The following is a 113,135-nucleotide window of genomic DNA, read 5'->3' as shown; positions in this document are numbered from 1 at the left end:
ACTGTCGGCGACAAGGGATTTGCCCGGACCGAGGCCCTGGTCGACGCCGAATGCGACCTGATCGTCATCGACACCGCACATGGCCACAACAGCGATGTCGCCAAGGCGGTCGAGCGGGTGAAGCGCCTGTCTAACACCGTTCAGGTCGTCGCCGGCAACGTCGCGACGGCGGAGGCGACGCGTGCGCTGACCGATGCCGGTGCGGACGGGGTCAAGGTCGGGATCGGGCCCGGCTCGATCTGCACCACGCGTGTCGTGGCGGGTGTCGGCGTGCCCCAGCTGACGGCGGTGATGGACTGCGCGGAGGAGGGCCACCGGCACGGCGTCCCCGTGATCGCCGATGGCGGCCTGCGCACCTCCGGCGACCTCGCCAAGGCGCTGGCAGCGGGCGCGTCGACGTGCATGGTCGGATCGTTGCTCGCGGGGACCGAGGAAGCGCCGGGTGAGACGTTCCTGTACCAGGGTCGCGCGTACAAATCCTATCGCGGCATGGGATCGGTCGGTGCGATGGGACGTGGCTCCGCCGATCGCTACTTCCAGGGCGACATTAAGGACCAGATGAAGCTGGTGCCGGAGGGCATCGAGGGTCAGGTCGCGTTCAAGGGGCCGGCGAGGGAGGTGATCCACCAGCTCGTCGGCGGGATCAAGGCGGCGATGGGCTATACCGGGTCCGCCACGGTCGAGGACCTGCGCCAGCGCGCGCGTTTCGTGCAGATCACCGGCGCCGGCTTGAAGGAAAGCCATGTGCATGACGTCACGATCACGCGCGAGGCGCCCAATTACCCGACCCGCTGAGCGATGACACCCGCTGCCCGTGTTCAAGCCGCGATCGAGCTTCTCGACGACATCATCGCCGCGGCCTCCGGCGGGGGCGCGGCGGCCGACACGCTGATCGGACGCTATTTCGCCGCGCGCCGCTATGCCGGGTCGAAGGACCGGCGGGCGGTGCGCGAACTCGTCTATCGCGCAATCCGGCACAGCGGCGAGGCTCCACCGAGCGGGCGTGCGGTGATGGTCGCCCTTGCCGATGCCGATCCCGGTTTGGCGTCCAGCTTCGATGGCTCGGCGCATGGGCCTGAGCCGATCATCGCCAATGAACCCCGCGCGGTTGCCGGCGTAGTGCCAGCGTGGCTGGAGAAGGCGATGGTCCGATCGGGCTTGTCGGCGGATGCCATGGCTGCGCTGGTCGGGCGCGCGCCCCTCGACCTGCGGGTCAATCGCCTGAAGGCAGAGCGTGAGCCATTGTTGCGGGAGATCGAGGGCGCTGCTGCCGTGCCCGGTCTGCCGAACGCCATGCGGCTTGCCACCGGCACCGCGGTGGAGCAGCTGCCGATGATGGTCGATGGCTTGGCCGAGATACAGGACGCCGGCAGCCAGGCCGTGACGCTTGCGGTTCCGGCCGAGCCCGGGGCAGTCATCGTGGACTTGTGTGCCGGCGCCGGAGGCAAGACGTTGGCGCTGGCTGCGGCGATGGAGGATTGGGGGCGGCTGATCGCCTGTGACACCGATCGTGCACGCTTGTCGCGGCTTGCCCCGCGAGCGGAGGGTGCGGGGGTCAGCATTGCCGAGATCCGGCTGCTCGACCCCAATCGCGAAACCGACCGGCTGACCGATCTTGCCGGCGCGGCTGATGCGGTGTTGGTGGACGCGCCCTGTTCGGGCACGGGGACGTGGCGGCGCAATCCGGAGGCGCGTTGGCGGCTCAATCCGGCACGTCTCGAGCGGCTGGTCCAGACGCAGCGCCGGCTGCTCGACCTGGCCGCCATGCTCGTCAGGCCGGGCGGCGTGCTGGTGCATGTCGTCTGCTCGCTGCTGGATGAGGAGGGCAGCGACCAGGTCGAAACATTCCTTGCCGCACATGCGGGCTGGGCGGTGGAGGTGCCGGTTCTGCCGCTCGGCCGGCCGCACGGGCATGGGGTGCGGATGGATCCCCTGAACGACGATACGGACGGGTTTTTTGTCGCACGCCTGCGGGCACCGTGATACGCGGTGCGGGTGCCTCCGGTGGAGTTCTTGATGCGCGTATCTTCCGTCGCCCTTGCCGCCACGCTGGCTGTGGTGTGCATGTCGACATCGCTGAGCGGCCAGAAGCCTGACGATCAGATCGATGCGCGGTCGATGCAATTGCTGAACCAGGGAAAGGCGGCACGCGCGGCCGGTGACGTGGACGGGGCGACCGACCTTATCGAGACCGCCGCCGCGGTCGACCCGCGCAATCGTGGCGCGTTCGTCACCTTGGCCCAAATCGCGGACTCGCGCGGACTGCCCGGCAAGGCCATCCGGCTGTACCGTGAGGCGCTGTTGCTGGAGCCGAACGACCTGTCGGCGCTGAGCGGGCAGGGTGAAGCGCTGGTGCAGAAGGGTGCGGTCAACCTCGCCCGCCAGAACCTGGCAAAGATCCGCAAGCTCTGCAAAACGACGTGTGGCGAGGCGACCGAATTGTCGGCCGCCATTGCGAAGGGGCCGCCGGTCACGACGGCTCAGGTCGAGAAGAAGCTGACCGCTACGCCCGAATAGCGCGGGCGGCCGCGACGAAGTCGGCGACCGTCAACGTTTCCGCACGTCGGGTCGCGTCGATGCCGACCGTGTCCAGCGCGGCAAGCGCACCGGGCATCGCCTTCAAGCTTTGACGCAGCATCTTGCGTCGTTGACCAAAGGCGGCCGCGGTCAGCCGTTCCAGCGTCGCCACCTCGACGCCCTCCGGCGCGGCAGTCGGCGCGATCGCCACCACCGCGGACATCACCTTTGGCGGCGGGGTAAAGGCGGAGCGGTGGACCGGCATCGCGATCCGCGCCGTGCTGCGCCACTGGGCCAGCACCGCTAGCCGTCCGTAAGCCGATGATCCGGGCGCGGCGACGATCCGTTCCGCCACCTCCTTCTGGAACATCAGGGTCAGCGATTGCCACCACGGCTGCCACGCGCCGCTCAGCCACCCGACCAGCAGCGCGGTGCCGACGTTATAGGGCAGATTAGCGACGATGTGCGGACGCCCGGTGAACAAGGTCGGCGCGTCGACCGCCAGCGCATCGCCTTCGATCAGGCGCAGCCGCCCCGGAAAGGCGGCGCTCAGTTCCTCGAGCGCCGGGATGCACCTCGCGTCCCGCTCGATGGCGGTAACCCGTGCGCCCGCCGCCAGCAGGGCACGCGTCAGACCGCCCGGACCGGGGCCGACCTCCAGCACCTCCGCATCGTTCAGGTCGCCGGGGATGGCAGCGATCCGCGCGAGCAGCTGACCGTCGAACAGGAAGTTCTGCCCCAACGCCTTGCTCGCCGACAGGCCGTGGCGTGCGATCACGTCCCGCAGGGGAGGCAACGGAGCGGTCGGCTCCATCTTCAGCAGGACAGGCTGGCGGCGCGGAAGATGCTCGCCTGTTGCGCCATGGCGATCGCCGCGATCATTGCGCCGGGATGCGCTTCGTTCCGGCCGGCGATGCCGAACGCGGTGCCGTGGTCGGGCGAGGTCCGCACGATCGGCAGGCCGAGCGTGATGTTGACGCCTTCGTCGAAGTGCAGCGTCTTGAGCGGCACCAGCGCCTGGTCGTGGTACGCGCAAAGAGCGACGTCATACTCACGACGGGCGCGGGCGTGGAACAGGGTGTCGGCCGCAAACGGGCCGCGCGCGTCGATCCCTTCCTCGCGCAACTGGCGCAGAGCGGGTTCGATCACCTGGATCTCCTCCCGCCCGATCGCGCCGCCCTCGCCCGCATGGGGGTTGAACCCTGCGAACGCGAGGCGCGGCGCCTCGATGCCGAAGTTGCGGACCAGGCCGCGCGCGGTCGCCCGTGTCTTTGCGACGATCAGGTCGACAGTGAGCAGGGACGACACGGCGGCGAGAGGGACGTGGGTGGTGATCGGCACGACACGCAGGCTGGGTCCGGCCAGCATCATCACGGCGTTCTCACCGGCCACGCCGCACCGCTCCGCAACGAACTCTGTCTGGCCCGGATGGGTGAAGCCAGCGCCGTAAAGCTGCGCCTTGGACACAGGGCCGGTGACCAGCGCTGATGCGGCACCCGAGCGAACCAGGCCCGCCGCCAGCTCCAGCGCGTGAAGGGCGCAACGCGCGCCTTCGATATCGGGCTGGCCTGGCGTGATGTCGCCCGCATCCTCCACCTGCAACACCGGTAGCGCGTCGGCAAAGGTGCCCGCGACGTCCTCAAGCCCCCCGACTGTTCGGACCGGTCCGTCCCAGACGCGCGCGAGCGCGCGGACATCGCCGATCGCCACGAACGGCGGCAGCGATGCCTCATGACGGGCAGACCAGGCCTTTGCGATGATCTCCGGTCCGATCCCGGCCGGATCGCCCATGGAAATCGCGAGGGGTGCGGTCATCGCACCGGCCTCGTCAGCGATATTCCACCACGGCGTCGCGACGCAGGTCGCGCAGCTTCTGATCGGCGCGCAGGTTCACCCGCTGCTGCTCCAGCTGGTTCTGGACCTGATCGGCACCGGGCAGGCTGGCCACGCGGGCGTCGTCGCGGCCGCAGATCACGAGCGTGCGCACGCCCTGTTCCGGAGAGCCGAACGGCGGTGTCGCCTCACCGACCTGAAGCTTCAACATGATGTCCTGCAACTGCGGCGGCAGGTCGCGGATGCGGATCGTGTCGTTGTCGACCACGTCTGCGTCGATCGCGGCCGCGACCTTCTCCACGCTGCCGCACCCGCGCAGCGACTGGATCGCCTTGGCAAAGGCGGCGGTACGAGCCGACGCCTCGGCAGAGGAGACGCCCGAGGGGAAGCGGACGGTCATCTGCTTCAGGCTGAGCCGCGCATCGCGTGGGTCGACCGCGCCGACGCGACGCTTGTCAGTCAGGTACAGCAACGAGTAGCCGCCGGGAACCTCGACCGGTCCGGCGACCTGCCCGACCTGCATGCTCTGCAGGGCATTGGACAAGGCGTCCGGCAGCTGCGACGCACGCACCCAGCCGAGATCGCCGTTCACCGCCCGCGTCGATGCCTCCGAGAAGCGTCGCGCGAAATACTCAAATGGCTGTTGCCCCTTTTGGATTTCGGCCACGATCTGGCGCATGTTGCCGATCACCTGCTGGGAATTGCCCGGCTGAGCGGAGAGGTAGATCTCCTTAACCGCGAATTCCTCCTGGCCCTGCGACTGCTTCAGCCGGTCGAGCACCGACTGCACTTCCTCGTCGCCGACGTTGATGAACGGCTCCACCCGCTTGCGGAGGTAGCGCTGCCACGCGAGGCCGCCCTCGATCTGGCGGCGGAGGGAGCGTTCCGAGCTGCCTGCCTTGCGCAGCGATGCGCGGAATTCCTCCGGGCTTTGCCGAAAGCGCGCCGCGACCCCGTTGAAGCTCTGGTTCAACTCGTTGGTGGTGACGGTGATGTCGGCGGTCTTCGCCTCCTGGATCTGGAGCGTCTCGTCGATCAACTGGCGCAGGACCTGAAGCTTCAGCGCGTTGCGGTCGCCGCCGGGCACCTCGCCGTCATTGGCCATCAGGATCAGGGCGGTGCGCTGGTCGACGTCGGTGCCGGTGATGACGGAATCGTTGACGATAGCGGTCGGCTTGCGGACGTTGGGGTCCACCTTGCCAAAGATCTGCAGGTTCTGCGGCAGGTCCAGATTGGTTTCGGGCACACTCTTGTCGGTGACCGTCTGGGCGCCGCCCGATGCCGTCAGCGCGACGGTCGCAACCATGCCGATCGCGGCGCGTACGAAACTGTGATTCACTGCTTGTCCAACCTCAAAAGTGCGGCGCTGTAGAACGAGCCATGGTTGCCGCAGATTAGCTGAACCCGGGCTTAGCGGCCGAGGTTGGTGAATGCCAGCGTCAACAGGAAGCTGTTGCCTCGCCGGGCGTCGCCGGTGTTGTTGTAGTCGCGACGCCAGGTCAGGCCCGCCTTCAGGCAATCGTCCTCATATTGGACGCCCAGCCGATGCCGGACCGGATCGAAGCCGTCGGCGACGGAGAACGGATCTTCCGCCTTGTTCGTCAGGTCGATCACCATGGAGCCGAAAGCGGACCAGAACCGGGCGAACTGAACCCGCCCGGCGACACGCGCCTCCTCCCGGTCCTGAAGATCCTCGATGGTCGGATAGATGTTGCGGTCGAGGCGCAGATAACCGAGCAGCACATAGGTGCCGCGCGATCCGATGGTGGCATCCACCTCGTTCCGCCGGACCGCTAGGTCGTTCTTGTCGAGCCGGTACCGGTGGGTGATCGACACGAAATCGCGAAACCGCAATTCCGTCCGCCCGACGATGTCGGAAAAGCGATCGGACAGGCCCGTGCCCTCGTAGAGGATCGTCGGGCGCTCATCCAGGCGATAGCTTTGCCCGACCGTGGCATTGACAGTCAGGCCCGGCAGGTCGAGCGCATATTCCAGGCCGTATGTCGCGCGCGACGAGTCCTCGAACCGGTCGTACCCTGGGAAGCGGTTGAGCGAGAACAGGTTCGAGTCCTCCAGGTCGACCGCCCGCGAGTCTTCGTTCGGAACCGCAGTGTTGCTGAGCCGGGGGGATGCCACGATCTGCAGCCGGGGCGTCACACGCTGTGCGCCCCCCAGGAAGCTGCCGACGAACGGCCAGCGCATGTCCACCGCCAACGCGCCGATTGCCCGGCCCCGGAACCCCTCGCGCCCGCGATACACGATCGGTGAGGTCAGCGTGTCGTCGGTGTTGTAGAGATCGCCGCGGGCGAAGGCGGTGAACGTCACCTCCTGACCCAGCGTCGTCAGCTTGCGCAGGTCCCAGCGCAGGCTGGCAAAGGCGCGCTGTGTGTCCTGGCCATCCCAGCGGGTGATCGCCAGCGAGTTGATCTGTGCCGTCACGCGGCCGCCGAGCAGTCCCTCGTCGAAGCGGCGGCGATAGTCGATCTCGGGCAAGGCGATCGGCTGAAGCCCCTGACGGTCGTTCAGGCGCAGCGTCTGCACGAACCAGCCGTTCAGCGAGAAGTAGCTGTCCGCGTCGATCCGCTCCACGCTGAGGTTGCTGCGCAGGCGATCGTCGCGCGAAATGTCGTAGCGCCGCAGGAAGGTGCGGTCGGTTGCGATACGGAGCGATCCGGAGATGCTCCAGTTCGGGTCCACCTGGTACCGCGTGATCCCGTCGAGGTAGCCGCGAAACGCCTCCTCGGTGCTGAGCGTGGTGCCCGTGCTGGTCAGGTCGTCGCTGCGGCGGCTGACAGTGGCATAGCCGGTCAGCCGGAACGCGCCCGTATCCCCTAGTGCAGCATATTCAGCCTGAACCATCGGCAGCGAGCCGGAGAAGACGTGCGGGGTCACGGTCAGGTACCGGTTGGGACCGAACCCGAAGTAGTAAGGGACAGCCGCCTCGATCCCGTTCACGCGATCATAGCGGATGTCGGGGGAAAGCAGGCCGTTGCCGCCAGATCCACCCACCGGGTGGGAAAAGCGGGGCAGGGGAATGGTCGGCAGCCCGAACAGGTTGATTTGGGCATGGTCGTAATAGACCCGTCCGCGTTCCGGCCGATAGGTCACCCGTACCGCCGTGATCTTCCACGTCGGCTCCTTCGGGCACCCGGCGCCCGTCGTCACGGCGCAGGGCGTGTACGCCGCGTGAGTCAGGTTGACGGTGCCATCGTCCTGTCGGGTGCCGCGTTCGGCGGCCAGGCGGCCACCCTTCGACAGCACGACCAGCATGTTGTCGACCACGCCGTCCTTTAGCGTATCGGTCAGCTCGATCGTATTGCCATAGGCAACGTCGCCCTGAGGGTTGATGACCGCGATGTTGCCGCTTGCGACGACCCGGCCGGTCTTGCGGTTCCAGACAACCTTGTCTGCGCGAAGCCGCTCGTCCTCGCGCTGCATGCGCACTTCACCCGTCACAGTGACCGTGTCGGAGTCGGTGTCATATTCGAGCGTGTTGGAGCTGAAACGGATCTGGTCTTCGCCCGCAGCGGCGGGAGCGGCGTCGGCGGGTGCCACTTCGGGGGCGACGGGCAGCGGTGCCGGTCGGGTCTGAAGGTCCTGCGCGGCCAGCGGCGCCGCCATCAGCAGCGCAAGGGACAGGCCGCAGCCCGCAAGCAGATTGCAACGCAGCACGAGCCTGTGGTCCCACCCTTGTCATCGAACAGGCCAGCATCGCGGTGTGCGAGGCCGACGGCAATGCCTATTGCACCCGTCGCCTGTCGGTGCAACGCGCCGCTTTGCCATCGCCGATGATCGTTCCTACATCTGCGGCACCGAAATTCTCTATCCAAGGTTCGTCCATGCAGATCGACTTCGTTGCCGGCACCACCGACGCCGCCATCCTCGCCATTCCCGTGCTGAAGGACGGGATGGGCCAGATCGGCTGGAACGAACTGGATGCCGGGGCATCGGGCGTGGCCGAGGCGGCGGCAAAGGCGGCGCGGTTCTCTGGCGATGCGGGCAGCACCGTCGATGTGTTCGTTGGCGGCGAAGCGACGCGGCGCCTGATCCTGCTGGGCGTCGGCAGCGGCGATGAAGAGGGATGGGCCAAGGCGGGCGGGGCGCTGACCGCGAAGTTGCTGTCCTCCGGCGCGGAAGAGGTTGCGGTGGACTGCAGCCGTGTTGCGGCGGCACCGTCTGCGAAGGCGGTGGCGCGCTTTGCGGCGGCGGCGGCGCAGCGGGCGTGGCGGTTCGACCAGTACCGCACCAAGATGGCCGACGACGCGCGTCCGACCTTGCACCGGATCGCGATCGCCGGTGCAACGGCGGGCACGGAGGAAGCATGGGCGGCGCAGTCGGCGGTGACGGACGGCATGGCGCTGACCCGCCAGCTGGTCAGTGAGCCGCCTAACATTCTGTACCCCGAGACCTTCGTCGAGCAGGTCCTGGCCAGCGTCGATGGCCTCGGGCTGGACGTCACCGTCCTGGACGAGGCGGCGATGCGCGAGTTGGGCATGGGTTCGCTGCTCGGCGTCAGTCAGGGTTCGGCGCGGGAGGGCCGGTTGCTGGCGTTGAAGTGGAACGGCGCGGGCGAGGGCGACCCTGCCGTGGCGCTGGTCGGCAAGGGCGTCACGTTCGACACCGGGGGCATCTCCATCAAGCCATCGGCCGGCATGGAGGACATGAAGTGGGACATGGGCGGCGCGGGCGCGGTGGCCGGCGCGATGAAGGCGCTGGCGCTGCGCAAGGCGAAAGCCAACGTCATCGGCGTCATGGGCCTGGTCGAGAACATGCCCGACGGCAACGCGACGCGGCCGGGTGACGTGCTGACCTCCATGTCCGGTCAGACCATCGAGGTGCTGAACACCGACGCGGAGGGACGACTGGTCCTTGCCGATGCGATCACCTGGGTGCAGCGGACCCACCATGTCGGGACGATTGTCGACCTTGCGACGCTGACCGGCGCGATGATCGTCAGCCTGGGCAACGAATATGGCGGCCTGTTCTCCAATACCGACGAACTGGCCAGACAGCTGGAGGCGTCGGGGCTGGCGACCGGCGACAAGCTTTGGCGTTTTCCGTTGTCGCCCGTTTACGACAAGATGATCGACTCGCAGATCGCCGACATGAAGAACATCGGTGGCAAGGGCGCGGGATCGATCACGGCCGCGCAGTTCATCCAGCGCTTCATCGAAGATGGCGTGCGCTGGGCGCACCTTGATATCGCCGGCATGGTCTGGTCGGACAAGCCGGGTACGCATCACGACAAGGGTGCGACCGGATATGGCGTGCGCCTGCTCGACCGCTTCGTCGCCGAAGCGTTCGAGGCCTGACGGTCGGAGGTGGCGGTGCAGGTCGATTTCTACCATCTGACCGTCACGCCGCTGGCGCGTGCGCTGCCGCAGATCGCCGAAAAGGTGGTGGCGAGCGGCGCACGCCTGTTGATCGTGTCGGGCGACGCGGAGCAACGCACCGCGATCGACCGGCTGCTGTGGAGCTACACGCCGGACAGCTTCCTGCCGCATGCGCAGATCGGGGCTTGCGATGACACGGTCCAGCTGGTCTTGATCGCCGGCGACGTGAACGCTGCCAATCGCGCGCGGCACATCGCGCTGATCGATGGCCTGTGGCGTGACGAGGCGTTGGATTTCGACCGCGCCTTTCACTTCTTCGACGAGGAGGCGATCCGCGCAGCGCGTGGCGCCTGGAAAGGCCTGGGCGAGAGGGAAGGTGTGGAGCGCCGTTATTGGAAGCAGAACGACGCCGGGCGCTGGGAACAGGCAGCCTGACGGGACACTCGGACGCGCCGCTGCGCCTTGCATCGTGCCATGCCGCCGCCTAGAGGCCGGCCACTTTCATACCTTCATCACCAGCAGGAGCCCGTGACCATCATGGCCGCGAACCGTACCTTTTCGATCATCAAGCCCGACGCCACGCGTCGCAATCTGACCGGCGCGGTGACCCGCATGCTGGAAGAGGCCGGGCTGCGCGTCGTCGCGTCCAAGCGCATCCAGATGAGCCGCGAGCAGGCCGAAGGCTTCTACGCGGTGCACAAGGAGCGGCCGTTCTTCAACGATCTGGTCACCTTCATGATCTCCGGGCCCGTCGTCGTACAGGTGCTGGAGGGCGAGGACGCCGTGAAGCGCAACCGCGACATCATGGGCGCGACCAACCCGGCGAACGCAGACGCCGGCACGATCCGCAAGGAACTGGCCGAATCGATCGAGGCGAATTCGGTTCACGGGTCCGACTCCGACGAGAATGCCGCGACCGAAATCGCGTTCTTCTTCAAGCCCGAAGAGATCGTCGGCTAACATGACCAAGTGGCGGCTGCGGAGGGCTTCGGTCGACGATGCTCCCGCGGCCGCCCTGATCGCCGGCGCGTCCTTTCTGGAGACGTTCGCCGGTGTGCTGCGTGGCGCGGACATCGTCGCTCATGTGGAGGCGAAATCATCGCCGGCGGTGTTCGCCGCATGGGCTCATGACGACCGATGCGTGGTGACGCTGGTCGAGCATCAATCGGGCGCGGCGCCGATCGGCTATTCCGTGCTGACGCCGCCAGACTTCCCGATCGCTATGCACGCGCGCGATATCGAGCTGCGCCGCATCTATGTTCTGTCACGCTTTCACGGCGCGGGGCTCGGTCCGGCGCTGATGACGCGCGCGGTCGCTGATGCGCAGGCGATGGGTATGTCGCGCCTGCTGCTCGGCGTGTTGAGCACGAACACGCGCGCGCGTGCCTTTTACGAGAAGCAGGGGTTCAGCTTGTGCGGTGAGCGCAGGTTCAAGGTCGGGGGCAGCTGGTTCGACGACGTGGTCTATGGCCGCGATCTCTAGTCGCAACGCGTATCAGGGATGGGTCCATAGCCGATCGATCGCGGCCTGATCGCCGCCCCGGCGGCGCAGGCGCAGGCCCTCCAGACGCAGCGCCCGCCCCCTTAGCACGCGGCCCTCTGTCCGCCAGATCACGTCGTACACGTCGCGCGCCTGACGTTGTGCGTCGCCGTCCAGCCAGCGCGTCGTCACCAGGACCGCCAGGCGTCCCTCGCGGCTGTCGGAACCGCCATCGGTGAGTTCCAGCAGCTTGTCCTGAAATGGGCGGGCGTCGAGGATAGGGTCCGCTACAGGCTCCTGCCGAGTCGCGCCGAGCGCATGCGGGAAGTCGATGGTGATCGACTGGAGTTCGTGTCGGTCGTCCTTCAGCAGCAGCTGCCGGCCGCCATCCTGCACCGTGGCTGACAAGTCGACGCGCGCATCGGCCTTTGTCGCGGCGGCCACTGTCGCAGCCTTGTCGGCCGCAGCATCACGACGTTCCGACCAGCTATTCCATGCGCCGAGTCCGGCGATCACCACGCCCGCGACCGCCACCAGTTCCGCCAGCGTGACCCAGCGGCGGCGCGTGCGAGCCTGATCTGCATTTTCGCTCATCGACCGCCCGCCTCCAGCAAGGCGGCAGGGGCGGCAAGTTCCCAGGCACGGACGACACGCTCTTCCAGCGCGGTCCAGTCCGAGTCGTCACCGACGCTCACGGCAACCCACTGGTCCGTGGGGGCAGATTGGCCTGACTCCGCCACCCCCCGATCGTCCGCCGCGGCGCGCAGGCGAACGCTCACGTCGCCAGCGGCGTTATCGTGCAGAAGTTCGGCGAACGGCTTGTCGCCGACGAGGAAGCGGGTGCGCGCCACCTCGGTACGCTCCTCGACGTCGGGCAAGGACTGGACGATATCGCGCAGGCGGAGAAGGGCGGGGTGATCGGTCATGTGCCTCACATACTCTGCCAGCACGCGCGGATATAGCCGGTGTTCCTGTTCAAGCACGCGTTCGGCAAGGATATCCGGCGTATCACCGGGACGGATCGGCACCTCGGCCTGACCGAGCAGAGCGCCGCCGTCCAACTCTTCGTTGACGATATGGACGGAGCATCCGGCAACTGTATCCCCGGCGGCGATCGCCCGCGCGTGCGTGTCCAAACCCTTGTACTTCGGCAGCAAGGACGGATGAATGTTGATGATGCGGTTCCGCCAACGCTCGACAAAGGCGTCGGAGACCAGGCGCATGTAACCGGCCAGCGCGATCACGCGTGCGCCTGATGCTTTCAGGGCATCGTCCAGGGCGGCCTCGAACGCTGCCTTCCCTATCCCCTTGGGCGCAAGTGCGAAGGTGTCGATACCCTCGGCCCTTGCCCATGTCAGGCCGGCTGCGTCGGGCCGATCGCTCGCGACCAGTACGATCCGAAATGGGCAGTTTGTTTGCCGCGACGCCTGCACAAGCGCGCGCATGTTGGAGCCGCGACCCGACAGCAGCACCGCGACGGGTACGCGTTCAGCCATTATGAGTCGCGGTCCATTCGGCCTTCGCGCTCCACGTCCCGGCACTGCCACGCACGGTGCAGCCACGCGGCCCGGCCTGAACCTGCCCGATCTGGTGAACCGTCTCGCCCGCCGACTTGAGGGCGGAGGTGACATCGGCTGCCTGAGTCGGTGCGGTCACGACGGCCATGCCGATGCCGGCGTTGAAGGTGCGGGCCATCTCGTTCGGCTCGATGCCGCCCTGACCTTGCAGGAACGCCATCAGTCGCGGCAGTTCCCACGCGTCCGCGTCGATCACCGCGTGGTTGCCGTCCGGCAGGACGCGCGGGATGTTCTCCAGCAGTCCGCCGCCCGTGATATGCGCCAGACCCTTGATCTTGCCGTCCCGCAGCAGCGGCAGCAGGCTGGCGACATAGATGCGCGTCGGCGCCATCAGATGATCGATCAGCAAACGATCCTGATCGAACAAGGCGGGACGGTCCAATTTCCACCCCTTGTCCGCCGCCAGCCGTCGCACCAGCGAAAAGCCATTGGAATGAACGCCGGACGAAGCGAGGCCGAGGATCACGTCGCCGGGCGCGATCGTTGCGCCGGTGACCAGCCTGTCGCGCTCCACCGCGCCCACGCAGAAGCCGGCGAGATCGTAATCACCCTCCGCATACATGCCGGGCATTTCCGCGGTCTCGCCGCCGATCAGCGCGCATCCGGCCTGTCGGCACCCTTCCGCGATGGAGGCGACCACGCGTTCTGCCACGGCATTGTCGAGGCGACCAGTCGCGAAATAATCGAGGAAGAACAGCGGCTCCGCGCCCTGCACGATCAGGTCGTTGGCACACATTGCGACCAGGTCAATGCCGACGCCGGCGTGCCGATCCCACTCGATGGCCAGCTTCAACTTCGTACCGACGCCGTCATTCGCCGCGACCAGCAGCGGGTCGACGAACCCGGCCGCCTTCAGGTCGAACAAGCCGCCAAAGCCGCCCAGATCAGCGTCCGCGCCGGGGCGACGGGTCGATCGGGCAAGCGGCGCGATGGCCCGCACCAGTGCGTTGCCCGTCGCGATCGACACGCCGGCATCGGCATAGGTGTAGGATTGCGGGGTCGGGGCGCTCGGGGCGGGGGTCTGGTCGGCCATGCCGACGCTGCTAGCCACATCGCACTTGGATTTCCACGGCTGCTTCGCCAAAAGGCGAGTAACATGCGTCATCGTTTTCCGCCAGCCATCGTGTCCGCCCTTGCCGGCACCGCCCTTGCGCTGGCCGGTGGGGTGATCGGCGCGGGCGGCGTGTTCGCCCAGATGGATGGCAGCGGACGCGGCGTGACCCCCGTCGATAGCGGCAGCGATTACGAGGTGACGGGCGTCACCGTTGATGTCGCCGCCGACACGGCCGACGCGGCGCGATACGGCGGATGGCGTCTCGCTCAGCGCAAGGCGTGGAAGCAGCTGGCCGACCGGCTGGGCAGCAGCACAGGCGCGATCGGCGACGGCACGCTGAACCAGATCGTGTCCGGCATCGTCGTCGAGAACGAGCAGATCGGGCCGAAGCGATACATCGCGCGCCTGGGCGTGCTGTTCAACCGGGCACGGGCGGCCTCCCTCCTCGGCGTCAGCGCTTATGCGGACCGCTCCACGCCCGTACTGGTCGTGCCGGTGCAATGGTCGGCCGGGGTGGCCAGCGTCTTCGAGCAGCGCACCGACTGGCAGGAGGCTTGGGCCCGGTTCCGCACCGGCAGCAGCGCCATCGATTATGTCCGGCTGGCCGGTACGGGTGGCGACCCGTTGCTGGTCAATTTCGGACAGACCCAGCGGCCGGGCCGCGGCTGGTGGCGCAGCGTCATCGATCAATATGGCGCGTCCGACGTCATCATCCCGACCGTTCGACTTTACCGACAGTGGCCTGGCGGCCCCGTGATCGGCGTGTTCGAGGCGCGGCATGGTCCGGACAACGCCATGCTGGGCGGCTTCACGCTGCGGGTCGGCAGCAGCGCGGGCTTGCCGCAATTGCTGGACGCCGGGGTAAAGCGGCTGGACGCGCTTTATGCCGCTGCGCTGCGACAGGGGGCGCTAGATCCGGACCCTACGCTGTCGCCGCCGCCACAGCCGGTTGCCGCCGATATCACCGCGGATGACGATGCCGGTGGTGAGGATACGGTCGTGGACGACGTGTCGGCGACCGGTGCCTCCGCAGGGATCGCGATCACGGTGCAGGTGGACACGCCGACCGCATCGGCGGTGGCGAACGCCGAATCGGCCCTGCGGTCGGTTAGCGGGGTACGGGGCGCACAGACCACCAGCCTGGCGCTCGGCGGCGTGTCGGTCGTTCGGGTCACCTATGACGGCGACCCGGACGCGTTCCGCGCGGCCCTAGAATCGAGGGGCTATCAGGTGTTGGGGCAGGGGCAGGCGATCCGCATCCGGCTGGCGCCGCGATTGCTGCCCCCCGACATCACCAGCGGGTCCGCAGGTCCGGGATGAGCCAGATCGCCCTGCCACTCGCCTGGCCGGACGATCCGCGCGACGACGCGTTCATCCTTACCCCGTCGAACAAGGCCGCGGTACACCTGCTCGATCATTGGGGCACATGGCCAGTCAAGGCCGCGCTGCTGGTGGGCCCGCGAAAGTCGGGCCGCAGCCTGTTGTCGCGCATCTTCGCCGCCAAGAGTGGCGGGACCGTGATCGATGATGCGGAGCGGGTGCCCGAAACCGATCTATTCCACGCCTGGAACCGTGCCCAGGCCGATCGCCGCCCGCTGTTGATGGTCGCGGACGCCGCCCCGCCGGCGTGGAAGGTGGAGCTGCCCGATCTCCGGTCGCGTCTGGGTGCCGGTAACGTAGCTGTCATCGAAGCGCCTGATGACGCGCTGATGCACGGACTTCTCTCACATCTGCTTCATCGGCGCGGCCTTGATGCCCGGCCCGACCTGATCCACTGGCTCGCGCGCAGGATCGAACGCACCCATCTGGCCGTTGTCCGCACCGTGGACGTGCTGGATCAGGAGATGCTGGAGCAACGCAAGCGGCTGTCGGTGCCGTTTGCGCGTACCGTGCTGGGCGAAGCTGGGCTGATCCCAGTGCAGGCTGACCCGGTGCAGGCCTACCCCGCGCAGGCCGATCCAGCGCAGGCCGACTTGGCATGAGCCGTCCCGCCCACCTGACCCATCTGGCGGCGCAGGACGACGATCCGTTCGAGGGCACCGCCGGCGATCGCTATTTCAACCGCGAACTATCCTGGCTGATGTTCAATCGCCGGGTGCTGGAGGAGGCGTGCAACACCGCGCATCCCCTGCTGGAGCGATTGCGCTTTCTTTCCATTTCCGGCTCCAACCTGGACGAGTTCTTCATGGTCCGCGTTGCGGGTCTGAAGGGGCAGCAGCTTCAGGAGGTCGAGAAGCGGTCGGTCGACGGACTGACCGTGTCGGAGCAGCTTTCCGCCATCACCGCCGAAGCGGACCGGCTGATGGAAAGCCAGCAGGCGGTCTGGGGCGATCTGCGTACTGCGCTGGACGACGCTCGCTTCCACGTGCTGCGGCGGGACGAGATCGACGATGATGTCTCCGCCTGGCTGGAGACGCACTTTCGCGAGCAGGTGTACCCGACGCTGACGCCGCAGGCGCTCGACCCGGCGCACCCTTTCCCGTTCATTCCCAATCGCGGGCTGAGCGTGATCTTCGATCTCGTGCGTCGATCGGACGGAGAACCGGTCAGAGAACTGGTCATGCTGCCGGCCGTCACTCCGCGTTTCGTCCGCGTGCCCGGAGAAGTCGCGCGCTTCGTGGCGGTGGAGACGATCCTGAAACGGTTCGCCCCCCTGCTGTTCCCGGGCTATGACATTCTGGACGCAGCGGCGTTCCGCGTCTTGCGCGACAGCGACATCGAGATCGAGGAGGAAGCGGAGGATCTGGTCCGCTATTTCGCCAACGCGATCAAGCGGCGGCGGCGTGGCCGGGTCATCCGGCTGGAGCTGGAGACGGGCATTGCCGATGCGCTGGCGGCCGTGCTGCGCGAGGAGCTGGGCGGGGCGGACGCGATCATCACGGAAAGCGGCAATTTGCTCGGCATTGGCGACTTGTCGATGCTGGTGGACGAGGGGCGCCCCGACCTGAAGTTCCCACCATTTACGCCCCGCTTTCCCGAACGAATCCGGGAGTTTGGCGGCGATTGCTTCGCGGCGATCAAGTCCAAGGACATCGTCGTCCAGCATCCCTACGAAACGTTCGAAGTGGTGCTCGCTTTCCTGAAACAGGCGGCGAACGATCCCGACGTGGTGGCGATCAAACAGACGCTGTACCGCGCCGGCAAGCAGCCTGCGGTCATCAACGCGCTGATCGCCGCGGCCGAGGCGGGCAAGTCGGTGACCGCGATCGTCGAGTTGAAGGCGCGGTTCGACGAGGAACAGAATCTGTACTGGGCCTCGGCGCTGGAACGGGCGGGCGTACAGGTCGTGTACGGCTTCATCGACTGGAAGACGCACGCCAAGGTGTCTATGGTGGTGCGACGTGAGGGCGCGGGATATCGCACCTACTGCCATTTCGGCACGGGCAACTACCACCCGGTAACGGCACGAATCTATACCGATCTCAGTTTCTTCACCGCCGATCCTGCCATCGGCTCTGATGCGGCGCAGATGTTCAACTACATCACCGGCTATGTCGAGCCGACGTCGCTGACCTGCGTCAGCCTGTCGCCGCGCGATTTGCGTACCCGATTGATGGCGCTGATCGATGCGGAGATCGCTCACGCTCAGGGAGGGCGGCCGGCGGCGATCTGGGCAAAGATGAACTCGCTGGTCGACACCGCCATTATCGAAAAGCTGTACGAGGCGAGCAGCGCCGGCGTCGACATCGAACTGGTGATCCGTGGCATCTGCTGCCTGCGTCCAGGCGTCGAGCGCATGTCGGAACGCATCCGGGTCAAATCGGTGGTGGGCCGCTTTCTGGAGCACAGCCGCATCTGGGCATTCGGCAATGGCGCGAACCTGCCGAATGACGGCGCGAAGCTGTTCATCTCGTCGGCCGACTGGATGCCGCGCAATTTCGATCGGCGCGTCGAATACATGCTGCCGATCCTCAACCCGACCGTGCACGACCAGATCCTGGATCAAGTGATGGTCGCCAACCTAATCGATACCGAGCAGAGCTGGACGCTGGAGCCGGATGGCACTTACACTCGGGTTCCGCCCGGTGATCGCCCCTTCAACCTTCACAGGTATTTCATGACCAACCCATCGCTGTCCGGGCGTGGTGCAGCGCTGGAAAGCGCCGCCGCCGTGCCGACCCTGTCGCTGCCTCCATGGTGATGGCGACGACGCGAGAGTCGGATGCGTCACGTACCGCGATTATCGATATAGGATCCAACTCGATCCGGCTGGTCGTGTACCAGGGGCCGGCGCGCATCCCGGCGGTGCTGTTCAACGAAAAGGTTCTCGCGGGGCTGGGGCGTGGCGTGGCGACCAGCGGCGCCATCGATGAGGCGGGTATGGCTGCCGCGAGGACGGCACTTGCCCGATTCGCTGCCGTTGCGCGTGAGATGAAGGTGACGACCGTCCGCACCGTCGCGACCGCCGCCGTCCGCGACGCGTCCAACGGCGCGGACTTGATCGACGCCGCGACGGCGAATGGGCTGAGCGTCGAATTGCTGTCGGGCGAGGAAGAGGCGACTGCGTCCGGTCAGGGCGTCTTATCGGCCTTCCCGAGCGCCGACGGCATCGTCGGCGATCTGGGCGGCGGCAGCCTGGAACTGGTACGGCTGTCTCGCGGCACGATCACCGAACGCGTGTCCTTTCCGCTCGGCGTGCTGCGCCTGGCCGCTTTGCCGGAGAGGCGAGGCAAGGCGTTCGTGCGTCACGTTGGGTGGATGATCGAACGGGCTGGTTGGAAGGGCGCGGGAAAAGGGTTGCCGATCTTCCTTGTCGGGGGGTCGTGGCGTGCGCTGGCCCGGTTGCACATGCACCTGACCGCATACCCGCTGCCGATTATCCACGGCTACGCGATGACTGCCGATGAGGTCACCAAGCTGGTGTGCATGGTCGGCCGACTGGACAAGACGCAGATCAAGGAGGTTCCCGGCCTGTCGTCCGGCCGCGCCGCCACTCTCGGCGATGCGGGTGCCCTTTTAGAGGTGCTGTTCCGCACGCTGGGTCCGCAGGTGGCGATCGCTTCGTCGTTCGGCTTGCGTGAGGGTTTGCTTCATCAAGCGCTCGATGCGGACACGCGCGCGCTCGATCCGCTGATCGTCGCGGCGCGGGAGGAGGGGCGGCAGCTTGGGCGATTCGCGGAGCACGGTGACCTGCTCCAGCGATGGATCGATCCGGTGTTCGCCGACGAGCCGCCGCACATCGCGCGCATCCGTCATGCTGCCTGCCTGCTCGCGGACGTGGGATGGCGGGCCAATCCGGAGTTCCGGGCCGAACGCGGGCTGGAGATCGCGCTGCACGGCGCATGGGTGGGGATCACCGCGTCCGAGCGAGCCGTTCTGGCGCAGGCTCTGTTCACCAGCCTGTGCGGTCGAACGGAGAGTCCTGCGCCGCTGGACACTCTGGCGACCGATGACGCCCTGCGTCAGGCAGCGTCTTGGGGACTGGCGATGCGGCTGGGCCAGAGGCTGTCCGCCGGGTTGGCGCGGCCGCTGGAGCGTTCAAGCCTTCATATCGACGGCAGTGATCTGGTCCTGTCGCTGCCGCAGGATGACGAGGGATTGTACGGAGAGACGGTGGCGAAGCGGCACGCGGCGCTGGCCGCGTTCATCGGCCGCAATCCGAGGCGCGGGGTCGCTTAGCCGCAGCTGATTGAATCGATCCGCCCTTGTGCGTCGAGCCGCACGGTCAGCCGATCGGGGCGCATGTTCATGGTCACCATGTCGCCAGGATGCACGACGCGCAGGGTGGCGGAACCTGTCGCCTTCCGGAGCGCCTCGCCCATCTGGGCGGTGAACGGCTGTCCGACATACTTGCCGGTCGAGGATTTATCGACCACGCAGGTGCGTGCGTTGGCTGGTCCTTCGGGCGCATGCGAAGTCGGCGCGCACCCGGCGAGCAGCGCGGTCGCGGCGATCAGCGAGCGGGTGGTCATGCGGCTTCCTCCTCGGCCTGTGCGGATCTGGTCATCTTGAGCTTGCCGCGCTGCACCGCAAAGCCCAGCCGGCCCTCCACCAGATCGAGCGCGTCGCGGCCGAACTGATCGAAACGCCAGCCGTCCAGCATCGCCAGCCCGCTGCGCACGCCCGCCGCCAACGCCTCCAGCTCGTCCGACCGGGCGAGCAGGCGAGGCGCGACGTCGATGTCCCGCGCGCGAATCTTCAGCAGCAGCTTCAACAGGTCGGCGACCAGCGCGCCATCCTTGCCCAGCCCCGGCTTGCGATCGTCGCGAGGCGGCATCTCGCTTTCCGGCAGGGGCTGCGCTGCCTCCACCGCCGCCATCAGCCGGGCGCCGATATCGTTGCCCGCCCATGTGGCGGACAGGCCGCGAACCTTGGCAAGGTCGGCCTGACGCCGGGGCGGGTGCCCGGCTAGATCGGCCAGTGTCTCGTCCTTCACGATCCGGCCGCGCGGCAGGTCCTTGGCCTGCGCCTCCAGTTCGCGCCAGCGGGCCAGCGCCTTCAGGCGGCCGAGCACATCGGGCTTGCGGCTGGGCACGCGCACGCGCTTCCAGGCCTGATCGGGATCGTTGGCATAGTTGGCCGGATCGGCAAGCCGCTCCATCTCCTGATCCAGCCACGCGCCGCGCCCGGTCTTGCGCAGGCGTTCGAGCATCTTGGGAAAGATGCGGGCCAAGTGCGTGACGTCGCCGATCGCATATTCGATCTGGCGTGCGTCGAGGGGCCGGCGCGCCCAGTCGGTGAAGCGCGCGCCCTTGTCGATCGTGATGCCCAGCCAGCTGTCGACGAGGTTCGAATATCCGATCTGTTCCCCCTGACCCAGCGCCATCGCGGCTACCTGGGTGTCGAACAGCGGGTGGGGCGTCTTGCCGGTCAGGTTATGGACGATCTCGATATCCTGGCCGCCCGCATGGAAGACCTTCAGCACCTCTTCGTTGTTGACCAACAGGTCGAGCAACGGCGCCAGATCCAGCCCGCGCGCCAGTGGATCGATCGCCGCCGCCTCCTCCGTGTCCGCCACCTGGATCAGGCAGAGCTCTGGCCAATAGGTGCTTTCGCGCATGAACTCGGTGTCGACCGTGATGAAGTCTGCCCGGGACCAACGGGAGCACAGATTGGCGAGCGTCGCGGTGTCGGTGACAAGAGGGTGGATGTGCATCGCCCGCCCATAGCGAGGCGCGCGCGGGTTGACAAAGTGGGCCGGGTAAGGGGAGGGCGGCGCAATCCAATCCCGTCGTCATCACGCCCGCGCCAGGCGACGCTCAGATGAGAAGCAAGTCCATGCACGCCTATCGTACCCATCATTGCGCCGCGCTCGACGCCTCAACCGTGGGCGACACCGTTCGCCTGTCCGGATGGGTGCATCGCAAGCGCGATCATGGCGGCGTGCTGTTCATCGACCTGCGCGACCATTACGGCATCACACAGATCGTGGCGGACAGCGACTCCGCGGCACTGCCTGTTCTTGAGCAAATTCGTGTCGAGTCGGTCGTGACGATCGATGGTACGGTCAAGGCGCGGACCGAGTCGACGGTGAACCCGAACCTGCCGACCGGCGCGATCGAGGTGTTCGCGCGCGGGGCGACGGTGTTGTCGGCGGCCGACGAACTGCCCATGCCGGTGGCGGGCGAGCAGGAATATCCGGAGGATATCCGCCTGCGCTATCGATTCCTCGACCTGCGGCGCGAGACGCTGCACGCCAACATCGTGCGGCGCACGCGTATCATCTCCGACATGCGGCGGCGAATGGAAGGGGCGGGCTTCACCGAATATTCGACCCCTATCCTTACGGCCTCCTCGCCGGAGGGCGCCCGCGACTTCCTGGTCCCCAGCCGTATCCATCCGGGCAAGTTCTACGCGCTGCCGCAGGCGCCGCAGCAGTACAAGCAGCTGCTGATGGTCGCCGGCTTTGACCGCTATTTCCAGATCGCACCCTGTTTCCGCGACGAGGACCCGCGTGCCGATCGCCTGCCCGGCGAATTCTACCAGCTCGACCTGGAGATGAGCTTCGTTACGCAGGAAGAGGTTTGGGAGACGATGGAGCCGGTGATCGGCGGCATCTTCGAGGCGTTCGCGGATGGGCGTGCCGTGACGCCCAGCGGCGAATTCCCGCGCATTCCCTATGACGAGGCCATCCTCAAGTACGGATCCGACAAGCCCGACCTGCGCAACCCGCTCCTGATCACTGACGTCTCGTCACACTTCACCCAGTCCGGATTCGGGTTGTTCGAGCGCATCGTAGGGTCTGGCGGCGTCGTGCGTGCGATCCCGGCGCCCGGCACGGCGGACAAAAGCCGCAAGTTCTTCGACGAGATGAACGAGTGGGCGCGGGCGGAGGGACATGCCGGGCTGGGTTACGTCACCCGCAAGGGCGGCGAGTTCGGCGGCCCGATTGCGAAGAACCACGGCACAGAGGGCATGGAGGCGCTGTACGCGGCGCTCGATCTGGGCCCGGACGATGGCCTGTTCTTCGCGGCGGGCAAGGCGCCGCAGGCAGCGAAGCTGGCCGGTCTGGCCCGCAACCGGATCGCGGAGCAGCTGGGTCTGGTTGAGGAGGGCGCGTTCCGCCTGTGCTGGATCGTCGACTTCCCGTTCTACGAATGGGACGAGGAAGAGAAGAAGGTCGAGTTCGCCCACAATCCCTTCTCCATGCCACAGGGCGGGATGGAGGCGCTGGAAGGCGCCGATCCGCTGTCGATCAAGGCGTATCAGTACGATCTGGTCTGCAACGGCTATGAGATCGCGTCCGGATCGATCCGGAACCAGCATCCCGACCTGATGGTTAAGGCGTTCGAGCTGGTCGGCCTGTCCAAGGCGGACGTGGAGGAGCGGTTCGGCGGCCTGTACCGCGCGTTTCAATATGGCGCGCCGCCGCATGGCGGCATGGCGGCAGGCGTCGACCGGATCGTGATGTTGCTGTGCGGTGCGCAGAACCTGCGCGAGGTCACGTTGTTCCCGATGAACCAGCGCGCCGAGGACCTGCTTATGGGCGCCCCCAGCCAGGCTGGCCTGAAGCAGCTGCGCGAACTGTCGATCCGCTCAACCGCAGAACAGCCCAAGGCAACCGCGCCGAACGCGGAGAAGACGGTTCATCCGGCCGCTGGCTGATCCGACATGCCTATGAAAGGGAGGGGCGTGTCGGACGCTCCCTCCCTTGCCGCATTCTGTCAGGCGCGGTGCGACGCGCCCTCCTGATCCAGCAGAAGCAACTCGCCGGACGCGATACCGAAATAGGCGCCGTGCAGCGCCAGCTTCCCCGCATCCTCCCGCTCCGTCACGAAAGGAAAGGTGCGCAGATTGGCGAGGGAGGTGCGGACAGACTCCAGCTCCATCGCGCGCGACGCCTCTGCCGGGTCGTCATGCTCGGCCAGCACCTTTTCCCGGGCCCCGTCGAGCAGGCGCACCCAGGATGAGATAAAGCCGCCCTCTCCGGGCTCCGCATCCTGAAACGCGTGGTCCAGCGCGGCCTTGCACCCGCCGCACTTTTCATGGCCCAGCACCACGATCTCCTCGACGTTCAGCTGAGTCACCGCGAATTCCAACGCGGCGGAGACGCCGTGCAGGCCGCCGCCGGTCTCGAACGGCGGCACCAGGTTCGCGACATTGCGAACCACGAAGATTTCGCCGGGCAGGGTGTCGAAGATCTGCGCGGGTTCGACGCGGCTGTCCGAACAGGCGATCACCATCACCTTGGGACTTTGCCCTTCCTTCAGCTGCGACCAGCGCTCATGCTGCCGGCGCCAATCCGACGAGTGGAAACGGTGATATCCGTCAACCAGGTCGCTGAAGTCGGTCATCCAATCTGATCCTTCGTTGTTTCCGGGCGTTCCAGCCGCTATCTGCCCGGCATGAACGACATGACCCCGCTTTCGGCTCCACAGCCGACCGCCCGCGTTCGCAAGCCCGACTGGATTCGGGTCAAGGCGCCGACCTCCGCCGGCTTCGCCAACACGCGTGAGCTGATGCGGTCCAAGAGCCTGACAACGGTGTGCGAAGAGGCGGCGTGCCCGAACATCGGCGAATGCTGGTCGAAGAAGCACGCCACGGTCATGATCCTTGGCGACACCTGCACCCGCGCCTGTGCGTTTTGCAACGTCAAGACCGGCATGCCTCGCGCGGTCGATGCGATGGAGCCGCAGAACGTGGCGGATGCCGCCGCGCAGATGGGCTTGCAGCACATCGTGGTGACGTCCGTCGATCGCGACGACCTGCCCGACGGTGGTGCGTCGCAGTTCGTGAAGGTCATCCAGGCGCTCCGGCGTACGACCCCGGACACGACGATCGAGATTCTGACCCCCGATTTCCGCAACAAGGTGCAGTCGGCCGTCGAGTCGATCGTCGAGGCACGGCCGGACGTGTACAACCACAATCTGGAAACGGTGCCGAGGCTGTATCCGACGATCCGTCCCGGTGCGCGCTATTACGCATCGCTCCGCCTGCTGGAGTCGGTGAAGCGTCATGATCCAACGATCTTCACCAAGTCGGGTATCATGCTCGGACTGGGTGAGGAACGGCTGGAGGCCCATCAGGTGATGGACGACATGCGTTCTGCCGACATCGACTTCCTGACCATGGGCCAGTACCTTCAGCCGACGCCCCGCCATGCCAAGGTGGCGGAGTTCGTGACGCCAAAGGCGTTCAACGCCTATGCCGGAATCGCCCGCGCGAAGGGGTTCCTGCTGGTGGCCAGTTCGCCGCTGACCCGCTCCAGCTATCATGCGGGCGACGACTTCGCCCGGCTGCGCGCCGCACGCGAGGCGAAGCTGGGTACGGTGGCGAAGGGTGGTGCGGGAGAGCGGGTCGTTGCCTAAGCACGCGGAAACGCGGCATCTGCCCTACACCGCCGCACAGATGTTCGATCTGGTCGCGGACGTTCGCCGCTATCCCGAGTTCCTGCCGTGGGTGTCGGCGATGCGAGTCCGCAAGGATGAGGCGGACGAGACGCTGGCCGATATGATCGTCGGGTTCAAAGGGTTGCGGGAGACGTTTAGTTCTCGCGTCGAAAAGCATGCGCCGGACCGGCTCCATGTCGAATATATCGACGGGCCGCTGAAATACCTGCGCAACGATTGGACGTTTCGCGATGAGCCGGGTGGATGTGCGGTCGATTTCGCAGTCGACTTCGCGTTCAAGAACCGGGTGTTCGAGGCGTTGGCGGGGCAGGTGTTCGGCACCGCCCTGCGCAAGATGATCGGTGCGTTCGAAGCCCGTGCCGCCGTGCTTTACGGCTCTGGCACCTCTTCAGGGAGCAACAGTTCCAGCGCGCACAGTGCCGCCTGAAGCCTGATCCCGCCGCGACCGGTATTCTCGAACAACTTCGCGTCGGAATACACGTCGGCCAGGTCCGCCCCGCGGACGGCGCGGGCGAACACGACGGTGCCCACCGGCTTCTTCGCGGAGCCGCCGCCAGGTCCGGCGACCCCCGTGATCGCGACCGCGACATCCGCACCGCTTTGCACCAGCGCACCCTGTGCCATGGCCCAGGCGGTCGCGACCGACACAGCGCCGAATGTTTCCAGCACGTCGTCGCTGACCTTCAGCACCGCATTCTTCGCATCGTTTGAGTAGGTGACGTAGCCCGCCTCGAACACGTCCGACGATCCGGCGATCTCCGTCAGGGCGGCGGAAACCAGACCGCCCGTGCAACTCTCCGCCACGGCGACCCGGCGGCCGGCGCGGCGGTTGGCGTCGATCGCGCGCTGCGCCGCGTCGACCAGATCGTCGGGAAGAACCGTGTCCGCGCTCATCGTGCGTTCTCCGGGCAAAGCGGCAGGTCGGGCACGTCGATCGGCTTGCCCTTCGCCTTTTCCGCGTTGAAGTAGCGCAACGCCGTTACCACGACGCCGGCCGTGTTCGTCGGCGGCAGGGGCGCGAGTTGTGTGACCAGCGTATCCAGCACGCCGCAATCCGCTTGTGCGATCCGCCCGACGAGCAGCGGCACCAGCAAGGACGTCAACAGCGGCCGCGCATATTCCGATCCCAGCAGAACGTCGGCAGCTGGATTGCTCAGCTTCACGATCGCACCGCGCGCCTTTGGCCAGGCGCGATCGGCGGCGGCATCATATTTGGCCAGGAACGGCCCATCGCCCTGCCGCAACAGGCTGGAGGCGGGCAGCCGGCCGGCGCACACGACGCCGGTCTGGCGCAGGATTTCCGGCAACGCGACCAGGGTGATGCTTTCCGCCTCGGGCGCGTTCAGGCAGGCGCCGCTGGCGACCGACGGCATCAGCAACGCCGCGGCTGTCGCCAGGGCGACGACGCTCCTGCCGATCATCATGCCTCCGTGCCCGAAAAGCGGACGGTGGCGGCCGCCTGGGCGGCGATACCCTCCTCGCGCCCGGTGAAGCCCAGGCGCTCCGTGGTGGTCGCCTTGATGCTGACGCGATCGGGGGTCAGGTCGAGCAGTTTCGCGATACGCGTCACCATCGCCGCGCGATGCGGGCCGATCTTCGGCGCCTCGCACAGGATCGTCAGGTCGACAAAGGTGATCCGGCCGCCCTTCGCCGCGACCAGCGATGCGGCATGGCGCAGGAACTGACCGGACTCGGCACCACGCCATTGCGGATCGCTGGGTGGGAAGTGGGTGCCGATATCGCCGGCCGCGATCGTGCCAAGGACCGCATCGGTCAATGCGTGCAGTGCGACATCGGCATCGCTATGCCCCGACAGGCCGCGATCGTGCGGGATACGCACGCCCCCCAACCAAAGCTCTTCGCCCGCCTCCAGCCGGTGAACGTCGAAACCCGTAGCGGTACGGAACTCAACCTCCAGGCGCCGTTCGGCCATGGCGAGATCTTCGGGGTGGGTGACCTTTTCCAGCATGGCATCGCCCTGCACCAGCGCGACCGCCACGCCAAGCCGTCTGACCATTTGCGCGTCGTCGGTCGCGTCCTCATCGACAGGCCAAGCGTCGTGCGCCGCGCGCAGGGTAGGCACCGCGAACGCCTGCGGGGTTTGTATCCGCATAAGGCCGTCGCGCGGCACTACAGGGCCGAGCAGGTCGTGCTGAGCCAGCGCGAGCGTGTCCGCGACCGGCAGCACCGGGGTCGCGGCCTCGTGGCCGTCCATTGCCCCTATCAGTCGGTCTATGACCGCAGACGGCAGCAGCGGGCGTGCGGCGTCGTGGACCAGCACATGGGTCGCTCCCATGGTCTCGGCCAGGGCCAGGCCGTTGGCGACGGACTCGCGACGGGTCTTGCCGCCGGCGGTCCACTCTACGTCGCCGACGGCCGCCACCAACCTGTCCGCCTGATCCGGAGCGATGACCACCACGACCCGGTCGATGCTCGGATGCTCGCTCAGCGCGGCATAGGCATGGGCGAGGAGCGGACGGCCGGCGAGCGGCAAGAACTGTTTTGCCACCTGCCCACCGAACCGGTTCCCGCGGCCACCGGCGACAAGAAGTGCGACGACATGACGAAGGGTGGTCATCTGTCGCAGCTACCGTGTCGCTGCCCCGCCCGCCAGCCTTGCCGACGCAAGTCGAAGCGGGTACAGACTGCCTGTTTTTTGAGCATCATGCAGCGTCTATCTCCCATCCAGATCGGTCCCGTGCGGATCGACGTCCCCGTCATTCTCGCGCCGATGACCGGCGTGACTGACAGGCCGTTCCGTACGCTTGTCCGCCGGTATGGGTCCGGGCTCAACGTCACGGAGATGATCGCGAGCCAGGCCGCGATCCGCGAGACCCGCCAGTCGATCCAGAAGGCCGCCTGGGATCCCGTCGAGGAGCCGGTGTCGATGCAGCTTGTCGGCTGCACCCCGTACGAGATGGGGGAGGCGGCCAAGCTGAACGAGGATAGGGGTGCCGCGATCATCGACATCAATATGGGGTGTCCGGTCCGCAAGGTCACCAATGGCGATGCCGGCTCCGCCCTGATGCGCGACCTGAAGCTGGCGGCGGAGATCATCGCGGCGACCGTCAAGGCGATATCCGTGCCTGTGACGTTGAAGATGCGGATGGGCTGGTGCCACGACAGTCTGAACGCGCCCGATCTCGCGCGCATCGCCGAGGATCTGGGTGTGCGGATGATCACCGTTCATGGCCGTACCCGGAACCAGATGTACAAGGGTCAGGCCGATTGGGCATTCATCCGGCAGGTGAAGGACGCGGTGACCGTCCCGGTGATCGCGAACGGTGATATCTGCTCAACCGAGGACGCGGTCGCCGCGCTGGAACAATCGGGCGCGGACGGCGTGATGATCGGTCGTGGCGCTTATGGCCGGCCATGGCTGCTGCGGCAGGTGATGGACCATCTGACAACCGGCACGGTCGGGCCGGAGCCCGATCTCGATGAACAATATCGCGTGATCGTAGAGCATTACGACGCGATGCTGTCGCATTACGGCACGTTCACCGGCGTCAACATGGCTCGCAAGCACATCGGCTGGTACACCAAAGGCCTGCCCGGATCGGCGGAGTTCCGGAACGCGGTGAACCAGGAGCCCGATCATCAGCGTGTGCTCGCCATGCTTGCGGACTTCTATGCACCCGGCCGGCATAGCGCCGCCGCCTGACGGGTCCGCCCGGCGCGGGCGACCCGGCTTTGCCGACCTGTTCGCGGCGCTGCCCGTGGCGGTGATCGTGGTCGATCCGGACGATCGTATCGCGCACGCGAACTCTCTTGCCGAACAGATGCTCAACCTGTCGGAGCGTCTGATGCGCGACCAGCCGCTCAGTGCTATCCTGCCACCGCCCGGGGAACGCGCTAAGGACGGCCACGGCTTCGCAACCTATGACGTCGACATCCAGACCGCCCGTGGTGGGCGGATCAGGGTGGACTTCGTGGAAACGATGATCGCCGATCATCCCGGCTGGCGTACCATCGCCCTGCATGCCGCAGCGTCGACGCGACGCCTGAGCCATGCGGCCGACCGCGCGGCCGCCGCCCGCTCTGCGGTGGGTGCTGCGGCGATGCTGGCGCATGAGATCAAGAATCCCCTGTCGGGCATTCGCGGCGCGGCGCAATTGATCGGACCGGGCGAGCTGACCAACCTTATTACGGTGGAGGTCGATCGCATCGCCGCGCTGATCGATCGGATGCAGGAATTCGGCGATACGCGCATACGGCCGCTGTCGCCGCACAATATCTACCCGTTGCTCGATCATGCCCGCAATCTTGCCCTTGCAGGGTTTGCGAGGGGCATCCCCATCGAGGAACGGTTCGACCCCTCCCTGCCGCGCGCCATGATCCACAAGGACGCCCTGCTGCAAATCCTCATAAACCTTCTGAAGAACGCGCGTGAGGCGGTAACTTGGACGCGTGAACCCCGGCTGATCCTTACCACTGCTTACCGGCATGGCATGCTGGTCAGTGCCGGGCCCGACCGTCCCAGGACGGCCACGCCCATCGAGATCTGCGTGATGGATAACGGGCCCGGCGCGGCGTCCGACATCGCCGATCATCTCTTCGACCCCTTCGTATCGGGTCGGCAGGAGGGGCAGGGGCTTGGCCTTGCCTTGGTCGACAAGCTGGTCCGCGACATGGGCGGCATGGTGCAATATGCGCGCGAAGGAACGCCGACGATGACCGTGTTCCGTATCCTCCTGCCACGGGAAGCGTCATGAGTCGGGTGGTGGTGGTTGAGGACGACGGCGCTATCCGCACCGTCGTCTCCCAGGCGCTGCGCCGCGTCGGCCATGCTGTCGAGCCGGTCGAGACGATCGCCGCGCTGGAGCGGGTGTTGTCGCGCGGCGCGCCCGACGTGCTGGTAAGCGACGTCCGCCTGCCCGACGGCGACGGCATCGATCATCTGGCCAGCATCGCCGCCCGCTTTCCGCGCTTGCCCGTCATCATCCTGTCGGCGCAGAACACGCTGACCACCGCAGTGCGAGCGGCTGGTGCGGGCGTTTACGAGTATCTGCCCAAGCCCTTCGACCTGGACGATCTGGTCAGGGCGGTGGACGGCGCGGTCGCACGTGCCGGGTTGTGCGATCCGTCTCCGCCGTTGGAGGAAGAGGCGCTGCCCCTGATCGGCCGGTCGCCGGCCATGCAGGAGGTGTATCGCGTGATCGCGCGGGTGGTCTCAAATGACCTGACCGTGCTGATCTCGGGAGAGTCGGGCACGGGCAAGGAGCTTGTGGCGCGGGCCATCCACGATCTCGGCCATCGACGCGGTGCGCCCTTCGTCGCGATCAACATGGCGGCCATCCCCCGCGAACTGGTCGAGGCGGAACTGTTCGGCCACGAGCGCGGTGCCTTCACCGGCGCGGCGCAGCGGAGTGCGGGCCGGTTCGAACAGGCTGCCGGCGGAACGCTGTTCCTGGACGAAATCGGCGACATGCCCCGCGAGGCGCAGACGCGCCTGCTGCGGGTTCTGCAATCCGGAGAGTTCAGCCGCGTCGGCGGTTCGGGTACCATCAGGAGCGACGTCCGGATCGTCGCGGCGACCAACCGCGATCTGTCGCGAGACGTGGCGGAGGGCAGGTTTCGCGAGGATTTGTTCTACCGCCTGAACGTCGTGCCCGTGACCTTGCCTGCGCTCCGCGAACGTCGGCGCGATATTCCGCTGCTTGCCCGGCATTTTCTGGACCATGCAGCGGTGGAAGGGTTGCCGCATCGACGGCTGGATCACTCCGCTCTGCGGCTGCTCGAGGGGCATGGATGGCCCGGGAACGTGCGCGAATTGGAGAACCTCATGCGCCGGCTCGCCGTTCTGGCGCGCGACGAGGTTATCGGCGCGGAGTCGGTCCGCCCCATGCTCGCTGTGTCGACGACCGATACGGCCATCATTGCAGAGCCGGGCATCGCCGACGCGATAGCCGCCCTGGTGGACCGCATCGAACAGGCCGAACCAACGGCGCTGGAGGATGGCAGCCTGTACGAGCGCGTCATCGCCGCCGTCGAGCGGCCGCTTATCGAGGCGATGCTTTCGCGCTACGGTGGCAATCAGCTGCGCACCGCACGGGCGCTTGGCATCAATCGCAACACGCTTCGCAAGCGTCTGGACACGCTGGACATCGATCCGGACCAGTCGTCACGTGCCGATCTCACCGTAAGAGGCGAGTGATGGGCCGGACCACTATGTGGTTTCCTTGCAACATCTAATAGCGTAACAGCGCGTGAATGATCGCGGTTGCGACGCCAGAACCGGAGGACCTGCCGCCCGCGCGGCTGTCCGTCACGCCAGCACTGGAACTGGCGGTGCTGGCCGGCGCAGCGGTCGTCGCTTTCGGAAGCTATCGCCTGATCGCGGGCAATCACGCGCCGGGGCTGCTGACACCCCCGCTGGTCGCGCTGCTGCTCGTTGCAAACCTTGTGCCTGCGATGGTGCTCATCATGCTGCTGGGGCGGCGGGTAGCACGGCGGCGCGCTCGTCTATCGCCGGTGGGTGGCAACGGTCAGCTGCACGTCCGGCTGGTTGCACTGTTTTCGGCGGTGGCCGCGGTTCCGCTGATCCTGGTGACGATCTGCGCATCGCTTCTCTTCCAATATGGCGTGGAGTTTTGGTACTCGGATCGCGCACGCGGCATGCTCGAGAATGCGCAGTCACTTGCGCGCGAGTCTTACCAGCAGATGTTAAGTGGCGTGGACAAGGAAAATGTCGCGCTAGCAACCGACGTGTCCCAGTGGCTGACCCAGCAGCGTTGGGATCCTGACAACCCAAAGTTCATCTCGATCTTCCTGCAGGACATTTATCAGCGTAGCCTGTCGGAAGCGGTGTTGTTCCACCTGGCGTCCGATGGGGAGATCAGGACCGACGTCCTGATCAATCCATACGCGCGCGACCTGAGCGGCGACATCGATACCAAAGTCGTGCGCAAGCTGACCGACGTTCGTCCCAGTGTGGCGAGTACGACCAACGAACGCATCCAGTCGATCGCTTTGGTTCCCGGCACGGACTATTACGTCTACTCGTCGCGCCGATATGGGGCGCAGCAGATGACGGCGCGCATGAACCGCGCGCAGTCCGTTATAGACGATTACCACGCTCTTCAGCGCCAATCTCGTTCGGTTCAGTTGCTGTTCAACGCTGCCCTGTTGATAATGTCGCTGTTGATTATCGGCGTGGTGGTGTGGATCGCGCTCGGCCTGGCGGATCGTCTGGTCAGGCCGGTGGGCGAGTTGGTGGATGCGGCCAGGCGGGTGGCAGCTGGCGATCTGTCCGCCAGCGTGTCCGCGCCCAAGACGCGGGACGAGGTCGGCACCCTCGCCAGCGCCTTCAACCAGATGACGGGACGCCTGCGTGAGCAGAACACGGCGCTTGTCTCCGCGAACGACCAGTTGGACAGCCGCCGCGCGTTGATCGAGGCGGTGATGGCAGGTGTGTCGGCCGGGGTGGTGGCCACTGCCGAAGACCGCACCATCCGCATCGCGAACGCGTCGGCCGGCCGGCTGATCGGCGGCGGCAATGCGTTGGTCGGACGTCCGCTGGGCGAAGTATCGGCCGAACTCGACACAATGGTCGTGGAAGGGGAGCGGGAGGCGATCGTCGCTGCGGGCGACCGCACGCTGGCCGTTCGCGTCGCCCGTACCGAGGCGGGTCCCATCCTGACCTTCGACGATATCACCCAGCAGCAGCAGGATCAGCGTCGGGCGGCATGGGCCGACGTGGCACGCCGCATCGCGCATGAGATCAAGAACCCGCTGACGCCGATCCAGCTCGCCGCCGAACGGCTGCAACGTCGCTATGGCGGCAAGGTCGACGCTGACGACACGATATTTGCGCGGCTGACCGAAACCATCATCCGCCAGGTCGGCGACTTGCGGCGCATGGTCGACGAGTTCTCATCCTTCGCCCGTATGCCGAAGCCGGTGTTCAAGGCCGAGCCGGTTCTGGATACAGTCCGCCAGGCGATGTTCCTGCATGAGGTGGCTCATCCGGGTGTGCGGTTCGTTATCGATACCGATGAGCCGGGGCCGACACTGGTATGTGACAGACGCCAGATGGGGCAGGCCATGACCAATCTGGTCAAGAATGCGGTGGAAGCCATCGAGACCAAGGGCGAAGAAGGCGGCGAAGTCCGTGTGGCCGTGACTGGCGGTTCGACCGTCAGGATTGTCGTTGAGGACAGTGGGGTCGGCCTGCCTGCCGAGCGCGAGCGCATTGTCGAGCCGTACATGACGACGCGCGCACGGGGCACCGGACTGGGCCTGGCCATCGTCAAGAAAATCGTCGAGGAACATCATGGAACATTGGAGTTTTCGGATCGTCCCGGCGGGGGGACGCGCGTGACGTTGAGCTTCGATGCCGACGCGCTGGCCCAGCATGATGACGGGAACACCGAACAGAACGCCGCACCGCGATCCGTCGCGCAGCTGGCCGGCGCTTTTGCACAAAGGAATATTGGCTGATGGCGCTCGACATCCTCGTCGTTGACGACGAGCTGGACATTCGCGAACTGGTCGCCGGCGTTCTGGAAGACGAAGGGTACGACACCCGAAGCGCCGCGAACAGCGATGCAGCACTCGACGCGATTGCCGCCCGCAGGCCCTCTCTGGTGCTGCTCGATGTCTGGCTTCAAGGATCTAAGCTGGACGGCCTCGACCTCTTGGACGAGATCAAGCGGCGTGATCCGTCGATCCCGGTGCTGGTCATATCGGGGCATGGCAACATCGACACCGCGGTAGCGGCGATCCGGCGGGGCGCAGCGGACTTCATCGAGAAGCCTTTCGAGGCCGAGCGGCTTCTCCACATGGTCGCGCGTGCCACGGAGACGGAGCGTCTGCGGCGTGAGGTTGCGTCCTTGCGTGCATTCGCTGGTCGTGAAACCGACCTGACCGGCAGTTCCACTGCCATCAACGGCATCCGTGCGACGTTGAAGCGGGTGGCAGGCACCGGAAGCCGCGTTCTGATCATGGGGGGGGCAGGGGTCGGCAAGGAGGTGGCCGCGCGCCTACTGCATGGCTGGAGCCAGCGTGCGGACGCGCCGTTCGTCGTCGTCAGCGCAGCGCGCATGACGCCGGAGCGTGTCGACGAGGAACTGTTCGGTGTGGAGGAGGGCGGCGATCTGGTGCGGCCCGGTCTGCTCGAACAGGCGCATGGCGGCACGCTGTTCCTCGACGAGATCGCGGATATGCCGGTCGCAACCCAGGCGCGTATCCTGCGGGTGCTGACCGATCAAAGCTTTACGCGCGTCGGTGGCACTCGGCTGGTCAAGGTCGACGTCCGCGTCGTGTCGGCAACGGCGCGCGACCTGACGGCCGCCATCGCGGAGGGACGGTTCCGCGAGGACCTGTATTACCGGCTGAACGTCGTACCGGTGACGCTGCCGCCCCTGGCGGACCGTCGCGAGGACATCCCATCGTTGATCCAGCATTTCGTCGCGCATTATGCGGGCGAGCGCCGGGTTCCGACACCGGAAGTCGCCGCCGACGCGATGGTCGCGTTGCAATCCTACGACTGGCCCGGCAACGTCCGGCAATTGCGCAACGTGGTGGAGCGGACGGTCATCATGGCGCCGGGCGATCGGATCGGCTGCATCGAACTCGACCTTCTGCCCGCCGAAGTGCGGGGCGACGGAGGCGAGGGGGGCGGGGGTAGCGCGATCATGGGCGCTCCGCTGCGTGAGGCGCGGGAGTCGTTCGAGCGTGAGTATTTGCGGGTGCAGATCCGTCGCTTCTCCGGCAACATATCGCGCACCGCCAGCTTCATCGGCATGGAGCGTTCGGCATTGCATCGGAAGCTGAAGCTGCTGGGGATCACAGACTCGCGCGACGACAGCTGAACCGTGCAAGTCTCGGCCGCTGCTATGGACGTGGGCGGCCGGGCACCATACATTCGCCTTGCCGGTCAACGGACCGGCATCCGACGCCGGGAAACGGCGCACGACGCGGAGCCATGACTTCCGCCAAGATAAGGGGACTGAAAGTCCATGGCCGAAAAGCAGGGTTCTCTGCAGGACCTATTTCTCAACAGCCTTCGCCGTACCAAGACGCCTGTGACCATGTTTCTGGTCAAGGGTGTGAAGTTGCAGGGCATCGTGACGTGGTTCGACAATTTCTCGGTGCTGCTGCGCCGCGATGGGCAGTCGCAACTGATCTACAAGCATGCGATCTCCACCATCATGCCGACGGGCCATATGGACCTGACCGGGATGGTCGAGGGTGGCCAAGAGGGCTCACGCAAGCAGCCGCTGCTTCAGGACATTTTCCTGAACGCCGTGAAGCGCTCGGGTGACAGCGTCACCATGTTCCTGGTCAATGGCGTGATGCTGCAGGGCGCAATTGCCGGGTTCGACCTGTTTTGCATGCTGCTGCAACGCGAGGGGCTGGTGCAGCTCGTCTACAAGCATGCCGTGTCTACGATCCAGCCGGCGCATGCGCTGAATCTGGCCGAAGAAACAAGCGGTTCGGACGAGGATTGAGCACCGGCTTCGAACGTGACCGGGGCGAGTTCGCGCGTGGTGCCCGCGCAGTCGTCGTCCTTCCCGACATGGGCGGCGCGAGCCGCGATGCCGAGGCGAGACTGGATGAAACGGCTGGCCTCGCCGCCGCGATCGGGCTTGTCGTCGCCGAGAAGGTCGCACTTCGCGTGCGACAGCCTCGGCCTGCGACCCTAATTGGAAGCGGCCAGGTCGAGCAGCTGGCCGCACAGGTCCGCATGGAAGAGGCAGGATTGGTCGTTTTCGACGCCAGTCTGACCCCCGTTCAGCAGCGCAACCTTGAGACGGCGCTGGAGGCGAAGGTAATCGACCGCACCGGGTTGATCCTGGAGATTTTCGGTGAACGCGCGGCCACTGCGGAGGGGCGGCTCCAGGTGGAACTTGCCCATCTGGATTATCAGGCCGGACGCTTGGTCAGAAGTTGGACTCATCTCGAACGGCAAAGGGGCGGCTTCGGCTTTCTCGGTGGCCCGGGCGAAACACAGATCGAGGCAGACCGTCGCCTGATCCGTGATCGGATGGCACGTCTGCGCAGGGAACTGGATCAGGTCAGCCGCACCCGTGGGCTGCATCGTGATCGCCGTCAGCGCGCGCCTTGGCCGGTCATCGCGCTGGTGGGCTATACCAATGCCGGAAAGTCGACCCTTTTCAACCGCATGACCGGCTCTGACGTCATGGCGGAAGACCTGCTGTTCGCGACGCTGGACCCCACCTTGCGGCAGATATCGTTGCCGGGACTGGACAAGGCGATCCTGTCCGACACCGTCGGCTTTGTGTCCGAACTGCCGACCCAACTCGTTGCGGCGTTCAAGGCGACGCTGGAGGAGGTCGTGGCGGCCGACCTGTTGATCCACGTCCGCGACATCGCGCATCCGGACAGCGAGGCTCAACGCGAAGACGTCGAGGCGGTGTTGACCGAGATCGGTGTATCGGACCTCACCCCCCACATCGAGGCGTGGAACAAGATCGATCTGCTCGATCCCGAAACCCGCATCGAAAGAGAAGGGGAGGCCGCCATCCGGGAAGATATCTGGCCCATTTCTGCAATGACAGGAGAGGGCCTCGACCAGCTACGATCCGCTGTAGCCGACCGGCTGACCAGCGGGCACCGCCGCTACGTCGTACCTCTCGCGATAGCCGACGGCGCAGCGCAGGCGTGGCTCCACGCGCATGGCGACGTGATCGGAAGCACTACGACAGAGGACGAAGTGGTCATCGAGGTTCGTCTCGCACCGCGTGATTACGAGAGGTTCCTGACGCGTCAGGGTTGATCGTCGGGCGCAGCGCCCTTGCTCTCGTAAAGCTTAGCCGCCTTCCAGAGCAGTTCTTTGTTGTCCAGATCGAGCGAGGCGAACCCGCCGGCCGCCGCCGTCTCCATGTGGCGAAAGCGACGCTCGAACTTGCCGTTGGCCCGGCGCAGCGCTGCTTCCGCGTCCACGCCCAAATGTCGGGCGTAGTTGACCACCGAGAACAACAGGTCGCCGATCTCATCCTCCCGATCCTGCACATCGGCTTCCTGAACCTCCGATAGTTCCTCAAGGATCTTGTCGCGCGCGCCGTCGGGATCGGGCCAGTCGAAGCCGGTACGCGCAGCACGCTTTTGCAGCTTTTCCGCCCGCAACAGTTCCGGAAGGCCAAGAGCCACACCAGCCAGCGCGCTTGGGTCGCCGCGCTGACCCCGTTCCTCGGCCTTGATCGCTTCCCAAGATACAGGCGCGTCAGCGGTACCAAAGATGTGCGGATGCCGATGTTCGAGCTTGTCGCAAATGGCACCGATCACGGCGGCCATATCGAAGGCGCCACGTTCCTCCGCGATCCGGCTGTGGAACACCACTTGCAGGAGGAGGTCGCCGAGTTCCTCCTTCAGGTCGTCGGGGTTATCGCGCGCGATCGCATCGGCAACCTCGTAAGCCTCCTCGATCGTGTAAGGTGCGATCGAGGACCAGTCCTGCGCACGGTCCCACGCACAGCCATCCGGTCCGCGCAACCGGATCATGATGTCGGTCAGTCGATCGATCACGCCACATACCTCAGCAAAATAGCCAATACGATAATCAGCATTATGTGAAACTCATTGAGCGTGCGGGACGAGGATCAAGACGTCTCCCTCAACCCGCCAGCTCTGCAATTGCGACAGGAAGTTCATGCCTAGCACGTCCGTGTCGCCGAATGCGGGTGAAACGACCACCGGCAGCTTGCGGACAATGATGCTGCCAAGCTGAAGTCGCGGGACCTCTGCCGTATCGGCTTTCACGATCCCGTTCGCCGTCCTGATCATGACGGGAATGACCGACCTGCGCTGATCCAGGCTCAACGCCCGCGCCGTCTGAACGGACAGTGCCGTAACGGTGGCGCCGCTGTCCACGAGCATGCGGCGTTGAACATGGTCGATGCGCACTTCGGCCCAGAAATGACCGTCGCTGCTCATGCGGATGTGAGTTCGCGTGCCGACCACACTTTGATTGTCCAGCTTGAGAATGCGAGCGGCCCGCGACAACACCGGCGAAAGCGTGTCGCGCTGTGACCATACGATCGTTCCGACGAGCAGGATCGCACCCCAGGCTGCGAGGTTCACGACGATGCGCAAGATCGGCACCCGCCTGGCGAGAAGAGCTGACAGTGGTAGCAATATGAGGATGCCAAGCCACATGACCTGACCCGTTTGCGTCACAGCTGGACTTCCATTCCGTCGTACCCTGGCGCAACGTTCGTTGGAAGTATGCCACGCAAGTGTCTATAGTCCATGGATTGGTCCATATGGACGAGAAGCGCGCAGCTCGGGCGCAATGTCTCCACCCAGCCCAGAACGGCGGAAAGCGTCGGGTGCGATGGATGCGGCTTTTCGCGCAACGCGTCGACGACCCAGACATCCAGGCCGGAATACAAGTCTGCCATCGGCGGTGTCAGATCATGAAAGTCGGTCGCATAGCCGATTGCGCAACCACCTGCCTCAAATCGAAGGCCGGCAGAGACGATGTGACCATGGGGCTGCTCCACCACGCGAACGGTGACCCCGCCGACTTCCAGCCGATCGGGCAATAACGCCGCGTCGATCGTGGGCGGGTAGCCGCCCTTCCCCTTGAAGACATATTCGAACTGCCGGTGAAGCATGTCCAACGTGTCGGGCCGTGCATAGGCCGGTACGGGACGCCCCAAGGCGTGGAAGATCTGACGCACGTCGTCGATGCCGTTGATGTGATCGGCGTGACTGTGCGTCCAGATGATCGCGTCCACAGTGGCGATGTCTGCGGCCAGCAGCTGTTCACGCATGTCAGGACCGGTATCGACCAGGATGCGCGTGCCCTCGTGCTCGATCAATATTGATGCGCGGGTGCGCCGGTTGCGCGGCTCCGTCGGGTCGCATGCGCCCCAGTCGTTGCCGATCCTGGGCACGCCCGACGACGTCCCACATCCAAGGATGCGCAGCTTCACGCAGCGGCCGCTTTGTTGAACAATCTATGGAAGTTCCGCGCCGTATGGTCCTGAAGCACGGACACATCTTCTCCACGCAACTGCGCCAGAAACGCAGCGGTGTCGGCAACGAACGACGGCTCCCCCCTCTTCCCGCGATGCGGCACGGGTGCGAGGAAAGGCGCATCGGTTTCGACTAACAGGCGATCGAGTGGAAGAACGGCCGCCGTTTCTTGCAGATCGCGCGCGTTCTTGAATGTCACGATGCCAGAGATGGAGATGAAAAAGCCGAGCGACATGGCGCGCCCGGCAAAGGCCCGTGTCCCGGTGAAGCAGTGGATCACGCCGGTGACGGCCCCCTGCTTCATTTCCGTTTCGAGAATTGCCGCCGTATCCTCTTCGGCATCGCGCGTGTGGACGATCAGCGGCAGGCCGGTCTCGCGCGCCGCAGCGATATGAGCGACAAAGCTCGCACGCTGCCGATCCCGATCGGAATGGTCGTAGAAATAGTCCAGCCCCGTTTCACCCAAGCCCACTATGCGTGGGTGGCGACTGCGTTCGATCAGGGTCGCTGCGTCCACGCCAGGATGTTTGTCCGCCTCGTGCGGATGGATGCCGATGCTGGCCCAGACATCCGGCTCCCGCTCGGCCGTGGCCACCACATCATCCCACTCGCTCTCGCGCGTGGAGATGTTCAGCATGGCGGTCACCCCGCGCTCCCGCGCGCGGGTCAGGATTGCCGCCTGATCCTCTGTCATGCCCTTGTAGTTGAGGTGACAATGGCTGTCGGCCAGCATTCAGGCGTCCTCCGCTTCCCGCGGCAGCTCCAAGCGCGGAAACACGGGCGTTGGCGGAGCAAGGCGGGTGTTCTTTCCTGCCAGACGCTCATACCAGCCGTCATCGTCGATCGCTGCATGATCCCGCTCACTCTCGGGAATATTGAGCTGGTCGAGCAACTTGCCGGCCGATCCTGGCACCACCGGTACGATGGCGATGGCGAGCATCCGGATGGCGCGGATCAGGGTTCGCAGCACCGCGTGCATGCGATCGGGATCGCTCTTGCGCAGCGCCCATGGGGCCTGAGCGTCGATATACGCATTGCACGCGAACACCCCGCGCATCCACGCCTCCAATCCTTGGCTGAGAGCGAGGTCCTCGAACGCGGACTTCATGCCGGCGCACGCAACCACAACCTCCTCGATCAGCATGGCGTCGGCTGCATCCGCCGTTCCGACCGATGGCAGGACACCGTCGAGGTTTTTCGCGATAAAGGCCAACGTGCGTTGGGCGAGATTGCCGAAACTATTGGCAAGCTCAGCATTCACTCGCGCGACGATCGCTTCTGGCGAATAGCTGCCGTCCTGACCGAAGCTGACCTCACGTAGGAAGAAATAACGAAGTGCGTCGACGCCGAAACTGTCCGCCAGGTCCATCGGATCGACCACGTTGCCCAGCGACTTGGACATCTTTTCTCCGCCGCGCGTGAGGAGAAAACCATGGCCGAACACGCTCTTCGGCAGCGGAATACCAGCCGACATCAGAAAGGCTGGCCAGTAGACTGCATGGAACCGGACGATGTCCTTGCCGATCAGATGCAGGTCTGCCGGCCAGAACCGCGCATTGTCCGCGTCGCGATCCGGATATCCGGTACCGGTCAGGTAATTGGTCAGTGCGTCGACCCACACATACATGACGTGACCGGGGCTGCCCGGAACCGGAACGCCCCAGTCAAAGCTGGTGCGCGACACGGACAGGTCCGACAGGCCGCCCTCGACGAACCGCATTACCTCGTTACGGCGGCTCTCAGGGCGGATGAAGTCCGGTTGGGCGGCGTACAGGTCGAGCAGCGGCTGTTGATAGCGCGACAGGCGAAAGAACCAGGTTTCCTCCGCCGTCCATTCGACGGGCGTACCCTGCGGGGACAGCTTCTCGCCGTTCTCACCTGCGACCAGCTCCGCCTCATCGTAGAAGGCTTCATCGCGGACGGAATACCAACCTTCGTAGCGATCGAGATACAGGTCGCCGCTATCCGACATCGCCGGCCATATGGCTTGGCTTGCGCGATGATGGTCGGCCTCCACCGTGCGGATGAAGCGGTCATATCCGATATCAAGACGATCGGCCATGACACGGAAATGACGTGACATCTCGTCCGCGAAGGCACGTGTCTCCACGCCCCGCGCACGCGCCGTCTGCGCCATCTTGAGGCCGTGTTCGTCCGTTCCGGTCTGGAACAACACATCGCGGCCGGCTTGGCGCTGGAAACGCGCGATCGCGTCCGCCGCGACCATTTCATAGGCATGGCCGATATGCGGCTTGCCGTTGGGATAGTGGATGGCGGTGGTGATGTAGAAGGGGTCGCCCATGCGCCGCCTCCTACCCCGGCTCTCCGTCGAGCGCCAGACGCGCGACGATGCCCGACATCTCGAACACGGTCGCGGCCGGGTCCAGCGTCAGCCGGAGTGCAGCGGACGCCAGATCTCGTGCCGCCGCATAGGCGTCCAGAGCATGGCGCAACGCCTCGCCCTCCCGACCGCGCGCAATTGTGGCGATCAGCGTCGGGGCGCGATCCAGGAATATTTCGTACCGTGCCTGCGCACTCTTGCCCGACAGCGCACGGCCCAGCGTCAACCGATCTCCGTTGGTCGGGTCGCCCTCTTCGGCGATACGCGACAGAGCGCGATCGATCGCCGCCACATCCAGCCCGGCATAGTGCAGCCCCCTGCCTGGCGCCCCCTCGCTCGCCCGTACAAGGGCGGCGCGCTCCTCCGCGTCCGCGTCCGGCAGGACCTGAGAGATCACCGTCTCGGTGTCGCGTGTGCTGAGCAGGCCGAAGCGGAGCAGTCGGCACCGCGACCGGATGGTCGGCAGCAACCGACCCGGCGAATGGCTGACCAACAGGAAGATCGTGCCCGCCGGAGGCTCCTCCAGACTCTTGAGCAGGGCATTCGGCGCACCGGCCCCCTCAAGCTCGTCGACGGAGTCGACCAGAACGACCCGACGCGCGGACAGCGTCGGCTTGGTCGTCATGCGCCCGATCAGCTCGCGAACCTGTGCGACCGAGATGCTGCGCGCCAGTTCCTCGGACTTGTCCGGATCCTTTGGCAGGCGTCGCAATTCGCGGAAGTCGGGATGGCTGCCGGCCGCCATCAGGCGCGCTGTCGGCAGATTCCGTTGCGCACTATCATCGCCGGACGCCCTTGCCTCCCCCGCCGCCTGGGCGAGCATCAGGGTTGCGGCACGCCGCGCAAAGCTGGCCTTGCCGACACCCTCGGGCCCGGCCAGCAACCATGCGTGATGAAGAGCGCCGCTCTCCATGGCGGCGCGCAATTGTGCCTCCGCCGCGTCGTGCCCGACAATTCTGGTCACGCGCGCAGCCGCATCACAGGAAGGATGTCAGCCCCGCCCAGGCACGGCCGAAGAAGCCCGCTTCACCGACATCCTTGTCGGCCACCAGTGCAAGTCGCTGTTCTGGAACGTCGGGGGATGTCACGACCAGATCGGCGATATGCTGCCCGGCCTTGATCGGTGCCTTGATCGGGCCTTGATACACGATCTTCGCGCTCAATTGCGGCACCGCGCCGGACGGCAGGGCGACGCTCAGCGCCTTGGGCGCGACCAGACCGACCGTGCTGGACGATCCGAGTTGAACGTCCGCGTCGGCGACCTTGCGGCCGGCCGCCACGATCGGCTTGGCCTGCCAAGCGCGGAAACCCCAGTCCATGAAACGGACGGATTCGGAAATGCGTTGATTGAAACTGGTCAGACCGGCAACGACCATCACCAGCCGCCGACCATTCTGCTGGGCCGACCCGGTGAACCCGTATCCCGCCTCGTCAGTGTGTCCCGTCTTCAGGCCATCGGCACCCTGCACGCGACCCAAAAGCGGATCACGGTTGGCCTGCGTGATGTCGTTGCCCGCGCCCAGGGTCTTCCCCCAGGTGAAGTTCGGCAGCGAGTAGAACCGCTTGTACAGATCGGGGAAGTCGCGGATCGTTGCCGCCGCCAGGGTCGCGAGGTCGCGGGCGGTGACATAGGTGACGCCATTGTCGGGCCAACCGTTCGAGGTGCCGAAATGGCTGTTGGTCAAGCCCAGCCGATGAGCGGTCTCGTTCATCCGGTCCGTGAACGCCTGCTCCGTCCCCGACACGCCCTCTGCCAAGACCACGCACGCGTCGTTCCCCGACAGCGTGACGATGCCCTTCAACAAATTGTCGACGCTGACATTCTCGTTCGGCGACAGGAACATGGTCGATCCCGCCGCCGGGCCATGCCATTGACGCCACGTCTCCGGGCGGACGTTCAACTGCTGATCCAGCTTCAGCTCACGCCGCTTGATCAGATCGAACGCGACATAGACGGTCATCATCTTCGCCATCGACGCGGGCGGCATGCGGCGGTCGGCATCCCGCTGGTACAGCACCGCGCCGGTCGACATATCCTGCATGAAGGCGATCGGCGCCGCGCCCTCGAACTGCGGTGCCGCCGCCATGGTGGGCATGGCAAGCGTCGAAAAGGCCAGAGCGGCGATGGAAAGCGGCGCGGCGAAAAGCTTTTGCATGGAGCGTCCGTTGGTGAGGGAAAGCAGAACGGGTGTAGGTCCCGTGCGGAGTTCAGGAAGGCATCATAGCTTCAGCAGTGCCCAAGGTCACGCGGGTTCAAGGCCGCTGTGTGGTGCGAACCGACCGCTCAACTTGCCACCGCATCCGCCAGCAATCCGACGGACAGCGCGTAGAAGTTGGAGCAATTATAATCGAGGATGACGCGGTAGTTGCTGGTCAGCAGATACGCCGTCGCGCCGGGGCCGTCGGGCTCGAACAGAGTCGCCTGAACGTCGTTCGCCGGCCATGACCCACCCTGCGGCGTCACGCCCATGGCACGCCATTCCGCCATGGTCCGCCATCCCGTATGCCGGGCAAAGACGCGCGGGCAGCGTGGCGAGATCAGTTGGTTGCGGGCGCCGCTCCGATCGAACGTCGCCGGCAATGTTACCGCCACGCCCCAGGGCTGTCCCGGTCGCCAGCCCGCATCGACGAAATAGTTGCCAATCGACGCCAGCGTATCAGCCTCGCTGCCCCAGATATCGGCGCGACCGTCGCCATCACCGTCACGCGCGACCCTGAGGTAGATCGAGGGCAGGAATTGCGGATTGCCCGTCGCGCCCGCCCAGCTTCCCTTCAGGCGCTCGCGCGGAACGCCGCGATCGATCATCTTCAGCGCCGCGATGAACTCGCCGCCGAACAATGCCCGCCGTCGCCCTTCATACGCCAGACTGGCGAGGCTGCGCAGCAGATCGAAATTGCCCGTGTAGCTGCCGTAGTTGGTTTCATGGCCCCAGATCGCGACCATCACCGATTCGGGCACGCCCGTCTCACGCTCGATGCCGGCCAAGCGTTGACGCTGACGCGCATAGACGGCGCGACCACGTCCGATCCGCGCGGCGTCGACATGCTTCTCGCGATACGGCGCGAACGGGGAGAAGGAGGTGCTGGTATCGTTGCTGCCGGGCTGCGCACGATCAAGTTCGATTACGCGCGTGTTCAGGGTCAGCGTCGGCAGAACCGCATCCACCGTCCGGGCGGACACGCCTTCGCTCAGGGCCTGCTGCCGAAGCGTCACCAGATAGCGTTGAAAGCCGTCCTCGTCCTGCGCGCTCGCCGGCGAAGACATGGCCATCGCGAGTAGTGCCGCAAACGCGGTGGCGCGCAGCCTGCCGAAAAGTACCTTTGTCCGATCCATACCGTCACATTGGCATAGGCAATGGCTCAGGCAAAGCATGCTCGTCCTGCCCCTTGCACGAGCCGCCCGGTCGCGACTATCGGTGCGCTGTCGGAGAGGTGGCCGAGTGGTTTAAGGCAGCGGTCTTGAAAACCGCCGTGGGTTTACGCCCACCGTGGGTTCGAATCCCACCCTCTCCGCCATCACCGCGCCATGGCGTCGAGCTTCATGAGATGGTCGAAGCTGCGCTGGCTGAGCAGCTTGCGAAACTCACAACCGGCGATGAAGTTGGCCGACCAGCGTACATCGGCGACACATGGCGGCAGGCCGGCGAACATCAGCCAGATCGTGCTGCCGCGCTCCAGCTCGGAATAGGTCTGGATCCGACATCCGTGGACCGACAGGTCGATGACCTTGCACAAGGCACGATCGAGCCCGCTATTGTCCATCCCCACATGCAGCGAGACCGGCGCACGCGGAAAGCGGCGCCGGCCAGGCTCAGCAGGTTCGAATTCAGCTGCCAGCATGGCAGCGTAGTACCGGGGCGATGGTCAACGCATCGTAAACGCGCCGACCATTGCCGTCGGTTCAGCCGCGCTTGAGCGTCAGGCCGCCGAAACGCTTGTTGAAGCGCGCCACCTGGCCGCCCGCATCGAGCAGACGCTGGTTGCCACCGGTCCAGGCAGGGTGCGCCAGCGGATCGATATCCAGCTGCAGCGTGTCGCCTTCCTTGCCCCAGGTGGAGCGCGTCTCGAACACGGTGCCGTCGGTCATCTGCACCTTGATCGTGTGATAGTCGGGGTGGACGTCTTTCTTCATGGGTCGCTCCGGGATAGCGGCTGGTTCCGACCAGCCTTTGGAAAGGCGCGGCCCTATTCCAGCCGCGCCCCGATGTCAAAAGAACCGAGCGTGATCCGCGACTCAGGCTGCGCGGGGCGGATCGGCGATCATGGCGGTGAAGTTCGCCTCCGCCACGACTTGGCCGTCGACCTTGGCGACGCCCGCGAACTTGCAGACGCTGGTGCGCTTCTGGACGAAGTCGACTTCCAGCCGCAGCAGGACGCCCGGCTCCACGGGCTTGCGGAACTTCGCGCCCTCGATCGCCATGAAATAAACGAGCTTGCCGGAGCCCGCCAGGCCCAGGCTCTCCACCGCGAGGACTCCCGCCGCCTGGGCGAGCGCCTCCACGATCAGCACGCCGGGCATGATCGGGCGGCCGGGGAAGTGGCCCTGGAAGAACCCTTCGTTGATCGTCACCGCCTTGATCGCGGCGATCGAGCGGTCGAGGACGAGATCCTCGACCCGATCGACCAACAGCATCGGATAACGATGGGGCAACGCCGCCATCACCCGCCCGATGTCGAGCGAGTTGGTGGCGGACGCTCCCTTGTCGACGGGCTCGCTCACCGGCCCTGGTTGCGGCGATTGTTGCCGGCCGCCGGCGCAGGCGCCGCAGGGGCGGGTGCAGTCGTGCCAGCAGCGGACTGCTGACCCGGCTGCCAATTAGCGGGCGGCGTCACGCTGACGCTGGGGACCAGCCGATCCAGTTCCGCGGTGATCGCGGACGTGATGTCCGCCGTCGGCTGTGCGAACACGGCCGCGTTCGGCGCGAGCAGCAGGCTGACGTTACGTGCGCGGACCGCGTTCTGCACGGCGGTCCCGATCTGCGCCTGGATCTGCTGCAGGGCATAGGCCTGAGCACGCTGCGCCGGCAGGGTCAGGCGTGCCAGTTCTTCGTTGGCGGAGTTCTGCCGCGTCTCGATGGTCTGGGCCTGCGTCTGGAGCGCCGCCTGGTTGGCGTTGGGCGCAGAGCGTGCCGTGTTGAACGCGGTCACCAGCGGCTGGAGTTCGCGCTCGATCGCCTGACGACGCGTGTCGGCCTGGTCCAGCTGCGTCTTGTAGGTGGTCTGGATCTGGCCACGCGCGGCGGTCCAGGCCTTTGAGTTCGCGATCGCGGCCTGCGGGTCGGCAACGGCGATCCCCGACACCTGTGCGGTCGCCGCGGTGGATGCCACGATCGCGGGCGATGCGAGGGCGGCGGCGAGCATGATCTTCTTGAGGCTGGTCATCAGAACTGGGTTCCTACGTTGAACGTTACGAGCTTGGGATCGTCGCCCTTCTGGGTGACGAGGGCCTTGGCGACATCGATACGGAGCGGCCCGAACGGCGAGTTCCAGTTCACGCCGACGCCCACAGACACACGCGGCCTGGGCGAGCTGCCGTAATAGACTTCCTGGAAGGGCGACACGGCGCGGGTGGCCAGCACGTTGGTCGACCCGCCGGCGCATGCACCCCCTGCCGTCGCGGAGAAGCCGATCGCACAGGTCGTCTGCCGCCCGGCGTTGGTCGCGTCCTCCGACGAGACGAAGTACAACTGGCGTCCCGCATCATCGGTAAGCGGGGTATTGAGTCCCAGCACCGTGACCTGCCCCTTTGAGTCCACGATGGTCGGGAACGGTGCGCTCGACAGAGGACGCGTGACCGACCACAGGCTGCCCGCCTGTACGTAGATCGACGGCCGCAGCCCCATCTCACGCGCGCCGGCACCCAACGGAATCTCCAACTCGGCGCGGGCAAGGTAGTACGCCTTGCCGCCCAGCGCGTCGTCGACGATCTGGTCGCGGTCGGTGATCAGCACCTGAGCGCCGGTCGCGTCGGTGGTGTACCGGCGGCGCTGGACACGCGGGCCGATGCCGCGAATGTCGAAGCCACGGAACTGCGGCTCGCCCAGGTAGAAGCGGTCGGTGATGCGGACCTTGTCGATCCCCTCGCCCCGGCTCTCCTCCAGCGAGCGGATATAGCCGCCCTCCGCGACGATCGAGCCGATGAAGCCGCTACCGACGTTCCAGAACTTCGACCCTTCTGCGCGCGTGCGGATGTACTTCACGTCGCCGCCCAGACCGGCGAAGTCCTGGCTGAACGAGAAGCGTTGACCGCGCGTCGGGCGCAACCGGCTGTTCAGGCTGTCATAGGTCAGCGAGTAGCCGATCGACGACGTCCAGCGGTTGCCGATTGCTTCGCAGAGATAGCGGCCGGCCAGCAATGGATCGCAGACGCCGTTGGTGTAGAAGTTGCTCCGGTCGAGGCTGACCTCGTCATAGGACAGGCCGTAGCGGCCCGCGAGCGACCAGTATTCGGTCAACGGCACACCGGCACGCACCTGGAACCCGGTCGACACCTGCGAATAAGTCGTGTTGCGATCGCCGTTCAGGTAGTTGAATGAGTTGTAGTCGCGGCGGAACACGTCGACGCCGACCGCGATGTTCTTGTCAAAGAGATACGGTTCGGTAAAGCCGGCCTCGATCGACTTGGAATAGCTCGAATAATTTACGCCGAGGCGCAATTCCTGGCCCTTGCCGCGGAAATTGCGTTGGGTGATGTTCGCCTGGATGATGAACCGCTCAAGGCTGGAATAACCGGCCGACAGCTGCAGCTCGCCGGTGGACTTCTCCTCGGTGTTCGCTTCCAGCACGACGCGATCGGGTGAAGAGCCCGGCGTCTGCTTGATCTCGAACTTGTCCTGGAAATAGCCGAGCGAGTTGATCCGGTCCTGGCTGCGCTTGACCTGGAAACTGTTGAACGCGTCGCCTTCCGCCAGACGGATTTCGCGGCGGATCACCTTGTCCTGGGTCTGCGTATTGCCGGTGATGTCGATGCGTTCGATGTACGTCCGCTTCGCCTCGGCGATATGGAAGTTGAGGCCCATGGTCAGGGCCTCGGCGTCGCGCTGATATTCCGGATTTACCTCGGTGAAGGCATATCCGAACAGACCGGCGGTCTGGCTCAGGCTGTCGATCGAGTCCTCGACCATCTTCGCATTGTACCACTCGCCCTTCTTCTCGGGCAGAGAGGCGGCCAGCTTCTTGTTGTCGAAGTCGCGGATGTCGCTGTCGACGGTGACGTCGCCGAACTTGTAGCGCGGCCCTTCCTCGACGACATAGGTGATGATGAAGTCCTGCTTGTCCGGCGTCAGCTCCGCCACCGCGCTGGTCACGCGGAAATCGGCATAGCCCTCGGTCAGGTAGAACTGACGCAGCTTCGCCTGGTCATACGCCAGACGGTCCTGGTCGTAGCTGGTGTTCGACGACAGGAAACGGAAGAACCGCGCCTGCTTCGTCGCCATCTGCTCGCGCAGCTTGTCGTCGGAAAAGACCTTGTTGCCGATGATGTTGATCTGGCGGACCTTGGACTTCGGCCCTTCGGTCACCTCGAAGATGACGTCGACGCGGTTCTGGTCGAGATTGACCATCTTCGGCTCGACCGAGGCGGCGAAGCGGCCTTGCCGACGATACAGCTCGATGATCCGGGCGACGTCCTGACGGACGGCGGTGCGCGTGAAGATCTGCCTCGGCTTGAGCTTGATCTCCTTGTCGATCTTGTCCTGCTTCAGCCGCTTGTTACCTTCAAAGATAACGCGGTTGATGATCGGGTTCTCGCGAATGCGGATCACGATGTCGCCGCTCTGCGCGCCCGCGATCTGCGCGTCCGCGAACAGGTCGCTGGCGAGCAGGTCCTTGATCGCCTGATCGAGCAGTTCGTTGTTGAACCGCATGCCGACGCGCAGGCGCGTGTAGGACAACACCGTGTCCGGCTCGATCCGCTGCGATCCCTCGACGCGCAGGGTCTTGATGGTCAGCGCCGCCGGATCAGAAACCGCCACGGTGGCCCCTTGCGGCGCCGGTGCGGGCAAACCCTGTGCAGGCGCTGCCGGCGCGCCCGAACGCGCTCCGCCCCGTGCACCGGGACCTCGCTGCGCCTGCGCCGCCGATCCGATGCCGGCGAGCATGGTGCCGGTCAGCAGAATCGCTGCCGCGCGCATGCCGAAAGAAGAAGACTTGCTTACAATCACCCGATCCACCCCAAGAAGCGTGACGCTTCCCCTGCGTGCCCGCCCTGCCCCACTCCGGTCACCCAATCAAGCCGGCGAGGTTCTTCCACAAGCCGACTGCCCCCAGATCGTTGAAGGTCACCACCAACATCAACGTCACGACCGCCACCAGACCGCCGCGAAACGCCCATTCCTGCACATGCGGCTCCAGCGGCCGCCGACGGATCGCCTCCACCGCATAGAACAGCAGATGGCCGCCATCCAGCATGGGGACTGGCAGCAGGTTGATGAACCCGAGATTGATGGACAACAGCCCGATCAGCCACACATAGGCCGCCAGCCCCATCGACGTCATTTCCCCGGACACCTTGGCGATCCTGAGCGGCCCGCCAAGTTCCTTGACCGACCGCCGCCCGCTGATCACCTGGCCGAGCGTTTCCACCGTCGTGTCGATGATCTGCCCGATCTGGCGCACGGCGATGACCGGCGCGCGGAGCGCCGATACAGGGGCATAGACCGGCGTGTCACCGACGATCCCCAGCATCCCCATGCGGTATTCGTTGCCGAACCGATCGCGTTGAACGTCGGTCGCGATCGTGGCGTTGACGGCAAACGGCTGGCCGTCCCGCTTGCCACGAACCCGTACCGCCTCCCCTGCGCGTATCCGCACGAAGCGGATCATGTCGTCGAACTGCGCGATCGGCCGATCGTCCAGCGCCGACACCGTGTCGCCGGGACGCAGGCCGGCGAGAGCGGCGGGGCTGCCCGGCTGCACTGCACCGACGATGGGGGCCATGCGTGCCTCCCCATACGCCATGGCGAAGCCGGCCAGGATAATCAGCGCGAGCAGGAAGTTCACCACGGGACCCGCGGCGACGATGATCGCCCGCTGCCACACCGGCTTCGCCTGAAACGTCCTGTTGCGTTCGTCGGCGGGCAAGGCCAACCACGCCGCGTCGGGCTGACTGGCCGGGTTCATGTCGCCGGCAAAGCGGACATAGCCACCAAGCGGCAGCCAGCCGAACTTCCAGCGGGTACCCCGGCGGTCCGTGAACCCAGCGATTTCGCGCCCGAACCCGATCGAGAACGCCTCCGCCTTCACGCCGAACAGGCGCCCGGCCAGATAGTGTCCCATTTCATGAACGAACACGAGCGGACCGATCACCGCCACAAAGGCCAGCACCGTCCACAGAAAGCCAGGGGTCTCGTTCACGCCACAGGGTCCTCTACACGCCCCTTCGCTACGCGCTCGCCTGTCAGTCTCCGCGCCTCCGCATCCACGGCAAGTACCGCGTCCAGCGTCGTCGGGGACGGTGTATCGAGCCGCTGCATCGTATCCTCGACGATTGCGGCGATTTCGAGGAAGCCGATCCGCTCATCCAGGAACGCCTCGACGGCCACCTCATTGGCTGCGTTCAGCACCGCGGGATAGCCACCGCCGGCATCGACGGCCTGGCGCGCAAGGCGTAGCGCCGGGAACCGTTCAAGATCGGGCGCCTCGAACTCCAGCTTGCCCAGCTTCACCAGATCGAGCGCCGGCATCGGCGTTGCCATACGGTCCGGCCATGCCAGCGCATGTGCGATCGGAACCCGCATGTCGGACGGACCCAGTTGTGCGAGCATCGACCCGTCGACATAATCGACCAGGCTGTGGATCACCGATTGGCGATGCACCACGATCTCGATCTGGTCGGACGCGACCGGGAACAGCCGGGCCGCCTCGATCAGCTCCAGGCCCTTGTTCATCATGGTCGCACTGTCGACGGAAATCTTCGCGCCCATCGACCAATTGGGATGCGCCACGGCCTGCGCGACCGTGACCTGCGCCATGGCCTCACGGCTCGTGGTTCGAAACGGACCGCCACTCGCCGTCAGGATGATCCGGCGCACCCGTTCGGGTCGGGCAAAGTCGAAGCACTGAAAGATGGCATTATGCTCGGAATCGACCGGCAGCAGCGTGGCTCCACGGGACTGGACTGCCGACATCACCACGTCACCGGCGGAGACGAGCGCTTCCTTGTTCGCCAGCGCGATCGTCCCGCCTGTCGCGATGGCGGCCATCAGCGGCGCCAGCCCTGCGCAGCCGACGATGGAGGCCATCGTCCAGTCTGCACCCAAGGCAGCGGCGTCGATCACTGCCTGGGCACCCCCAGCCGCCTCGACGGAGGTTCCGGCGAGCGCCGATCTTAGCTCCGGCAGGCACGAGTCGTCGGCAACCACCGCCAATTTCGCGCCCGTGCGGATAGCGGCCGCCGCGAGACCGGCCACGTCGCGATGGGCGGTGAGGGCCAAAACGCTGAAATCGTCGGGCCGGCGCTCCACCAGGTCCAGGGTGGAAGTTCCGACCGATCCGGTCGCGCCAAGAATGGAAACGCTTCTCATGTGTAGAAATGCGGCAATACGGCCAGCAGTGCCGCTACGGGGGCGACGGGGACGACACCGTCCAGCCTGTCCAGCACACCGCCGTGTCCGGGGATGAGGGTCCCAGAGTCCTTGACGCCCGCGCGCCGTTTCAGCGAACTCTCGTACAGGTCACCGCATTGCGCCAGAACCGCCAGGGCTGGCGTGGCCAGCGTCATGCGCAGCGGCAGGCCGTAGAAACCGTGAAAGGCGGCGCCCACGATTGATGCCAGAAAGACGCCGCCGATGAGGCCGGCCCATGTCTTGGATGGACTGAGCCGTGGAGCCAGTTTCAGGCCGCCGATCGCGCGTCCGGCGAAATACGCGCCGATGTCGGTCGCCCAGACCAACGACAGCGCCCACAGCGTCCAGACAACGCCCTCATGCTGCCGCCGGATCAGCAGCAGCGCCAGGATCGGCAGTCCCACATAGACCGTGCCGATCGCGAGATCTTTCCGCCCGGTCACGATCACGATGAAAAAAGCGGCGCCTGCCAACAGTCCGAGGGTGAGAAAGCCCGGACCGGCAGCCAGCGGTGATGCCATCAGCGCCAGCGGCACGAACAGGCTGTACTGTGCCAGACGCTTCTGCCGTCCGTCGATGCCGTGCAGGTCCGACCATTCCGCCATCATGAACAGTCCGGCTACCGCGCACAGCAGCCACAACACCATGCCGCCCGCGACCAGCGCTGCCACGGCCAAGGCGACCATGCCGACACCGGCAACGGAGCGCAGAAGAAGGTCTGACGGCGCCTTGGACGGCGTGACCCCGGTCACAATCCGCCGTAACGCCGTTGGCGCAAACCGAACGCGGTCACCGCCGCCGCCAACGCCTCTGCGTCGAAATCCGGCCAGAGCGTTTCGACGAACAACAGTTCAGCATAGGCAGCCTGCCACAACAGGAAGTTTGACAGACGCTGCTCACCCGATGTTCGTATCAGTAGATCGAGTGGCGGCAGGTCGTGGGTGTCCAGTTCGGCCTCGATGGCCGCTTCGTCGATCCCGTCCGCTCCTACGCGCAGCGCAGCACGCCGCGCTGCCGCGGCGAGTTCGGCGTGGGAGCCGTAATTCAAGGCGATGGCCAGGATCGGTCCGTTATTGGCCGCCGTCCGCGCAACCGCATCGTCGATCATCGCCACCAAGTCAGGCGTGAACCGGCGATAGTCGCCGATCACGCGCAACCGCACATTCTCGCTGACCAGTTCCTGCAGGTCGGACCGGATGAAGATCCGCAGCAACCCCATCAGGTCGCCGACCTCCTGCTCCGGCCGCCGCCAGTTCTCCGACGAAAAGGCGTACAGCGTCAGCGCGGCGATGCCGAGCCGGCGAGCTTCGCGCGTGACCCGGCGCACCGCGTCCACCCCCGCCTTGTGCCCGGCCAGACGGGGAAGCATCCGCTGCTTCGCCCATCGGCCATTGCCGTCCATGATGATGGCGACGTGCCGCGGCACCGTGCCGGACGACAGCACGGGGTCCAGTGACACCGCCGGCGCGGCCGAGGGGCTCACTTGCCCAGGATTTCCTTCTCCTTGGCGGCGGCGGCGACGTCCAGTTCGCCCACCGTCTTGTCGGTCAGCTTCTGGATATCGGTTTCGTGCCGCTTGCGGTCGTCCTCGCCGAACACGCCCTTCTTCTCGTCGACCTTAAGGCTGTCCATGCCGTCGCGGCGAACGTTGCGGACCGCAACCCGTGCCCTTTCGGCATATTGCCCCGCCAGCTTGGCGAGTTCCTTGCGCCGCTCCTCGGTCAGGTCCGGGATCGGCAGACGGAGCGTATTGCCGTCGTTGATCGGATTGAGGCCCAGACCGGCGGAACGGATCGCCTTCTCGACCGGCCCGATGTTCGACTTGTCCCAAACCTGCACCGACAGCATGCGCGGTTCCGGCACCGACACGGTCGCCACCTGCGACAGGGGCATGTGGCTGCCATAAACCTCAACGGTGACTGGATCGAGCAGCGCGGTCGATGCGCGGCCCGTGCGCAGCCCAGCCAGATCGTGCTTCAGCGCTTCGACGGCGCCCGCCATACGGCGCTCGAGATCGGATTTGTCATAGGCGGGCATCGGTCGTCTCCTGGGTCTGAACCGTCGTGGAAACTCCATCACCCGACAGGACCGCGGCAAAGTTGCCGTGCTCACGGATGTTGAAGACCACGATGGGAATATTGTTGTCGCGGCACAAAGCCACGGCGGACGCGTCCATGACCTTCAGGTCGTCGGACAGCACCCGGTTGAAGGACACGGTGTCGTACCGCTTGGCATCGGGCACCTTCTTCGGATCGGCGTCATAGACGCCGTCGACGCTGGTCCCCTTGAACAGGGCGTCGCACTTCATCTCTGCGGCGCGCAGCGCGGCGCCTGAGTCCGTGGTGAAGAACGGACTTCCGACCCCGGCGGCGAAGATCACCACACGGCCTTTCTGCAAATGACGTTCGGCACGCCGGCGGATAAACGGCTCGCAGACAGACGCCATCGGGATCGCAGACTGCACCCGCGTGTCCACGCCGATCGTCTCCAGCGCGTTCTGGACGGCGAGCGCGTTCATCACCGTCGCCAGCATGCCCATGTAATCGGCCGTGGCGCGCTCGATCCCCTTCGCCGCGGCGGACAGGCCGCGAAAGATGTTCCCGCCGCCGACCACGACGCACAGCTCATATCCGGCGTTGCGCACATCTGCGATCTCGCCCGCCACGCGCGCGGTCACTTCGGGATCAATCGCGAGCTTGCCGTTTCCCATCAGGACCTCGCCGGACAGCTTCAGGAGTATACGTTTGAAGCGGGGATGAGGCATGTGGATCGGGCTTACTCGAACAGGGAAGGAATGGGGCGGACCTTAGGCGCGCGGACGTTGGGGGGCAACCGGCGACGATGCGGCGAACGCGGCAATCGGCGTGGCGTCAGGCAACAAAAAAGGGGAAGGAGCATCCTGGCCCCTCCCCCTCTTCATCGTCGTTCAGGCGATCAGGAACCCTGAGGAACGCCCGATGCTGCCGCAACCTCGGCGGCGAAGTCGGACTCTTCCTTTTCGATGCCTTCACCCAGCTGGAAGCGGACATAGTCCTTCAGCACGATGTTGGCGCCGGCATCCTTGCCCGCCTTGGCGATCACGTCGGAGATCTTGGTCTTGCCGTCCATCACGAACAGCTGGCTGACCAGGGCATGCTCCTTGCGGTACTTGGCGATCGAGCCCTCGACCATCTTGGCGATGATATCGGCCGGCTTGCCGCTCTCGGACGCCTTTTCGGTGGCGATCGCGCGCTCGCGCTCGATCTCCGCCTCGTCCAGATCCTCCTCGTTCAGTGCCTTCGGGAACGCTGCTGCGATATGCATCGCGAGCTGCTTGCCCAGGCCCTGAAGCACGTCGTCGGACGCTTCGGACTCCAGCGCGACCAGCACGCCGATCTTCCCCAGGCCGGGCGATGCAGCGTTGTGCACATAGGACACCACGGCGCCGTTCACGACTTCGAGACGCTTGGCGCGACGCAGCGACTGGTTCTCGCCGATCGTTGCGATGTTGTTGGTCAGCACCTCGGACACGGTCGTGCCCGACGGTATCGCCTCACCCTTGATCGCCTCGATATCGTCGCCGGTCGCCAGTGCGATCTGTGTGACTTCACGAACGAAGCTCTGGAACTGATCGTTCTTCGCGACGAAGTCGGTTTCGGAGTTCACCTCCACCGCCGCACCCTTGGTGCCGCTGGTGGCGACGCCGACCAGACCCTCGGCCGCGGTACGGCTGGACTTCTTCTGCGCGGCCGCGAGGCCCTTGGTGCGCAGCCAGTCCATGGCCGCATCCATGTCGCCGCCGGTCTCGTTCAGCGCCTTCTTGCAATCCATCATGCCCGCGCCGCTCTTCTCGCGCAGGTCCTTGACCATCGAAGCCGTGATGTCGGCCATTATTTCGTTCCTTGCATGAACCCGCCCTGCTCAATCCGGTGATCGATCCAGGCCGGATGCCGGATCAGCCGCAACGGATAAGCAGGAGACGGTAAAGGCTGGGACCGTCCCCATGGAACGGCCCCATGACGATTATGCGTCGATCTGACGCTCGGTCTCGTGCCCGGCGCCCTCGACGGTCGCGGCACCCTGATCCTCGGCCGGAACGTTCAGCGCTTCCTCGGTCGGCGCCACGTCCTGCGCACCCAGATCCACGCCGCGCTGGGCCTGGCCCTGCTGATTGCCGCGGGTCGCGGCGATCGCGATCGCTTCGCAGTACAGGCGTATCGCGCGGCTGGCGTCGTCGTTCGCCGGCACCGGGAACGCGATGCCGTCCGGCGACACGTTGGAGTCGAGGATCGCCACCACCGGGATGCCCAGCGTGTTGGCTTCCTTGATCGCCAGTTCTTCCTTGTTGGCGTCGATCACGAACATCACGTCCGGAACACCGCCCATGTCGCGGATGCCGCCCAGCGACTGCTCAAGCTTGTCGCGCTCACGGGTGAGCTGGAGAACTTCCTTCTTGGTCAGACCAGCCGTGTCGCCCGCCAATTGCTCCTCGAGCGCCTTCATGCGCTTGATCGAGTTCGAGATGGTCTTCCAGTTGGTGAGCATGCCGCCCAGCCAACGGTGATTGACGAAATGCTGACCTGCACGACGGGCGGAGTCCGCGATCGGCTCCTGCGCCTGACGCTTGGTGCCGACGAACAGCACCTTGCCGCCGCTTGCGACGGTCTGGCTAACGAATTCGAGAGCGCGCGCAAACAACGGCACGGTCTGCGACAGGTCCAGGATGTGAACCCCGTTGCGGTCGCCGAAGATGTACGGCTTCATCTTCGGGTTCCAGCGATGCGTCTGGTGGCCGAAGTGCGCGCCGGTTTCGATGAGCTGCTGCATGCTGACGACTGGAGCCGCCATGTCGATATTCCTTCCGGTTGAGCCTCTGGGAAGCGGATGACGCGAGAGGCTGAAAGCCTCGGCGCACCGGTATGTGATGCTTCCCATGCGGAGTTGAGGCGGCGCCCTTACTCAATGTGCCGACAGAATGCAACAGTTCCGCGCCGCTTGACACTGGGAACGCAATGAGAACATAAGGGGCTCACACAGCGGACACGTTGCTCACGTGCCGGGAAGGACGGCTCTCAGCCCCATCCCGGAACAGCCCGCCACGGAACCTGTGGATAACTATTGGGTTTTGCTTGCGATCCAACAGGTTCGCGGGTGTCGGAGGCGGATATGAATGCGATTGTGTGTGCCTTGACCTTTGCGGGCGCGATGTTTGTGGCATGTGGCGTGATGTTTGTGACGGTTGCGCCGCAGTGGCGTCGGATCGTCAATCTGATGGTCGGAAATCGGGAAACGGGCTTCGCTCCGCTGGCGACGTTGGCCGGGGCGGAGCGTCGTATCGCGATCAGGCGGTGGGCGGCGCAGCCGGTACCTGCTGCGATCCGGCACCTGCGCGCAGCCGCTTGACCCGGGCATAGCTCGCGATGCTGAACGGCAGCGTCGCGAGATAAGCGATGCCGATGCCGCTGAGTGTGTGCCACGGTGCGGTGACCAAAGCGGCACCAAGCAGGACAACACCGGCCAACGCTTCGAAGCGGACATGCGGGCGCAGACGCATCGACGACCAGCTGTAGGTGGCGACGCTCGACACCATCAATATAGCCACCAGCGCGACCCACGGGGCAACAAGTAGCGGGGACGCAAAAACGGGCTCGTCGGTCCAGAACCACAGGAACATGGGCAGCATGGCCAAGCCCGCGCCGACGGGAGCGGGCACGCCGGTCAGGAACCCGGCCGACTTGTGCGGCTGATCGGTCTCGTCGATCTTCGCGTTGAAGCGCGCTAGACGCAGTGCACAGAACACGGCCAGCAACAATGCCGAGATCCATCCCAGCCGCGGCAGTGCCGCGAGCGACCACAGGTAGAGAATCAGGGCCGGAGACACGCCGAAACTGATCGCGTCGGACAAGGAGTCGAGTTCCGCACCGAAGCGGCTTTGCCCACGCAGCAAGCGCGCGATGCGACCGTCGATCCCGTCGAGTACGCCGGCGACGAGGATCATCGTCACCGCCCGCTCCCACTCTCCGCCCAACGCGAATCGCACGCCGCTCAATCCCGAACATAGTGCCAGGGCGGTGACGGCATTCGGCGCGACCGCACGTAAGGGAAGCCCGCGCGGCGTTTGGCGGAGCCGATGGCGCATCGGCATCACAGACTCGCCAGGGCGTGATGCCATACGCTTGTGATGAGTGTCCGTGTCCTGCTCACTGGGCAATACCCGTCACCGGACTGCCGGCAACTCGCCCGATCACGGTCTCGCCCGCGATCGACCGTTGGCCCAGCGCGACCTGCGGTACCACATCGTCGGGCAGGTACACGTCGACCCGGCTGCCGAACCGGATCAGGCCGACACGCTGGCCAGTGGCGACCATGTCGCCCGGCTTGACGAAGCCAACGATCCGTCGCGCGACGAGCCCGGCGATCTGGGTAAACCCGATCAGCCGACCGTCACGTCCCTCTACGACGATGTGCTGACGCTCATTCTCGTCCGATGCCTTGTCCAAGTCGGCGTTCAGGAACTTGCCCGATATGTACACCACCTGCCTGATCGTGCCGGCGATCGGCGTGCGGTTGATGTGTACGTCGAACACCGACATGAAGATGGACACGCGGACCAGCGGCGCGTCGCCCAGATCGCCGGCCAGTTCGCGCGGGATCGGAACCCGCTGGATCATCGTGATCAGCCCATCCGCCGGCGCGACGATCAGGTCCTCGCCCGTCGGGGTGGTCCGCACGGGATCGCGGAAGAACGTCGCGACCCATATGACCAGGCCGACGAAGGGCCAGAACAACACCTTCGTCACGATCGTGGCGAGCAGGGTCAGCCCGACCGCGATGGCGACGTATTTGCGGCCTTCTGGATGAACGGCGGGGAAGCGCCACTTGACCGTGCTGGTCGTGACGGGCGGCTTGTCTAACGATGCCATGGGTCGCGTCTAACCCGCCGGGCTGCCGGACACAACGGCTCGTCGCACCGGTTGATCCGGCCGCCCCTTGTCCCTAGACGCGCCCCCATAGCTTCCCGAGGAACATGAACATGGCCAAGATTCAGGTGAAGACGCCCGTCGTGGAGATCGACGGCGACGAGATGACGCGAATCATCTGGGAATGGATTCGCGAACGCCTGATCAAGCCGTACTTGGACATCCAGCTGGAATATTACGACTTGGGCATCCAGCACCGCGACGAGACCGAGGACCGCGTTACGGTCGACGCTGCCAAGGCCACGCAGAAGTATGGCGTCGCCATCAAGTGCGCGACCATCACTCCCGACGAGGCGCGCGTCGAGGAGTTCGGCCTGAAGAAGATGTGGAAGTCGCCGAACGGCACGATCCGCAACATCCTCGGCGGCGTCGTCTTCCGTGAGCCGATCGTCATCCAGAACGTCCCACGCCTGATCCCCGGCTGGACCCACCCGATCGTCGTCGGCCGTCACGCGTTCGGCGACCAGTACAAGGCGACGGATTTCCGCGTTCCCGGCGCCGGCAAGCTGACCATGAAGTGGCAGGGCGACGATGGCCAGGTCATCGAGGAGGAGGTGTTCCAGTTCCCCTCGTCGGGCGTCGCCATGGGCATGTACAACCTCGATGACTCGATCCGCGACTTCGCGCGCGCGTCGATGCATTACGGCCTGAACCTGAAGTGGCCCGTGTACCTGTCGACGAAGAACACGATCCTGAAGGCGTATGACGGCCGCTTCAAGGACCTGTTCGCCGAGGTGTTCGAGGCCGAGTTCAAGGACCGCTTCAATGAAGCGGGCATCGTTTACGAGCATCGCCTGATCGATGACATGGTCGCCTCCGCGCTGAAGTGGAACGGCGAGTTCGTGTGGGCGTGCAAGAATTACGACGGCGACGTGCAGTCGGATCAGGTCGCGCAGGGCTTCGGCAGCCTGGGGCTGATGACGTCGGTGCTGCTCACCCCGGACGGCAAGACCGTCGAGGCGGAAGCGGCGCACGGCACCGTCACGCGCCACTATCGCCAGCATCAGCAGGGCAAGGCGACCTCCACCAACCCGATCGCGTCGATCTTCGCCTGGACCGGCGGCCTGAAGTACCGCGGCAAGTTCGACAACACGCCGGACGTGACCCGCTTTGCCGAAACGCTGGAAAAGGTCTGCATCGAGACGGTCGAGAGCGGTAAGATGACCAAGGATCTCGCGATCCTGATCGGTCCCGATCAGGCCTGGATGACGACGGAGCAGTTCTTCGAGGCGGTTCGCGTCAACCTGGAAGCGAAGATGAGCAGTTGGGCCTGATTGGCGTTCCGACGCCTAGTCTCACAATTTATAATGCCTGACAGGGGGCGGGGGATCGAAGCATCCCCTGCCCCTTTGTTCATGGCGCAACTGAACGAGCTCCTGACAAATGCGTTCGGCTGCTGCTAGGGTCGCGCCATGGCCATTTCGCTCAGCAATCAAGGTTTATCGGACACCCTCGTCGTGCTGGGGGCCGCGGGCCTGGTCATTCCTGCCTTTACCAGATTGCGGATCAGCCCCGTCATCGGCTTCATTCTTGTCGGCATGCTGGTGGGGCCGTTCGGCCTGGGCGCGTTGGTCCCGCGTGTGCCGTGGCTCTACCACGTCACGATCTCCAACCCCCACTCGATCGAGCCCTTCGCTGAGTTCGGCATCATCCTGCTGCTGTTCGCGATCGGCCTAGAGCTGTCGTTCCGGCGTGTCTGGACGCTGCGGCGGCTGGTGTTCGGCACCGGGGCGGCGGAGCTGGCCGGCTCGGCGCTGCTGATCGCGGCCGGATTGATGCTGTTGGGACAGCCATGGCAGGGCTCATTAGGCCTCGGCCTTGCGCTTGCCCTGTCCTCCACCGCACTCGTTCTGCCGCTGGCCGGCACGACCAGCGCCGTCGGCCGCGCCGCCTTCGCGATGCTGCTGTTCGAGGATTTGGCGCTGGTCCCGATCATCTTCCTGCTTGGCGCGATCGGCCCGGCAGAGGGCGGTTGGTCGGAGGCCGGCGGCGTGGCGTTGCGCGGCGCCCTGACCGTGGCGATCCTGTACGGTGCCGGGCGTTTCCTCCTCCCCCGCCTGTTTTCGCAGGCCGCCCGGACGAAAAGCCCCGAGCTGTTCCTGGCAGCGTCGCTGTTGGTGGCCATCGTAGCGAGCGTCGCGACCAGCGCGGTCGGCCTGTCACCCATCGTCGGCGCGCTGCTGGCCGGCCTGTTGATTGCGGAAACCGAATATCACAGCGAGGTCGAGGTCATCACGGCGCCGTTCCGTGGGCTGGCACTCGGCGTGTTCCTGATTTCGGTGGGGATGAGCGTCGATCTGCGAGCGATCTGGGCGAACCTGCCACAGCTTGCATTGGCGGTGGCCGGGGTCGTCGCGATCAAGACGATCGTCACCTACCTGCTTCTGCGCGTCGCCAACGCGCGTCCCGGGGTTGCCGCGGAGACCGGGTTGCTGATGGGCAGCCCCTCGGAGACGACATTGATCGTGCTCGGAGCCGCCAGTGCGGCAAACCTGATCTCCCCGCCCACCGCCGCTTTCTGGCAGACGGTGACCGCGATCGGCCTGACCCTTACGCCCCTGCTGGCGCGCCTCGGCAATCGTGCGTCGCGCCGGATCGACCGGCGCAATGCAGAGGCCGAGATGGAAGTGGCTGAACAAGGGCCGGGCACGGTGCTGATCGGCTTCGGCCGGGTCGGCCGCGTCGTGGCGGACATGCTGAAGGCGCACGATCAACCCTACCTCGCCGTGGAGGCGGACATCGACGCGGTCGCGACCGCCCGGCGGGAGGGGTATCAGGTCCTGTTCGGCGACATCGCCCGGCCGGAACTGGTCGAGCGTCTCAGGATCGCAGAGGCTCGTGCGCTGATCCTGACGATGGACGATCCGGTGCTGACGCAAAGGCTGACGCGGCGCATCCGCGCGATGGCACCGGACCTGTCGATCGTCGCCCGCGCCCGCGATGCGCGGCACGCGGCCGAACTGTACCGAGCGGGCGTGACTGAGGCTATTCCGGAGACGCTGGAAAGCTCCCTGCAACTCTCCGAAGCGGTGCTGGTGGATCTGGGTGTCGCGGTGGGCCCGGTGATCGCCTCCATCCACGACAAGCGGGACGCCCTTCGTCAAGCGATCCGCCGCGAGGCCCAGATCGAGAGGGAACCGAGGATCAGGCGCATTCGCCAGCGCACCTGATCCTCGGCAACTTCGCTCAAAAGGTCAAGCGGCGGCGGCTGATGCCGCGATAGCCTGACGCACGGCGTCCAGGGCATCCTGCGCCTTGTCCGCATCAGGACCGCCACCCTGCGCCATGTCAGGCCGGCCGCCGCCGCCCTGCCCGCCCAGCGCCGCGACCGCCTGCCGGGTCAATGCGACGGCGTCCAGCTTGCCGGTCAGGTCAGGGGTCACGCCGACCGCGACCGTCGCCCGTCCGTCGTTCACCGCGACCAACGCTACCACGCCCGACTCCAGCCGTTTCTTCGCATCGTCCACCGCGCCGCGCAGACTCTTGGCCTCAAACCCGGCAAGCACCTGGCCGGTAAAGGCGACGTCGCCAACCTGTTCCGGCCCTGCCGATCCACCGGAACCGCCGCCCGATCCTGCCAGCGCGAGCGCCTTCTTCGCTTCAGACAATTCGCGCTCCAGCCGGCGCCGCTCCTCCAGCAGCGACACGACACGCGCGGGCACCTCATCCGGAGAGGCCTTCAATGCCGCCGCCGCCTCAAGAAGCTTCTCGTCGCGCGCGGACAGATAGGCGCGCGCTGCCTCGCCGGTCAGCGCCTCGACCCGGCGGACGCCGGACGACACCGCCCCTTCGCCCACCACCTTGAACAGGCCGATGTCACCCAGAGCATTGACGTGGGTGCCGCCGCACAGCTCGACCGAATAGGTATCGCCGCCGTCCTCCGTTCCCATAGAGACGACACGCACCTCGTCGCCGTATTTCTCTCCGAACAGCGCCATCGCACCCATGGCGATTGCGTCGTCTGGGGTCATCAGGCGGGTCGTGACCGATCCGTTGCCGCGGATCTGCGCGTTGACCGCCGCTTCCGCATCGGCCAACTCGGCCTGGCTCATCGCGACGGGGTGCGAGACGTCGAACCGCAACCGCTCCGGGGCGACCAGCGATCCCTTCTGTGCGACATGCGTGCCCAGCCTCTGGCGTAGCGCCTCGTGCAGCAGGTGCGTTGCGGAGTGGTTCGCGCGGATCTGCCCACGGCGCGCGGTGTCGATGGTAAGCTTCACCGTGTCGCCGACCTTGACCGTGCCCGCATCGACGGTGCCCTGATGAACGAACAGGCGTCCGAGTTGCTTGGACGTGTCACGCACCGCGACCGACAGCCCGGCATCGCTGGAGATGGTGCCCGCATCACCGACCTGCCCGCCGCTCTCGGCGTAGAAGGGCGTCTGGTTGACAATGATCGCCACCTGATCGCCTGCATCGGCGCGCTCGACACGGACTCCGTCGCGGACGAGCGCCAGAACTTCCGCCTCGCCGGTGTCGGCGGCATAGCCGGTGAATTCGGTCGAGCCCGCCTCTTCCGCCAGATCGAACCACAGTTCGTCCGACGCCTTCGCGCCCGATCCCTTCCAGGCCGCGCGCGCCGCACGCTTCTGCTCCGCCATGGCGGCCTCGAACCCGGCGCGATCGACGTGCAGGTTCTGCGCGCGCAACGCATCCTCGGTCAGGTCGTAGGGGAAGCCGAACGTGTCGTAGAGCCGGAACGCCGTCTCGCCCGGCAGCGTCTGGCCAGCGGCCATGGAGGCGGTCGCCTCGTCCAGCAGGCGCAACCCCCGGTCCAGCGTCTTGCGGAACTGCGTCTCCTCCTGCCGCAGCGTCGCCTCGATCAGCGGCTGGGCGCGGACGAGTTCGGGATACGCAGCGCCCATCTCCGCCACCAGAGCCGGCACCAGACGGTGCATCAACGGCTCCTTCGCGCCCAGCAGGTGGGCATGACGCATTGCGCGGCGCATGATCCGGCGCAGCACGTAGCCCCTGCCCTCATTCGCCGGCAACACGCCGTTTGCCACCAGGAAGCCGGACGAGCGCAGGTGATCGGCGATCACCCGGTGCGAAGCCTTTTGCGCACCCTCCGCATGGGTCGCAGTCAGCGACTCGGACGCGCCGATCAGGGCGCGGAACGTGTCCGTGTCGTAATTGTCGTGCACGCCCTGCATGACCGCAGCGATCCGCTCCAGCCCCATGCCGGTGTCGATCGACGGACGTGGCAGGTTGCCGACGATTTCGTTCGCTTCCTGCTCATACTGCATGAAGACGAGGTTCCAGATCTCCACGAACCGATCGCCATCCTCGTCCGGACTGCCCGGAGGGCCCCCCGCGATGTGCTCGCCATGGTCGTAGAAGATTTCGGAACACGGGCCGCACGGGCCGCTGTCGCCCATAGCCCAGAAATTGTCTTTGGTCGGGATACGGATGATGCGATGATCGGGAAGGCCCGCGATCTTCTGCCACAGCGCGAACGCCTCGTCGTCCGTGTGATAGACGGTCGCCGTCAGCCGATCCGCCGGCAGGCCCCACTCCTTCGTCAGCAGGGTCCAGGCGTGGGTGATCGCCTGTTCCTTGAAGTAGTCGCCGAACGAGAAATTGCCGAGCATCTCGAAGAACGTGTGATGCCTCGCGGTGTAGCCGACATTGTCGAGGTCGTTGTGCTTGCCCCCCGCCCGGACGCACTTCTGCGATGATGTGGCCGTGGAGTAAGGCCGCGTCTCCAGCCCGGTGAACACGTTCTTGAACGGGACCATGCCCGCATTGACGAACATCAGCGTCGGATCGTTCTGCGGCACCAGCGGTGCGGAGGGCACGATGCGGTGCCCCTGGCCGCCGAAATAGTCCAGAAAGCCGCGGCGGATGTCGTTGGTCGACGTGAAGGATGGCGAGGTCATGCGCGTCGGCTTAGTTCAGCATCGCGCCTGCCTCAAGGCAATGCGGAGCATGTCGGCGGTCTCTGCGACGGAGGCGTGCAAGGCTGACGACCCAAAGCGCGCGCGCTCCCGGCACGGACGGTGGATACAATGACTGGCCGCACCTCGCTCCGCTTCAAGGCGCGGACGACGCGCGTCCCCGTATACCCTGCAATCGGATCAGATCGGCCGATCGATGCTGGTCGGCGGTTCGGAAAACCAGCGTGGCCCCGATGGCGTGATGTGGAAACAGTCCTCAAGCCGGACGCCGAACCGCCCGGGCAGGTACAGGCCCGGTTCGTTGGAGAAGCACATGCCCGGCGCCAGCGTCGTCGTCTCCCCCCTGACCAGATTGACCGGCTCATGCCCATCCATGCCGATCCCATGGCCGGTACGATGCGACAGGCCCGGCAACCGGTAATCGGGTCCATAGCCCAGGCCGGTGTAGAACCGGCGCACCGCGTCATCGACGCGACCGGCGGCCACGCCGGGACGCGCGGCGGCAAACGCGACCTGTTGACCGCGCGCGACCTGGTCCCAAACGCGGCGCACTGGATTTGGCGCAGTGCCGACGGGTACCCATGTCCGCGACACGTCGGACTGGTAACCCTGCACCGTGCAGCCGCAATCCATCAGCAGCACCTCCGCCGGAGCAATACGGTGCACCTCCCGGCTGCCGTGCGGCAGGGCGGCGGCCGGTCCGATCAGCGCCAGCGCGAATTCCGGACTGCCGCCCAGACGGCGCGTCGCCGCGTTCATCAGGGCGGAGATATCCGGCCCCGACATGCCCGCCTCAATCCGCGCGTACGTCCAGCGATAGGCCGCCACCGTGACGTCCGTCGCCAGTTGCATCAGCGCCAGTTCGGCCGGCGTCTTGATCATGCGGCATCCGCGCACCACCGGATCGGCTCCGACGAGGGTCACATCGGGCAACTGACGACGCAGGGCAGCGGGAATGAACCAGCGGACGCTTTCCTCGATGCCGATCAGACCCTTGGCCAGCCCGCGCTCGCGCAGCCATGCGGCGGCGACCGCCATGGCATCGCCATCCTCCTGCCAGACCCGCACCTCGGCCGGAATGGCGAGCGATTCGCGCACCGAAGGCTCCTCGAAAAAGGGGGTGACGATCAGCGGCGCGCCCTCTTGCGGGAGGACCGCGACGGTCGGCCGCTCACTGCGGCCCCAGCGTACGCCGGTGAAATAGATCAGCGACGATCCCGGCTCTATCAACACCGCCGAAATGCCGTTCGCCTTCATCAGTGCCTGTGCGCGGGCGATGCGCGCGGTCCGCTCGGCAAGGTCGATCGGTCGCGCCCCGGTCGTCACGTCGGACAGGCCGGACAGGTCTGGCTCCGCGGCACGCAGTACGGCGGACATACCCAGGGGCAATGCGGCGGCGGCGACGATCAGGTCGCGACGGGAAGGGCGGCGGAACATGGCGCAAGCGATAGGTCCCTTGACCCGGCCGCTGCAATCCCCTTGGCTCGCGCGAGACTTCGGGGGCAAAAGGCTACATGGCCAAGCGGCTGACCTACTACATCCTGTTCGGACTGATCGCCGGCATCGTCGTCGGCTGGGGGATCAACGTCGCGGTAGGTGGCGGCACGCCGGCGGGTGACGCGCGCGCTGCGGACATCGCGAGCTATTTCTCGATTGTGACCGGCGTGTTCCTGCGCCTGATCAAGATGATCATCGCGCCGCTCGTGTTCTCGACGCTGGTCGCGGGCATCGTGCATATGGGCGACACGCGCGCGCTGGGCCGGGTCGGCGCGAAGGCGCTGGGCTGGTTCCTGGGCGCCAGCCTGATGTCGCTGACGCTCGGCCTGATCCTCTACCATCTGTCGGCCATCGTTGCGGATGCGGCGGGCCTGTCGCTGCACCTGCAACTGCCGGAGGCGACCGCGTCGGCCGGCTTGGACAAGGCGGCGTTCAGCCTGAAGGATTTTGTCACGCACATCATCCCCGCCTCCATGGTGGAGGCGATGGCGACCAACGAGATCCTGCAGATCGTCATCTTTTCCGTGTTCGTCGGCGTCGCGATGACCGCCGTGGGCGACCGCGCGAAGCCGCTGGTGCCGGTGATCGAGGGCATCGTGGCCGTGATGCTGCAGATCACCGACTATGTGATGCGGTTCGCGCCCATCGCGGTGTTCGCTGCGGTCGCCGGAACGCTGGCCGAGCGGGGGCCCGCGATCCTGGGGCAGCTCGGATTTTTCATGGGCAGCTTCTACGTCGCGCTGGCGGTGCTGTGGTGCGCACTTTTCGGTGCGGCGTTCCTGGTGATAGGGGCGCGTACGCGCGACCTGATCCGCTATATCCGCGAACCGCTGCTGATCGGCTTTTCCACCGCGTCGTCGGAGGCAGCATTCCCGCGCACGCTGGAGGCGCTGGAGCGGTTCGGCGTGCCGCCGCGCATCGCCAGTTTCGTGCTGCCGCTGGGGTACTCGTTCAACCTGGACGGGTCGATGATCTACATGACGTTCGCGTCGCTGTTCATCGCCAACGCCTATCACATCGACCTTTCGATCGGGCAGCAGGTCACCATGCTGCTGGTGCTGATGGTCACGTCCAAGGGTATCGCCGGCGTTCCGCGCGCAAGCCTCGTTGTGATCGCGGCCACATTGTCGCTGTTCAACATCCCGGAGGCAGGTTTGCTGCTGATCCTGGCCGTGGACCATTTCCTCGACATGGGAAGGACCGCGACCAACGTGGTCGGCAACGCGGTGGCGAGTGCCGTGGTCGCCAAGTGGGAAGGTGGACTGGAGCCGCCCCGCGCCGCCGAGATCGAGCCCAGCCACGCACCTTGATAGTCAGCGGGGCGCGGGGCCGGTGACGGCTATCGGCGCGGCTCAGGCGTAAGCGTAGGGGCCGCCCTTTTCCAGCGCACGGACATAGGCGGGACGCGCGTGAATCCGGTCGAGCCACGCGATCGTCGCGGGGCGCGAGGCATTCAGCCCTGCCCGGCTCCGCGCGGCCTCCAGCGGAAAGCTCATCATCACGTCGGCGGCGCTGATCTGGTCGCCGGCGAACCAGGGCCGCTGCGCCAGCTCGCTTTCGACATAATCGAGATGCACGTCGATCATCGGCTGGATCTTCTTTTGCGCGGGGCCACCCAGAAGCGGGACGCGGCTCAGCACCAGTTTCGCGAACAGCGGCGGCATCAGCGAGCCTTCGGCATAATGCAGCCAGAACCGATAGCGTAGCATGTCGGCGCGGTGCGGCGGCGGCCCGAACCGGCCGTCGGCCTTTTCAACCAGATACTCCACGATCGCGCCGGTTTCCGCGATGGTGTAGCCGGTTTCCGTATCCTCGATCACCGGCGACTTGCCGAGCGGGTGGACGCGGCGCAGTTCCGGCGGTGCAAGCAGCGTGGCCTTGTTGCGCTGATATCGCCGCACCTCATGCGGCAGGTCGAGTTCCTCCAGCATCCAAAGGACGCGCTGCGAGCGTGAGTTTTCCAGGTGATGGACAATGATGGTCATGCGGTCTCCTGAACCCGTGCGCGCCAGATCCATGCCAGCGCCGGAAGGTCGATAACGTCCGCGGCGCGGTACAGGGCCAATTCCTGGGCCGCAGCGTCGCGCATCGCCCGTCGATCGTCCTCGTGCGCGGCGGCCATCGCGCGGGCGAGCGGGCCGATGCGCGACAGGAAGCGCAGCGCATCGCCGACCGCGTCCGGCCCCTCGCCCACGCGGTAGGCGAACTCCAGCCGCGCAGCCGAGTCGATGGTCCAGCCGGCCGAGGTCAGGATGGCGGAAACGCGATCATGGTCGGCAAAGGCGAACGGTCCGGGAGAGTCGTCGTCGTCGGGCGGGGCGTCCGTTCCGGACACCTCGTCCGCCAGCGTGGCGAAGCGGTTGTGGCTACGCGCGCCGAAGCAGGAGAAGACCATTGCCGCATCCGGCGCCGACGCGAGACGCAGGCGGGTAAAGGCGGACACGGGATCGTCGAAGAACATGACGCCGTGCCGGGATACGATCAGGTCGGGGCGTACGTCCGCCGCGACCTCAAGCGCATCGCCACACCGTGTCTCCGCATTGGGCAAGTGCGATAGGCGCTCCCGTGCCACATCGACAAGGCCGGGCGACAGATCGGCCCCGATAATCCGCGCGTCCGGTCGCGCTGTGGCGAGGGCCAGCGTCGTCGCCCCGGCCCCGCATCCCAGATCGAGCGCGACGAACGGCGTGGCCGGGGCCGACGACAGGATCGCGGCGTCCAGATGGCCGGCAAGGGCGGAAAAGCTGCGGTCGGTCGCCTGCCACTCGGCCGCCCACACGTCGCCGACACGCCCCTGCCAATCGAGTCCGCTGGTCATGCGGGGGGCGCGAAGTTGTCGAAGTTGCCGGCAACGCATGACCTTGCAGGACACCTCCAAGCAACAAGGGCCCGCCGTTGCCGGCGAGCCCCCATCGAACACAAAGCCAGTGCGGCCATCGTCATCAGATGTCGTCGCCCTCTTCGGGACCGGTCATCATTTCCTCGGCCACCTGCTCCGTACGCTGACGGATCGCACGCTCCAGCCGGTCGGAGAGGTCCGGATTGTCGCGCAGATAAGTCTTCGCATTCTCCCGGCCCTGACCGATGCGGATCGAGTCGTAGGAGAACCACGACCCCGACTTCTCGACCAGCCCGGCCTTGACGCCCAGGTCCAGGATCTCACCGATCTTGGAGATGCCCTCGCCATACATGATGTCGAATTCGACCTGCTTGAACGGCGGCGCGACCTTGTTCTTCACCACCTTCACGCGGGTCGCGTTGCCGATGATGTCGTCCTTGTCCTTGATCTGGCCGGTCCGGCGGATGTCGAGGCGCACCGAGGCGTAGAACTTCAGCGCGTTGCCGCCCGTGGTCGTTTCCGGATTGCCGTACATCACGCCGATCTTCATGCGCAGCTGGTTGATGAAGATCACCATGCAGCGCGAGCGGCTGATCGACCCGGTCAGCTTGCGCAGCGACTGGGACATCAGGCGCGCCTGAAGGCCGACATGGCTGTCGCCCATCTCGCCCTCGATCTCCGCGCGCGGGACCAGCGCCGCAACCGAGTCCACCACCAGCACGTCGATCGCGTTGGAGCGCACCAGCGTGTCGGTGATCTCCAGCGCCTGTTCACCGGTGTCCGGCTGGGACACGATCAGCTCGTCGATGTTGACGCCCAGCTTCTTGGCGTAAACCGGATCGAGCGCGTGTTCGGCATCCACGAAGGCGGCGGTGCCGCCATGCTTCTGCGCCTCGGCGATGACATGCAGCGCCAGCGTCGTCTTGCCCGACGATTCCGGGCCATAGACCTCGATCACCCGGCCGCGCGGCAGACCGCCGACGCCGAGCGCGATGTCCAGGCCGAGCGAACCGGTGGAGATCGCCTCCACCTGCATAGTTTCCTTTTGGCCCAGCTTCATCGCCGAACCCTTGCCAAAGGCGCGATCGATCTGGGCTAGGGCGGCGTCCAGCGCCTTTTGACGATCCGTGTTGGCGGTTGCCACGTTGTCGATCACCTGCAGTTTTGCGGCCATTGGGAACATCCTCGCTAAAGCATGCGCGCGATCCGATCAACGCGTCCTGACGCCATGTACGCGATACGTTCCGCAGGAACAAGAGTGGAACGCAGGGAAATTTCCTAAATGCTGGTACTCAGGCGATCCGCGTCGCCATGGTCCACCACCCCTGGTGAGCGGCAACCCCCGCCGCCCGATCCCGCGATGCTTCATCGGCGAACAACCCGAAGCAGGTGGCGCCGGAACCAGACATGCGCGACAGCAGCACGCCGGGCGCCTGGTCCAGCATCGCCTCAACATCGGCAATGGCCGGCGCCAACGCGCGGGCGGCCGGCGCCAGGTCGTTCCTGCCCGCGCGGGCGCGGGACAACAGGTCGCCATCAGCGATCGCGCCACGATCGACGCCATCCCAGCCGCGGAACACGGCGGCGGTGGACACGGCCACGCCCGGATTGACCAGCAGCAACGGCGTGCCGGCCCGTCCGCGCAACGGCTCCAGCACTTCTCCCGCGCCGGTGCCGAGGCTGGTCTGCCCGAACAGGCAGGCCGGCACATCGGCTCCCAGGCCCCGTGCGATGGCGACAAGAACCGGATCGTCGAGCGGGACCGAAGCCAGACGCGCCAGCAGGCGAAGCGTCGCCGCCGCGTCCGCCGAGCCGCCGCCGATGCCCGAAGCCACCGGCAGGTGCTTGTCCAGCGTGATCGCCTGGGGCGACACCCCGAAGCCGCCCGCGAACGCGTCCGCCGCGCGAACGACCAGATTGCCGGCGTCCCACCGGGAGCCGCTCGCAAGCCCGCGCGCCTGTGGGCCGGTTACGGCCAGCGACCAGCGATCCGCCGGCGTCATGGCGACCGTGTCGCCATCGTTGGCAAAGGCGAACAGCGTCTCCAGGTCGTGATAGCCGTCAGCCCGACGACGCCGGACGTGAAGGGCGAGGTTGATCTTCGCCGGCGCAGTCTCGACGATCATGGCCGCGCGGCCGCCCCGTCGGCGATCTTCTCCGACAGACGCTGGGCGTCCGCCGGCTCCGCGGTCAATGCCGCCGCGCGCCAGGCGTAACGGGCCTCGTAACGGCGACCCAGAGCCCAATAGACGTCGCCGAGATGTTCCCCGATCTCCGCCGCCCCAGGCTGCGCGGCGGAGGCGCGCTCCAGCAGCGGCAGCGCGCGCGCCGACTCTCCGGCACGGTGATAGGCCCAGCCCAGCGAGTCGGCGATGTCGGGATCGTCCGGCGCCAGCGTGCTCGCCCGTTCGATCAGTCGGGTGGACGCGCCGACCGGCTCGCCATGCTCCAGGCCGGTATAGCCGAGATAGTTGAGCGCCACCGGCTCGGCCGGCGCCAGCGACACCGCCTTTTGCAGAGCGGTACGTGCGGTCGGCCAGTCCCCTGCCCGTTCCAGCGCGCCGCCATATTGCATCCAGGCCTGCCAGTTGCCCGGCAGCGCATCGGTCGCGCGGCGATAGAAGCGGGCCGCTTCGTCATATCGGCCTGCCGCGAACAACAGGTCGGCATGACGCTGCACATCGTCCGGCGTCGAGTCTGGGGCACCGACACGCTCCGCCGATGCGGCCAGCGCCTCCGCCCGGCGTCCCGCGCCGTTCAGGATGCTGATGCGGGTCGCCGCCGCCAGCCCGGCGAGCGGATCGGCGGGCTTAACCTGCGCCAGCACGCCCAGCGCGGCGTCCGGTTGTTCGCCCCGTGCCAGGCTGGCCGCCAGAAGCAACCTCGCCCTGGTATCGCCCGGATCCGCGATCAGGGCACCACGCGTGAGCGCGATCAGCAGCGGGGCGGATGCCTCATCGGACAACTGCCCGGCGACGCGGGTGAACAGGCGCGAGATGCCGAAGGCGAGCGTCGGTCGCGCCGGAACGCCGCGTCGATAGGCCTGCTCCCCTGGGCTGTCGCCGATCAGCAGCGCACGGGCCTGATCGATCCGACCCTGACCCGCCAGAATTTGGGACGCTACGATACGCAGGTCGCGATTGCCGCCGGTTGCATCCATGGCCCCGATCGCGGCGATCCCTTCATCGGCACGACCGGCTGCGATCAGGACAAGGGCGTGCGTCTCCGCCGCCAGTCGCCCGGCGAGCGGGTCGGCGGTGCCCGGCGCGGCGGCCGTTACGCTGCGGGTGCGGGCAAAGGCGGTCCAGTTGCGGATCGCGGGCGCCAGGATGCGCAACGGTCCGGCGTCCAGCCGGGCAGCCGCCGCCTCCGCCCGCCGTGGATCGTCCGCGCGCGCGGCGTCGGCGAGCGAGAGCAGCGCGGCGTCCGCCGGCGCCACGCCCGCCTTGTCCAGCACGGCGACCGCGCGGCGGGCCAGCGCCTCGTCCCCCGCCTCCTGCGCCTCGCGATAGGCGCGCACGGCGACCAGCGCGTTGGCCGGGTCGTCGGCCAGCGCACGGGCATAATCCGCGCTTGCCGCGCCGGACCGGCCGTCGGCGCTGGCGACACGGGCGCGCAGATAGGCGTTCAGCCCGCCGGTATCGGCCGCCGCCGGCGTGGCGGAGATCAACGGCGCGGCGAGCAGCAACCACTTACATGTTCGGGTAATTGGGGCCTCCGCCGCCTTCGGGAACGACCCAGTTGATGTTCTGGGTCGGGTCCTTGATGTCGCACGTCTTGCAATGGACGCAGTTCTGCGCGTTGATGACGAAGCGCGGATCGTTGGTATCCTGCCCCACCACCTCGTAAACGCCGGCCGGGCAATAACGCTGCGCCGGCTCGTCGTACATCGGCAGATCGTAATCGATCGGCACGTCCGGATCGCGCAGCGTCAGGTGGACCGGCTGATCCTCCTCATGATTGGTGTTCGACAGGAACACCGACGACAATCGGTCGAAGGTCAGCACCCCATCCGGCTTCGGATAGACCGGCGGCTGCACCAGGTCCTTGCGCCACAGCGTCTCGTGGTCGGGATGATGCTTCATGGTGACCGGCCATTTCAGGCCCAGATGCTCCATCCACATCGCCACGCCAGCGATGCCGGACCCCAGCAGATCGCCAAACTTCTTGACCAGCGGCACCACGTTGCGGACCACCGACAGCTCCTTGTGGAGCCACGACGTCTCGAACGCCTGCGGGTATGCGGTCAGCTCGTCGCCCTCCCGGCCCGCCTGGATCGCGGCAAACGCAGCCTCCGCCGCCAGCATCGCCGATTTCTGGGCGCCGTGCGTGCCCTTGATCCGGGGCACGTTGAGGAACCCGGCCGAGCAACCGATCAGCGCACCGCCGGGGAACACCAGCTTGGGTATCGATTGCAGGCCGCCGTCGTTGATCGCGCGCGCGCCGTAGGACACGCGCTTGCCGTCCGCAAGCAGGTCGGCGACGGCCGGATGCGTCTTCCACTTCTGCATTTCCTGGAACGGCGACAGATAGGGGTTGGTGTAGCCGAGCCAGGTGACGAAGCCGATCGACACCTGGCCGTTCGCCTGATGGTAGATCCAGCCGCCGCCATTGGCATCGTCGCCCAGCGGCCAGCCCTGCGTATGGATGACGCGTCCGGGATGATGCTTTTCCGGGGCGACGTCCCACAATTCCTTGATCCCCAGGCCATAGACCTGCGGCTGGCTGTCGCGGGCGAGGTCGAAGGTGCGGATCACCTCCTTGGTCAGGTGGCCGCGCACCCCTTCTGCCAAGAAGGTGTATTTGGCGTGCAGTTCCAGGCCCGGCTGCCAGTCCGGCTTGCGCGTGCCGTCGCGTGCCACGCCCATGTCGCCGGTCGCCACGCCCTTCACGCGGCCATCGTCGTGGAACAGGATCTCGGCGGCGGCGAAGCCCGGGAAGATCTCCACGCCAAGCTCTTCGGCCTGACCCGCCAGCCAGCGGCAAAGATTGCCCAGGCTGCCGGTGTAGGTGCCCTTGTTGTGCAGGAAGGGCGGCGTCCACAAGTGCGGCAGCACGAATTTGCGCGCAGGGGTCAGGACCCAGTGCAGGTTCTCCGTCACCGGCACCTCCGCCAGAGGGCAGCCCCGCTCCTTCCAGTCCGGGATCAGTTCGTCCAGAGCACGCGGATCGATCACCGCGCCGGACAGGATATGGGCACCGACCTCCGATCCCTTTTCCAGCACGCACACCGACAGTTCGGCACCCGCCTGCGTGGCAAGCTGTTTCAGGCGGATCGCGGCGCTGAGCCCGGCGGGGCCAGCGCCGACGATCACCACGTCATAGGGCATCGACTCGCGTTCGCTCATTTCACTCTCCCGGCCGGCCCATCGGCAAAGGCGGCCCCTAACATTCGGGCGCAGGCCGGCAACGTCCCATCCCTGCTGCCGATCCGACAAGTTGACCAAAACGTCAACCGCGCGGCATGAGAGCGCCGATGGGGGTAGAGCCGTTCACCGACTGGCGCGCGGACGCGGCAAGCGCGTTGGAATGGTGGCGCGATGCGGGCGTCGACCTGCTGGTCGATGACGCTCCGCGCGATTGGCTCGCCCCGCCCGCAGTTCTTACGCCCGCCCTGTACGCTCCGGCACAGGCGGTCACTGCGGCGATGCCTGACGAGTGGCAGGCGTTCGTCACGTGGCGCGCCGGTGGTCATGCCCCTGAGAGTTCCTGGCGCGGCACCCATGTCGCGGCGGCCGGACCGCTCAACGCCCGGCTGATGGTGCTGGCCGATTGCCCCGACGCCGGCGATGGTGACGAGGGGCGGTTGCTCGGCGGCGCGGCGGGCCGATTGTTCGATCGGATGCTGGCGGCGATCGGGATGACCCGCGACGAGGTGCATGTCGCCAGCGTGTGCTGCAAGCGTCCCGCCGCCGGCCGGATGCCGCGCGATTGCGAGGATCAGCTGCATGATGTCGCCCGGCACCATGTCGGCCTGGTCGCGCCCGAACGGCTGTTGCTGCTCGGCAATGCGGCGAGCCGTGCGATCCTCGGGATGGATGTCCAGCCGGCGCGTGGGTCTTTGCACGCGTTTAACCATAAGGACCGGATAACCTCGGCCGTGGCCAGTTTTCACCCGCGATTTCTGCTGGAGAAGCCGGCCGCCAAGGCAGAGGCGTGGAAGGACTTGCAAGTGTTGATCGGAGCGACCGGCAAATGATGCGACCACTGCTGATCGCGACGGCGCTCGGGACCACCGCCCTGCCCGCCTTTGCCGCCGAGCCTGCCGCCAGCCCGGCACCAACCGTCGGCACCGCACAGCTTGCCGCCGCGCGCGTACCCGGTCAGCTGGATGCCGGTCAGCGCGACGCCTATCGCGCGGTATTCGCGGCGATCCGCGACAGCCGCTGGACCGACGCACAAATCGGGCTCGACGCGATGAAGCCGGGCCCGCTGCACGCGATCGCGCGTGCGGAGCTGTACACGGCAAAGGGTTCGCCCCGCGTCGAACTGGAGCCGCTGACGGCGCTGATCGCGGAAGCACCGGAACTGCCGGAGGCGGCCGATCTGGTGCGTCTGGCCAAGGCGCGCGGCGCGACCGATCTGGCGCCCCTGCCGAGCAGTCAGCGGTTGATCTGGCAGGACGGCGCCCCCCGCCGCGTCCGCGCGAAGAGCGTGCGCAGCGATATGATCGCCGCCGACCTCGCGTCGCGCATGCAGCCCTTCGTGAAGGCGGACGACGGCGTCAACGCGCAGGCGTTGCTGGAATCGACGCAGGGCCTGACGCCCGAAGCGCAGACCGAATGGCAGCAGCGCGTGTCCTGGATGTACTTCCTGGCCGGCGACGACGCCAATGCGCGGGCCATGGCGGCGAAGGCGGCCGAGGGCAGCGGCGACTGGGCGATCCAGGGCCGCTGGGTCGGGGCGCTGTCCGCGTGGCGCCAGGGCGACTGCATGGCGGCTGATACCGGGTTCGAGGGCGTGGCCAGCCGGGCGAGCGACGTCGACCTGCGTGCGGCGGCGCTGTATTGGGCATCGCGCGCCGATATGGCCTGCGCCCATCCGGAACGCATCCAGCAACGCCTGAAGGCGGCGTCGCAATATTCCGAAAGCTTCTATGGTCAGCTCGCGCGCCAGGCTCTGTTGCTGCAAAGCGCGGTGACGCCGAAAAGCGGGCTGGTGGCGAGCGACTGGGCGGCGCTGGACCGACGCCCCAACATCCGCGTCGCCGCCGCACTGGCGGAGATCGGCGAGACCGATCTGGCCGACACGGTGATCCGCCAGCAGGCGCGGATCGGCGATCCCACGGAGTTCCGCAGCCTGGTGCGTTTGGCCGAGGCGCTGGATTTGCCGGCGACCAGCGTGTGGCTGGCGCATAATTGCCCCGCCGGCGTGACGCCGGGGACGGAGGCGCGCTACCCCACCCCGAACTGGACGCCCGACAGCGGCTGGCGCGTCGAAAAGGCGTTGGTCTACGCGCACACGCTGGAAGAATCGCGTTTCCGCAACAAGGTGATCAGCCCGGCCGGTGCCTATGGCCTGATGCAGATCATGCCGGCCGCCGCCACCGATTACGGACGCGAACGCGGCCTGCCCAGCGTGGACCGTGCCGTGCTGTCGCGTCCGTCGTTCAACATGGATGTCGGCCAGCGCCACCTGGAGCGGCTGCGTGACATGGCGGGTGTGACCGGCGGCCTGCTTCCCAAGGTGATCGCCGCGTACAATGCGGGGCCGAAGCCCGTCGGGGAATGGAACGCGCTGGTCCGCGATGGCGGCGACCCGCTGCTGTATATCGAAAGCATCCCCTATTGGGAGACGCGCGGCTACGTCACGACGGTGCTGCGCAATTACTGGATCTACGAGGCACAGGGCGGCAAGGGCAAGCTGCCCAGTCGGTCTGCCCTGGCGCAAGGCATGTGGCCGCGCTTCCCCGGACTTCCCGGTGCCGCCGCCGTGCGGATGAACGCGCAATCCAGCCGACAGGCGACGGCCAGCGCGATCGCGATCAACGCGGCGGTCAGCCCCGGATCGTCGGCCGTGACGGCAGCACCGGTGACCCGTGCCGATTGACGAAGGTCGCAGCTTCGTTCCGGTTCGCATCGCCGTCCTGACCGTATCCGACACCAGGGGGCTGGCCGAAGACCGATCTGGCGACGCGCTCGTCGAGCGGCTGACGGCAGCGGGCCACGTGCTGGCTGATCGGGCCATCCTGCGCGATGATGCCGACCACATCGTCGCGGAACTGCACCGCTGGATCGATGACGAGGCGGTGGACTGCGTCATCACCACCGGCGGCACGGGTGTCACCGGCCGCGACGTCACGCCCGAGGCGGTGGAGCGCGTCGCGGACAAGATGATCCCCGGCTTTGGCGAGCTGTTCCGCTGGTTGAGCTATGCCAAGATCGGCACCTCCACCGTGCAGTCGCGTGCCTGTGCCTGCGTTGCACGGGGCACCTATATCTTCGCACTGCCCGGCTCCACCGGCGCGGTGAAGGATGGCTGGGACGGGATCCTGAAGGACCAGCTCGACATCCGCCATCGGCCCTGCAATTTCGTCGAGTTGATGCCGCGCCTGACAGAGCGCTGAGCCGGTCGGCCGCGGGCATCCCCGCCCGGTCCCTAAGCCGATGTTCGATCCGACGGGCACCGTCGTAGCCCCCCGCGACCGTCTGGCCTTCGTGGTTGCGGCGGGGCTGAGACATCTATCGCGGTCGTAGCCCGACAGCCGTCAGCCGGAGTGCGCGTCCGGCTGCATCACCGCCATCACATGCCCGGCGGGATCACGGAAATGGAAGCGCCGACCACCGGGAAAGGTGAAGGTCGGCACCACCACCTGTCCGCCCGCCCCGATCACGCGGTCCAGAACTGCTTCCAGGTCCGCGACCTCGATCACCGGCAACGGGGAATCCATATGCTGCTCGGGATGAGCGTTGAGGCCCAGGTCGACATCGCCCGTCATCGTCGCCGCGTAATCCGGCCCGAAATCGGTGAACTGCCAGTCAAACGCCTCCGTGTAGAAGCGCCTGGCATCGTCCGTGCCCGGCACCGACAGTTCCACATAGTTGATGCGCGCCACGTCGATCTCCCTTCCCGTGTTCTTGATGTGTTCTGGTCGATCATGTAGCACAGGTCAATGGCCAGCAAACGTCCGGTGCGCGGCGCCACGATCAATACGCGCAGCTCGCGCTTCAACCTGCCGGGGACGGAGGAGGACGGCGACTGGCTGGATCAGCGCGACACCGTCGATGGTGAGGCACCGACGCTCCGGACCCATGTCACCGTGGAGCAGCCGCGCACCATCATCAGCCGCAATGCTTCCCCCGACGTGCCGTTCGACCGCTCGATCAATCCGTATCGCGGCTGCGAGCATGGCTGCATCTATTGTTTCGCGCGGCCGACGCATGCGTATCACGACCTGTCGCCCGGCCTCGATTTCGAGAGCAGGCTGTTCGCGAAGCCGACCGCCGCCGACCTGTTGCGACACGAACTGGGCAAGCCGGGTTATGTCTGTCGCCCGATGGCGCTGGGCACGAACACCGATCCCTATCAACCCATCGAGTCCGATTGGCGGATCACGCGCCAGGTGATCGAGGTGCTTGCGGAGACGCGGCACCCGCTGACCATCACGACCAAGTCCGACCGGGTGTGTCGCGACCTGGAGCTGTTGGGTGACATGGCCGCCGCCCAGCTTGCCGCAGTGTGCATGTCGATCACGTCGCTGGAACCCCGGATCGCGATGACGCTGGAACCCAGGGCCCCGGCGCCCGCACGCCGGCTGAAGGCGGTGGAGCGGCTGGCGGCGGCGGGGGTGCCCGTCTACGTCTCGATCGCCCCGATCGTGCCCGCAATCACGGACGGCGAGATGGAGCGCATTCTGGAAAGCGCGGCGGCGGCGGGGGCAAAGGCGGCGTTCTTCATCCCGGTCCGTTTACCTCATGAGGTCGCGCCGCTGTTCCGTGCCTGGCTGGACACGCATTTCCCGGAGCGCGCGGGCAAGGTCATGGCGATCATCCGGTCGCTGCGCGGGGGATCGCGTGACAACGATCCCGACTTCTTCACTCGGATGAAGGGCAGCGGCCCGTGGGCGGAGTTGCTGGCGACGCGGTTCCGGCTGACCTGCCGACGCCTCGGCCTGAATGGGGAGCGCATCGTGCTCCGGACCGACCTGTTCCGCCCGCCCGCCGGTCCGCAGGGTGAGCTGTTTTGACGGATCGACCATGCGGCCTGCTCGTTCTTTGCGGGACACAACCCAGGAAGGACAGATCATGGCTGACCAGAACCACGTCGCCGGCGGCGCGAGCGGCGGACAGGGCGACCAGACCGACCGCCAGAACCAGGACCCGGCCGTGCCGGCGCAGTCGCCAAGCGGCGATCAGGATTCGGGCGCAGGGTACGGCAACAATGCCGGGGTTCAGGGCGAGGAGCTTGCCGACACGGAAGAGGGCGACCGCTAAGCCACGGCTTCAGTAGAGCGGCGCGCGGGGCGGCAAGTCGCCTTCCTGACGCGCTGTTCCACCTTAGCAGCGGTCAACGCCCAGCACGCGCATCGCACGAGCCGTCAGCCGACCAGAGCCAGCCGCACCTCCGACATCGTCAGCCGAGCGCCATCGACGCCATCGAGCTGCTCGAGGCGATCACGAAGTTCCTCATCCAGCAGGAAATCGCGACCCAGCAGCAGCGTGGCACGGCCGCCGGGAACAGGGACGCTCGCGCGAACTTCCCCACGTGCGCCGCGGTGGTGGGACAGGAGCGACGCTAGCGCAGTGAAGCCATGATCGGCGACGATGTCCACCTCCATCACGAAACGTGCCGTCGACGCCAGCCCCTCGAACGGCTGGATACGTTTCACCGACACGCGGGGCACTTCCTCACCCGGGCGGCGATCCAACTCGGCCGTGACCAGCCCGCAGCCGCCTACTCGAGCGGCTTCCTCCAGGTCCTTGGCCACGGCATCGTCGAAACAGGTCGCGATGAACTGACCGGTCGCGTCGGACAGCGTCGCCATCAGGTAACGCCGCCCCCGTGCGGATGTGCGCCAGCGCGCCTCCTCCACCAGAACCGCCAGCGTCGCGCCGGCGCGCGTGCCGTCCTCCGGGATGCGCAGATCGGACAGGCTGACGAAACTGCGCGCGCCGTGCATCTTCGCCAGATGGGCGTGCCGATCGACGGGATGCGCGGAGAAATAGAAGCCGAACGCCTCCTTTTCCTGCTCCATCCGCTCGGCCAGGCTCCATCTGGCCGAACGCGGCAGCTTGATCGCGTCGCCGGCATGGCTTTCCCCGCCGAACAGGCCGCCCTGCCCGCTGGTCTTCTGCTCATGCGTGCGCTGCGCGACCGCCAGGATCGTCTCCGCCGCGGCGCACACCCCGGCGCGGTCGGCATCCAGCGCGTCGAAGGCGCCGGCAGCAGCCAGCGTTTCAACCTGCCGCTTGTTCAGCAGGCGCGGGTCGACGCGGTCCGCAATGTCGTCCAAGCTCTTGAAGGGGCCCCGGCTGTCACGCTCCGCGACCAGCCGCTCCATCGCCCCCTCGCCCACCGACTTCAGCGCGGCCAGCGCGTAGCGGACGGCCAGCCCGGTGGCGCCGTCATCGCGGATATGCGGCTCCACGTCGAACTCGGCCTGGCTGGCGTTGATGCACGGCGGCAGCACAGCCACCGCGCCGCGCCTGGCGTCCTCCACGAAGATCGAGAGCTTTTCGGTCTGTGCCATGTCGAAGCACATCGAGGCGGCGAAGAACTCATGCGGGTGATGCGCCTTCAGCCAGGCGGTCTGATAAGCGAGCAAGGCGTAGGCGGCGGCGTGGCTCTTGTTGAAGCCATAGCCGGCGAACTTGTCGATCAAGTCGAACAGCGCGTTCGCCTCGGCCGCCTTGATGCCGTGGGCGCTGGCGCATCCTTCGACAAAGGTGGCGCGCTGGGCGTCCATCTCCGCCTTGATCTTCTTGCCCATCGCCCGGCGCAACAGGTCGGCGCCGCCCAGTGAATAGCCGGCCAGGATCTGCGCGGCCTGCATCACCTGCTCCTGATAGACGAAGATGCCGTACGTCTCGTTCAGGATCGGCTCCAGCAGGGCATGCGGGTAGACGATCGCCTCCGTCCCCTGCTTTCGCCGGCCGAAGCTGGGGATGTTGTCCATCGGGCCGGGGCGGTAGAGCGACACCAGCGCGATGATGTCGCCGAAATTGGTCGGCCGCACCGCCGACAGTGTGCGGCGCATGCCCTCCGATTCCAGCTGGAACACGCCCACCGTGTCGCCGCGCTGAAGCAGCTCGTACACCGCCGGGTCGTCCCAGGTCAGCGCCGACAGGTCGACATGCACGTCACGCTTGGCGAGCAGGCGCACCGCCTTTTGCAAGACGGACAGCGTCTTCAGGCCGAGAAAGTCGAACTTCACCAATCCGGCGCCCTCGACATATTTCATGTCGAACTGCGTAACCGGCATGTCGGACCGCGGATCGCGGTACAGGGGCACCAGTTCGGACAAGGGGCGGTCGCCGATCACCACACCCGCGGCGTGGGTCGAGGAGTGGCGCGGCAGGCCCTCCAGCTGGATCGCTAGGTCCAGCAGGTGGCGGACCTGATTGTCGTTGGCGTATTCGCGCGCCAGCTCGGGCACGCCGTTCAGCGCCCGCTTCAGGTCCCACGGATCGGTGGGATGGTTGGGCACCAGCTTGGCCAAGCGGTCGACCTGGCCGTAGCTCATCTGCAGAACGCGGCCGGTGTCCTTCAGCACCGCGCGCGCCTTCAGCTTTCCGAAGGTGATGATCTGCGCCACCTGATCGCGGCCGTATTTCTCCTGCACGTAGCGGATGACCTCGCCACGCCGGGTTTCGCAAAAGTCGATGTCGAAGTCTGGCATGGACACGCGTTCCGGGTTCAGGAACCGCTCGAACAGCAATCCCAGCGCCAGCGGGTCCAGATCCGTGATGGTCAGCGCCCAGGCGACGACCGATCCCGCGCCCGATCCGCGCCCCGGACCCACGGGAATGTCGTGCGATTTCGCCCATTGGATGAAGTCGGCGACGATCAGGAAATATCCCGGAAAGCCCATGCCGATGATGACGTCGAGCTCGAAATCCAGCCGTGAGGCATAGGCGGCGCGATCCGGCGTACCGCCCAGTTCCTCGATCCGCGCCAGCCGCTCATCCAGGCCTCGCCGCGCCTCGTCGCGCAGCATCGCCGCCTCACCCTCGCGGTCGCCGGCGAGACTGGGCAGGATCGGCTTGCGGCTGGGCGCCATCACCGCGCAGCGCTGCGCGACCACCAAGGTGTTGGCGATCGCCTCCGGCAGATCGTCGAACATCGCGCGCATCGCGTCGGCGGGCTTCATCCACGCGTCGGGCGAGCTTCTCGGGCGATCCTCGCTGTCGACATAGGTCGAGTTGGCGATGCACAGCATGGCGTCATGCGCCTCGCCGAACGCCCCTTCGGCGAAACAGCAGGGGTTGGTCGCGACCAGCGGCAGCCCGCGGGCATAGGCGAGGTCGATCAACGCCTCCTCCGCCGCCGTCTCCACCTGGTCGCCGCGACGGCAGAGTTCGACATACAGCCGGTCGCCGAACAGCGCCTGCAGGCGATCGGCATAGGCGTATGCGCGATCCGGCTGATCCTCCGCGAACAGCCGGGCCAAGGCACCCTCGCCGCCAGCGGTCAAGGCCAGCAGGCCGTCCGTGCGCCCGTGCAACATCGACACGTCGACATGCGCCGGCTGCTCGATCGGCCGGTCCAGATGCGACAGGCTGACCAGCGCGCAAAGATTGTCGTACCCCTGCTCGTCCTGCGCATAGAGCGCCAGCCAGTCGAGCGGTGGCGTCACGCCGTCGGGCATGTCCGGGCGCGCCACGCACAGCATGGTGCCGATCACCGGCTGCACCCCGTCCTTCTTGGCGGCATCGGAAAAGGCCATGGCGGCATACAGGCCGTTCCGATCGGTGAGCGCCGCCGCCGGAAAGCCAAGCTTCTTCGCCTGCTTGGCGATCGCCTTCGGGTCGATCGCCCCGTCCAGCATGGTGAACGACGAAAAGATGCGGAGCGGCACGAACCCGGAATGCGGCATCCTCACTAGCTAGGCGTGCTGAGCCGATTCGACCAGCATCGCCGTCGCGCGATGCGACCGGCCGTTCGGCGGATCGGCCTAGGTCTTAAAGAAGTGCCTCTATGTCGGGGCGTATCTGTTCCGGGCGGGTCGTTGGGGCGTAGCGGTTCACCGCGCGGCCGTGCCGGTCCACCAGGAATTTGGTGAAGTTCCACTTGATCGCCTTCGATCCCAGCACGCCGGGCGCCTCCGCTTTCAACCGGTCGAACAGCGGGTCGGCATGCGCGCCGTTGACGTCGATCTTCGCGAAGACCGGAAAGTCGACATCGTAGGTCGTGGCGCAGAAGGTCGCGATCTCCGCATCGCTGCCCGGCTCCTGCGCGCCGAACTGGTTGCAGGGAAAGGCCAACACCTCGAACCCGCGTGGGCCGTATTCGCGGTGCAGCGCGCCCAGCCCCTCATATTGCGGTGTGAAGCCGCAGCGGCTGGCCGTATTGACGATCAGCAGCACCTTTCCGCGCCACGTGTCCAGGCTGGCCATGCCACCATCTGCGGCCCGTACGGACATGTCGGTGATCGGGGTCATGGCGTCCCACCTTCCCTTATTGCAGCAGCCCCTCGTGCAGCCGCAGCATGCGATCCATGCGGCTGGCCAGACGCTCGTTATGCGTGGCGATCAACGCGGCCGATCCTTCCTCGCGCACCAGGCGCAGGAACTCGGCCAGGACAATGTCTGCGGTATGCTCGTCCAGATTGCCGGTCGGCTCGTCCGCCAGGATCAGCGGCGGCCGGTTGGCAAGCGCACGGGCCACGGCGACGCGCTGCTGCTCGCCGCCGGACAGCTGGCTCGGTCGATGATGCAGGCGGTGGCCGACGCCCAGCGCTTCCAGCAGTCCCTCCGCGCGGCGGGTGGCGGCGGCCGGCTCGTCACCGTGCACCAGTTGCGGCAGCACGACGTTCTCGACCGCGCTGAAATCGGGCAGCAGGTGATGGAACTGATAGACGAAACCGAGCCGATCGCGGCGCATCGCGGTACGCTGCCCCGCGTCCAGCTGCGCCGCTTCTTCCCCGACAATGCGGATCGAGCCGGAAAAGCCACCCTCCAGCAACCCGACCGCCTGGAGCAGCGTCGACTTGCCGGAGCCGGATGGGCCGAGCAGCGCAACGATCTCACCCGGCGCAATGGTCAGGTCTACGCCGCGCAGGACGTCGATCGTCTGGTCGCCCTGGGTGAAGCTGCGCGCCAGCCCCCGCGTTTCGAGAACCGCTTCATTCATAACGCAGCACCTGGACCGGATCGGTGCTGGCCGCCTTCCACGCCGGGTACAGCGTGGCGAGGAAGGAGAAGAGCAGCGACATCGCGACGATCAGCGTCACCTCAAACGGGTCCGTCTTGGACGGCAACTCGGTCAGGTAGCGGATCGAGGGATCCCACAGGTTCTGACCCGTGACGAACTGGACGAAGTTCACCACCCCCTGCCGATAGAACAGGAACACGAAGCCGAGCAGCAGCCCGGCCAGCGTTCCCAGCACGCCTATACTGGTGCCGACCGTCATGAAGATGCGCATCATCGCGCCGCGCGTCGCCCCCATCGTGCGCAGGATGGCGATGTCCCGCGTCTTTGCCCGCACCAGCATGATGAGCGAGGACGCGATGTTGAACGCCGCCACCAGGATGATGATGCACAGCACGGTGAACATCGCGACGCGCTCCACGGCAAGCGCCTCGAACAGCTGCGCGTTCATGGTGCGCCAGTCGGCGATGATCGCGCGGCCGCCCAGCTTCGGTCCCAGCGGCGCCAGGATCTGCTGCACGCGGTCGGCGTTTGTGGTGTTCACCTCCACCATGCTCACCGTGTCGCCGAGGAGCAGCAGCGTCTGTGCGTCCTCGATCGGCATGATGACATACGCCTTGTCGTAATCGTACACGCCTATCTCGAAGATCGCCGCCACGGTGTAGCTGACATAACGGGGCACCGTACCGAACGGTGTCGCGGGTCCTTGCGGGTTGATGATCGTGATTTCCGACCCGACGTCGGCGCCCAACGCTTCTGCCAGGCGAGACCCGATAGCGATGCGGTTGCTGCCCGGGCTGAGCGCGGACAGGGAGCCGGCGACCACCTTGCCGGTCAGGTTGGCGTTGTCGCGGATGTCCTGCATCCGCATGCCGCGGACCAGGATCGCTTCGCTGCGGCCGTTGAAAGTGGTGAACAGCGGCTGGTCGATCAGCGGCACCGCACTTGTGACGCCCGGGGTGGCGCGGGCGTCGGCCACCACCTGCCGCCAATCGGGCAGGCGTCCGCCGATACCCTGGATGACCGCATGGCCGTTCAGGCCCACGATCTTGTCGAACAGCTCCGCGCGAAAACCGTTCATGACACTCATCACGATGACGAGCGCCGCGACGCCAAGCATCACCGCGCCCAGGCTGAACCCCGCGACAAGGACAATGAAGCGTTCCCCCTTGCCGGGCAGCAGGTAGCGCTTGGCAACCATCCGTTCGTAGCGGGAAAGGATCATGGCCCGCGCTGTACGAAGGGACTGCTTCGCGCGCAAGCACGCCGCCCGCGCGGTGCGGTGTTGCGCGACTGTCACATCCGGGCCGCAATCGTCGCAAGTGGGCCACATGCCGGATGACAAACCGGGCGCAAATCCGTAGCCAGACAATCACTGGCACACAGGCAACGGCCGTGGTTCGGGGACCAGTCGCCAGCTCCGCCGCAAAGGCGTGGAGCGGCGACACACAAAGGGGGCTGACGAGCAATCGTCACGCAGGCGCCCGGATCGGTAACGGTCCGGGCGTTTGCCGTTTCTGAGGAGGCGTCGGGGTGGAAGGGGTCGCCGGACCGGCGCGGGAGCTTCCAGACACCCGCCGGAGGATCGGTCACCCCTTCCTGATACGTGTCATAGCACTGCGATCTGAACAGGGCCTTATCATCGCGGCGGTCGGCGGGTCTTGCCCCCTTGAAGCCGCCAGCGACGTCACCAAATCCTTATCCATACGGCGCCGCAATCGGGCCGTACGCCGGCATCGCGCACGTCGGATGCCGACTGACTTCAATTCGCTCATCGGAGGATTTGATATGCGTCTGGACCTTACCCCTTATCGCCGCTCCACTATCGGCTTCGACCGCTTGTTCGACATGCTCGAAACCAATGCGCGCGGTGCCACGGCCGAGAACTATCCGCCGTTCAACCTGGAGCGTCTGGCGGAGGATCGTTACCGCATCACCCTCGCCGTCGCAGGCTTCTCACGTGAAGAGATAGAGATCACCGCGCAGCAGAACCTGTTGCTGGTTGCGGGCCGCAAGGACGAAAAGTCCCAGGCGAATCAGTCGTTCCTGCACGTCGGCATCGCCAACCGCAGTTTCGAGCGTCGGTTCGAGCTGGCCGACTTCGTCTTCGTCGAGGATGCGCGGCTGAACGATGGTCTCCTGGTCATCGATCTGGTTCGCGAAGTGCCGGAGGCGATGAAGCCGAAGACGATCGCGATCAAAACCGGCGCTCCCCTCACCGCTGTCGATAACGACGCGGTCGATACCGGTGGCGCTCAAGCCGCCTAACCGTTCCGGCGCCTGTTGCTCCCTTTTCCAGGCGCCGGAGGACGTCCGGACCGTCAGGTCCGGGCGTCTTTATGTGTGGGCGATCCACTTTGATTACTGCCGTTAGGCTGCGGCTGCTCGGTTCGCATGAACGGCGGCAGCGCGAGGCTGCACGCCGGGCCTGAACGGACCGTCGCTACCCGAGCCGTGCCAACGCGGCGGTCAGCCGCTCCGCCTCGGCCGCCTTGTCGGCGTGATCGGCACGCGCCTTCTCCACCGCATCCGGCTTGGCACGCTCGACGAAGCTCGGATTGTTCAGGCGACTGGCCAGGCCATCCCGCTCTTTCTCCGTCGCCGCGATGGCCTTGGCCAGCCGGGCACGCTCCGCGCCCAGGTCGATCACACCTTCCAAAGGCAGCACGAACGTCGCCTCATCCACGACGACCTGTGCCGCGCCGCCGGTCACGTCGCCATCGGCCACATCGACGCGCGCCACCCGAGCGATTGCCGGGCGCTGTCGCTCGATCCGCGCCAACGTGCCCTCGCCCGCCCCGCGCAGGTGCATCGGCAGCCGCGCACCCGGTGGCACGTTCAGCTCCGTCCGCGCCGCGCGTACCTCACCCACCAACCGGATCAGCCAGTCGATCTCGGCCTCGGCGGCAGGATCGAGGCTGCGAGCATCCGCCTGTGGCCAATGTGCCACGATCAGGTCGTGGTCGCGGGCCGCCATGGCGTGCCACAGTTCCTCGGTGATGAACGGCATGAAGGGATGCAGCATGACCAGGATCTGGTCGAGGACCCAGCCGGCGACGGCCTTTGTCTCGTCATCGATCTGGCCCTTGATCAACTCGAGGTACCAGTCGCAGAAGCGGCTCCAGACGAATTGATACGCCGCATTGGCCGCGGCGTCGAAGCGATAGTCCGCAAGGGCCAGGTCGACGGACTGGATCGCGCGGACGCACTCCGCCACGATCCACTTGTTGACCGCCAGCGTCGCCTCCGGCGCGTCGAGTGTCGCCGCCCCGCCGATGCCATTCGCCTGGCAGAAGCGCGCGGCGTTCCACAGCTTCGTCGCGAAGTTGCGATACCCCTCGACCCGGCGATCATCCATCTTGATGTCGCGGCCCTGGCTTTCCATGGCCGCCATGAAGAAGCGCAGCGCGTCGGCCCCGTAGCGGTCGATCAGGCCGATCGGATCGACCGTGTTGCCCTTCGACTTTGACATCTTGGCGCCGTCCGCCGCGCGGACAAGGCCGTGCAGATACAGCGTCTTGAAGGGCACATCTTCCATGAACTGCATGCCCTGCATCATCATCCGCGCATCCCAGAAGAACAGGATGTCGAAACCGGAGATCAGCACGTCGTTGGGATAGCGGCCACCCAATGTCGGGTCCGTGTCGTCGGGCCAGCCGAGCGTTGCGAACGGCCACAGCGCGGACGAGAACCAGGTGTCGAGGACGTCGGGGTCGCGGACCAGCACGGTATCTGCGCCGGCCGCCGCCTGCGCCTCTTCCTCTGTCTCTGCAACGAAGATGCGGGTATCCTCGGCGAACCACGCGGGAATGCGGTGCCCCCACCATAGCTGGCGTGACACGCACCAGGGCTGGATGTTGTCCATCCAGTTGAAGAAGGTCTTCTCCCAGCTTTTCGGCACCAGGCGAATGCGGCCGTCGCGCACCGCCTCGATCGCCGGCTTCGCCAGGGTTGCCGCATCGACATACCATTGGTCGGTCAGCCACGGCTCGATCACCACGCCGGAGCGGTCGCCATAGGGACGCTGGATCACGCGTTCCTCGACGCGCTCCAGAACGCCATCGGCCTCCAGCCGCTCGACGATCCGCTGCCGCGCTTGCGACCGGTCCACGCCTAGCAGATCGGCGGGGATCAACCCGTCGGCCGTCTGCACGATTTCAGCCTTGGGGCCGAGCATGTTGAGCATGTCGCGCGCCTCGATACCGGCGCGGCGCCCGACCTCGAAATCGTTGAAGTCGTGGCCGGGCGTGATCTTCACCGCGCCGGAGCCCAGTTCGGGATCGGCATGCTCGTCGGCGACGATGGGGATCAGACGGCCGGTGATCGGCAACCGCACCTGTTTCCCGATCAGCGCGCGATAGCGTTCGTCATCGGGATGAACCGCGACCGCCATGTCGGCCAGCATGGTTTCGGGACGCGTCGTCGCGACGGAGATCGCACCCGAACCATCGGCCAGCGGATAGCGCAGGTGCCAGAAGCCGCCCTTTTCCTCGCGCGTTTCCACCTCGAGATCGCTGATCGCGGTGCCGAGCCCCGGGTCCCAGTTCACCAGCCGCTTGTCGCGGTACAACAGGCCGCGCTTGTGCAGGTCGACGAAGACCTTCAGCACCGCGCGGCTGAAGCCGTCGTCCATGGTGAAGCGCTCGTTCGCCCAATCCATGGAGCAGCCGAGCCGCCGCAACTGACGGGTGATCTGCCCGCCGCTTTCCGCCTTCCACTCCCAGACCTTCGCGACGAAGTCCTCGCGCGACAGGTCGGTCCGCTTCTGCTGTTGCAGCGCCATCTGCCGCTCAACCACCATCTGTGTGGCGATGCCGGCATGGTCGGTGCCGACCACCCACAGCGCGTCCTTGCCCTTCAAACGCGCGTGGCGGGTCAGGATGTCCTGAAGCGTGTTGTCGAGTGCGTGGCCGATATGGAGGTTGCCGGTCACGTTGGGCGGCGGGTTGACGATCGTCCACGGCTCCGCGCCCGCACGCTCCGGCCGGAACAGGCCGTTGCGCTCCCAATGATCGTACCAGCGGGATTCGATGGCGGCGGGGTCGAAGGTCTTGGGAAGCTCGCTCATGCGCGTCCCTTAGCCGGGCGAGTCGGCGGCCGTCACCCCCTGACGCACAGGGCTAGCGGAGTTGCGTGCGTCGGCACCGCGTCTATGCCTTGGACCGGGCTTACCGCATTGGCAGACGCCAACCTCCGTTCAACGACGGACGCCTTAGAATCTCAGCCACGCCCGATCGAGCGCCTCAGGCCTGACCCGTGATCTTTGCAATCTCTCGGGCCACCATCGTCTCCACCATGCCCGGCAAGTGCGTATCCAGCCATTCGCGCAAGACCGGACGGAGCATCTCGCGGACCAGTCCCTCCAGCGTGCCGTCGGTGCCGGGTTCGGGCTTGGTCACCAGCTTGCTGAGAACGTCCAACGAGCCCCGTGTCGCTTCTGCCGCCTGGCGGGACAGGATGGTCTCACCCGCTTCCGCCGGAGACGGGTCCGCAACCGCAGCTTCTGCGGGACGAGGTGGATCCGCGGGACGGGGCGCATCGAGGGGCCTCGTAGGCTCGACGAGACGGGGCGGCTCAGCAGGGCGCAGGGCAGCGGACACGGGGGTGTCCAGCTCCAGCACGCTTGGCTCGACACGCGCCTCTTGCACCGTGTCCTGCGGCGCGGAGGACGCCTGCACCGGGCGTGCGGCACGACGGGGACGTCCAGGCGGATCGCCCTCTTCCGCGATGATCCTTTTGATGGAGGACAGGATTTCCTCCATCGACGGCTCCGCGCTCATTTCCCCCATGCACCGGCCCTCTTTGCCACCGCCCGGCTCACTGACGACGGGACGGCGCATCCGCACCTGTGGTTAACGGGCGGCTCGTGTCAACAGGCGGCTTTTGCAGCAATGGGTCCTTCGGCGTCTCCACAACGGCGTTCTGGACCGGCGTCTGGTCGGTCCGCGTCGCCACCGCGACCGGCTCTCCATCGTCGCTCCAGTCACTCAGCTTGTTGCGCACGCGCTTGTAGTTCGCGGTCGGATCGTACAGCACGCCGCCGTCCAGACCCAGATCGCGCGCCTCCGCCCCACCCATCGCCGCCAGCAGGTTGAAGCCGGCGACATAGGCGTCACGCCGCGCCGTCACCAACGTGACCTGGCTGTTGAGCAGTTCCTGTTCGGCGTTGAGGATGTCCAGGATGGTGCGGGTGCCGACCGAGTTCTCCGCCCGCACGCCTTCCAGGCTGAGCTTGTTGGCGTTCACCGCGACCTCGGAACTGGCGATCACCTCCTGCGACGATCGCCAGATCGCGAACGAGGATCGGGCGGCGGCGATGACCGACCGCTCCGTCTCCGTCACCGCCTCGATCGCCTGCGACCGCAACGCCTCGGCCTGACGCACCTGCGCACCGGGAAGGCCGCCCTGGTAGAAGGGCACGGATAGGCTGAGCCCGGCGGTTGCCGCGACGCCGCTTTGCGACTGGGCGAATGCCGTTCCCGCGCCCAGCGAGCCGAGATAGCTGTTATAGTTGCTGCCGACCGATCCACTCAGACGCGGCAGGCGATAGGATCGCGCCACCTCGACATCATAGCGCGTGGCATCCCGCTGCCGCGCCGCTGCGACCAGTGCCGGATTGTCGCGCAAAGCAGCGGCCACGGCGGTTTCCACCTCGTTCGGCAGCTGCGGCAGAACGGGCGGGTCCTCCAGCTGGCCCGGCGGCGTACCGACGACCCGAATGTAGTTCTCCCGGCTCGCGATCAGCTGAGCCTGCGCGCTTTGCAGCTGCGCCCTGGCGATGGCGAGGCGGGAATCCGACTGTGCGACGTCGGTTCGCGTCAGGTCGCCGACCTGAAAACGATCGCGACTCGCCTGAAGGTTCACCTCCAGCACGCGGACGTTCTGCTGGTTGAGCCCGACGATGGCGGCATCGCGGATCACGTCCATGAACGCGGCCACCACCTCGGCGAACAGATTCGCTTCCGTGTTGCGCAGGCCGGCCTGCCCCGCCGAAACCCGCGTCTCCGCGGCACGGATGGAGTTGCGGACCTGACCGCCCTGGTAGATCGGCACGGACAGGCTGACGCCCCCCGTCAGCTGGCGCGCGGGAGAGGCGAAGCTGTTGCCGGTATTGTAGAAATTCTCGGTATAGCCCGCCTGCCCGCCGGCGGTCGGTCGCCCCCGTGCCTTGGCAAGCGGCACGGTCTCATCGGTCGCCCGCTGGCCCGCGCGCTGGCCGGTCAGGGTCGGGTTCGTTGTATAAGCCTTGAGCAGCGCGTCACGCAGCGTCTCGGCCGAAGCGGGCGCAGCCGCCGTCAAAAGGCTCGCGCCGGCGAGCCACGTTCCGATCCTCACCCCCGCCCCCTGCCTGTTTTTAGAACTGAAAGCCGCGCGGTCCTTCGAACCCCGGCAACACGACGCATTCCGCGTCTAGAAACGGTTGCAAGCCGTAGCCGCCGGCACTGACCCGGCCAGCCGCAAGACGGGTGACACCGCGATCGACCAAACCGGCGACGATGCGCGCATCCGGATGAAGCTGTTCGACGAGTTCGACCGGCAGGCGCTCCACCGCGCCGTCGATCACCAGCACGTCGAACGGCGCACCACCCGGCGCACCGGCGGCGAGTGGCCCCTCGACCATCGTGACGTTCGGAACATCGGCCAGCGCGCCGCGTGCGAACTCCGCAAGCGCGGGCTGCTCCTCGACGGCAACGACCTCGGCAACCAGTTCGGCCAACAACGCCGCGGCATAGCCACCGGCCGCGCCGATCAGGAGTACGCGATCACTCGACCTGAGTTCCGCTTGCGTCAGCAGCCGCGCAGTCGCGAGGGGCGGATTGACGGCACGGCCGCCGCCCAGCGGAATGGCGGTGTCGCGATAGGCGAGCGCCGAAGATGCGTTCGGCAGGAACCGCTCCCGCGCGACCTCCGCCATCGCGGTGACCACGCGCCGGTCGTCGACTGCGTTGGTCCTCAGCTGGCTGGACACCATTGCCTGGCGCATCGCCTGGCCATCCGTTCCGATCGTCGCGGTCGTCATCATTTCCATCCTGTCGCACAGCTGTCTTACCTGTGCAATACACATCTTTACGCAGCCGCTTCTATCGCGCACGTCCTGCAAGGCCAAGTAGCGCCATCGCGCACTCTGGCGACCGTTCCGGTTGACCGGATCGAGAAACCACGCAATAGGCGCGCCTCTCACCGCATCGAGGCCCGATGGCGGAGTGGTTACGCAGAGGACTGCAAATCCTTGCACGCCGGTTCGATTCCGGCTCGGGCCTCCAGCGGTGGCGAGCGTCGGCCATGGTGATGGCCGATCCCCCTTCGCAATGCCGCGGCATCCACTATATACCGCCATCGTAACAGATGGAGGCTCCTTGATGTCCGCTCGCTTTTTAGCCGTCCCCGCGCTCGCAATCGCGCTGTCCGGCTGTGGCATCAACAGCGTTCCGACCTCCGAGGAAACGGCAAAGGCGCGCTGGGCCGACGTGCAGAACGAGTATCAGCGTCGCGCCGACCTGATCCCCAATCTAGTCGCGACGGTGAAGGGCTATGCCAAGCAGGAATCGGACGTGCTGATCGGCGTGACCCAGGCGCGGGCCGGCGCGACGCGGGTGCAATTGTCCGGCGACGACCTGACCGATCCCGCAAAGGTCCGGCAGTTCGAGCAGGCGCAGAACGCGGTCACCCTGTCGTTGCAGAGGCTGCAGGAGGCGTATCCGGACCTGAAGTCCAATGCCAATTTCCTGTCGCTGCAATCGCAGCTGGAGGGGACGGAGAACCGCATCACCATCGCGCGGCGCGACTACAACGCCGCGGTGCAGTCGTACAACACGCGCATCCGCACCTTCCCCGACGCGGTCGGCGCGCGCATCTTCTACGGCGCAAAGCCGCTCGTCCCGTTCACGGCGACCACGGCCGGGGCGGAGACGGCGCCGACGGTGAACTTCGGCAACGCGAGCTGACGGCACCGCCATGCGCGGCCTTTCCGCGATGCTGCGGCCACTTGCCGCGCTGCTGATGGTCGTGCTGGCGCAAACCGCGTCGGCACAGACCTTCCCCAAGTTCACCGGGTTGGTGGTGGATGCCGCCAACGTCATCCCCGACGCCGAGGAGAAGCAGCTGTCGGCGACGCTGGAGGCGTTGCAGCGCGACACACACCGACAACTGGTGGTCGCGACGATCCCCGACCTTCAGGGTTACCCGCTGGAAGATTACGGGTACCGCCTCGGCCGCGCATGGGGCGTCGGGCTGAAGGACGCGAACAACGGCGCCATCCTGTTCATCGCGCCCAACGAGCCGGCGGGCCATCGCGGCCCGCGTCTCGAGGTCGGATACGGGCTGGAGCCGGTGCTGACCGATGCGCTGTCCAGCGTCATCATCAACACGACCATGATGCCGCGCCTACGCAACGGCGACGTGCCAGGAGCAATGGTGGCCGGAACGGACGCCATCGTGCAACAGCTGCGCGCATCGCCGGATGAGGCAAAGGCGCGAACGGACGCGGCCGTGGCGGAGTTCGACCGCACGCATAAGCGGTCCCGCTCGAGCGGCAGCGGTGTGCCGGTGGCGGCGATATTCTGGATTATCGTGATCGCATTCGTCGTGTTGCCGCTGTTCCGACGTCGGCGTCGCGCGTCCCCCTGGGGCCAGCGCTACGGCAATGATGGCGGCGTGTTGCCGGTCGTGCTGTGGTCGCTGGCGGACCATATGACCCGTTCCGGCGGTGGTGGCGGCGGCTGGGGTGGTTCCGGCGGAAGCGATGACGGAGGCGGCGGCTGGGGCGGCGGTGGGTTCACCGGCGGCGGCGGCGGATCGTTCGGCGGCGGTGGCGCATCGGGGGGATGGTGATGCGATTGACCGCAGCCACACATGAACGCGTCACGCAGGCCGTGGCGGCGGCCGAGTCGCGCACCGATGGGGAGATCGTGACGGTGGTCGCCGCACGATCCGATACCTACCGCGATGTCGGTGCACATTGGGCCGCGCTGGCGATGCTGTCCGCTCCGGCCATCCTGGCGATCCGCCCCGGTCTGGCCGAGTCGCTGCATTCCATATTCGCGCGGAATTGGGACGAAGCCGCGACGCCGGCCAGCCTGTTCACGATCGCGCTGCTGCTGAGTGCCGCGCTGTTCCTGCTGGCATGGCTGGCAATGCGCTCCACACCGCTGAGGCTCGCGTTGACGCCGCCATCGACCAAGGCGCGCCGGGTGCATCGCCGCGCGATCGACGTGTTTCGTGCCAGCGTCGACAAGCGAACGCGCGCAGCGACTGCCGTGCTGCTTTATCTGTCCCTGGACGAGCGACGGGCCGAGATCATCGCGGAAGAGGCCATCCACACCCGTGTCGGACAGGAGGTCTGGGGTGAGGCCATGCGTGTGCTGCTGGAGGCGGTTCGGGACGACCGCGTGGACGACGGACTGGCCGCCGCGATCGAGCGGATCGGCGCCATCCTGGCCGAGCATTTTCCGCGCAGCGCCGACGACAGCAACGAGTTGCCCGATCGCCTGATCGAACTCTAACCGCTTTCGATCGGCCCAGACTTTCGCAATGTTTTCTAAAGGCTTTGGCGGCTAGACGGGCTGCGGCCGTCGCCACTTGTCCTGTTCGGCGACGGCCACCCCAACCATCAGGCCAATAGCGGTCGCAGCGCGGCAACCAGGGGTACGTCCGCCGGCGGCATCGGCAGCGCGCACAGGTCGGCGTAATTGGCCCAGCACAAGGCGGACGCCTCAAGCGCGTGCGCCTCACCGGCCCATTCGGTTGCGACGTATAGAAGCAGCAGGAGCGGCCGGTCACCTGCGGTGCCGGTAACGAAGCTGTGGGGCGCCAGCGCCTCGGACCCGAGCGCGATGCCAAGCTCCTCGGACAGTTCACGCACCAACGCTGCTTCGCACGTCTCCCCCGCTTCCACCTTGCCGCCTGGAAACTCCCACAGGCCCGCCAGCGCCTTTCCTGCCGGTCGCTCCTGTACCAGCACGCGGTCGTCGCGGATCAGGGCGGCCGCCACCACGATCAACGGGCCGTCCTGCGCGCCGTGCACCATTGCTTTACTCCCCTTCACCTATTCCGACGCCATGGCACCCCGTTCGCCCCGCCCGCAATCGCGACTTCGCATGCCGCGACGGCTCGCGTCCGACCGGCGTGGCGCGACCGCGGTCGAATATGCGCTGATCCTGGCGCTCATCGTCCTGGTCGTGATCGCGGCGCTGAAGCAGGTCGCGGGCAACACGACCGTGATGTGGAACAACGTCAGCGACCAGTTCATCCACGCCAGCGGTCGGCCTTAAGCCTTTCTCAACCCGCCAGGCTTATCGCGGATGTGCTGTCCGGGACGGAAAACCTGGGCGAGCCGGGTGACTGAAGCTTTAGAATCATGGAGACCGGAATGCAGACGATCCGCAAGTTCATCAAGAATTCCAAGGGTGCGACCGCCATCGAGTACGGCCTGATCGCCGCGCTGATCGCCGTTGCCGCCATCGCCGCCATGAAGGGCATCGGCACCCAGCTGTCGAGCACCTTCAACAACGTTGCGTCGAACATCAAGACCGGTTCGTAAGAACCCGTTTCGACAAGCGGACTGTAAAGGGGGCGGTGGACCATGTGTCCGCCGCCCCTTTTCATACACCCTTTCTGAACGCCCGGATGGTTCGTCGATCCTAGATCCGGCCCATCGCCAGGAACTTGCGCCGGCGATCCTGGCGCAGGACATCGGGGGCAGTGCCGCCCAGTTCGGTCAATGCCGCTTCGATGGCGTCGGCCAGCGCGCCGATCGCTGCCTGTGGCGCCCGATGCGCGCCGCCCAGAGGCTCCGGCACGATGGTGTCGATCACGCCGAAATTCTTCAGATCCTGCGCCGTGATCCGCATCGCGTCGGCCGCGTCGGCAGCCTTGTCGGCGGTACGCCACAGGATCGAGGCCGCGCCCTCTGGCGAGATGACCGAATATACCGCGTGCTCGAACATCAGAACGCGATTGCCCGCGGCCAGCGCGACCGCGCCGCCCGATCCGCCCTCGCCGACGATCGCGGCGACCACGGGGACACCGGCGGCAAGACACGCCTCCGTCGAGCGGGCGATCGCCTCGGCCTGCCCGCGTTCCTCGGCCTGGATCCCGGGGAACGCGCCCGAGGTGTCGACCAGCGTCACGACCGGCAGACCGAACCGGTCGGCCAGCTCGACCAGCCGGATCGCCTTGCGATACCCTTCCGGCTTGCCCATGCCGAAATTGTGGCGCAGCCGGCTTGCGGTGTCCGCGCCCTTTTCGTGGCCGATCACCATGATCCGCCGTCCGCGGAATGTCGCGAAGCCGCCGAGGATCGCCTGATCGTCGGCAAAGGCGCGATCGCCGGCTAGCGGCATGAAGTCGTCGAACAGTCCGGCGACATAATCCTTGAAATGCGGCCGTTCGGGGTGGCGTGCGACCTGCGTCTTCTGCCACGGCGTCAGCTTGGCAAAGGTGTCGCGCAGCAGCTTGTCCGACTTGGCCTGCAACCGGGCGACGTCGGCGGTGATGTCCACCGTGTCGCCGGCCGTTTCGCGCAGTTCGTCGATGCGGCCCTGCAACTCGGCGATGGGTTTCTCGAAATCCAGAAAGCTTGGCATCGCGCGGGGCTAGGGCCGGCGGCGGTGAAGGTCAACGCGTGCGGCGATCAACGGCGGGAACACGGTCGCTGTCGGCGAGCGGATGGCGGCTGTTCACCAGCTCCACCAGGCGCGACGCATCGACATGGGTGTAGATTTCGGTGGTCGCGATGTCGGCATGGCCCAGCATCGACTGCAAAGCGCGTAGGTCCGCCCCGCCCTCCAGCAGATGGGTGGCAAACGCGTGGCGCAGCACGTGCGGGCTGACGCGATCGGGCGGTATGCCCGCCTCCGCCGCCAGCGACTTCAGGATCTGGTAGAGGCGGATCCGGGTCAGGTGCTTCTGCCCGGATGGGAAAAGCCATGCTGCATCGACGGGCACATGCATGCGCCATGCGGCGACCGCGGCACGCGCCCGGTCCGAGATGGGGACCATACGCTCCCGCCCGCCCTTCCCGCGCAGGATCAGGAACGGCTTGTCCGGCGCGATGGCGATCCGCGGCAGCGACACCAGTTCGGTGGCGCGCAGGCCCGACCCGTAAAGCAGCTCCACCAGCGCGGCGAGTCGCAGGTCGGCAGGGCTGGGATGCTCGCAGTGCAGCCGCTCGGCGATCGCGGCGAAAAGCCGGTCAACATCGGCGTGACCCAGCACCTTGGGCAAGGGACGCGCGGTCCCCGGCCGGGGCAGCGCCTTGCCCGGATCATCGGGTCTGTGCCCTTCATCTGCCAGGAAGGCGAAGAAGCGGCGCAGGGCCGCCGACTTGCGCGCGACGGTCGCGCGGGAAAGGTCGCGCCATTCGTGCGCGATACGGTGCAGCCCGTCCGCGTCCGCGTCGGCGAGCCCATCCTCCAGCACCGCCGACGCCAGCGTGAGGTCGCTGCGATAGGCGGCCAGCGTGTTGGGAGCGGCGCCCGCCTCCGCCGCCATCATCTCAAGAAAACGATCGATCAGGGCACGATCGCCGGCCGCCACGCCGCTCACGCCCGCGCGAGGGCCTCTGCCGCGATCATCCGGGCCTCCCCGCCAAGCCCGACCGAGCGCAGCGCGCCGACGATCCGGTACAGCATTTCCGGCGGGACGCCCTTCCACGACCCGGTCTGCATGCCGAGTGCCGCCAGCACCACGACCGTGCCGGGCTGGCCAGCCATCGCCGCGCGGTCCAAGGCGCGCGTCCAGGCGTTCTCCGCACCGATGCGCACGTCCAGCGCCTCCGCCGCCCGCTCGACATCCGCCGGGGCCAGTCGGCCGAGACCAGCCAGTCCGGCGAAGAGCAGGCGCTGCTTTAACGCGGCGTCGCCCTGCCCCGTGTAACCGGCCAGATCGCGATAGGTCAGCCGGCGGGACAGGTCCGGGTCGGACAGCTGCAACATCGCCCATCCGTCGCCGCCCGCCTCCACCGCTCCGCGCCAGCGTGCAGCGGTGCGGTCCATCCCGACGGACAGCATCGATGCGATCAGCCGATCGGCATCCGCGCTGCCCGCCTGGATCGGCGCGCGCGCCGCCGCATGCGCGGTCAGCACCAGCCGGGCATAGGGTACCCGACCCGTCTGCGTACCCCAAAGCTGGCGCAGCGCCGACAGCCGGGCGGACGCGCGGTCGCCGGTAAAGGCGGTGCGAAGGTCGGCGGCGACCGCTGCGGCGGCGGACGGCGCGTCGTCGGCCTGATCGACGGCGCCGTACAGATCCACCAGCGCGGCGTTCGAAAGCACGCCCTGCGCCGCCGCTCCCTCCGCTGCGGACAACCTGTCGGCAGGCGCCACGGCGGGCGACAGCGCGCGCCAGTACAGCGCCTGCGTACCCACGCTCGCCATCATGTCGTCGGGGATCGCCACGCCCATCGCGGTCGAAAGGCCGAAGCGCCAGGCCGTCAGCCGGTCCACGCCCGCCCACTCGATGGTCATCATCTGCCGGCCGCCGGGGCCGGCGCCGATCACCTTTTGCGTCAGTTGCAGGTCGATGCCGGTCGCCACTCGCCGCTTGCGGGCCTGCGCCAGCAGGCTGCGCGCGTCCGCCGCCTGCCCGGTGAGCGCGGCGCACATGGCGCCCGCCAGGGTCCAGCTGCGTGCCGGCGACAGGACGACCGCACGCGGCTGTAACGGGCACAGTCCGGCGGGATCGCCTGTGGCCAGCATCGCGTTCATCGCGACATCGTACAATTTTGGGGTGTAGTTCGCCGTGTCGACGTTCTGTACCAACGCGCGCGCCGCCACCGATTCGCCCATGCGCAGCAACAGCCATGCACGCTCTGCCGCGAAATCGGCGCCGTTGACCCGCTTGGGCGTCTCCACGGTCGACAACAGGGTCCGGCGGAGCAGGATCGACATCCAGCGCGACGGCAGCGGGGCGGCCAGGCGCCGCATCAGTTGTTCCAAATAGCGCCCATCCGCGCCGGCAAAGGCGTCCGACGGCAACCCGCCCTCTGCCGCACCCGTGGGCCCGACCATGGCCAGCGAACGCCGGGCGGCAGCCGGCATCTCATACTCGGCCAGCGTCTGTGGGTCGATCGTCGGCGCAGGGGTCTCCGCGTCCTGCTCGTTCGACGTTACCGGGTATTCGGGCGGCAGTGGCTGCACGACCGCCGTGCTCGGCGACGGGGCGGCCGGCACGACCGGCGCCGCCCCCGGCGCGGAGGGCGCGCTGGGCACGGGGGTGCCGGGCGTCGGCGAGGGTCGTGGCGCAGGACGCGTGGCCGGCGGCGGGCTTGGCTCCCCAAAACCGGGCGGCAGGATCGATTCCGGGCGTTCCTGACCGATTCCGATCGCCGGCAGCGCCACCGCGCCCAGGGCCAGCGCCGCGACCGCGGCGTGGCGCTTAGGACAGATTGCCAAGCGAAACCGCCTTCTCGACCTGCGTCTGGGGTACTTCGTGCGCGCGGCTACCGAGCAGGACCAGGGCACCCACGACCACCACCAAAAGGACAATGACGCTGATGAGGAGGCGGGACATGGGACAGGAAACCTTGAACTCGGGGACACAGCGGCATCCCGGACGGTTGCCGGGCCCGCCCCGCCTAGTATAGCGCCCGACCCATGTTGCAAAGCCGGAACCCAGCACAGCCCTGGACGGGCCAGCCGATCGTGCTGATCGGGCTGATGGGCGTCGGCAAGTCCACGGTGGGCCGCCGACTCGCCGCCCGCCTGCGCCTGCCCTTCGTCGATGCGGATGTGGAGATTGAGGGCGCGGCCGGAATGACCATCGCGGAAATCTTCGATCGGTTTGGCGAGCCGTATTTCCGCGACGGCGAGCGACGGGTCATCGCCCGCCTGGTCGACGGCACGCCAAAGGTGATTGCGACCGGCGGCGGCGCCTTCCTTCAGGACGAGACGCGGCAGCTGATCCTGGAGCAATCCATCGCCGTCTGGCTGGACGCGCCCCCGGCCGTGTTGGCCGAACGCGTCAGTCGCCGTGACACGCGCCCCCTGCTGCGCGGGCGCAATCCGTTGCAGGTTCTGACGGAGCTCGCCCGCGTCAGGAACCCGATCTACGCGCTTGCGCCCTATCGGGTGGCAAGCCAGAAGGCCCCGCACGAGGCCACGGTCTCCAGGATCATGGAGGCGATCGGCGCATGAAGACGGTGAACGTGGCGCTGGGCGACCGGACCTATCCCATCCTGATCCAGGGCGGGTTGTTGCGGCGCGCGGCGGATCATCTCGGCCCGCTGGCCGCGGGGCGCCGGCTGGTGATCGTCACCGACGAGAATGTCCGGCATCACCTCGACGCGCTGCGCGAAGGGTTATCCGGCGCGGGGATGTCCAGTGAAGCGATCGTCCTTCCGCCGGGTGAGGGCAGCAAGAGCTGGGCCGTGCTGGCGGACCTGTGCGACCAGCTGCTGACGCTGGGGGTCGAGCGGCAGGATCATGTGATCGCGCTGGGCGGCGGCGTGATCGGCGATCTTGTCGGCTTTGCCGCCGCCATCCTGAAACGCGGATGCCGGTTCGTGCAGATTCCCACCACGCTGCTGGCACAGGTCGACAGCTCCGTAGGCGGCAAGACAGCCATCAACACGCCCGCTGGCAAGAACATGATCGGTGCCTTTCACCAGCCAGCGCTGGTGCTGATCGATCCGGACGTCCTGGACACCTTGCCCGCCCGTCAGGTCCGCGCCGGCTATGCCGAGGTCGTGAAATACGGGCTGATCGACGATTTCGCGTTCTTCGAATGGTGCGAGCACAACGCCGCGGGGCTGATCGCCGGCGACGCGGAGGCGCGCAACCACGCCATCACCCATGCGGTCGCCAGCAAGGCGCGGATCGTCGCCGCCGACGAGCATGAAACCAACGGCACCCGCGCACTGCTCAACCTGGGCCACACCTTCGGCCATGCGCTGGAGGCGGAGGCCGGGTTTTCCGATCGGTTGCTGCATGGTGAGGCGGTGGCGGCGGGATGCGCGCTCGCCTTTGCCTATTCGGCCCGGCACGGCCTCTGTTCGGGACAGGATGCACGTCGGGTCGCGGCGCATCTGGCGGCGGTCGGTCTACCGGACGGCGTGGCCGCCACGGGTATCACGGCCAGCGGTGCCCAGCTGGTCGATCTGATGCGGTATGACAAGAAGGCGAGCGGCGGTGTTTTGCCCTTCCTGCTGGCGAAGGGGATCGGCCAGACCTTCCTGGATCGCACCGTCGATCTTGCCGACGTGGAGGCGTTCCTGGACGAACAGCCGCTCTGATGCCCAACGGCGTCGACAAGCGCGACCTGCCGACCAAGACCTGCCTTGCATGCGGACGCCCGTTCGCCTGGCGCAAGAAATGGGCGAGGGACTGGGACAACGTCGTCTACTGCTCCGACGCGTGTCGGAACAAGCGTTGAGCTAGGCGCGCAGGCTCCAGGCCAGCCACAGCCAGCCGGCGATCATCAACGCGCCACCGATCGGCGTGATTGGACCGAGCCAGCGCGGGCCACCGAGCGCCAACAGGTAGATCGACCCGGCGAACAGGGCGCCGCCAGCAACGAACAGCCAGCCCGGCCCCCTCGCGTCCAGCCGCATCGCGACCAGCGCAGCGACGGCATGGACGAGCTGATAATGGCCGCCCGTGCGGAACAGCTCCGCCGCCTTGGCCTCGGCACCGTGCGCGCCAAAGGCCCCGGCTATCACCGCGAGGGCCCCGGACAGCGCCGCCAATATGCCGAGCATGTTCATCGCTCCCCGATCCTGCCGCCCTGAACAAGGCTGCGCGCCGCAAGGATGTCGCCGCCCTCCAACTGCACCTTCAACCGCTCACGGTCGCGGCGTCGGTAGGCGTGCTCCGCCTGTTCGATCGCCGATTGCTCGACGCCCAGACTGCTGAGCGCCATGCGCGCCATGGCGACCGCTGATTCGAGAACCTCGCGCACGACATAGCGGATCGGCGCATCGCGCAGCTTGATGACGGCGCGCCGGTCGAAGGCGCGGACGAAGATGGTGGCATCCGGGAATGCCTCGTGCACGCCCTCCAGCATTCCGGGGTCCAGCTGATCGCCATCCACGCAGAAACAGATCAGCTCCGCCTCCGCCGCGCCGGCCTGACGTAGCAGGTCCACGCGCGTGCCGTCGCCGTAGTAGACCTTCGCGCCGAACTCGCCGGCGATGTCGATCATCTCGATGTCGGTGTCGATCAGGGTGACGGGCACATCCTGCGCATGCAGCATCTGCGCGACCGTCTGGCCGAAGCGGCCATAGCCGACGATGATCGCGTTCGCGCCGTCGACCTTCGGCCCGTCCCGCTCCTCCGTGCCGGTGACCAGCGGCTCCGATCGCAGGCGCTTTGTGGCGGCCATCAGGAACGGGGTGGTCGCCATCGACAAGGTAATGACGGCGCCGAACAGGCTGGCCGCGTCCGGCGCGATCAACAGCCCGTTTTGCGCCTGTGCGAACAGCACGAACCCGAACTCGCCGCCCTGGCTGAGCAGCACGCCCAGCGCGAAGGCCTGACGCCACTTCATCCGGAACGCCAGCCCGACCAAGGTGATGACGCCAGTCTTGACCAGGATCAGCGCGGCCGCGGTTGCCAGCACGAACACAGGACGCTCCGCGATCGCGGGCAGATCGAGCGACATGCCGACCGCAAGGAAGAACAGGCCGAGAAGGACGGACCGGAACGGCTCCACGTCCGCTTCCAGTTCGTGACGGTATGGGCTGTCGGCCAGCATCACGCCCGCGATGAACGCGCCGAGCGCCGTGGACAGGCCGAGCAATTCCATCACCGCAGCGGCGGCGACCACCGTAAACAGCGCGGCGAACACGAACAACTCGCGTTCCCCCAATCGGCCGATCAGGCGGAACAGCGGGCGCAGGATGAAACGGCCGGCCAGCACCAGGCCGACGATCGCGAGAACGGTGTGGATCGCCAACTGCCAGCCCGGCGGGCCGCTCTGCTGCGCCGGATTGCGCGACAACGCGGCCACAATCGTGATGAGGGGCACGATCGACAGGTCCTGAAACAACAGGATCGAAAAGGCGCGCTCTCCGAACGGGGTTCGCAGGCGCCCGGCCGATTGCAGCATGGGCAGCACCTGCGCCGTGGACGACAGCGCCAGCGGCAGGCCGAGCGCGAAGGCGGCCGCGGTGGAAAAGCCGGCAATCCAGACCATCGCGGTCAGCGCCAGGCCACAGGCCACGACCTGTATCAGACCGAGCCCGAAGATATCCTCCTTCATCCGCCACAACCGGGTCGGGTTCAGTTCCAGCCCGACAATGAACAGCAGAAGGGTGATGCCGAATTCGGCGATGCCCATCTTGCTCTCGGCACCGCCCACCAGCGACAGCACGTGCGGCCCGACCAGTGCCCCCGCGACCAGATAGCCGAGCGTCGCCCCCAACCCCATGCGCCGGAACAACATCACGCACAGCAACCCTGCGCCGAGCAGGATCGCGCCGTCGCGCACCAGCGAGGATGTGTGCTCCATCAACCCGGCTGCTTTGCCGGGACCTTGGCCGCCGCCTGCTCGGCCGCCTCCGCCGCAGCCTGGAACGCCAGCTGGACCGACTGGCGACGCACCGCGTTCAGCCGCTCGGGATCGAGATGGTGGATATCCGGCCAGTTCGGGGCGACGCCATCGCCCGCCATCCAACCGGCCATCGCATCGCGCGCCTGGGCGAGTTCCTCCGCAGACCGGCCGACCAGATTGCGCGCGAGCAGGGTGGCGGAGGCCTGGCTGAATGCGCAGGCGTTTACGCGCATCCCGACTTCGGCGACGCGCCCGTCATCGTCCAGGTTGACGTCGACGACGATCCTGCTGCCGCACAGTGGCGACCGCTTTTCGCTGGACCCTTGCGCATTCTGAAGCCGCTCTGTGAAGGGGTTCTGCGCGGTCAGCCGGATCACCTCCGGCGGGGGCACGGCCAGGCTCATTCGGAACTCCCCGCGCCATTGTCCGGCGTGGCGGCCGGGCGCGCACCGAACACCGGCTCGCCGCGCCGGCGACGGTCCACGAAATCGGCGATCCCGGCGCTGGTGTTGTTCAGCAGCGGGTAGGTTCGCGATGCCGTCATCCATTCGGGACGCCGCGCCGCGCCGCCGCGTGCGGTATCGACCACCAGCGCGACCAGCAGAAAGGCCAGGCTGGCGAGCAGCAATCCCTTGATGGCGCCAAAGCCCAATCCCAGTGCGCGATCGACCGGGCCGAGGATCGACGTACGCGTCCGCGCCCCGATCGCCCGCGCGACCAGTCGCCCGCCGAAATAGGTCACGCCAGCGATGATCGCGAAGGCCAGCACGGCCGCGCCCGACACGGTGCCGACCGTCTTGCTCAAGGCCTGGCTGAGCGGGATGTGAAACAGCTTCAACGCGGCCGTGATCGCGACCCAGGCGAACAGCGACAGCACTTCCGTGACGAAGCCGCGAAGGAAGCCCATTGCCGCCCCGCCGATCACGGCAAGGAGCACGAGCATGTCGAGTGCGGTCAGGCCCATGGAGTGCGCAGATAGGGCGATGGGGGACGGCCCGCTAGTCCCGCCGGCAATCCGCCCTCGCTCGGCCGTCCAGCCCGCTCAGCCACGGCCGAGCATGTGATCGACGAACTGGTTCAACGTCCGGAAGCCGGTCAACCGCAACGTATCCTTCTCGCTGGCCATGGCGGACGGCACCAGTGCCCGCTCGAACCCCAGCTTTGCCGCCTCCTTCAGGCGCAGCTGTCCATGGGCGACCGGCCGGATCTCCGCCGACAGCGCGATCTCTCCGAACGCGACCGCGTCGGCCGGCACCGGACGCTCCGACAGGGCGGACACCAGCGCCGCCGCCACCGCGAGGTCGGCGGCCGGGTCCTGCACGCGGTATCCGCCCGCGATGTTCAGATACACCTCCGCCGAGGAAAAGGAGAGGCCGCAGCGAGCCTCCAGCACGGCCAGGACCATGGCGAGCCTTCCGGAATCCCAGCCGACCACCGACCGTCGCGGCGTCGCCCCCGATGCCAGCCGCACCACCAGTGCCTGGATCTCCACCAGCACCGGCCTGGTCCCTTCCAGCGCGGGGAATACGGTCGCACCCGTCACGCCCTCGTCCCGGTGGGTCAGGAACAATGCGGACGGGTTCGAGACCTCCGTCAGGCCTTCCGCCTGCATCGCGAAGACGCCGATCTCGTCCGTGCCGCCGAACCGGTTCTTGATCGCGCGAAGGATGCGGTATTGGTGGCTGCGTTCGCCCTCGAACGACAGCACGGTGTCGACCATATGCTCCAGCACGCGTGGCCCGGCGATCGAGCCATCCTTGGTCACATGGCCGACCAGCACCAGCGCGGTGCCGCGTTCCTTTGCGAAGCGGATCAGTTCCTGTGACGAGGCGCGGACCTGACTGACCGTGCCGGGCGCACCCTCGATCAGGTCGGAATGCATGGTCTGGATCGAGTCGATGACCAGCAGCGCGGGCGGCGTGCCAAGCGACAGGGTGGTCAGAATGTCACGGGTGGAGGTCGCGCTGGCAAGCTGAACCGGCGCGTCCCCCAGACCCAACCGGCGGGCGCGCAGCCGTACCTGATCCGCCGCCTCCTCTCCCGACACGTACGCGACGCCCCTGCCCGCCGACGCCATCCGGGCCGCCGCCTGAAGCAGCAACGTGGATTTGCCGATACCCGGATCGCCGCCGATCAGCGTCGCCGATCCTTCCACGAAGCCGCCGCCGAGCGCGCGGTCGAGTTCGGCGATGCCGGTCGTCATGCGATCCGGTAACGTGACCTCCGCATTCAGCCCGCTCAGCTGGATCGTGCGGCCGCCACCCTGCAGATTGTGCTTTGCCTGGAACGGCGTCGCGACAACCGCCGCCTCCTCGACCAGCGTGTTCCAGCCCTGGCAGTCGACACATTGCCCCTGCCACCGCGACGTCACCGATCCGCACGACTGACACACGTAACGCTTTTGAGGTTTGGCCATGCCCATCATGTAGCGGAACGATTGGGGAACGGCCAGCCCGCCTCGCTATCCCGCTGTCCGCCGGCCAGGCGAGCCGCAATGCCAAGCGAGGGGGTGTGGTCAGGCCGACGTCACCACGCTAAACGGCTTCGCTTCATGCCGACGACCCTTCCCCGCGTTGCCCTGTTCAGCGGCAACTACAACTACGTCCGTGACGGTGCGAACCAGGCGCTGAACCTGCTCGTCGGCTATCTGCTGAAACAGGGTGTCGCCGCCCGTGTCTATTCGCCCACGGCCAAGCGCGCGGCCTTTGCGCCGGTGGGCGATCTGGTCAGCGTGCCCGCGCTGCCGGTGCCGCTGGGTGGCCGCAGCGAGTACAAGTTCGCCCGTGGCATCCCCTCGCGGGTGCGTCGCGACCTGGACGCGTTTCAGCCCGACATCGTGCATGTATCGTCGCCGGAACTGCTCGGTCATGCTGCCGTCCGCTACGCCCGGTCGAGGGGAATTCCGGCCGTCGCCTCCCTTCACACCCGCTTCGAAACCTATGGCAGCTATTACAAGATGCCGTTCTTGGAGCCGATCCTGGTGTGGATGCTGACCCGCTTCTACAACAAGTTCGACCGCGTGCTGGTGCCCACGCCCAGCATGGCCGCCCTGTTGACCGAATGGGGTGTCACGACGCCGATCTCCATCTGGTCGCGCGGCATCGATCATCAGCGTTTCCAGCCGTCGCGCCGCAGCCTGGAGTGGCGGCGTTCGATGGGGATCGAGGACGGCGACGTGGCGATCGGCTTCCTCGGTCGGCTGGTCAAGGAAAAGGGCCTTGCGATCTTCGCGGAAGTGCTGGCCGAACTGCGCTCCCGCGGGGTGCCGCACAAGGTTCTGGTGATCGGAAAGGGCCCGGCCCGCGACTGGTTCGCCGCACAGGCGCCGGGGGCGATCTTTGCGGGTTTCCAGTCGGGTGACGATCTGGGCCGGGCGGTCGCGTCGATGGACGTGTTCTTCAACCCGTCGCTGACAGAGACGTTCGGCAACGTCACGACGGAGGCGATGGCTGCCGGCATTCCGGTCGTCGCAGCGCGTGCGACCGGCGCGGTCGATCTGGTCGTGGACGGCGAAACAGGTTTCCTGGCGCCGCCGGACGACCGTGTCGCCTATGCCGACGCTATCGAGCGAATCGTGGCCGACCCGGTATTGCGGGAACGCCTGGGCCGTGCGTCGTTTGCGCGGGCGGCGGGGTACCGGTGGGACGCGGCGAACAGCGCCGTGCTGACCGCGTACCGCGAGGTTCTGGACGACGTGCCATCACGGGGCGGAGCGAGCTGATCCCCGATCAGATGCCGCCGGCGATCGGCTGGTGCCCGGCCATGGTCAGCGCGGTGGACAGGTCGGCCATTGCGGCATCCACGACCGCCTGGTCCGAACTCCTGACAACGAAGTTGGCGCCGACCCTGCCCTCTCGGAAAAGGGGGTAACTGCCGATCGACAGGCCGGTCCGGCTCCGCTCCGTCTGGCGCAGCAGGTCGGCGACCTCGCTTTCCGCCACCCAGCACCCCAGCGTCGCGGACACAACCGGGCGACCACCCTCCAGCGTACCGGTCAAGCGATCGAGCATGCCCGCGGTGATATGCGGCACCCCGGCCATGATGAAGATGTTGCCCCAGCGGATACCCGGCGCGCCGGACACCCGGTTCTCGATCAGCGATGCGCCGTCGGGGACCCGCGCCATTCTGGCCCGCACGGCGTTCAGTCCGCCCTTTGCCGCGTAATAGTCGCCGAGCACGGCCAGTGCCTCCGGATGGTCGACGACGTCCACGCCGACGGCGCTGGCGATGGCGTCCACCGTGATGTCGTCATGGGTCGGACCGATGCCGCCGGTGGTGAACAGATAGTCGTTGCGCGCGCGCAGCGTGTTCACCGCCTCCACGATCGCATCCGTGCGGTCCGCCACGATGCGGACCTCGCTCAAGCGGATTCCCTGCACGTTCAGCCAGGTGGCGAGCTGTGCCACGTTGCGGTCCTGCGTACGCCCGGACAGAATCTCGTCGCCGATGACCACCAGCGCGGCGGTCCAGATGCGTTCATCGCTCATCGCGGCGGGACATAGCCTCGCAAAACCGGCGCCGCCACGTTATATCGCCCGCCATGACCGAATATGTTACCGCCCCCGCCGACACCGCCGGCGCGCGCACGGGCGCGATCAAGCTCCACGGCCCGGCTGCGTTCGCGGGCATGCACAAGGCCGGGCGGCTGGCCGCCGAGACGCTGGACATGCTGGTGCCGCACATGGTTCCCGGCGTCTCCACGGCGGAGATCGACCGGCTGATCTACGACTTCATCCTGGCGGGCGGCGGGGTACCGGCGACGCTGGGCTATCGTGGCTACACCCATTCCACCTGCATCTCGATCAACCATGTCGTGTGCCACGGCATCCCGTCCGAGAAGACGCTGAAGTCGGGGGACATCGTCAATGTCGACGTGACGCCCATCGTCGACGGGTGGCACGGCGACACCAGCCGCATGTACCTGATCGGCGACGTGCCGCTGAAGGCGAAGCGGCTGGTCGAGGTGACGTATGAGTGCCTGATGCTGGGCATCGAGCAGGCACGACCCGGCAACCGCATGGGCGACGTGGCGAATGCGATCCAGCGCCATGCCGAGAAGAATCGATACGGTGTGGTGCGCGATTTCTGCGGCCACGGCCTCGGCCGCCTGTTCCACGACGCGCCGGATGTGGTCCATGTCGGAAAGCCGGGCACGGGCCCCGAGTTGAAGCCTGGCATGATCTTCACCATCGAGCCGATGATCAACATCGGACGGCCGGACGTGAAGTTGCTGGACGATGGCTGGACCGCCGTCACGCGTGACCGGTCGCTGTCGGCGCAATTCGAGCATTCGATCGGCATCACCGACGATGGTTGCGAAATCTTCACCCTGTCCCCGAAGGGCAATACGCAGCCGCCGTACCTGTAGGTGCCGCGAGATCCTTGATCGACTGAGCCTATCGATGAGCGCGGAACAATCGACTTTCGCGCTGCACCGCAGCATTGTAGGTGGTTCTTCGTTGCAACGCACAATCAACGGAGAATTACCGTGTCGATCATCGGCAGCCAGCTGAAACCCTTCACCACCCAGGCCTTCAAGGAAGGCAAGTTCCTGACCGTGTCCGACACCGACACGCTGGGGAAGTGGTCGGTCTTCTTCTTCTATCCGGCCGATTTCACGTTCGTCTGCCCGACCGAGCTGGAAGACCTGGCCGACAATCACGACACGTTCGGCAAGATGGGCGTCGAGGTCTATTCCGTGTCCACCGACACGCATTTCAGCCACAAGGCTTGGCACGACAGCTCGCCCGCGATCGGCAAGATCCGTTTCACGATGCTGGGCGATCCGTCGGGCGCGGTGACCAACAACTTCGGCGTGATGCGCGAGGGCCAGGGTCTGGCCGACCGCGCCACGTTCGTGGTGGATCCGCAGGGCGTGATCCAGCTGATGGAGATCACCTCCGAAGGCGTCGGCCGCAACGCCATGGAACTTCTCCGCAAGATCAAGGCCGCGCAGTATATCGCCGCGCACCCGGGTGAGGTCTGCCCTGCCAAGTGGGAAGAGGGTGAGGAGACGCTCGCCCCGTCGCTGGACCTCGTCGGCAAGATCTAAGCCGGCATCGGGGGCCGTCCGGGGGATGGCCCCCACCTTGTCTTCTTCAAGAATCCAACGGAGTGTCATCCGTGCTCGACGCGACTCTCAAGACCCAGCTCAAGACCTATCTCGGCAATATCCGGCAGCCGATCGAACTCGTCGCCTCCGCCGACGACTCGCCCAAATCGCGCCAGATGCTGGAGTTGCTGAACGAGATCGCCGCGCTGTCGCCGGACGTCACCACGGTTCGCGCCGACGACGATGCGCGCAAGCCATCCTTTCTGATCCGCCGTGTCGGCTCCGATATCGGCGTGCGCTTTGCGGGCATTCCGCTCGGCCATGAATTCACCAGCCTGGTGCTGGCGCTGCTGCAGGTCGGCGGCCACCCGCCAAAGGTGTCGGCCGATGTGATCGAGCAGATCGCCGCTCTCGATGGCGACTTCGACTTCGAAGTCTATTTCTCCCTCACCTGCCAGAACTGCCCTGACGTGGTGCAGGCCCTGAACCTGATGAGCGTCGTCAACCCGCGCATCCGTGCCACCGCCATCGAGGGCGGCGTGTTCCAGGACGAGGTGGCGAGCCGCAGCATCCTGTCCGTCCCCGCGATCTTCCTGAACGGTGAGCCGTTCGGCCAAGGTCGCATGGAGGTGGAGCAGATCCTCGCCAAGCTGGACACGGGCGCCACCGCGCGCGCGGCGGAGAAGATCGGCGCGAAGGATCCGTTCGACGTTTTGGTGGTCGGTGGCGGCCCGGCCGCGGCGGCCGCGGCGATCTATACCGCGCGCAAGGGTATCCGCACCGGCATCGTCGCGGAGCGATTCGGCGGTCAGGTGCTGGACACCATGGCGATCGAGAACTTCATCTCGGTGCAACATACCGAGGGCCCCAGGCTTGCGCAGCAGTTGGAGGCGCATGTCGGCGACTACGACGTCGACGTGATGAACCTTCAGCGGGCGGAAAAGCTGGTTCCGGCGCGGTCGCCGGGCGGGCTGCACGAGGTGCGGCTGGCGAGCGGCGCGGCGTTGAAGGCGCGCACGGTGATCCTGTCGACCGGCGCGCGGTGGCGCCAGATGAACGTGCCGGGTGAGGACGCGTACCGGAACAAGGGCGTCACCTATTGCCCGCACTGTGACGGCCCCCTGTTCCGCGGCAAGCGCGTCGCGGTGATCGGCGGCGGCAATTCGGGCGTGGAAGCGGCGATCGACCTGGCGGGCGTCGTCGCCCATGTCACGCTGATCGAGTTCGCGGGCGACCTGCGCGCCGATGCGGTCTTGCAGCGCAAGCTGGCCAGCCTGCCCAACGTCCAGATCGTCACCTCTGCCCTGACGACGGAGGTGGTGGGTGACGGCACCCGTGTCACCGCGCTGCACTATCGCGACCGCAATCACGGCACGACTCACGAATTGCCGCTGGAGGGCATCTTCGTCCAGATCGGCCTGGTGCCGAACACGGAATGGCTGAGGGACACGATCGCGCTGTCCGAACGCGGGGAGATCGAGGTCGATGCGCGGACCGACACCTCCCTGCCCGGCGTCTTCGCGGCCGGCGACGTGACCACCGTGCCGTACAAGCAGATCATCATCGCGATGGGCGAGGGATCGAAGGCGGCGCTGTCCGCATTCGACTATCTGATCCGGCTGCCCGCGTCCGACGTGAACGCCGCCGCCGCATGAGGTGACGGGCGCGGCTTCACGGATCGGAATGGCGTCGCTATGGCGCCAGCATGACCCAGACCGCGCCCGCCATCACCGCCGAAACCGTCGCCCAGCACGGCCTGTCGCCGGAGGAATACGACCGCGTGCTGCACGCGCTGGGCCGGGAGCCGAACCGGGTCGAACTCGGCATTTTCTCGGTCATGTGGTCGGAGCATTGCTCCTATAAATCCAGCCGTATCCACCTGAAGAAGCTGCCGACCGAGGGGCCCCAGGTGATCTGCGGCCCCGGCGAGAATGCCGGTGTGGTCGACATCGGGGATGGCCAGGCCGCCATCTTCAAGATGGAATCGCACAACCACCCGTCTTACATCGAGCCTTACCAGGGCGCGGCGACGGGCGTCGGCGGCATTTTGCGCGACGTGTTCACCATGGGGGCGCGGCCGATCGCCAACCTCAACGCGCTGCGTTTCGGCCGTCCGGATCATCCCAAGATGCGCCATCTGATCGCCGGTGTGGTTCACGGCATCGGCGGATACGGCAATTGCGTCGGGGTCCCGACCGTCGGCGGCGAAGTGAACTTCCACCCCGCCTATGACGGCAACATCCTGGTCAACGCGATGACGGTCGGTATCGCGGACACAGATAAGATCTTCTATTCCGCCGCGTCAGGCATCGGCAACCCGATCGTCTATGTCGGGTCGAAGACGGGCCGCGACGGCATTCATGGCGCGACCATGGCGTCCGCAGACTTCGGCGAGGATGCGGAGGAAAAGCGCCCCACCGTGCAGGTCGGCGATCCATTCACGGAGAAACTGCTGATCGAGGCATGCCTGGAGTTGATGGCGACAGACGTCATCGTCGCCATCCAGGACATGGGCGCGGCGGGCCTCACTTCCTCCTCGGTCGAGATGGCGTCCAAGGGCGGCGTCGGCATCGAGCTGGTCATGGACGACGTGCCGCAGCGCGAGGAAGGCATGACGCCATATGAGATGATGCTGTCCGAAAGCCAGGAGCGGATGCTCATGGTGCTGAAGCCGGGCCGGGAACCGGAGGCGGAGGCGATCTTCCGCAAGTGGGAGCTCGACTTCGCGGTGATTGGTCATGTCACCGATACCGGACGCATGGTGCTGCGTCATAAGGGTGAGGTCGTGTGCGACATTCCGCTCGGCCCGCTGGCCGACGAGGCGCCGCTCTACGACCGGCCGCATGTTCCGACGCCCCCGCCCTCGCCTCTGCCCGAAGGACTCGGCACGCGCGACATCGCGGCCGACCTGCTGACGCTGATGGGATCGCCCGACATCGCCTCTCGGCGGTGGATCTGGGAACAATATGACCACATGGTCGGCGCCGACACGGTACAGCGTCCCGGCGGCGACGCTGCGGTCGTGCGCGTGCACGGCACCGACAAGGCGCTGGCGATGACGACCGACTGCACGCCGCGCTATTGCCATGCCGATCCCGTTCAAGGCGGTCGGCAGGCGGTGGCCGAGACCTGGCGCAACCTGACCGCCGTCGGCGCGACACCGCTGGCGATCACCAACTGCCTCAATTTCGCCAACCCGCAGCGGCCCGAGATCATGGGCCAGATCGTCGGCTGTCTGGAGGGGATGAGCGAGGCGTGCCGCGCGCTGGACTACCCGATCGTGTCGGGCAACGTGTCGCTGTACAATGAAAGCAAGGCGACTGGCGGCGGGTCCGCCATCCTGCCGACGCCGGCGATCGGCGGGGTCGGGCTGCTCGCCGACTGGAGCCGGTCGATGACCATCGCTTTCAAGGGCAGCGGCGATATCATCCTGGCGGTTGGCACGCGCAAGGGACATCTGGGCCAGTCGCTGTGGCTGCGCGAATGCCGTGGTGTCGAGGGCGCCGATGCGGGACCGCCCCCTTCCGTCGATCTGGCGGCCGAACGGACCACGGGCGACTTCATCCGTAGCGGCATCGCCGCCGGCCATGTCTCCGCCTGTCACGACGTCGCCGATGGCGGCATCGCCGTGGCTCTGGCGGAGATGGCGCTGGCGGG

General features: G+C 66.6%; 106 protein-coding genes, 2 tRNA genes and 1 pseudogene (2 of these 109 running past the window's edge). 45 read left to right on the top strand and 64 right to left on the bottom strand.

The window, feature by feature from the left end; all coding sequences use genetic code 11:
* The 3 genes in view from guaB to BMX37_RS03995 are tightly spaced (at most 33 nt apart) and all read left to right on the top strand, a layout consistent with a single transcriptional unit that may run on beyond the window.
* Positions 1-795, top strand: partial view of an IMP dehydrogenase gene (gene guaB, locus BMX37_RS04005; RefSeq protein ID WP_093664113.1) — the 3' portion only. 663 nt of this gene lie to the left of the window's left edge; the window shows 795 of its 1,458 coding nt (coding positions 664-1,458); its start codon lies off the left edge, out of view; it ends in the stop codon at positions 793-795.
* Positions 796-798: 3 nt separating this feature from the next.
* Entirely contained in the window at positions 799-1,983 is a 1,185-nt protein-coding gene (locus BMX37_RS04000) for an RsmB/NOP family class I SAM-dependent RNA methyltransferase (RefSeq protein WP_093664112.1), read from the top strand.
* Between the two features lie 33 nt (positions 1,984-2,016).
* A complete protein-coding gene (locus BMX37_RS03995) occupies positions 2,017-2,517 on the top strand; it encodes a tetratricopeptide repeat protein (protein ID WP_170841818.1) in 501 nt (166 codons plus the stop codon).
* On the opposite strand, the gene rsmA is transcribed toward BMX37_RS03995, so the two are convergent.
* The 4 genes from rsmA to BMX37_RS03975 all read right to left on the bottom strand — a co-directional run bounded on the left by rsmA (position 2,504) and on the right by BMX37_RS03975 (position 8,022).
* Positions 2,504-3,331 (bottom strand): 16S rRNA (adenine(1518)-N(6)/adenine(1519)-N(6))-dimethyltransferase RsmA, encoded by an 828-nt coding sequence (rsmA, locus tag BMX37_RS03990; RefSeq protein ID WP_093664110.1) that lies wholly within the window; start codon positions 3,329-3,331, stop codon positions 2,504-2,506. The two genes, BMX37_RS03995 and rsmA, sit on opposite strands and share 14 nt — an antisense overlap.
* A gap of 2 nt (positions 3,332-3,333) precedes the next feature.
* On the bottom strand, positions 3,334-4,332 hold the full coding sequence (gene pdxA / locus BMX37_RS03985) for a 4-hydroxythreonine-4-phosphate dehydrogenase PdxA (protein WP_093664109.1): 999 nt from the start codon (positions 4,330-4,332) through the stop codon (positions 3,334-3,336).
* 13 nt (positions 4,333-4,345) lie between these two features.
* Positions 4,346-5,689 carry a peptidylprolyl isomerase gene (locus BMX37_RS03980; RefSeq protein ID WP_244501366.1) on the bottom strand — a complete coding sequence of 448 codons (1,344 nt, stop codon included), beginning with the start codon at positions 5,687-5,689 and terminating at the stop codon, positions 4,346-4,348.
* 71 nt (positions 5,690-5,760) lie between these two features.
* Positions 5,761-8,022, bottom strand: coding sequence for an LPS-assembly protein LptD (locus tag BMX37_RS03975; RefSeq protein WP_093664108.1), 2,262 nt, complete (start codon positions 8,020-8,022; stop codon positions 5,761-5,763).
* 167 nt (positions 8,023-8,189) lie between these two features.
* Between BMX37_RS03975 and BMX37_RS03970 the strand changes: the two genes are divergently transcribed.
* From BMX37_RS03970 to BMX37_RS03955, 4 genes are all read left to right on the top strand, one after another.
* Entirely contained in the window at positions 8,190-9,662 is a 1,473-nt protein-coding gene (locus tag BMX37_RS03970; protein WP_093664107.1) for a leucyl aminopeptidase, read from the top strand.
* 15 nt (positions 9,663-9,677) lie between these two features.
* The gene (locus tag BMX37_RS03965; protein ID WP_093664292.1) at positions 9,678-10,118 is read left to right on the top strand and encodes a DNA polymerase III subunit chi; all 441 of its coding nucleotides are present in this window, start codon (positions 9,678-9,680) and stop codon (positions 10,116-10,118) included.
* Between the two features lie 102 nt (positions 10,119-10,220).
* On the top strand, positions 10,221-10,643 hold the full coding sequence (gene ndk / locus BMX37_RS03960) for a nucleoside-diphosphate kinase (protein ID WP_093664291.1): 423 nt from the start codon (positions 10,221-10,223) through the stop codon (positions 10,641-10,643).
* Position 10,644: 1 nt separating this feature from the next.
* The gene (locus BMX37_RS03955; RefSeq protein ID WP_093664106.1) at positions 10,645-11,166 is read left to right on the top strand and encodes a GNAT family N-acetyltransferase; all 522 of its coding nucleotides are present in this window, start codon (positions 10,645-10,647) and stop codon (positions 11,164-11,166) included.
* A 12-nt stretch (positions 11,167-11,178) separates the two neighbouring features.
* On the opposite strand, the gene BMX37_RS03950 is transcribed toward BMX37_RS03955, so the two are convergent.
* The 3 genes and pseudogenes from BMX37_RS03950 to purM form a co-directional block, all read right to left on the bottom strand.
* On the bottom strand, positions 11,179-11,757 hold the full coding sequence (locus tag BMX37_RS03950) for a hypothetical protein (RefSeq protein ID WP_093664105.1): 579 nt from the start codon (positions 11,755-11,757) through the stop codon (positions 11,179-11,181).
* A 338-nt stretch (positions 11,758-12,095) separates the two neighbouring features.
* Positions 12,096-12,659, bottom strand: a pseudogene (gene purN / locus BMX37_RS19415) (phosphoribosylglycinamide formyltransferase); the annotation flags it as partial.
* On the bottom strand, positions 12,652-13,773 hold the full coding sequence (purM, locus tag BMX37_RS03940; protein WP_093664103.1) for a phosphoribosylformylglycinamidine cyclo-ligase: 1,122 nt from the start codon (positions 13,771-13,773) through the stop codon (positions 12,652-12,654). The gene purM and the pseudogene purN, both read right to left, overlap by 8 nt.
* A gap of 63 nt (positions 13,774-13,836) precedes the next feature.
* Between purM and BMX37_RS03935 the strand changes: the two genes are divergently transcribed.
* From BMX37_RS03935 to BMX37_RS03920, 4 genes are read left to right on the top strand one after another with little or no spacing between them, the layout of a single operon-like run.
* A complete protein-coding gene (locus tag BMX37_RS03935; RefSeq protein ID WP_093664102.1) occupies positions 13,837-15,114 on the top strand; it encodes a heavy-metal-associated domain-containing protein in 1,278 nt (425 codons plus the stop codon).
* Entirely contained in the window at positions 15,111-15,776 is a 666-nt protein-coding gene (locus BMX37_RS03930) for an HdaA/DnaA family protein (protein ID WP_093664101.1), read from the top strand. Before BMX37_RS03935 ends, BMX37_RS03930 begins: the two co-directional genes overlap by 4 nt.
* Positions 15,773-17,935, top strand: coding sequence for an RNA degradosome polyphosphate kinase (locus BMX37_RS03925; RefSeq protein WP_093664100.1), 2,163 nt, complete (start codon positions 15,773-15,775; stop codon positions 17,933-17,935). The genes BMX37_RS03930 and BMX37_RS03925 overlap by 4 nt, the downstream gene beginning before the upstream one ends.
* Complete coding sequence (locus BMX37_RS03920; RefSeq protein WP_170841817.1) at positions 17,929-19,413, top strand: Ppx/GppA family phosphatase; 1,485 nt, start codon at positions 17,929-17,931, stop codon at positions 19,411-19,413. The genes BMX37_RS03925 and BMX37_RS03920 overlap by 7 nt, the downstream gene beginning before the upstream one ends.
* Here BMX37_RS03920 and BMX37_RS03915 read toward each other — a convergent pair.
* Positions 19,410-19,706: an I78 family peptidase inhibitor gene (locus BMX37_RS03915; RefSeq protein ID WP_093664098.1), complete on the bottom strand. Its 297-nt coding sequence runs from the start codon at positions 19,704-19,706 to the stop codon at positions 19,410-19,412. The two genes, BMX37_RS03920 and BMX37_RS03915, sit on opposite strands and share 4 nt — an antisense overlap.
* Positions 19,703-20,890 (bottom strand): ribonuclease D, encoded by a 1,188-nt coding sequence (gene rnd, locus BMX37_RS03910; protein ID WP_093664097.1) that lies wholly within the window; start codon positions 20,888-20,890, stop codon positions 19,703-19,705. The genes BMX37_RS03915 and rnd overlap by 4 nt, the downstream gene beginning before the upstream one ends.
* Before the next feature lie 122 nt (positions 20,891-21,012).
* Here rnd and aspS point away from each other — a divergent pair, with 122 nt between their 5' ends.
* The gene (gene aspS, locus BMX37_RS03905; RefSeq protein ID WP_093664096.1) at positions 21,013-22,839 is read left to right on the top strand and encodes an aspartate--tRNA ligase; all 1,827 of its coding nucleotides are present in this window, start codon (positions 21,013-21,015) and stop codon (positions 22,837-22,839) included.
* Between the two features lie 59 nt (positions 22,840-22,898).
* On the opposite strand, the gene BMX37_RS03900 is transcribed toward aspS, so the two are convergent.
* Positions 22,899-23,528, bottom strand: coding sequence for a carbonic anhydrase (locus BMX37_RS03900; protein ID WP_093664095.1), 630 nt, complete (start codon positions 23,526-23,528; stop codon positions 22,899-22,901).
* A 51-nt stretch (positions 23,529-23,579) separates the two neighbouring features.
* Here BMX37_RS03900 and lipA point away from each other — a divergent pair, with 51 nt between their 5' ends.
* The gene (gene lipA / locus BMX37_RS03895; RefSeq protein ID WP_093664094.1) at positions 23,580-24,542 is read left to right on the top strand and encodes a lipoyl synthase; all 963 of its coding nucleotides are present in this window, start codon (positions 23,580-23,582) and stop codon (positions 24,540-24,542) included.
* Positions 24,535-25,011 (top strand): type II toxin-antitoxin system RatA family toxin, encoded by a 477-nt coding sequence (locus BMX37_RS03890; protein ID WP_093664290.1) that lies wholly within the window; start codon positions 24,535-24,537, stop codon positions 25,009-25,011. Before lipA ends, BMX37_RS03890 begins: the two co-directional genes overlap by 8 nt.
* Here BMX37_RS03890 and BMX37_RS03885 read toward each other — a convergent pair.
* Genes BMX37_RS03885 through BMX37_RS03875 form a run of 3 tightly spaced genes read right to left on the bottom strand, consistent with a single transcriptional unit; the run spans position 24,954 to position 27,162 of the window.
* Positions 24,954-25,478 carry a CinA family protein gene (locus tag BMX37_RS03885; RefSeq protein ID WP_093664093.1) on the bottom strand — a complete coding sequence of 175 codons (525 nt, stop codon included), beginning with the start codon at positions 25,476-25,478 and terminating at the stop codon, positions 24,954-24,956. The two genes, BMX37_RS03890 and BMX37_RS03885, sit on opposite strands and share 58 nt — an antisense overlap.
* On the bottom strand, positions 25,475-26,008 hold the full coding sequence (locus BMX37_RS03880; RefSeq protein ID WP_244501365.1) for a hypothetical protein: 534 nt from the start codon (positions 26,006-26,008) through the stop codon (positions 25,475-25,477). The genes BMX37_RS03885 and BMX37_RS03880 overlap by 4 nt, the downstream gene beginning before the upstream one ends.
* Entirely contained in the window at positions 26,005-27,162 is a 1,158-nt protein-coding gene (locus BMX37_RS03875; protein WP_093664092.1) for a bifunctional 2-C-methyl-D-erythritol 4-phosphate cytidylyltransferase/2-C-methyl-D-erythritol 2,4-cyclodiphosphate synthase, read from the bottom strand. Before BMX37_RS03875 ends, BMX37_RS03880 begins: the two co-directional genes overlap by 4 nt.
* A gap of 87 nt (positions 27,163-27,249) precedes the next feature.
* On the opposite strand from BMX37_RS03875, the gene dusB reads away from it, so the two are divergent.
* The 7 genes from dusB (at position 27,250) to hflX (ending at position 36,327) form a co-directional block, all read left to right on the top strand.
* Positions 27,250-28,248, top strand: coding sequence for a tRNA dihydrouridine synthase DusB (gene dusB / locus BMX37_RS03870; RefSeq protein WP_093664091.1), 999 nt, complete (start codon positions 27,250-27,252; stop codon positions 28,246-28,248).
* A complete protein-coding gene (locus tag BMX37_RS03865; protein ID WP_093664090.1) occupies positions 28,217-29,299 on the top strand; it encodes a two-component system sensor histidine kinase NtrB in 1,083 nt (360 codons plus the stop codon). Before dusB ends, BMX37_RS03865 begins: the two co-directional genes overlap by 32 nt.
* Positions 29,296-30,741: a nitrogen regulation protein NR(I) gene (gene ntrC, locus BMX37_RS03860; RefSeq protein WP_093664089.1), complete on the top strand. Its 1,446-nt coding sequence runs from the start codon at positions 29,296-29,298 to the stop codon at positions 30,739-30,741. Before BMX37_RS03865 ends, ntrC begins: the two co-directional genes overlap by 4 nt.
* Before the next feature lie 56 nt (positions 30,742-30,797).
* Positions 30,798-33,026 carry a sensor histidine kinase gene (locus tag BMX37_RS03855; protein ID WP_093664088.1) on the top strand — a complete coding sequence of 743 codons (2,229 nt, stop codon included), beginning with the start codon at positions 30,798-30,800 and terminating at the stop codon, positions 33,024-33,026.
* The gene (gene ntrX / locus BMX37_RS03850; protein ID WP_093664087.1) at positions 33,026-34,399 is read left to right on the top strand and encodes a nitrogen assimilation response regulator NtrX; all 1,374 of its coding nucleotides are present in this window, start codon (positions 33,026-33,028) and stop codon (positions 34,397-34,399) included. The genes BMX37_RS03855 and ntrX overlap by 1 nt, the downstream gene beginning before the upstream one ends.
* A 147-nt stretch (positions 34,400-34,546) precedes the next feature.
* Entirely contained in the window at positions 34,547-35,038 is a 492-nt protein-coding gene (hfq, locus tag BMX37_RS03845) for an RNA chaperone Hfq (RefSeq protein ID WP_093664086.1), read from the top strand.
* Positions 35,035-36,327, top strand: coding sequence for a GTPase HflX (gene hflX / locus BMX37_RS03840; RefSeq protein ID WP_093664085.1), 1,293 nt, complete (start codon positions 35,035-35,037; stop codon positions 36,325-36,327). The genes hfq and hflX overlap by 4 nt, the downstream gene beginning before the upstream one ends.
* Here hflX and mazG read toward each other — a convergent pair.
* The 8 genes from mazG to BMX37_RS03800 form a co-directional block, all read right to left on the bottom strand.
* Positions 36,318-37,076, bottom strand: coding sequence for a nucleoside triphosphate pyrophosphohydrolase (mazG, locus tag BMX37_RS03835; RefSeq protein ID WP_170841816.1), 759 nt, complete (start codon positions 37,074-37,076; stop codon positions 36,318-36,320). The genes hflX and mazG overlap by 10 nt on opposite strands.
* A gap of 51 nt (positions 37,077-37,127) precedes the next feature.
* Positions 37,128-37,706, bottom strand: a complete 579-nt coding sequence (locus BMX37_RS03830) for a retropepsin-like aspartic protease family protein (RefSeq protein ID WP_093664287.1) — start codon at positions 37,704-37,706, stop codon at positions 37,128-37,130.
* 17 nt (positions 37,707-37,723) lie between these two features.
* Entirely contained in the window at positions 37,724-38,488 is a 765-nt protein-coding gene (locus BMX37_RS03825; RefSeq protein ID WP_093664084.1) for an MBL fold metallo-hydrolase, read from the bottom strand.
* Positions 38,485-39,264 carry a TatD family hydrolase gene (locus BMX37_RS03820; protein WP_093664083.1) on the bottom strand — a complete coding sequence of 260 codons (780 nt, stop codon included), beginning with the start codon at positions 39,262-39,264 and terminating at the stop codon, positions 38,485-38,487. Before BMX37_RS03820 ends, BMX37_RS03825 begins: the two co-directional genes overlap by 4 nt.
* Positions 39,265-40,833 (bottom strand): methionine--tRNA ligase, encoded by a 1,569-nt coding sequence (metG, locus tag BMX37_RS03815; protein WP_093664082.1) that lies wholly within the window; start codon positions 40,831-40,833, stop codon positions 39,265-39,267.
* Between the two features lie 10 nt (positions 40,834-40,843).
* A complete protein-coding gene (locus BMX37_RS03810; protein ID WP_093664081.1) occupies positions 40,844-41,836 on the bottom strand; it encodes an AAA family ATPase in 993 nt (330 codons plus the stop codon).
* Between the two features lie 13 nt (positions 41,837-41,849).
* Entirely contained in the window at positions 41,850-43,028 is a 1,179-nt protein-coding gene (locus BMX37_RS03805; RefSeq protein WP_093664080.1) for a D-alanyl-D-alanine carboxypeptidase family protein, read from the bottom strand.
* A 128-nt stretch (positions 43,029-43,156) separates the two neighbouring features.
* The gene (locus BMX37_RS03800) at positions 43,157-44,137 is read right to left on the bottom strand and encodes a lytic murein transglycosylase (protein WP_093664286.1); all 981 of its coding nucleotides are present in this window, start codon (positions 44,135-44,137) and stop codon (positions 43,157-43,159) included.
* A 161-nt stretch (positions 44,138-44,298) separates the two neighbouring features.
* Between BMX37_RS03800 and BMX37_RS03795 the strand changes: the two genes are divergently transcribed.
* A tRNA-Ser gene (locus tag BMX37_RS03795) sits at positions 44,299-44,388 on the top strand.
* Here BMX37_RS03795 and BMX37_RS03790 read toward each other — a convergent pair.
* The 15 genes from BMX37_RS03790 to BMX37_RS03715 all read right to left on the bottom strand — a co-directional run bounded on the left by BMX37_RS03790 (position 44,389) and on the right by BMX37_RS03715 (position 58,339).
* Entirely contained in the window at positions 44,389-44,712 is a 324-nt protein-coding gene (locus BMX37_RS03790) for a PilZ domain-containing protein (protein ID WP_093664079.1), read from the bottom strand.
* Between the two features lie 61 nt (positions 44,713-44,773).
* The gene (gene rpmE, locus BMX37_RS03785; protein WP_093664078.1) at positions 44,774-45,004 is read right to left on the bottom strand and encodes a 50S ribosomal protein L31; all 231 of its coding nucleotides are present in this window, start codon (positions 45,002-45,004) and stop codon (positions 44,774-44,776) included.
* A 102-nt stretch (positions 45,005-45,106) separates the two neighbouring features.
* A complete protein-coding gene (fabZ, locus tag BMX37_RS03780) occupies positions 45,107-45,592 on the bottom strand; it encodes a 3-hydroxyacyl-ACP dehydratase FabZ (RefSeq protein WP_093664077.1) in 486 nt (161 codons plus the stop codon).
* The gene (locus BMX37_RS03775; RefSeq protein ID WP_093664076.1) at positions 45,589-46,254 is read right to left on the bottom strand and encodes an OmpH/Skp family outer membrane protein; all 666 of its coding nucleotides are present in this window, start codon (positions 46,252-46,254) and stop codon (positions 45,589-45,591) included. The genes fabZ and BMX37_RS03775 overlap by 4 nt, the downstream gene beginning before the upstream one ends.
* Positions 46,254-49,004 carry an outer membrane protein assembly factor BamA gene (gene bamA / locus BMX37_RS03770; RefSeq protein ID WP_093664075.1) on the bottom strand — a complete coding sequence of 917 codons (2,751 nt, stop codon included), beginning with the start codon at positions 49,002-49,004 and terminating at the stop codon, positions 46,254-46,256. The genes BMX37_RS03775 and bamA overlap by 1 nt, the downstream gene beginning before the upstream one ends.
* A gap of 88 nt (positions 49,005-49,092) precedes the next feature.
* The gene (gene rseP, locus BMX37_RS03765) at positions 49,093-50,226 is read right to left on the bottom strand and encodes an RIP metalloprotease RseP (RefSeq protein WP_093664074.1); all 1,134 of its coding nucleotides are present in this window, start codon (positions 50,224-50,226) and stop codon (positions 49,093-49,095) included.
* Positions 50,223-51,395 (bottom strand): 1-deoxy-D-xylulose-5-phosphate reductoisomerase, encoded by a 1,173-nt coding sequence (locus BMX37_RS03760; protein WP_093664073.1) that lies wholly within the window; start codon positions 51,393-51,395, stop codon positions 50,223-50,225. The genes rseP and BMX37_RS03760 overlap by 4 nt, the downstream gene beginning before the upstream one ends.
* Positions 51,392-52,189 (bottom strand): phosphatidate cytidylyltransferase, encoded by a 798-nt coding sequence (locus BMX37_RS03755; protein WP_093664072.1) that lies wholly within the window; start codon positions 52,187-52,189, stop codon positions 51,392-51,394. Before BMX37_RS03755 ends, BMX37_RS03760 begins: the two co-directional genes overlap by 4 nt.
* Complete coding sequence (gene uppS / locus BMX37_RS03750; RefSeq protein WP_425288428.1) at positions 52,186-52,920, bottom strand: polyprenyl diphosphate synthase; 735 nt, start codon at positions 52,918-52,920, stop codon at positions 52,186-52,188. The genes BMX37_RS03755 and uppS overlap by 4 nt, the downstream gene beginning before the upstream one ends.
* Positions 52,917-53,474, bottom strand: a complete 558-nt coding sequence (gene frr, locus BMX37_RS03745) for a ribosome recycling factor (protein ID WP_093664071.1) — start codon at positions 53,472-53,474, stop codon at positions 52,917-52,919. The genes uppS and frr overlap by 4 nt, the downstream gene beginning before the upstream one ends.
* Complete coding sequence (pyrH, locus tag BMX37_RS03740) at positions 53,461-54,201, bottom strand: UMP kinase (protein ID WP_093664070.1); 741 nt, start codon at positions 54,199-54,201, stop codon at positions 53,461-53,463. Before pyrH ends, frr begins: the two co-directional genes overlap by 14 nt.
* A 170-nt stretch (positions 54,202-54,371) precedes the next feature.
* Entirely contained in the window at positions 54,372-55,307 is a 936-nt protein-coding gene (tsf, locus tag BMX37_RS03735; RefSeq protein ID WP_093664069.1) for a translation elongation factor Ts, read from the bottom strand.
* Between the two features lie 132 nt (positions 55,308-55,439).
* On the bottom strand, positions 55,440-56,264 hold the full coding sequence (gene rpsB / locus BMX37_RS03730; protein ID WP_093664068.1) for a 30S ribosomal protein S2: 825 nt from the start codon (positions 56,262-56,264) through the stop codon (positions 55,440-55,442).
* 493 nt (positions 56,265-56,757) lie between these two features.
* Positions 56,758-57,555, bottom strand: coding sequence for a CDP-alcohol phosphatidyltransferase family protein (locus tag BMX37_RS03720; protein WP_093664284.1), 798 nt, complete (start codon positions 57,553-57,555; stop codon positions 56,758-56,760).
* Positions 57,556-57,616: 61 nt separating this feature from the next.
* A complete protein-coding gene (locus tag BMX37_RS03715; protein WP_093664066.1) occupies positions 57,617-58,339 on the bottom strand; it encodes a phosphatidylserine decarboxylase in 723 nt (240 codons plus the stop codon).
* A gap of 110 nt (positions 58,340-58,449) precedes the next feature.
* On the opposite strand from BMX37_RS03715, the gene BMX37_RS03710 reads away from it, so the two are divergent.
* Both BMX37_RS03710 and BMX37_RS03705 read left to right on the top strand, forming a co-directional pair.
* Positions 58,450-59,670 (top strand): NADP-dependent isocitrate dehydrogenase, encoded by a 1,221-nt coding sequence (locus BMX37_RS03710; protein ID WP_093664283.1) that lies wholly within the window; start codon positions 58,450-58,452, stop codon positions 59,668-59,670.
* A 138-nt stretch (positions 59,671-59,808) separates the two neighbouring features.
* The gene (locus BMX37_RS03705; RefSeq protein WP_093664065.1) at positions 59,809-61,566 is read left to right on the top strand and encodes a cation:proton antiporter domain-containing protein; all 1,758 of its coding nucleotides are present in this window, start codon (positions 59,809-59,811) and stop codon (positions 61,564-61,566) included.
* A 24-nt stretch (positions 61,567-61,590) separates the two neighbouring features.
* On the opposite strand, the gene alaS is transcribed toward BMX37_RS03705, so the two are convergent.
* Both alaS and BMX37_RS03695 read right to left on the bottom strand, forming a co-directional pair.
* Positions 61,591-64,275, bottom strand: coding sequence for an alanine--tRNA ligase (gene alaS / locus BMX37_RS03700; RefSeq protein ID WP_093664064.1), 2,685 nt, complete (start codon positions 64,273-64,275; stop codon positions 61,591-61,593).
* Between the two features lie 198 nt (positions 64,276-64,473).
* Positions 64,474-65,730, bottom strand: a complete 1,257-nt coding sequence (locus tag BMX37_RS03695) for a M24 family metallopeptidase (protein ID WP_093664063.1) — start codon at positions 65,728-65,730, stop codon at positions 64,474-64,476.
* Positions 65,731-65,807: 77 nt separating this feature from the next.
* On the opposite strand from BMX37_RS03695, the gene BMX37_RS03690 reads away from it, so the two are divergent.
* Positions 65,808-67,100: a dicarboxylate/amino acid:cation symporter gene (locus BMX37_RS03690; RefSeq protein ID WP_093664062.1), complete on the top strand. Its 1,293-nt coding sequence runs from the start codon at positions 65,808-65,810 to the stop codon at positions 67,098-67,100.
* A 42-nt stretch (positions 67,101-67,142) separates the two neighbouring features.
* Here BMX37_RS03690 and BMX37_RS03685 read toward each other — a convergent pair whose 3' ends face one another.
* The 6 genes from BMX37_RS03685 to BMX37_RS03660 form a co-directional block, all read right to left on the bottom strand.
* A complete protein-coding gene (locus BMX37_RS03685) occupies positions 67,143-67,775 on the bottom strand; it encodes a glutathione S-transferase family protein (protein ID WP_093664061.1) in 633 nt (210 codons plus the stop codon).
* A complete protein-coding gene (locus BMX37_RS03680; protein WP_093664060.1) occupies positions 67,772-68,608 on the bottom strand; it encodes a class I SAM-dependent methyltransferase in 837 nt (278 codons plus the stop codon). The genes BMX37_RS03685 and BMX37_RS03680 overlap by 4 nt, the downstream gene beginning before the upstream one ends.
* Before the next feature lie 124 nt (positions 68,609-68,732).
* Complete coding sequence (gene recA, locus BMX37_RS03675) at positions 68,733-69,803, bottom strand: recombinase RecA (protein ID WP_093664059.1); 1,071 nt, start codon at positions 69,801-69,803, stop codon at positions 68,733-68,735.
* Positions 69,804-69,921: 118 nt separating this feature from the next.
* Positions 69,922-70,755 (bottom strand): 4-(cytidine 5'-diphospho)-2-C-methyl-D-erythritol kinase, encoded by an 834-nt coding sequence (locus BMX37_RS03670; protein ID WP_093664058.1) that lies wholly within the window; start codon positions 70,753-70,755, stop codon positions 69,922-69,924.
* A complete protein-coding gene (locus BMX37_RS03665; protein ID WP_244501363.1) occupies positions 70,752-72,317 on the bottom strand; it encodes a tetratricopeptide repeat protein in 1,566 nt (521 codons plus the stop codon). Before BMX37_RS03665 ends, BMX37_RS03670 begins: the two co-directional genes overlap by 4 nt.
* 4 nt (positions 72,318-72,321) lie before the next feature.
* Positions 72,322-73,977 carry an electron transfer flavoprotein-ubiquinone oxidoreductase gene (locus tag BMX37_RS03660; RefSeq protein WP_093664057.1) on the bottom strand — a complete coding sequence of 552 codons (1,656 nt, stop codon included), beginning with the start codon at positions 73,975-73,977 and terminating at the stop codon, positions 72,322-72,324.
* 128 nt (positions 73,978-74,105) lie between these two features.
* Here BMX37_RS03660 and BMX37_RS03655 point away from each other — a divergent pair, with 128 nt between their 5' ends.
* From BMX37_RS03655 to moaB, 3 genes are read left to right on the top strand one after another with little or no spacing between them, the layout of a single operon-like run.
* Complete coding sequence (locus BMX37_RS03655; protein WP_093664056.1) at positions 74,106-74,828, top strand: uracil-DNA glycosylase; 723 nt, start codon at positions 74,106-74,108, stop codon at positions 74,826-74,828.
* On the top strand, positions 74,828-76,678 hold the full coding sequence (locus BMX37_RS03650; RefSeq protein WP_093664055.1) for a lytic transglycosylase domain-containing protein: 1,851 nt from the start codon (positions 74,828-74,830) through the stop codon (positions 76,676-76,678). The genes BMX37_RS03655 and BMX37_RS03650 overlap by 1 nt, the downstream gene beginning before the upstream one ends.
* On the top strand, positions 76,668-77,195 hold the full coding sequence (gene moaB, locus BMX37_RS03645; protein ID WP_093664054.1) for a molybdenum cofactor biosynthesis protein B: 528 nt from the start codon (positions 76,668-76,670) through the stop codon (positions 77,193-77,195). Before BMX37_RS03650 ends, moaB begins: the two co-directional genes overlap by 11 nt.
* A gap of 141 nt (positions 77,196-77,336) precedes the next feature.
* On the opposite strand, the gene BMX37_RS03640 is transcribed toward moaB, so the two are convergent.
* The gene (locus tag BMX37_RS03640) at positions 77,337-77,684 is read right to left on the bottom strand and encodes a VOC family protein (RefSeq protein ID WP_093664281.1); all 348 of its coding nucleotides are present in this window, start codon (positions 77,682-77,684) and stop codon (positions 77,337-77,339) included.
* 57 nt (positions 77,685-77,741) lie between these two features.
* Between BMX37_RS03640 and BMX37_RS03635 the strand changes: the two genes are divergently transcribed.
* Both BMX37_RS03635 and BMX37_RS03630 read left to right on the top strand, forming a co-directional pair.
* The gene (locus tag BMX37_RS03635) at positions 77,742-78,815 is read left to right on the top strand and encodes a PA0069 family radical SAM protein (RefSeq protein WP_093664053.1); all 1,074 of its coding nucleotides are present in this window, start codon (positions 77,742-77,744) and stop codon (positions 78,813-78,815) included.
* A gap of 58 nt (positions 78,816-78,873) precedes the next feature.
* A complete protein-coding gene (locus BMX37_RS03630; protein WP_093664052.1) occupies positions 78,874-79,062 on the top strand; it encodes a hypothetical protein in 189 nt (62 codons plus the stop codon).
* 104 nt (positions 79,063-79,166) lie between these two features.
* On the opposite strand, the gene dnaE is transcribed toward BMX37_RS03630, so the two are convergent.
* From dnaE to BMX37_RS03610, 4 genes are all read right to left on the bottom strand, one after another.
* Complete coding sequence (gene dnaE, locus BMX37_RS03625; protein ID WP_093664051.1) at positions 79,167-82,664, bottom strand: DNA polymerase III subunit alpha; 3,498 nt, start codon at positions 82,662-82,664, stop codon at positions 79,167-79,169.
* 85 nt (positions 82,665-82,749) lie between these two features.
* On the bottom strand, positions 82,750-83,229 hold the full coding sequence (locus tag BMX37_RS03620; protein ID WP_093664050.1) for a glutathione peroxidase: 480 nt from the start codon (positions 83,227-83,229) through the stop codon (positions 82,750-82,752).
* Between the two features lie 16 nt (positions 83,230-83,245).
* Complete coding sequence (locus tag BMX37_RS03615) at positions 83,246-83,920, bottom strand: ABC transporter ATP-binding protein (RefSeq protein ID WP_093664049.1); 675 nt, start codon at positions 83,918-83,920, stop codon at positions 83,246-83,248.
* A complete protein-coding gene (locus BMX37_RS03610; protein WP_093664048.1) occupies positions 83,913-85,163 on the bottom strand; it encodes a lipoprotein-releasing ABC transporter permease subunit in 1,251 nt (416 codons plus the stop codon). The genes BMX37_RS03615 and BMX37_RS03610 overlap by 8 nt, the downstream gene beginning before the upstream one ends.
* A gap of 563 nt (positions 85,164-85,726) precedes the next feature.
* Here BMX37_RS03610 and BMX37_RS03605 point away from each other — a divergent pair.
* Positions 85,727-86,206 carry an Hsp20 family protein gene (locus BMX37_RS03605; RefSeq protein ID WP_093664280.1) on the top strand — a complete coding sequence of 160 codons (480 nt, stop codon included), beginning with the start codon at positions 85,727-85,729 and terminating at the stop codon, positions 86,204-86,206.
* Positions 86,207-86,381: 175 nt separating this feature from the next.
* Here BMX37_RS03605 and BMX37_RS03600 read toward each other — a convergent pair whose 3' ends face one another.
* From BMX37_RS03600 to BMX37_RS03585, 4 genes are all read right to left on the bottom strand, one after another.
* Positions 86,382-89,006, bottom strand: a complete 2,625-nt coding sequence (locus tag BMX37_RS03600) for a valine--tRNA ligase (protein ID WP_093664047.1) — start codon at positions 89,004-89,006, stop codon at positions 86,382-86,384.
* Positions 89,007-89,181: 175 nt separating this feature from the next.
* A complete protein-coding gene (locus BMX37_RS03595; protein ID WP_093664279.1) occupies positions 89,182-89,727 on the bottom strand; it encodes a DUF2497 domain-containing protein in 546 nt (181 codons plus the stop codon).
* A gap of 28 nt (positions 89,728-89,755) precedes the next feature.
* Positions 89,756-91,273: a TolC family outer membrane protein gene (locus BMX37_RS03590; protein ID WP_093664046.1), complete on the bottom strand. Its 1,518-nt coding sequence runs from the start codon at positions 91,271-91,273 to the stop codon at positions 89,756-89,758.
* Positions 91,274-91,292: 19 nt separating this feature from the next.
* Positions 91,293-91,958, bottom strand: a complete 666-nt coding sequence (locus BMX37_RS03585) for a protein-L-isoaspartate O-methyltransferase family protein (RefSeq protein WP_244501361.1) — start codon at positions 91,956-91,958, stop codon at positions 91,293-91,295.
* Positions 91,959-92,128: 170 nt separating this feature from the next.
* Here BMX37_RS03585 and BMX37_RS03580 point away from each other — a divergent pair.
* From BMX37_RS03580 to BMX37_RS03565, 4 genes are all read left to right on the top strand, one after another.
* Positions 92,129-92,202, top strand: a tRNA-Cys gene (locus tag BMX37_RS03580).
* Positions 92,203-92,298: 96 nt separating this feature from the next.
* Entirely contained in the window at positions 92,299-92,883 is a 585-nt protein-coding gene (locus tag BMX37_RS03575) for a LemA family protein (protein WP_093664045.1), read from the top strand.
* Positions 92,884-92,893: 10 nt separating this feature from the next.
* Complete coding sequence (locus BMX37_RS03570; protein ID WP_093664044.1) at positions 92,894-93,769, top strand: TPM domain-containing protein; 876 nt, start codon at positions 92,894-92,896, stop codon at positions 93,767-93,769.
* Positions 93,769-94,440, top strand: a complete 672-nt coding sequence (locus BMX37_RS03565) for a TPM domain-containing protein (protein ID WP_093664277.1) — start codon at positions 93,769-93,771, stop codon at positions 94,438-94,440. Before BMX37_RS03570 ends, BMX37_RS03565 begins: the two co-directional genes overlap by 1 nt.
* A gap of 107 nt (positions 94,441-94,547) precedes the next feature.
* Here the strand turns inward: BMX37_RS03565 and BMX37_RS03560 are convergent, their stop codons facing one another.
* On the bottom strand, positions 94,548-94,964 hold the full coding sequence (locus BMX37_RS03560) for a (deoxy)nucleoside triphosphate pyrophosphohydrolase (RefSeq protein ID WP_093664043.1): 417 nt from the start codon (positions 94,962-94,964) through the stop codon (positions 94,548-94,550).
* Positions 94,965-95,034: 70 nt separating this feature from the next.
* Here BMX37_RS03560 and BMX37_RS03555 point away from each other — a divergent pair, with 70 nt between their 5' ends.
* Both BMX37_RS03555 and BMX37_RS03550 read left to right on the top strand, forming a co-directional pair.
* Positions 95,035-95,208: a Flp family type IVb pilin gene (locus BMX37_RS03555; RefSeq protein WP_244501360.1), complete on the top strand. Its 174-nt coding sequence runs from the start codon at positions 95,035-95,037 to the stop codon at positions 95,206-95,208.
* Between the two features lie 98 nt (positions 95,209-95,306).
* A complete protein-coding gene (locus tag BMX37_RS03550; protein ID WP_093664276.1) occupies positions 95,307-95,477 on the top strand; it encodes a Flp family type IVb pilin in 171 nt (56 codons plus the stop codon).
* Positions 95,478-95,577: 100 nt separating this feature from the next.
* Here BMX37_RS03550 and BMX37_RS03545 read toward each other — a convergent pair whose 3' ends face one another.
* From BMX37_RS03545 to BMX37_RS19280, 4 genes are read right to left on the bottom strand one after another with little or no spacing between them, the layout of a single operon-like run.
* A complete protein-coding gene (locus tag BMX37_RS03545; protein ID WP_093664041.1) occupies positions 95,578-96,522 on the bottom strand; it encodes an acetyl-CoA carboxylase carboxyltransferase subunit alpha in 945 nt (314 codons plus the stop codon).
* Between the two features lie 31 nt (positions 96,523-96,553).
* Positions 96,554-97,483 carry a tyrosine-type recombinase/integrase gene (locus BMX37_RS03540; RefSeq protein ID WP_093664040.1) on the bottom strand — a complete coding sequence of 310 codons (930 nt, stop codon included), beginning with the start codon at positions 97,481-97,483 and terminating at the stop codon, positions 96,554-96,556.
* Entirely contained in the window at positions 97,480-99,330 is a 1,851-nt protein-coding gene (locus tag BMX37_RS18970; protein ID WP_244501359.1) for a hypothetical protein, read from the bottom strand. Before BMX37_RS18970 ends, BMX37_RS03540 begins: the two co-directional genes overlap by 4 nt.
* The gene (locus BMX37_RS19280; RefSeq protein ID WP_280139211.1) at positions 99,314-99,448 is read right to left on the bottom strand and encodes a hypothetical protein; all 135 of its coding nucleotides are present in this window, start codon (positions 99,446-99,448) and stop codon (positions 99,314-99,316) included. The genes BMX37_RS18970 and BMX37_RS19280 overlap by 17 nt, the downstream gene beginning before the upstream one ends.
* A gap of 83 nt (positions 99,449-99,531) precedes the next feature.
* On the opposite strand from BMX37_RS19280, the gene BMX37_RS03530 reads away from it, so the two are divergent.
* Genes BMX37_RS03530 through BMX37_RS03520 form a run of 3 tightly spaced genes read left to right on the top strand, consistent with a single transcriptional unit; the run spans position 99,532 to position 101,308 of the window.
* Positions 99,532-100,071 (top strand): shikimate kinase, encoded by a 540-nt coding sequence (locus BMX37_RS03530; RefSeq protein WP_093664039.1) that lies wholly within the window; start codon positions 99,532-99,534, stop codon positions 100,069-100,071.
* Positions 100,068-101,168 (top strand): 3-dehydroquinate synthase, encoded by a 1,101-nt coding sequence (gene aroB / locus BMX37_RS03525; RefSeq protein WP_093664038.1) that lies wholly within the window; start codon positions 100,068-100,070, stop codon positions 101,166-101,168. The genes BMX37_RS03530 and aroB overlap by 4 nt, the downstream gene beginning before the upstream one ends.
* Positions 101,168-101,308, top strand: a complete 141-nt coding sequence (locus BMX37_RS03520) for a DUF2256 domain-containing protein (RefSeq protein WP_093664037.1) — start codon at positions 101,168-101,170, stop codon at positions 101,306-101,308. The genes aroB and BMX37_RS03520 overlap by 1 nt, the downstream gene beginning before the upstream one ends.
* A 1-nt stretch (position 101,309) precedes the next feature.
* Here the strand turns inward: BMX37_RS03520 and BMX37_RS03515 are convergent, their stop codons facing one another.
* From BMX37_RS03515 to radA, 5 genes are all read right to left on the bottom strand, one after another.
* Entirely contained in the window at positions 101,310-101,639 is a 330-nt protein-coding gene (locus BMX37_RS03515; protein WP_093664036.1) for a DUF423 domain-containing protein, read from the bottom strand.
* Complete coding sequence (locus BMX37_RS03510) at positions 101,636-103,384, bottom strand: cation:proton antiporter domain-containing protein (protein ID WP_093664035.1); 1,749 nt, start codon at positions 103,382-103,384, stop codon at positions 101,636-101,638. The genes BMX37_RS03515 and BMX37_RS03510 overlap by 4 nt, the downstream gene beginning before the upstream one ends.
* A complete protein-coding gene (locus BMX37_RS03505) occupies positions 103,384-103,830 on the bottom strand; it encodes an iron-sulfur cluster assembly scaffold protein (RefSeq protein ID WP_093664034.1) in 447 nt (148 codons plus the stop codon). Before BMX37_RS03505 ends, BMX37_RS03510 begins: the two co-directional genes overlap by 1 nt.
* Positions 103,827-104,390 carry a CvpA family protein gene (locus BMX37_RS03500; RefSeq protein ID WP_093664033.1) on the bottom strand — a complete coding sequence of 188 codons (564 nt, stop codon included), beginning with the start codon at positions 104,388-104,390 and terminating at the stop codon, positions 103,827-103,829. Before BMX37_RS03500 ends, BMX37_RS03505 begins: the two co-directional genes overlap by 4 nt.
* A gap of 78 nt (positions 104,391-104,468) precedes the next feature.
* Positions 104,469-105,842, bottom strand: coding sequence for a DNA repair protein RadA (gene radA / locus BMX37_RS03495; protein WP_093664274.1), 1,374 nt, complete (start codon positions 105,840-105,842; stop codon positions 104,469-104,471).
* Positions 105,843-105,977: 135 nt separating this feature from the next.
* Here radA and BMX37_RS03490 point away from each other — a divergent pair, with 135 nt between their 5' ends.
* On the top strand, positions 105,978-107,147 hold the full coding sequence (locus BMX37_RS03490; protein ID WP_093664032.1) for a glycosyltransferase family 4 protein: 1,170 nt from the start codon (positions 105,978-105,980) through the stop codon (positions 107,145-107,147).
* 7 nt (positions 107,148-107,154) lie between these two features.
* Here the strand turns inward: BMX37_RS03490 and BMX37_RS03485 are convergent, their stop codons facing one another.
* Positions 107,155-107,913 carry a competence/damage-inducible protein A gene (locus BMX37_RS03485; protein ID WP_093664031.1) on the bottom strand — a complete coding sequence of 253 codons (759 nt, stop codon included), beginning with the start codon at positions 107,911-107,913 and terminating at the stop codon, positions 107,155-107,157.
* A 53-nt stretch (positions 107,914-107,966) separates the two neighbouring features.
* Between BMX37_RS03485 and map the strand changes: the two genes are divergently transcribed.
* From map to purL, 4 genes are all read left to right on the top strand, one after another.
* Complete coding sequence (gene map / locus BMX37_RS03480) at positions 107,967-108,794, top strand: type I methionyl aminopeptidase (RefSeq protein ID WP_093664030.1); 828 nt, start codon at positions 107,967-107,969, stop codon at positions 108,792-108,794.
* 120 nt (positions 108,795-108,914) lie between these two features.
* On the top strand, positions 108,915-109,478 hold the full coding sequence (gene ahpC / locus BMX37_RS03475) for an alkyl hydroperoxide reductase subunit C (protein ID WP_093664029.1): 564 nt from the start codon (positions 108,915-108,917) through the stop codon (positions 109,476-109,478).
* Positions 109,479-109,549: 71 nt separating this feature from the next.
* Entirely contained in the window at positions 109,550-111,133 is a 1,584-nt protein-coding gene (gene ahpF / locus BMX37_RS03470) for an alkyl hydroperoxide reductase subunit F (protein ID WP_093664028.1), read from the top strand.
* A gap of 50 nt (positions 111,134-111,183) precedes the next feature.
* Positions 111,184-113,135 carry the 5' portion of a phosphoribosylformylglycinamidine synthase subunit PurL gene (gene purL, locus BMX37_RS03465; RefSeq protein WP_093664027.1) on the top strand. 289 nt of this gene lie beyond the right edge of the window, so 1,952 of the gene's 2,241 nt are visible here — the first part of the coding sequence; it begins with the start codon at positions 111,184-111,186; the stop codon falls past the right edge of the window.

Origin of the sequence: Sphingomonas gellani (assembly GCF_900110035.1) — a bacterium.
Classification (GTDB): domain Bacteria; phylum Pseudomonadota; class Alphaproteobacteria; order Sphingomonadales; family Sphingomonadaceae; genus Sphingomonas; species Sphingomonas gellani.
The sequence above is the reverse complement of the archived record's forward strand: the minus strand, read 5'-3'. Positions and strand labels throughout refer to the sequence as shown.

What these genes read in the sequence shown, in the direction of transcription:
- BMX37_RS04000 (WP_093664112.1), top strand. Translation starts at nt 799, where the DNA reads ATGACACCCGCTGCCCGTGTTCAAGCCGCGATCGAGCTTCTCGACGAC.
- BMX37_RS03995 (WP_170841818.1), top strand. Translation starts at nt 2,017, where the DNA reads ATGCGCGTATCTTCCGTCGCCCTTGCCGCCACGCTGGCTGTGGTGTGC.
- rsmA (WP_093664110.1), bottom strand. Translation starts at nt 3,331, where the DNA reads ATGGAGCCGACCGCTCCGTTGCCTCCCCTGCGGGACGTGATCGCACGC.
- pdxA (WP_093664109.1), bottom strand. Translation starts at nt 4,332, where the DNA reads ATGACCGCACCCCTCGCGATTTCCATGGGCGATCCGGCCGGGATCGGA.
- BMX37_RS03970 (WP_093664107.1), top strand. Translation starts at nt 8,190, where the DNA reads ATGCAGATCGACTTCGTTGCCGGCACCACCGACGCCGCCATCCTCGCC.
- ndk (WP_093664291.1), top strand. Translation starts at nt 10,221, where the DNA reads ATGGCCGCGAACCGTACCTTTTCGATCATCAAGCCCGACGCCACGCGT.
- BMX37_RS03955 (WP_093664106.1), top strand. Translation starts at nt 10,645, where the DNA reads ATGACCAAGTGGCGGCTGCGGAGGGCTTCGGTCGACGATGCTCCCGCG.
- BMX37_RS03950 (WP_093664105.1), bottom strand. Translation starts at nt 11,757, where the DNA reads ATGAGCGAAAATGCAGATCAGGCTCGCACGCGCCGCCGCTGGGTCACG.
- purM (WP_093664103.1), bottom strand. Translation starts at nt 13,773, where the DNA reads ATGGCCGACCAGACCCCCGCCCCGAGCGCCCCGACCCCGCAATCCTAC.
- BMX37_RS03935 (WP_093664102.1), top strand. Translation starts at nt 13,837, where the DNA reads ATGCGTCATCGTTTTCCGCCAGCCATCGTGTCCGCCCTTGCCGGCACC.
- BMX37_RS03930 (WP_093664101.1), top strand. Translation starts at nt 15,111, where the DNA reads ATGAGCCAGATCGCCCTGCCACTCGCCTGGCCGGACGATCCGCGCGAC.
- BMX37_RS03925 (WP_093664100.1), top strand. Translation starts at nt 15,773, where the DNA reads ATGAGCCGTCCCGCCCACCTGACCCATCTGGCGGCGCAGGACGACGAT.
- BMX37_RS03920 (WP_170841817.1), top strand. Translation starts at nt 17,929, where the DNA reads ATGGTGATGGCGACGACGCGAGAGTCGGATGCGTCACGTACCGCGATT.
- BMX37_RS03915 (WP_093664098.1), bottom strand. Translation starts at nt 19,706, where the DNA reads ATGACCACCCGCTCGCTGATCGCCGCGACCGCGCTGCTCGCCGGGTGC.
- rnd (WP_093664097.1), bottom strand. Translation starts at nt 20,890, where the DNA reads ATGCACATCCACCCTCTTGTCACCGACACCGCGACGCTCGCCAATCTG.
- aspS (WP_093664096.1), top strand. Translation starts at nt 21,013, where the DNA reads ATGCACGCCTATCGTACCCATCATTGCGCCGCGCTCGACGCCTCAACC.
- BMX37_RS03900 (WP_093664095.1), bottom strand. Translation starts at nt 23,528, where the DNA reads ATGACCGACTTCAGCGACCTGGTTGACGGATATCACCGTTTCCACTCG.
- lipA (WP_093664094.1), top strand. Translation starts at nt 23,580, where the DNA reads ATGAACGACATGACCCCGCTTTCGGCTCCACAGCCGACCGCCCGCGTT.
- BMX37_RS03885 (WP_093664093.1), bottom strand. Translation starts at nt 25,478, where the DNA reads ATGAGCGCGGACACGGTTCTTCCCGACGATCTGGTCGACGCGGCGCAG.
- BMX37_RS03880 (WP_244501365.1), bottom strand. Translation starts at nt 26,008, where the DNA reads ATGATGATCGGCAGGAGCGTCGTCGCCCTGGCGACAGCCGCGGCGTTG.
- BMX37_RS03875 (WP_093664092.1), bottom strand. Translation starts at nt 27,162, where the DNA reads ATGACCACCCTTCGTCATGTCGTCGCACTTCTTGTCGCCGGTGGCCGC.
- dusB (WP_093664091.1), top strand. Translation starts at nt 27,250, where the DNA reads ATGCAGCGTCTATCTCCCATCCAGATCGGTCCCGTGCGGATCGACGTC.
- BMX37_RS03865 (WP_093664090.1), top strand. Translation starts at nt 28,217, where the DNA reads ATGCACCCGGCCGGCATAGCGCCGCCGCCTGACGGGTCCGCCCGGCGC.
- ntrC (WP_093664089.1), top strand. Translation starts at nt 29,296, where the DNA reads ATGAGTCGGGTGGTGGTGGTTGAGGACGACGGCGCTATCCGCACCGTC.
- BMX37_RS03855 (WP_093664088.1), top strand. Translation starts at nt 30,798, where the DNA reads ATGATCGCGGTTGCGACGCCAGAACCGGAGGACCTGCCGCCCGCGCGG.
- ntrX (WP_093664087.1), top strand. Translation starts at nt 33,026, where the DNA reads ATGGCGCTCGACATCCTCGTCGTTGACGACGAGCTGGACATTCGCGAA.
- hfq (WP_093664086.1), top strand. Translation starts at nt 34,547, where the DNA reads ATGGCCGAAAAGCAGGGTTCTCTGCAGGACCTATTTCTCAACAGCCTT.
- BMX37_RS03830 (WP_093664287.1), bottom strand. Translation starts at nt 37,706, where the DNA reads ATGTGGCTTGGCATCCTCATATTGCTACCACTGTCAGCTCTTCTCGCC.
- BMX37_RS03820 (WP_093664083.1), bottom strand. Translation starts at nt 39,264, where the DNA reads ATGCTGGCCGACAGCCATTGTCACCTCAACTACAAGGGCATGACAGAG.
- metG (WP_093664082.1), bottom strand. Translation starts at nt 40,833, where the DNA reads ATGGGCGACCCCTTCTACATCACCACCGCCATCCACTATCCCAACGGC.
- BMX37_RS03805 (WP_093664080.1), bottom strand. Translation starts at nt 43,028, where the DNA reads ATGCAAAAGCTTTTCGCCGCGCCGCTTTCCATCGCCGCTCTGGCCTTT.
- BMX37_RS03800 (WP_093664286.1), bottom strand. Translation starts at nt 44,137, where the DNA reads ATGTCTTCGCCGGCGAGCGCGCAGGACGAGGACGGCTTTCAACGCTAT.
- BMX37_RS03790 (WP_093664079.1), bottom strand. Translation starts at nt 44,712, where the DNA reads ATGCTGGCAGCTGAATTCGAACCTGCTGAGCCTGGCCGGCGCCGCTTT.
- rpmE (WP_093664078.1), bottom strand. Translation starts at nt 45,004, where the DNA reads ATGAAGAAAGACGTCCACCCCGACTATCACACGATCAAGGTGCAGATG.
- BMX37_RS03775 (WP_093664076.1), bottom strand. Translation starts at nt 46,254, where the DNA reads ATGACCAGCCTCAAGAAGATCATGCTCGCCGCCGCCCTCGCATCGCCC.
- bamA (WP_093664075.1), bottom strand. Translation starts at nt 49,004, where the DNA reads ATGCGCGCGGCAGCGATTCTGCTGACCGGCACCATGCTCGCCGGCATC.
- BMX37_RS03760 (WP_093664073.1), bottom strand. Translation starts at nt 51,395, where the DNA reads ATGAGAAGCGTTTCCATTCTTGGCGCGACCGGATCGGTCGGAACTTCC.
- frr (WP_093664071.1), bottom strand. Translation starts at nt 53,474, where the DNA reads ATGCCCGCCTATGACAAATCCGATCTCGAGCGCCGTATGGCGGGCGCC.
- pyrH (WP_093664070.1), bottom strand. Translation starts at nt 54,201, where the DNA reads ATGCCTCATCCCCGCTTCAAACGTATACTCCTGAAGCTGTCCGGCGAG.
- tsf (WP_093664069.1), bottom strand. Translation starts at nt 55,307, where the DNA reads ATGGCCGACATCACGGCTTCGATGGTCAAGGACCTGCGCGAGAAGAGC.
- rpsB (WP_093664068.1), bottom strand. Translation starts at nt 56,264, where the DNA reads ATGGCGGCTCCAGTCGTCAGCATGCAGCAGCTCATCGAAACCGGCGCG.
- BMX37_RS03720 (WP_093664284.1), bottom strand. Translation starts at nt 57,555, where the DNA reads ATGCGCCATCGGCTCCGCCAAACGCCGCGCGGGCTTCCCTTACGTGCG.
- BMX37_RS03715 (WP_093664066.1), bottom strand. Translation starts at nt 58,339, where the DNA reads ATGGCATCGTTAGACAAGCCGCCCGTCACGACCAGCACGGTCAAGTGG.
- BMX37_RS03710 (WP_093664283.1), top strand. Translation starts at nt 58,450, where the DNA reads ATGGCCAAGATTCAGGTGAAGACGCCCGTCGTGGAGATCGACGGCGAC.
- BMX37_RS03705 (WP_093664065.1), top strand. Translation starts at nt 59,809, where the DNA reads ATGGCCATTTCGCTCAGCAATCAAGGTTTATCGGACACCCTCGTCGTG.
- alaS (WP_093664064.1), bottom strand. Translation starts at nt 64,275, where the DNA reads ATGACCTCGCCATCCTTCACGTCGACCAACGACATCCGCCGCGGCTTT.
- BMX37_RS03695 (WP_093664063.1), bottom strand. Translation starts at nt 65,730, where the DNA reads ATGTTCCGCCGCCCTTCCCGTCGCGACCTGATCGTCGCCGCCGCCGCA.
- BMX37_RS03690 (WP_093664062.1), top strand. Translation starts at nt 65,808, where the DNA reads ATGGCCAAGCGGCTGACCTACTACATCCTGTTCGGACTGATCGCCGGC.
- BMX37_RS03685 (WP_093664061.1), bottom strand. Translation starts at nt 67,775, where the DNA reads ATGACCATCATTGTCCATCACCTGGAAAACTCACGCTCGCAGCGCGTC.
- BMX37_RS03680 (WP_093664060.1), bottom strand. Translation starts at nt 68,608, where the DNA reads ATGACCAGCGGACTCGATTGGCAGGGGCGTGTCGGCGACGTGTGGGCG.
- recA (WP_093664059.1), bottom strand. Translation starts at nt 69,803, where the DNA reads ATGGCCGCAAAACTGCAGGTGATCGACAACGTGGCAACCGCCAACACG.
- BMX37_RS03670 (WP_093664058.1), bottom strand. Translation starts at nt 70,755, where the DNA reads ATGATCGTCGAGACTGCGCCGGCGAAGATCAACCTCGCCCTTCACGTC.
- BMX37_RS03660 (WP_093664057.1), bottom strand. Translation starts at nt 73,977, where the DNA reads ATGAGCGAACGCGAGTCGATGCCCTATGACGTGGTGATCGTCGGCGCT.
- BMX37_RS03655 (WP_093664056.1), top strand. Translation starts at nt 74,106, where the DNA reads ATGGGGGTAGAGCCGTTCACCGACTGGCGCGCGGACGCGGCAAGCGCG.
- BMX37_RS03650 (WP_093664055.1), top strand. Translation starts at nt 74,828, where the DNA reads ATGCGACCACTGCTGATCGCGACGGCGCTCGGGACCACCGCCCTGCCC.
- BMX37_RS03635 (WP_093664053.1), top strand. Translation starts at nt 77,742, where the DNA reads ATGGCCAGCAAACGTCCGGTGCGCGGCGCCACGATCAATACGCGCAGC.
- BMX37_RS03630 (WP_093664052.1), top strand. Translation starts at nt 78,874, where the DNA reads ATGGCTGACCAGAACCACGTCGCCGGCGGCGCGAGCGGCGGACAGGGC.
- dnaE (WP_093664051.1), bottom strand. Translation starts at nt 82,664, where the DNA reads ATGCCGCATTCCGGGTTCGTGCCGCTCCGCATCTTTTCGTCGTTCACC.
- BMX37_RS03620 (WP_093664050.1), bottom strand. Translation starts at nt 83,229, where the DNA reads ATGACCCCGATCACCGACATGTCCGTACGGGCCGCAGATGGTGGCATG.
- BMX37_RS03615 (WP_093664049.1), bottom strand. Translation starts at nt 83,920, where the DNA reads ATGAATGAAGCGGTTCTCGAAACGCGGGGGCTGGCGCGCAGCTTCACC.
- BMX37_RS03610 (WP_093664048.1), bottom strand. Translation starts at nt 85,163, where the DNA reads ATGATCCTTTCCCGCTACGAACGGATGGTTGCCAAGCGCTACCTGCTG.
- BMX37_RS03605 (WP_093664280.1), top strand. Translation starts at nt 85,727, where the DNA reads ATGCGTCTGGACCTTACCCCTTATCGCCGCTCCACTATCGGCTTCGAC.
- BMX37_RS03600 (WP_093664047.1), bottom strand. Translation starts at nt 89,006, where the DNA reads ATGAGCGAGCTTCCCAAGACCTTCGACCCCGCCGCCATCGAATCCCGC.
- BMX37_RS03595 (WP_093664279.1), bottom strand. Translation starts at nt 89,727, where the DNA reads ATGGGGGAAATGAGCGCGGAGCCGTCGATGGAGGAAATCCTGTCCTCC.
- BMX37_RS03585 (WP_244501361.1), bottom strand. Translation starts at nt 91,958, where the DNA reads ATGACGACCGCGACGATCGGAACGGATGGCCAGGCGATGCGCCAGGCA.
- BMX37_RS03575 (WP_093664045.1), top strand. Translation starts at nt 92,299, where the DNA reads ATGTCCGCTCGCTTTTTAGCCGTCCCCGCGCTCGCAATCGCGCTGTCC.
- BMX37_RS03570 (WP_093664044.1), top strand. Translation starts at nt 92,894, where the DNA reads ATGCGCGGCCTTTCCGCGATGCTGCGGCCACTTGCCGCGCTGCTGATG.
- BMX37_RS03565 (WP_093664277.1), top strand. Translation starts at nt 93,769, where the DNA reads ATGCGATTGACCGCAGCCACACATGAACGCGTCACGCAGGCCGTGGCG.
- BMX37_RS03560 (WP_093664043.1), bottom strand. Translation starts at nt 94,964, where the DNA reads ATGGTGCACGGCGCGCAGGACGGCCCGTTGATCGTGGTGGCGGCCGCC.
- BMX37_RS03555 (WP_244501360.1), top strand. Translation starts at nt 95,035, where the DNA reads ATGCCGCGACGGCTCGCGTCCGACCGGCGTGGCGCGACCGCGGTCGAA.
- BMX37_RS03550 (WP_093664276.1), top strand. Translation starts at nt 95,307, where the DNA reads ATGCAGACGATCCGCAAGTTCATCAAGAATTCCAAGGGTGCGACCGCC.
- BMX37_RS03545 (WP_093664041.1), bottom strand. Translation starts at nt 96,522, where the DNA reads ATGCCAAGCTTTCTGGATTTCGAGAAACCCATCGCCGAGTTGCAGGGC.
- BMX37_RS19280 (WP_280139211.1), bottom strand. Translation starts at nt 99,448, where the DNA reads ATGTCCCGCCTCCTCATCAGCGTCATTGTCCTTTTGGTGGTGGTCGTG.
- BMX37_RS03530 (WP_093664039.1), top strand. Translation starts at nt 99,532, where the DNA reads ATGTTGCAAAGCCGGAACCCAGCACAGCCCTGGACGGGCCAGCCGATC.
- aroB (WP_093664038.1), top strand. Translation starts at nt 100,068, where the DNA reads ATGAAGACGGTGAACGTGGCGCTGGGCGACCGGACCTATCCCATCCTG.
- BMX37_RS03520 (WP_093664037.1), top strand. Translation starts at nt 101,168, where the DNA reads ATGCCCAACGGCGTCGACAAGCGCGACCTGCCGACCAAGACCTGCCTT.
- BMX37_RS03515 (WP_093664036.1), bottom strand. Translation starts at nt 101,639, where the DNA reads ATGAACATGCTCGGCATATTGGCGGCGCTGTCCGGGGCCCTCGCGGTG.
- BMX37_RS03510 (WP_093664035.1), bottom strand. Translation starts at nt 103,384, where the DNA reads ATGGAGCACACATCCTCGCTGGTGCGCGACGGCGCGATCCTGCTCGGC.
- BMX37_RS03505 (WP_093664034.1), bottom strand. Translation starts at nt 103,830, where the DNA reads ATGAGCCTGGCCGTGCCCCCGCCGGAGGTGATCCGGCTGACCGCGCAG.
- BMX37_RS03500 (WP_093664033.1), bottom strand. Translation starts at nt 104,390, where the DNA reads ATGGGCCTGACCGCACTCGACATGCTCGTGCTCCTTGCCGTGATCGGC.
- radA (WP_093664274.1), bottom strand. Translation starts at nt 105,842, where the DNA reads ATGGCCAAACCTCAAAAGCGTTACGTGTGTCAGTCGTGCGGATCGGTG.
- BMX37_RS03490 (WP_093664032.1), top strand. Translation starts at nt 105,978, where the DNA reads ATGCCGACGACCCTTCCCCGCGTTGCCCTGTTCAGCGGCAACTACAAC.
- BMX37_RS03485 (WP_093664031.1), bottom strand. Translation starts at nt 107,913, where the DNA reads ATGAGCGATGAACGCATCTGGACCGCCGCGCTGGTGGTCATCGGCGAC.
- map (WP_093664030.1), top strand. Translation starts at nt 107,967, where the DNA reads ATGACCGAATATGTTACCGCCCCCGCCGACACCGCCGGCGCGCGCACG.